Genomic DNA, 115,343 nt, shown 5'->3' with positions numbered 1-115,343 from the left:
TGACGCTCATTTTCATGCAGCAAGTATTGCAGAAATGTTAGCAGTAATATCTGGTAATACATGCGATGTAGAAACTAGTGCTAACAATGCTGCTCCAACAATTAATCCTATACCAAACTATACAGTTCCTAAATCGACTCCTTTAGTTTTACAAGGTAATGCTACTGATGCAGATTCTGGAGATGCTTTAACCTATTGTTGGGAACAAACAGATACTACACCAGCCACTCAACCTCCTGTAAGTACTAATACAGCTGGTCCTGCATTTAGATCATTAAGTCCAAGTACTTCTCCAGACAGATATTTACCAGTATTATCTAGAGTTTTAGCTGGACATACAACTTCTGCCGATGGTTGGGAAGTAATTCCTTCTGTTGCTAGAACTATGAATTTTGCTTTAACAGTTAGAGATAATCATGTTGGTGGAGGTATAACAACAAGAGAAAATACTACTATTACTGTAAATGGTTCTGCAGGTCCTTTTACGGTAAGCTCTCAAAATAGTAATGTTACTTGGAATGGTGGAGAAACCAAAACAATTACTTGGAACAAAGCAAATACAGATGTGGCTCCTGTAAACTGCTCTAACGTAAAAATATTATTATCTATAGATGGAGGAGCAACTTTCCCAACTGTTTTAGCAGCTAGTACACCTAACGATGGATCTCACTCAATAACTGTTCCTGGAGTAGGAAATTCAACTCAAGCAAGAATAATGGTTATGGGAGTTGATAACATTTTTTATAATGTTAATTCTACAAACTTTACTATTAATAGTGTTTTAGGTGTTAATGACTTTTCTTTCGGAAACTTTAATTTATATCCTAATCCATCTACAGGACAGATTAATTTATCATTTACTAAAATAGATAATTCTGCAACTACTATTAACTTATTTGATGTAAGAGGACGTTTAATTAATACTCAATCGTATTCAAATAACAATATCAATTTTAATGAAACTTTAAATTTTCAATCAGTAGAAACAGGTATATATTTCTTAACAATAAGAAATGGAGCTAAAGAACAAACTAAAAAAATTATTATTAAATAACTCTTACTAATAAAAAGCACTTGATTAGTTATAATCAAGTGCTTTTTATATTACATCATACTTTTACCTACTTATTTTAAGTGTAGATTATTGAAGCAATTACTTTATTATCAAATAATTATAGGGTAAAATGCTTTTAACTTGTTTTAATTATGTAAACGCATTTTATAAGTGTTTATATAGTTAATCATAAAACCCCGCTATTTATCAACCACTGTTTTATTCCCCAAAATAATCCAAGTTGTTAGTTGGGGTTTTTCTATAAAATAAATTATATACTTCCTTTAGGATAACCTGTTACATATTTAGTCATTATACGCTGTACAAAAGCCATTTTATCTAAACCATTAGGCCTGCTTTTATCTAAACGTTGATTTCTTGTATTTGGTAATGATTTTCCTTCATATTCTTGCCTACCCCATTCATTCGGAGAGGTCATTTTTTTAAAGACCGTTCTAATTTTGTTTTTCATAACTTCAATATTTTAATGATTAGTTAGTCGTAATATTTAAGGCTTCCTATCAAAGTTAATAATTATTTAACTGAAAATCAATACATTACTTAAATTTAAACTTAAAAAAAAAGTAATTATTTTCTAAGGCTTTTTTGGTAATTTTGTGACTCAAATTTTTCAACATGTCAGAAGAAAACAAATCACTTAATTTTATTGAACAAATTGTAGAAGACGATTTAGCCAATGGCTTATCGACAGATAAATTACGTTTTCGTTTTCCGCCAGAACCTAACGGATATTTACATATTGGTCATGCTGCAGCTATTTGCTTAAATTTTGGTTTGGGTAAAAGCTATAACGCACCGGTAAACCTTCGTTTTGATGATACCAATCCGGCCAAAGAAGAACAAGAATATGTAGATGCTATTAAACGTGATGTAGCTTGGTTAGGATTTGAATGGGCTAACGAATGTTATTCTTCAGACTATTTTCAACAATTGTATGATTGGGCTATTCTATTAATTAAAAAAGGAAAAGCATATGTAGACGGACAATCTGCTGAGGTAATGGCAGAGCAAAAAGGTAATCATGAAGTTCCTGGAGTAGCAAGTCCGCATAGAAACCAAACAGTAGAAGAGAATTTAGACCTCTTTGAAAAAATGAAAAACGGAGAGTTTGAAGAAGGTACTTATGTGCTGCGTGCTAAAATAGATATGGCTTCTCCCAACATGCTAATGCGCGATCCTATTATTTATAGAATCCTAAAAAAAGATCATCATAGAACTGGTTCAGACTGGTGTATTTACCCAATGTACGATTGGGCACATGGGGAATCTGATTATGTAGAGCAAATTTCTCACTCTATTTGTACATTAGAGTTTAAACCACATAGAGAATTATACGATTGGTTTTTAGATCAATTATATAATGATGCTAAAGATAAGTTACCTACTGTTCCTGGTAGATCTGAGTTTACTAGTAAGCTTGAGTTACGTCCTAAACAACGAGAGTTTGCCAGACGTAATTTAAGTTATACCATTATGAGTAAACGTAAATTATTACAATTGGTAGAAAGTAACACCGTTTCTGGATGGGATGACCCACGTATGCCTACCATTTCTGGTTTACGTCGTAGAGGATATACTGCCGAAGCTATTAGAAAATTTAGTGAAGTATCTGGTATCTCTAAGCGTGATAGTGTTACTGATGTTTCTTTATTAGAATATTGCATTCGAGAAGATTTAAACAAAACTGCCACCAGAGTGATGGGTGTTTTAAATCCGGTCAAACTAGTTATCACTAATTATCCTGATGGAAAAGAAGAAATTTTAGTTGCTGATAACAATCCAGAAGATCCAAATTCTGGAACGCACGAAATTCCTTTTTCAAAAGAGTTATATATAGAGCGTGAAGATTTTAAAGAAGATGCCGGAAGTAAATATTTTAGATTGACGTTAGGTAAAGAGGTACGTTTAAAAAATGCATATATCATAAAAGGAGAATCCGTTGTAAAAGATACTGAAGGAAATATTACAGAAATTCATTGTACAGCAGATTTAGATTCTCGTTCTGGTTCTGGTACAGAAGCTAGTACACGTAGAGTTAAAGGAACACTTCATTGGGTATCTGTTAAACATGCAGTAAAAGCAGAAGTAAGAGCTTACGACAGGTTGTTTTTAGATGAAGCTCCAGATAGTCATAAAGACAAAAGTTTTATGGATTTTATAAATCCAAATTCTTTAAATATCATTAAAGAAGCTTATGTAGAGCCATTTTTACAAGAAGCAAAACAAGGAGATAAGTTTCAATTTCAACGTTTAGGATATTTTACTTTAGATACTGATGCTACTGAAAGTAATTTGATCTTTAATAAAACGGTTGGGTTAAAAGATTCTTGGGCTAAACAAAAGCCTAAAAATAATAATACCCCTAAACAAAATACCGGAGGAGGAAGACCTCAACCTCAACAAGATCAAAAAAACCCCATTAATGAGATTAAAAAATTAGGAAAAAAATATGCGAATCTTTCAGGTTCAAAATTAGATGCTGCTAAGGCAAAAATTTTAAAATATGCAGAAGATGTATCTTATGAAGATTTAGAACCTTTATTTGATACGCCTGTTAAAAAAGTAGGTACTAGAATTGCTGCTATGATTACTTTAGGTATTTTAATAAAAAATGGACAAGAACGTAACGAAGCCATCAATAATTTTATTGATGCTGGTTTATCTGATACCAACGAGTTACTAAAAGATGAGGCAAAAACCATTTAATTTTTTTCTCTAAATTATATATAAAGCTCCTAAATTTAGGAGCTTTTTTATTTTACAATATTTCAGATAATACCTACTTTTATATTCTGAAACACATAGTAAATCATCATGACAAAAACATTTAAAGATGCTAAACTCATTACTTTAGGTTTAGTATTAATGCAAAGTTTTATAGGCTTTTCTCAAACCAACGATGAGTCTAAAAAATGGCAAAAACCAGATGAAGACATTTTAAAAATTATTCATGCTCCTAAGTTGCCACAATCATCTATTTCCCCTACCGGAACACATATGCTATTGTCAGATCCTATTATCTATCCAGATTTAGCAGAATTAGGATCTACAATGCATAAATTAGCTGGTTTAAGGGTTAATCCTCAAAATAATTATACTCATGGAAGACATGGAGGAGTTAACCCAAGAATCCTTAGCATAAAGCAAAAAACTACTGAAAAGATTAACTTACCAGAGGGAGCTGAATTATTAAGTACTTCTTGGACCACTAATGGTAAAAAAGCTGCTTTATCTGTCGGTTTTGAAGATAGAATAGAGCTTTGGTTATATAATATAGATGGGGCTCTTAAAAAAGTTGAAAATGTAACCATTAATCCTTTACTAGGATCTGGTGTTTCTTGGTTACCAGATCAAGAAAATCTTTTAATTAGAAAAATACCTAATAGAGGTGCAGCTCCTACAGAATCTAAAATGCCTACTGGGCCTATAATTTTACAAGATAAAGGGGCCAAAGCAAGATCTACTTACGAATCTAGAAATTTACTAAAGACGAATTATGACGATGAATTATTCTCTTATTACACTATTTCAGAGTTAGTAGTTTATAGTCCTAAAACCAATCAACTAACCACTATTGGTCAACCAGATTATTATAATACCGTTAGTTATTCTCCTGATGGAAATTATATTTTAGTTAGTAAACTTAAAGGACCTTGGCCACATGATGTGGCGTATTGGCGATTTGCTAAAGATATTGAGGTTTGGGATAAAAACGGAAAGTTTATAACCAATATAGCTTCTCTACCTGTTGCTAATCAAGTACCTGTGCATGGCGTAGCTAAAGGACCAAGAACTGTAATGTGGTGCCCAATAAAAGACAATACATTATACTGGGTTGAAGCGCTAGACGAAGGTAATCCAGTAAAGGAAGCCTCTTTTAGGGATAAAATAGTAAGATTACAGGCTCCATTTTCTGATAAACCAGAAGAAGTATATAAGGCTAAAAATAGAATTTTATACAACCAAGTATTATGGGGAGAAGAAAACGGTGTAGCTATGATTTTTGAAAGAAAACGTAAAGAAAGAAAACGTTACATTTCTTTATTAGATGTTAATACCAAAAAAGCCAAATTATGGTTTGAATTTAATGAAAGTGACACCTATAACAATCCTGGTTTCCCAATATTTAAAAACAACGATAAAGGTAAATATGTATTTAAAACTAGAAACAATGCTATTTATTTTAGAGGAGAAGGTGGTTCTAAAAAAGGAAATAGACCTTTCTTAGATTTAAGAAATATTAAGACTGGTAAATCAGAACGTATTTTTAGATGTGATCCTGAAAAATATGAATTCTTTACTGGGTTTACAGATAACAATAATGAGTTTATATTTAGATCTGAATCTTCTAGTAGTGTACCTAATTATTACTTAGCAAAAATTGGTAAAAAGAAAAAAGCAATCAAAGGAGAACCTGAAAGAGCTTTAACTATTAAACCTATTACTAATTTTAAAGATCCTAGTCCGGAATTAAGAAAAATAACTAAACGCATTGTTACTTATAAACGCAAAGATGGTGTACCTCTTAGTTTTCAGTTATTATTACCTCCAGGTTATAAAGAAGGAACTAAATTACCTACTGTAGTATATGCTTATCCTAGAGAATATTCTGGAGCTAAAACTGCTGGACAAGTTAGAGGTTCTTCTAAACGTTTTATGAGAGTTTATGGAGCTTCTCATCTTTACTTTTTATTAAAAGGTTATGCCATATTAGACCAAACGGCAATGCCTATGATTGGTGACCCAGAAACTGTTTACGATACTTTTGTTGAACAATTAGTAGATGATGCTGAAGCTGCTGTTAATAAAGCTATAGAAATAGGAATAGCAGATCCAGACAGAATAGGTATTATTGGTCATAGCCATGGAGGATTAATGGTAGCAAACTTATTAGCTCATACCGATTTATTTGCTGCTGGTATAGCTAGAAGTGGCTCGTACAATAAAACCAACCAACCATTTGGTTTCCAAAGTGAGAGAAGATCTCTTTTTGAAGCTAGAGAAGCATACATAAACCTATCTCCTACATTTTTTGCAGACAAAGTAAATGAGCCTATTTTAATTATTCATGGTGATGATGATGCTAATCCAGGAACTTTAACAGCGCAATCAGAAGTATTTTATGAAGCTGTACGAGGCTCTGGAGGTAATGCAAGACTAGTTTTATTACCATTTGAAGATCATGGCTATAGGGCCAAAGAATCTATAGAACATGTTGTTTGGGAACAAATAAAATGGTTTGATAAATACCTTAAAAATAAATAAAAATTAAAGCCCGAAATAGTAAATTTCGGGCTTTAATTTTTTACTAAAATAATATCTTTGCCAAAAAAAATCATTTCATGAAAAAAATCACTTTAATTATTGTTTTAGGAGTTTTCTTTTTAGCTCCACAAACTACCAAAGCTCAGTTAGATGACAACAAGCTAGGAGCTTGGTATATGTATTTTTTCGATACTACTTTTAAAGAAGGACCATGGGGAGTTCAAGGAGATGTTCAATATCGTAATTGGAATGTTGGAGGTGACTTAGAGCAATTATTATTACGTGGAGGACTTACTTATAAACCTAAAAATTTTAATGGTAAATTTACTCTTGGATATGGTCATATAACAACTGGAGAATTTGGAGATGGTAATGACACTACTACAGAGAGTAGAATCTACCAAGAAGCCTTATTACCTCATAAATTTGGAGGTCGTTTTTTTGCCAAACATCGTTTTAGATACGAACAACGTTTTGTAGAAGATCAAGATTTTAGAACTCGATACCGATATAATTTATTTTTAAACATTCCTTTAAACAATAAAGAAATCATTGAAAAAACTATTTACTTAGCTTTATATAATGAGTTATTTATAAATGGTCAACGAGATATAGGAGATGGTAAACGTGTAGAAGTTTTTGATAGAAATAGATTTTATGTTGCTTTTGGTTATGCACTTAAAAAGAAATTAAAAGTACAATTAGGTATAATGAGACAGTCTACCAATAGTTGGGATAAAAATCAATTACAAGTTAGTTTACATCATACTTTTTAATCGCAGAACGATAGCCAAGGTTTAGTTATTAATAGCTATCCTAGATATTACTCAAATTAATTTGCTTTGATGCAATTACATTTAACCCTGAAACAAAATAGTTTCAGGGTTTTTCTTTAAATTGAACTATGAATATAACTTACTCTTATATTAAACGAGTTAATGATGTTTTTACTTATATAGATAATCATCTCGAAAATGATTTATCATTAAATGATCTATCAAGAATTGCTCATTTTTCTCCCTATCATTTTCATAGAATATTTAAGGTTATTGCTCATGAACCTTTACAAGTATATATTAATAGGAAACGTATAGAAAAAGCTGCAGGTTTATTATTTAGAAATCAAAATTTATCTATTTCAGAAATTTATTTACAATGTGGTTTTGCTAGTGCAGCTGCTTTTAATAAAGTATTTAAAAAATTCTATGCAGTAAGTCCTTCAGAATTCAGAAAAAAAAATCCGAATAAGTATAGCAAGATTGGACAAGTAAATAATAATAAGGAACAATATCTTCGTAACCTAGAACAATTAATACGCTGGAGAGATATGAATTCTACTATAGAAATAAAACAAGTTTCTGAACTACATTTTGCAACCTTAACTGTTATTGGTTCGCAAAATTTACAAACAGCTTTTCCTAAACTTATGGGGTGGGCTGGACCTAAAGGTTTATTAGCTAATCCTAATTTTAAAATGGGAACTATTTTCTACGATAGTTTTAAAGTAACACCTGCTGATAAAGTACGAATGAAGGCTTGTTTATTAGTAGACAATCCTATTGAGTCTGAAAACGATATTGAAGTTATTAGTTTAGCTCCTCAAAAATGTATTGTAGGTAGTTTTGAAATTGGTATAGAAGAATTTGAAAAAACTTGGACCAGCTTATTTATGTGGATGAATGTAAACGAACATAAAATAGCTGATAAACAACCCTTTGAAATCTATCACAATAACTTTAACGATCACCCAGAAAAAAAATGCAGAGTAGATATGTATATTCCTATTCAATAAAAAAATCCCAATGCTATTCATACATTAGGATTTTATTTGATAGTTACTTTATTAAATAACTTACTCCTTTTTCATATCAAAACTATTACCCATCTGAGTAAAGCTTAACATCTTTTCATTAGGATTAAATATAAATTTAATTCCTGCTGCATCGAATTTGAATTTATGCAATTCTACTGGTGTTAAAGGAAAAGCCCCTTGACCTGTTGCTTGCGCCATTAAAACATCTCCTTTTACAAATATTTTTATCTTTAATGGAAACGATTCTGTACTATACAATCCTTCGTATTGAGTTATATTTTCTGGTAAATAATTTGTTTCTGGTTCTAAACTAGATATAATGTAATTATCATTAAAATAATTAGCTAAAATAGCTATTGCTAAATCTTTATTATCAACACCTACAGCATTGCTACATATAGTAAAACTTAAATTTTCTTCTGGTAAATATCCAGTCATAGAAGTAAAAGCTTCTATACCTCCTGTATGACCATATAACCATTTATTACCATAAGGATAGCTAAATAAACCTAGACCAAAATCATTGGTCATAGTTTTCATTTCTTCTAAACTAGCCTGATTAATTATATTGTTGGTAAATAATCCATCCATAAAAATATTAACATCAGTTGCCGTAGCAACTAACGATCCTGCACCTATAGCATTCTCCATTTTCCAACCCGGAGCTTTTATCCACTTTTTACCCTCTTTAGTAAATGAGAAAGCTTCATTATCTTCTGGTTTAGTTTCTACTTCATGATAGGTATTTTTTAACTTTAACTTAGCTAATACTTTACTATAAAGTACTTCTTTAAAAGGTTTATCATAAATCTTTTCTAGTATATAAGCTAATAAAACATAATTGGTATTAGAGTATTCGTTTTTTTCTCCTGGTTCAAAAACAGTTCCGTTTTCTTTAAACTTTGTAAGTAATTCCTTCTTAGTTACTCCATCTAAAATCCAACTCATAAAATCATCTTTACTAGTATAATTAAACAATCCGCTAGAGTGATTTAGCAGTTGTTTAATTGTAATTTTATCGGCATTAGGAAGTTCAGGATAATACTTTTCTAATTTTGTATTTAAAGATAATTTACCTTCTTCTACAGCCTTTAGTATTAAGACTGAAGTATAGGTTTTAGAAATAGAACCTATTTTGTATTTAGTAGTAGCATTAGATTTTATTTGATTATTTACATCTACAAATCCATATGATTTTTGGTAAACTTCTTTTCCGTCTTTAAAAACAGAAACACTAGCCATTCCTTTATCTAGTTCGGCTACTCTATCAAAAATTGAATCTAATTTCTTTGTATTAATTTCTTGAGCTGTTAATAAGCAGAAACTACTTATTAAAAATATAAATATGATTTTTTTCATGATGATTAGTTATTTAAAAAATCCCGATGCTATTCACATCGGGATCTAAATATTATTCAATAGTTTTTAAGCTAGATCTGCTCCTTTATTACCTTTGGTTTTGTTATTCTTTTTCATTGCCTCTCCAATTTGATTACTAGCTGTAAAACTAGCTACCATATCATTTAACATCTGGCTTCCTGCTTGAGGTGAATTTGGTAATAAAATTAAGTTACTATTAGTTTCTCCTCCTATAGATTGTAAAGTATCATAATGCTGTGTAACAACTATTAAAGCAGATGCTTCTTGAGAATTAATACCCACATTATTTAATACATCTACAGACTCCTCTAATCCGCGAGCAATTTCTCTACGCTGATCTGCAATACCCTGACCTTGTAAACGCTTGCTTTCTGCTTCTGCTTTTGCTTTCTCTACAATTAAAATACGTTGCGCATCTCCTTCGTATTGAGCGGCAACTTTTTCACGTTCAGCAGCATTAATGCGGTTCATTGCTTCTTTTACCTGAGCATCTGGATCAATATCGGTAACTAATGTTTTAATAATATCGTAACCATATTCCATCATGGCATCATTTAATTCTGACTTAACTGCAATGGCAATATCATCTTTACGTAAGAAAACATCATCTAATTTCATTTTAGGTACCTCTGCACGTACAACATCAAATACATAAGAAGTAATCTGATCGTGTGGATAATCTAACTTATAAAAAGCTTCATATACCTTATCTTTTATTACTTTATACTGTACAGATACTTTTAAACGTACAAATACATCATCTTTTGTCTTTGTTTCTACAATTACGTCTAATTGCTGAATTTTTAAACTTAAACGTCCTGCAATTCTATCTACTAAAGGAATCTTTAAATGTAAACCTGATTGACGAATACTATGAAACTTACCAAAACGTTCTATAACAGCTGCCGTTTGTTGTTTAACAATGAAAAAGGATGCAATCAGTAAGATTAATCCGAAAAAAAGAATTGGAATCAATAAAATACCCATAATTACGTTAGTATAAATGTTAATAATAGTTTAGTTATGCATAATATGTATACATTTGCGCCCTAAAGTTACAACTTATGAAGAATATTTTAATCTACACACTACTTTGTTTTCTATTATTAAGTTCATTTAATACTCATGCTCAGAGAAGAGGAGGACAAGGAAAACACAATATGTTTGGACTTAAATTAGGTGCTACTTTATTTGATATTAAAACAGATAATTTTATTACCACCCCAAGTTATGGATTTATTGGTGGATTAGCCACAAGAGGAGATTTTTATAACAATTGGGATATACAATTAGGTATGAATATTTCTAACAATAAAATAAAAATTCAAGGTAGAGAAAATGCTACAGCTAATGCAGAAGATATTGATTTTGGTTTGTTAAATGCTCAAATACAAGTGCTTTTTGGTTATAAGCTAATTGGTAATAACCGTAATTATAAATCTAACTTTAAGTTAACTGCAGAAATAGGTCCTGTTTTAATGGTTAACAGTAAAATGAAGTTAGAAAAAGATAGTTATGAAAGCTATTTAATAGATAAAGCTAATTTAACTGCAGAAGATATAGTAGATATTAACGGAATTAATGCCAATGGCTTAGTTGGACTTTCTATTGGAGCAGAAAAAGTAAGAGCCTTTGTTCATTATCAATATGGTTTTAATAATATTCTTAATAAACTAAACGATGTAGAAGGTAATACCGAAGATTTTAAAGGAAATGTGAGTATGTTCCAGTTTGGAGCTTTATTCTATTTCTAAAGAATATATACATAAATAAAAAGCCTCTTATAGATTATAAGAGGCTTTTTATTTATTATCAATTAATACTATTTATTTAAAATAGCTTGTAATCTATTTACACTTTCTTCTTTACCTAATAGACTCATTATTTCAAAAACATCAGGTCCTTTCATGGCTCCTACCAAACTTAAACGCAATGGTTGCATAACCTTACCAAAACCTATCTCTTTACTAGTAATCCATCCTTTAATAGTGTCTTGTAAATTGTCAGCTGAAAAATCCTCTATTCCATTTACAATTTCTATCAACTCATTTAATAAAACTGGTGTGTCCTCTTTAATAGCCTTTTTTAATGCTTTAGCATCATACTCTGTTGGAGCTTCAAAAAAGAACGAAGATAAATCCCATAAATCTGTAGTAAAAACAGCTCTTTCTTTTATTAAAGAAACTACTTTGGTAATGTATTCTTTATTAGCAGTAAGCTCTGGATGACGAGCTATAAAATCTTTAGCAATAGTTTCATCGTCTTGTTTTACAAAATATTGCTGATTGAACCATTTTGCTTTTTCTGGATCGAATTTTGCTCCGGCTTTATTAACTCTTTGCAAATCGAAAGCTTCTACTAATTCTTCTAAAGAAAATAACTCTTGCTCTGTACCAGGATTCCATCCTAAGAAAGCTAAAAAGTTAGTCACCGCTTCTGGTAAATACCCATCTTCTCTAAATCCACTAGCTATACCATCTTCTGTTTTCCATTCTAACGGGAAAACAGGAAAACCTCCTTTATCACCATCACGCTTACTTAATTTTCCTTTACCTGTTGGTTTTAATATCAATGGTAAATGAGCAAATTTTGGTGCTTTCCATTCAAAAGCTCTGTATAATAATTCGTGTAATGCTAAAGATGGTAACCATTCTTCTCCTCTAATTACATGTGTAATTTCCATTAAATGATCGTCTAGAATATTAGCTAAATGATAGGTTGGCATTCCATCACTTTTAAATAAAATTTTATCATCTAATACATTGGTATCAATCTTAATCTCACCACGTATTTCATCATTCAATACTAAGATTTCATCCTGTGGAGATTTAAAACGAACTACATACTTATCTCCTCTTGCTATTCTTTGCTCTACTTCTGTAGCATCTAATACTAAAGAATTATCAAGTTTTAATCGGTTGTGCCAATTGTAGATAAATGTTTTTCCTTTTGCTTCATGATCTTTACGGTGAGTATCTAAACTTTCAGCCGAATCAAAAGCATAGTAGGCTTTTCCTTCTTCAATTAGTCTATCAGCATATTCTTTATATAAATGTTTGCGTTCACTTTGGCGGTAAGGACCAAAATTTCCTTCTTTACCAGGACCTTCCTCATAAGGAAAACCACACCACTCTAAAGCATCTTTTATATATTGTTCTGCTCCTTTTACATATCTATTTTGGTCGGTATCTTCTATACGTAATACAAAAGTACCTCCATGTTTTTTAGCAAATAAATAATTAAATAATGCAGTACGAACACCACCTATATGTAATGGTCCGGTCGGACTCGGCGCAAAACGAACTCTAACTGTAGACATATTCTAAATTTTAAAGCTGCAAAGATAGTGTAAGATTTATGATTTTATATTTAGGTTTTTAGATTTTTGGTGTTCAACTAAAAAATACTATATTTAAGTAATGCTGAATTCTAACTATTTTTCTAAACGTGCATTTTCTTTAACCATAAAAGTTTTTCATTTATGGTTAGAACAACAATATAATATTAGTTGTAGTAACGATGTAGTTTTCACTCAACAAGTACATTTTTATAACTCCTATATAAAGTATATCAATTACAGAGAAAAATACATTCAGGATAGAAAGAAAAAAGCAAAAGAAAAACTTAACAATCAATCTATTATTCTTCATAAAATTGAAAATGAATTATTGAATGATATTAATGTTATTTCCTATACTTCATTTACTAGTAAATAAAATCCTAAGCTTATTTTTTAATTGAATTCTTAATCTTATTAATTATAAAGTAACCTGTTTTTATTTTTTTAATAAAAACTTACTTCTTCATTATTCTCTTATAAATTATTTTTAATCTTTAATTATTATATATAACTATTACCGGTTCTTAATTTTAGAAATTCACTATTAAATTCTTCTAAGTTTAATAAATTGTTAACTAAAAGCTAAGTAACTGATAACTAAGGGTTAATTTTATTTCCTTAATGTTAATAAGTTTACAATTATTTCTAAGAAGTATTTTTTGTTTATTCAATAAAAATTACAATCCAATTCGTAATCTAAATAAACATCATTTTTAACTAATAGTTTTTCACTTTTTTTAAGCGGGTTTTAAACAGTTATTAACAGCTATTTCTATAAAAAGTTTTCTACAATTTTATGTGTATTACAGTTATTAACAATATGTTTAATAAAATCTATTTTCTATTGTTTTTTAATGGTTTAACTTGTTTATAACCCTGTAAATAATGTTGAATATTTTTAATAAAACAGAATTACAAATCTTTTTAAGTAAAGTTATGTTAACTATTAACAAGCCATTATAATCATCATTATTTATTTAAATTTTTAAAAAGAAAAAAAGAATATATATATATGTTGAAAAGTGTTAAGAGTATTGAAAAGTAAATTAGTAATAGATAATTTATTGTAATTTAGTAGTAAATAGATAAGTTAGGTGAATTCTTATAGTTTAATAGAACAAAAAATACAAGATTTTATAAAAAAGTATTATACCAGTAGGTTGGTAAAAGGAGTAATTCTTTTTCTAGCAATAGGTTTGTTATATTTTATTGCCACTCTCTTATTCGAATATTTTTTATGGTTATCACCTATTTATCGCTCTATTTTATTAGGCTTATTTATAGCTGTTGAGTTAGGATTGGTTTATTATTTTATTGGTATTCCATTATTCAAACTTACGGGTTTACAAAAAAGAATTTCTAAAGATGAAGCTTCTAAAATTATAGGAAATCATTTTCCTGAAGTATCCGATAAATTAACCAACTTATTACAATTAAAAAAAGATAGCCAAGCTTCAGAATTATTAGAAGCTAGTATTAATCAGAAAGCTAAAATTTTACAAACTATACCTTTTAAATTAGCAGTTAATTTAAGTTCTAATAAAAAGTATATTAAGTACTTAGCATTACCATTACTTATCTTTTTGTTATTTCAAATAACAGGAAATCTGAATATTATAGGCGATAGTTATACAAGGGTAATGAATCCAACAGTTGCTTATACTCCTCCTGCTCCTTTTCATTTCATTATTAAGAATGATGATTTGAGAGCAATAGAAAATATACCTTTTATTTTACAAGTAAGTACAAAAGGAAAAGTTGCTCCATCAGATGTAAAAATTCATTTTAAAAATGAAAGTTATTATTTAAAACCTGTTGGAATTAACAATTTTGAGTACGAATTTTCTAATTTAAATGAACCTCTACAATTTACATTAGAAGCCAATGATTTATCTTCACCAGAATATACTATTCATACAATATCGGTACCTAGTATAACTAATTTTTCTATGGAATTAAATTACCCTGCTTATGTAGGTAAGAAAAACCAAGTGATTAGTAATACTGGAAATGCAATAGTACCAGAAGGAACAATTATAAATTGGATATTAAATACTAAAACAACAGATGCTATACAGTTTAAAACAAAAGACACTGTTTTTAATTTAATAAAAGTTAATTCTAAATTTAGTTTTAATCATAAAGTTTTTAGTGATTTAGATTATGAATTATCTACCCATAATAATGAAATCCCTAATTACGAACAGTTAGCATATTCAATAGATGTTGTTAAAGATGAATACCCTGAAATTCAAGTTCAATCTAAAGCAGATAGCTTAGACAACCAAACAATTTATTTTCTAGGTAAAATATCTGATGATTATGGATTAAAAAAACTACAACTTATTTATAATCAAGTAGATAGTAATTTAAAACAAAGCGTAAACTTACCTATTAACAAAGGTAATTTTGATCAGTTTTCATATGTTTTTCCTAATAATTTAAACTTAGAACAAGGAAAAGCTTATGAATATTATTTTGAAGTAACAGATAATGATGTTTTACATGGTTATAAGAAATCAAAAAGTCAGTTATTTACCTATCAAAAATTAACAGATTCTGAATTAGAAAGTCAACAACTAGAAAATCAACAAGAAACAATAGATAATTTAAATAAGTCTTTAGATAAGCTAGAGAAACAAGAAAAGTCCTTAGAAGAACTGAATCAATTAAATAAAGAAAAAAATAAGTTGAATTGGAATGATAAAAACAAAATGAAACAGTTTTTAAAGCGTCAAGAACAACAAGAACAATTGATGAAGAAATTTAACAAGGATTTACAAAATAACTTAGACAATTTTCAAAAAGAAAACCAACAATCAGATCCTTTTAAAGAAGAACTTCAAAAAAGGTTAGAGCAAAATGAAAAGGAACTAGAAAAGAAAGAAAAACTGTTAGACGAGTTAAAAAAGCTTCAGGATAAAATTCAGCAAGAAGAATTATCTAAAAAATTAGATAAGTTATCGAAACAAAATAAAAACGATCAAAAGTCTTTAGAACAAATAGTAGAGCTAACTAAGCGTTATTACATATCTAAGAAGTTTGAAAAAGTAGCTAAAGACTTAGAAAAATTAGCTAAAGAACAAAATAGTTTATCTGAAAAGAATGCTGAAGAAAATTCTAAAGAAAAGCAAGAAGAGCTAAATAAACAATTTTCAGAGCTTCAAAAAGATTTAGAAGATTTAAAAAAAGAAAATGAAGAGCTTAAACAGCCAATGAAATTAGAAGATAACAAAGAGCTTCAAAAAGAAATTAACAATGAGCAGCAAAGCGCTTCTGATAATTTAGAAAAGAAAAAAACAGAAAAAGCTAAAAAGAATCAAAAGAATTCAGCTCAAAAAATGCAAGAAATGAGCATGAACATGCAACAACAAATGCAATCTTCATCAGATCAACAGCAAGAAGAAGATATACATATGTTGCGTCAGATTTTAGACAATTTAATTCATTATTCTTTTGATCAAGAAAACCTTTTAGAAGTATTTAAAGACATTAATACAAGTAGTTTAGACTTTCCTAATAAATTAAAAAAGCAGTATATTTTAAAAGAAAATTTCCAACATATTGATGATAGTTTATTTGCTTTATCCTTAAGACAACCTAAAATAGCTGAGGTTATTACAAAAGAAATTACAGACGTACATTTTAATATTGATAAATCTTTAGAAAGATTTGCAGATTTAAAAATTTATTTAGGTAGATCGAATCAACAATATGCTTTAACTGCTGCTAATAATTTAGCCAATTTGCTAAGTGATATATTAAATCAGATGCAAGAGCAAATGAATATGCCCGGTTTGGGTCAGTGTGATAAACCAGGAGGCAAAGGCTTTCAATTATCAGATATCATTCAAGAACAAGAATCTCTTATGCAACAAATGAAGAAAGAAAAGAATGGTGAAAAAGAAGGTGATAATAAAGGAGAAGGAAAACCTGGAGAAAAAGGTAATCCTAAAAACGAACAAGGACAAAAACCTGGAGATAAGCCAGGAGGCCAACAAGGAACAGGAAATGACGGAGAAGAAAATTCCGAATTATTATTCGAAATTTACAAGAAACAACAAGATCTAAAAAATCAGTTATCAGATATTTTAAAGCAAAATGGTTTGGAAGGAAAAATGAATAATCTTCTAGACAAAATGGATAAAATTCAAGATGACTTATTAGAAAAAGGATTTAGTGATGATGTGGTAAAACAAATGCAGCAGTTAAAGCATGAACTTTTAAATTTAGACAAAGCTGCATTAGAACAGGGAGAAGAAAATAAAAGAGAAGCCAATACCAATAAGCAACAATTTTATAACAATACACAACTATCTATACCACAAATAGAACAATATTTTAAAGAAGTTGAAATATTAAACAGACAAGTCTTACCTTTGCAACCGGTTTATAAAAAGAAGGTTAAAGAATATTTCAATAATGCAACAGATTAATTTTCATTATGAGAATGATTTTTCTTTAGAAAATGAATCTCAATTTACAGAATGGATTAAAGAAGTTATAACTTCCGAAGATAAGAAATTATCTGAAATTAATTATATATTTTGTGATGATGAATACCTGCATAAAATAAACCTTGAATTTTTGAATCACGATACCTATACAGATATTATTACATTTGATAACTGCGTAGGAAATAATATACAATCTGATATTTTTATTTCTACAGAAAGAGTTGCTGATAATGCTTTAGAATTCAATGTTTCTTTTATGGAAGAATTAAAAAGAGTTATGGCTCACGGTATACTGCACTTATGTGGTTATAAAGATAAGACAGATCAAGAAGCACAACTAATGCGTGCTAAGGAAAATGAAAAAATTAATATGTTCCACGTGGAACAGTAATTCTTATACGTTCCACGTGGAACATTTTATGTTATAATAGATACTATGTTTGCAAGTGAATATGATGTTATAGTAGTAGGTGGTGGTCACGCCGGTTCTGAAGCTGCGGCTGCAGCGGCAAATATGGGTGCTTCTACCCTATTAGTAACTATGAACCTACAAAACATTGCACAAATGTCTTGTAATCCAGCTATGGGAGGTATAGCTAAAGGACAAATTATAAGAGAAATTGATGCACTAGGTGGTTATTCGGGTATCGTTACCGATAAAACTGCTATACAATTTAAAATGCTTAATAAGAGTAAAGGGCCTGCTATGTGGAGCCCAAGAGCTCAATCAGATAGAATGCGCTTTGCAGAGGAATGGAGATTAATGTTAGAAGCAACTCCTAATCTTGATTTTTACCAAGAGATGATTTCTGGTTTGTTAATTGAGAATAATTCTATTGCTGGAGTTAAAACTTCATTAGGAATTGAAATTAAAGGTAAAACAGTAGTCCTAACTAATGGTACTTTCCTTAATGGTTTGATACATATAGGTGACAAGCAATTTGGTGGTGGTAGAGCTGGGGAATCTGCTTCAAAAGGAATTACAGAAGAATTAGTAGAATTAGGTTTTGAATCTGGTAGAATGAAAACCGGTACTCCTCCACGTGTTGATGGTAGAAGTCTAGATTTTTCTAAAATGATTATTCAACCAGGTGATGAACATCCTGAAAAGTTTTCGTATTCTGATGAAACACAAGTTTTGAAAGAACAGAGACCTTGTCATATGTCTTATACAAGTCCTCTTGTTCATGATTTACTAAAAGAAGGTTTTGACAGATCTCCAATGTTTAATGGTAGAATTAAAAGTTTAGGACCGCGTTATTGTCCTTCTATAGAAGATAAAATAAATCGTTTTGCAGATAAAGATAGACATCAACTATTTGTAGAACCAGAAGGATGGAATACTTGTGAATATTATATCAATGGTTTTTCTACTTCTCTACCAGAAGATGTTCAGTTTAAAGCGTTGCGATCTGTAGTTGGTTTCGAAAATGTTAAGTTCTTTAGACCGGGTTATGCAATTGAGTATGATTACTTCCCTCCTACTCAGTTAACCCATACTTTAGAAACTAAGTTAGTATCAGGTTTATTTTTTGCTGGTCAAATTAATGGAACAACTGGTTATGAAGAAGCTGCTTCTCAAGGAATGATGGCTGGTATAAATGCAGCTTTAAAAGTTCAAGAAAAGGAGGCTTTTATATTAAATAGAGATGAAGCTTATATAGGTGTTTTAATAGACGATTTAATAACGAAAGGTACAGAAGAGCCCTATAGAATGTTTACTTCTCGTGCAGAATATAGAACCTTATTAAGACAAGATAATGCAGATTTTAGGTTAACACCTAAAGGTTATGATTTAGGAATTGCTTCTGAAAAGAGAATGAAACGAATGGAAGAAAAGCAAACTAAATCTCAAAATTTTGTAAACTTCTTTAAGGAAACTAGTGTTAAACCAGATGAAATTAATGATGTATTAGAAGCTAAAGGATCTACTAAAGTTAAACAACAAGATAAAATGTTTAAGTTATTTGCCAGACCTCAAATAGATTTGAATGATATGCGTAAAGTTGCTTCTGTAGAAAAGTATATTCAAGACCATAATTTAGATAATGAAATATTAGAGCAAACAGAAATTCAAGTAAAGTATGCAGGCTATATTGCTAAAGAAAAAGTAAATGCAGATAAATTACATCGATTAGAGCATGTAAAAATACCTGCTAATTTTGATTATACTAAATTAAAATCTCTATCAACCGAAGCAAAAATTAAATTAGCTGAAATACAACCAAGAACCATTAGTCAGGCTTCAAGAATATCTGGAGTTTCACCTAGTGATATTTCTGTTTTATTGGTATTTTTAGGACGTTAAAAATAAATTGTTCCACGTGGAACGTTTTATATGAATAGTATAAAATTTAAACAATTTAAAAATCCAAAATCTAATTATTTAGGTATTGGATTTATTTTATTTGGTATAGTAGCTTCTATAGAAAATTTAATAATTGGACTTACTGTTTTCTTATTGGGTATTATTTTTTTAGGACTAAATTTTGAAATAGAAATTTTTAAGAATTTCAAAAATAGATTAAATGTAAATCTATTTAATATTAAAATATTTTCTTTTAAAAAGGAAATACTATACCCCGATTATATATCTTTATTCGGTCAATCTTATAGTCATTCAAACGATTTTAGTACAGTTTCATCTTTAGGATCATCATCATCATTTGATTTTTATGTTATCCGTTTTTTTGATGAAAATAATAGAAATGAAATTGTTTTTAAATCTAAGAATAGTGATGAAGTTTTAATTAAAGGATCTGAATTATCTATTTTACTAGATGTAGAATTAGTTAATAAAATAGAAGAATAAAAATTGAAAAATTTAACTGTTAAAGATCATTCTGTTTCTAAAGAATTATTTGAATTAGTTTATAATTCAGAATTAGATATGTTGGTTACTACTCCACAACCAAAATCAGATCAATTAGCTTCTTATTATGAAACAGAAGATTATATTTCTCATACAGATACGAAACGTAATTTTTTTGAAAAAGTTTATCATTGGGTTCGCTCCTACTCTCTTAATAAAAAATTGAGTTTAGTAAATTCACAATTAGAAAAAGAAACAATTAATAGTACTAAAAAAGCTAGCTTGTTAGATGTTGGTTGTGGTACAGGAGATTTTCTTTCTACTTGTTTAAAAGATGGGTGGAATGTTACAGGTATAGAACCAAACCAATCTGCTAGAACTATTGCAAACTCAAAAACAAAAAATAAAGTTTTTGATATAGATAAATTAAAAGATTTTGAAAAGCATAGTTTTGATGTAATTACTCTTTGGCATGTTTTAGAACACTTACCAAATTTAGAAGAACATATTTCATTATTTAAATCTCTATTAAAAGAAAATGGTGTTTTAATAATTGCTGTTCCTAATTTTAAAAGTTTCGATGCTAATTACTATCAAGAGTTTTGGGCAGCATATGATGTACCTAGACACTTATGGCATTTTTCTAAAAAATCTATTCAGTTGCTTTTTTCTAAAATTGATATGAATTTAAAAAAATCGCTTCCAATGAAATTCGATTCGTATTATGTTTCCATGTTAAGTGAAAAATATAAAACAGGGAAAATGAATTATCTTAAAGCTTTTTATATTGGTTTGTCATCAAATTTTAAAGCACTAAGCTCAAAAGAGTACTCTTCTTTAATTTATGTAATTAAAAATAGTTAAAATCGATTTTAAAGCTGTTTTAAGAGAGTTTTATATAAAAGATATCTATTTGTATTACTATTTTATTTTAATCTTTTAAAAAATACTAATTTATTGTATATAATTATTTATTTTATTTATAATTACATTTTGTAATAATAAATTATATTTATAATGGTAAAATTATAATATTTTCACTCATAATAGAGTATTTATAAATTTTAGATTTTAGTACTTTCGCCAACAATACAAACAGATAAATTTTCAATTTTAAAATATACTACAATGAAAAAATTAGTTTTAGTTGCCTTAGGTTCTATTTTGTTTTTTTCTTGCCAACAAGAAAAAACTGCTTTCGTAGATAACGAAAAATTAATAGAAGAATCTCAGGAGAAAAAAGATTTAGAAGCTCAATACAATACTAAGATTGAATCTTTTGGTAAAAAGAAAGATAGTGTAGGTAAAGCATTTCAAATAGAGGTTCAAGAATTTCAAGCTAAAGCTGATAAATTAGCCAAGGCTAAAGCACAAGAAATGTATCAATCTTTAGGACAGAAACAACAATTTTTGCAACAACAGCTTCAAATGGAAGAACAAGGTATTTCTAAAAATTTTCAAACAAAAATAGATTCTTTGTTATCTAAAGTAGATTCTTCAATAGAAGATTATGGAAAGGCAAATGGCTATAGCTATATATTTGGAAAAAATAAAGCAGGAAGTGTTTTATATGGTTCTGATAAAAATGATATAACAGAAGCTGTAATAGAAAAATTAAATAAAGAATACTCTGATAATAAATAATAAGATTTTTTATATTATTATTTATAAAAAGCTCGCTAATTATTTTAGCGAGCTTTTTAGTTGTACAGTTTACTATATTATTATTTAATTGAGCTAACTATTTTTTCAGTTATTAATTTTAAGTTTTTTAATTCTTTATGATTTGCATGATAAGTTTTATTAGCAGACTCATATTTAATAGTTATAGAAGGAATATCTCTTCCTTTAATTAATGGTATATCTTTAGATAATTCATTCAATGTATTTTTAATTTCCGATAATTCTTTAAGACTTATTTTTCCTTTATAATTACCATTTAAATGGGTATTTAAAACCCCATTATATATAAAAGTTCCATCAGAATAAAAATGTAAATCTGAAACTTCACAGTTTTTAAGACAAGGATTTTTAGATATGCTTATTAAAGAATTTTTTGGAGATAATTGTTGGTTGCTTTTGCATGAGAAAATCAATAAGCTAAATGCTATAATTATATATATTTTCATAATAAGAATTTATATTATAATCATTCAGAACATATACTATTCTGAATGATTATTTTAGGTTAATTAATGGCCACACTTTTTATGAGGATTACCAATTCTGTTGGCTTGTTTCCAGCTTCCTGGAGCAGGTAATGTAAATCCTCCTCTACTCGATTTAGAATTTAAATTGCCTCTAATAAAATTGCGTATTGAAACCAATTCTGAATGGTTATAAAATAACTGAATTTTTTGTTCTGCTTTACTAGATCCGTTAGCACCACTATTTCTGGTAACAAATACTGCAAATATTTCGGCTATATCTTCACCAGGGTTTGTAGAAGCATATTGTGTTAAAAATCGATCTTGATAAGTGTTATAAAAATTCTGCATAGCATTCTGACCACCATTTTTTGCTTCTTGATATTGACTCCAAATATCTGCCCAAAAATTTTGATAAGTTTTATTGATGTATGCATCGCTATTTGCACAACCTTCACCTGGATAATAATTGCTACAATTTTCTCTAGAAATACTAGCGTTTAATTGGTCATTATTTAAGGTTAAAATATGTCCAAATTCATGAATGATAGTATAAGCCAATTCTCCATTAGTATTAAAACCTCCTTGGTAAGCATAATCTATAGCTATTCCCATTTTCCATTTAGAAAGATCAGAATTAGTTTCTATAACAAAACCAGCAGTACCATTAGCCTGACCAGAATAAATTAAAAATTCATTCATTTTAGATAAATAGTTGGTAGGAACAATTTTTTTTATCAATTCCCATATTTCATTGTGTTTAGAAGTATCTTGTTGGTAAGATAAATTTTGTCCGCTTACTTGATAGTCTTTAATTTTAGTTATAGAACTACCAGAAACTTTATATAAAGTTATTTCTCCATCATTTCCTATTTCTTGGCTTCCTCCAGTTTCATTTCCTCCGTTATTAGAAGAACTATCATTTCCGTTCTGACCTCCATTATTATTTTCTACTAATCCACTTTGGTTGTTAGTGTTAAAATCATCAGAGTCATCATTGCTACAAGCTGCTAGTATAATAAGTAATGCTAACAGCAATATTCTTTTAAGGGGCTTCATAAATATCTATTTTAATGTTAATATGTTATAAAACAGTTGTTTATTAAAATACCCTACTTGTTTTATAGATTTATAGAATAATAGCTTTTATGGTGTTTGTATAATTTATTATTGATTTAGCTAGAAATTCCTTAGATTTAACACATCTAAATTAGGTAGCCCAATTTTAATTTTAATGGAGAAGAATAATTCAGTTTGTGAACAACATATTTTTGAGCAAGTATTTAATACTTACTCTAAAGGTATTCGTAACTTCATTTATTACAAATGTGGTGATCCAGACCAAGCAGATGATTTAGCTCAAGATGCTTTTGTTAAGCTGTGGAATAATTGTACAAAAGTACCTTTTGAAAAAGCAAAATCTTTTTTATTTACAGTAGCCAACAATGCTTTTTTAAATGATGTGGCACATCAAAAGGTAAAATTAAAACATCAGAAAGCATTAGTAAATGATACAGATTATGAAAACCCTGAGTTTAAATATAGAGAAAAAGAGTTTCAGGAAGAATTAAATAATGCCATTGCTAATTTATCAGAAAAACAAAGAGAAGTTTTTCTATTAAATAGAATAGAAAAAAAGAAGTATAGAGAAATAGCAGAAATGTTAGATATATCTGTAAAGGCAGTTGAAAAAAGAATGCATGGTGCATTGAAAAGTTTACGAGAAGAGATTACTTTTTTTAAGTAAAAAGGTAGGGTATTTTAATAAACAACTGTTTTAGCTATACAATTTTAAGACAAAAAAACATGAAACAGCAATACGACGATACTTTTTTAGCTAGATGGGCTTCGGGTGAACTGACGACCAATGAATTGGCTGAATTTAAAGCATCTTCTGCTTATTCTGAATATAAAATGATTTTAGATGGAGTTGCCCATTTAGAAGCACCATCATATAATCAAGAAGCTAATTTTAAAGCTACTTTAGCTAAAATAGAAAGACAAAAAGAAAAGCAAGAAGTAAAGGTTAGACGTTTAATACCTAACTGGGCATATGCAGCAGCAGCTTGTTTAGTTTTGTTTTTAGGAGCTATGTTTATGTTTCAGGAAACAAGTTATAGTACTGATTTAGCACAACAAAATACAATAGAGTTACCAGATGGATCTATTGCACAATTAAATGCCGATTCAAAAATTACGCATAAAAAATACAATTGGGGAAGAAGTTTAGAGTTAGAAGGAGAAGCTTTTTTTAAAGTAAAAAAAGGATCTACCTTTTCTGTTACTACTAAAGAAGGTACAGTTACTGTTTTAGGAACAGAATTTACCGTAAACTCAAGAAATAAATTTTACCAAGTTATTTGTTATGAAGGAAAAGTACAAGTAATTGCAGGTAATGAGAAACAAGTTTTAACTCCTGGAAAGGCTTTTAATATCCAACAAAATAAAACAAATTTATTGAATATATCTGAGCAAAATCCTAGTTGGATTGCTCAGGAAAGTAGCTTTACTTCTATTGCTATTTTACAAGTAGTAGAAGAGCTAGAACGCCAATATGGTATTAGCATTAAAGGAAAAGAAAATCTTAAAAATGCTAAATTTACAGGTCGCTTTTCTCACTCTAATTTAAAACTTGCTTTAACAACAGTTTTTGATACTATGGAAATTCCTTATACCTTTGATGCTGACCAAAAGGTTAGTATTCAGAAGTATTAATGAAGAAAGTATTCATAATCTTTATATTATTTTTAAATTTTCCTCTTTTTGCACAAAATCAAAATTTAGTGTATCAAGAGGAATCTTTGGTTACAGTTATTAAAGATTTAGAAGAAAAATTTTCAGTTCGTTTTTCTTTTAATAGTGAAATATTAGAAGGAAAAACTTTTAATTTTTCTGGAGAAGCATCTTTAGATGATATATTAAACTTGCTTGAAAAACAGGTATTAATTAGTTCACAAAAAATAGATGAATCTAATATTATATTAAAGAAAGATGAATCTGCAATACTACTAACTCAAGCATTTAATCTGGATGAAGTTTTATTAAATGCAGAATATTTAACTGTTGGTTTTGATAAGAATGAAGACGACGGATCAATAAAAGTAAGCCCTAGTAAATTGGGGATTTTACCCGGATTAACAGAACCAGATGTACTACAGAGTTTGCAAATGCTACCTGGAATTTCGAGTCCTACAGAAACTGCTTCAGATATACATATACGAGGCGGGACACCAGATCAAAATTTAGTGCTGTGGGATGGTATAAAAATGTATCATCAAGGTCATTTCTTTGGTCAAATATCAGCTTTTAACCCATATATAACAGAAACAATCAATGTATTTAGATCTGGAACCAGTGCAAAATATGGAGATAGAATTTCTGGAGTTGTAGATATTCGTTCTTCTGAAGAACTACCTGATAGCCTCGAAGCTGGTATAGGAATTAATTTAGTTCATGCAGATGTATTCATAAAAGCTCCTTTAGTTAAAAATAAATTGAGTTTAACTACTTCTGCTAGACGTTCTTACTCAGATATACTTAATAGCATTACTTTTCAAAAAATGAGCAATAAAGTGTTTCAAAACACCAAAATAGATGGTGGCGGAACATTAACAGCAGATACAGAATTTGAAGAACTAAAAAATCGTTTTTATTTTACAGACTATAATTTAAAATTACTTTGGAAACCGAATGAGAAACACACACTTAGTTTTAGTAGTTTATGGGTAACTAATAAATTAGATTATAAATCTAAAACTACTTATACTTTTGAAGGGTCTGAACCTAGTGATTTAAACTCAGCAGATGATTTAGATCTTACTAATAATGGATTTAATTTTAAATGGGATGCAACATTATCAGATCATGTTAAGTTAAATACTACGGGTTATATTTCTAATTATACATCGGCTTATTTTTATGAAGATACTTTCGGACCAGATGATTTATATAAGTCTAATACCGCTAATGAAATTAAAGATAAAGGATTTACCATAGGTTTACAATATGCTCAAAATAAACATCATGTATTTCGTTTAGGATACGATATGAGTTCAAATGATATTATTTATCAGATAGATACAGACTATAATAATTCAAACCCATTTTTAGACAAAGATGACGATAAACTCAATTTACATTCTTTATTTACTGAGTATGTTTATTTACAAAATAAATGGACCTTTCAAGCTGGCTTAAGAGCAAGTAAAATCTCATCATTGAACAAAAGCTTAATAGAACCAAGACTTTATATTAATAGAAAATTAAATAATTTTTGGGATATAAAAGCATCTTATGAAACCAAAAATCAAACAATTAGCAAGGTTTTATCGACTAACCAAAACTATTTAGGACTTGGAAACAGTCTATGGGTATTAGCAGATAATGATAGACCAATAATGAATAGCAAACAATTTTCGATAGGGTTTTTATTTGAAGAGCAAGGTTGGAAATTAGATGTAGATGCATATTATAAAAAAACCAAAGGATTAACTGCTCTTAAAGAAATATTTAATACTGCAGGTGTTCAGCCAGATGATGATGCAGATAGTTTTAATAAAGGTAAAAGTGAATCTTTTGGAATAGATTTTTTAGTAAAAAAACAAGTGAAAGACTTTAGAACTTGGTTAAGTTATTCATTAAGTAAAACAAATTATTTTTTTGATGAAGTAAATAACGGAAAAGCTTATCTAGGTAATTTTGATCAGACACACGTATTATCATTATCTAATACTTATAAGTATAATAAGTTTCAGTTTTCATTAGGTTGGAGCATTTCAACAGGAAAGCCCTATACTAACCCAAAAGGAGTGAATCAAGACGCAAACCTAATAGACTACGATGAACAGAATGCGTTGAGATTAAAAACATATCATAAATTAGATGCAAGTGTTGTTTATGACTTTCTCTTCTCTAAAAAAAACAATGTTAAGGGTAGAATAGGTTTTTCTGTAATTAATATTTACGACAGAAAAAACGAGCTTGAAAAGACATTTAGATTAGATTCAAGTTCTAATAACAACTCAGTAAGAATTGTAGAACAAACTAATTTTGGTTTAGGCATTACCCCTAACCTAGTTTTTAGATTGAATTTTTAGGTAGTAGATGTATCTTTTTTATGAAGTAGCCTTGTTAATTGTATAGATAAATCGGTTAAAATAATTTTAGCATTACCATTTCGCTCAATATGATAAATAGCATTGTTTAAGGCTTCATTTATAGCTAGTATATTATTGCCATGAACAAAAGGAGCAAACTTTTGTAGAGAGAAGTTATTAGTCTGCGGTTCTAAATAAACTAAATTAGTAGCAGTATAGTTTTGTAGCAGTGCCTGTCTAAAAAAATTAATGCAGTAGTGTAGAAATTGCTTTTGTGTTTCTCTTCCTGTTTTAGCAATGGTTTCGCTCCATCCTATTAAATCGTTAATAACAGTTTTATTTCCTTTAGCTCTAAAAGCTGCCCTAACCCAAGTAATAAACCATTCTTCAAAAATTAAATCTTCAGAATCTTGGTTTATAAAATCAATTGCTTTGTTATAATTACCATTAGCTTGTTGAGCTATTTTAATAGCTTCTGTTTCGGTTAATTGATGTTGTTCTTGCAACGCTTTTTGAATAGCACTTTCTTGTAGAGCAGGAAAATGTAAAACTTGACAACGAGAACGAATGGTATTTATAATTAATTCTTCATTTTCTGTAATTAGTAAGAAAACAGTTTTTTCGGGCGGTTCTTCAATTAACTTAAGCAATTTATTAGCAGATGAATTGTTTAGCTTGTCTGCCATCCAAATTAGCATAATTTTATAACCACCTTCATACGATTTTAAAGAGAGTTTTTTAACAATATCTTGAGCTTCATCTACTCCTATTTGACCTTGCTTATTTTCTACACCTAATAATTTGTACCAGTCAAATAAATTACCGTAAGGTTGTTCTTTAATAAAAGTTCTCCAGTCATCTAAAAATAGATTACTTACAGGATGTTTTTTAACTTTATCATTAGTTGCAACTGGAAAGGCAAAATGTAAATCGGGATGAGATAAATGATCAAACTTTAAATGGCAAGCTTCATTATCTAGTCCGCAAAGTAAGTACCTTGCATAAGCAATTGCAGTAGCAAGAGTACCAGAACCTTCTGGACCAACAAATAATTGTGCATGAGGAATACGACCATTATCTGCACTTGTTTTTAAGTGCGATATTAGATGTTGTTGACCAATAATTTCTTCAAACCTCATAGAAGCAAATGTAGTGTTTTTTTAAGTTTTAAATAGTAGAATTATTAAGCCAAAACCTTTTATTTTAAAACCTTGATTTTTTCCTACCTTTGCCAAAAAATAAACAACATGACAACAATTCAAGATATCAACTTTTCGAATAAAAAGGCTTTAATAAGAGTAGATTTTAATGTGCCGTTAAATGACGAATTTAAGGTAACAGATGCTACTAGAATTGAAGCAGCGAAGCCTACAATTATTAAGATTTTAGAAGATGGAGGTAGTTGCGTATTGATGTCACACTTAGGAAGACCAAAAGGTGTTCAAGATGAGTTTTCTTTGCGTCACATTATCAGTAAAGTATCTGAAGTAATAGGTGTTGAATGTAAGTTTGTAAATAACTGCATAGGAGCAGATGCAGAAGAAGCTATAGCTAATTTACAAGATGGAGAAATTTTGTTATTAGAAAATTTACGTTTTCATGAAGAAGAGAAAAAGGGAGATAAAGCTTTTGCTGAGCAATTAGCTAAATTGGGAGATATTTATGTAAATGATGCTTTTGGTACTGCTCATAGAGCGCATGCTTCTACAGCAGTTATAGCTGAGTTTTTTGAAGGAAATAAATGTTTTGGTAATTTATTAGCCAAAGAAATTGAAAGTATAGATAAGGTAATGAAAACAGGTGAAAAGCCTGTTACAGCCATTTTAGGTGGCGCAAAAGTATCTTCTAAGATAACGATCATAGAAAATATTTTAGACAAAGTAGACCACATTATAGTTGGCGGTGGAATGACTTTTACTTTTATTAAAGCTTTAGGTGGAGAAATAGGAAACTCTTTAGTAGAAGATGATTATTTAGATTTAGCAAAAAGTATTTTAAAACAAGCTGAAGAAAAAGGAGTACAGATTCATTTACCAGAAGATGCATTAATTGCAGATGCTTTTTCTAACGATGCTAATACTCAGGTAGTTGATACAACTAAAATACCTGATGGTTGGATGGGCTTAGATGTAGGAGAAGCAACTAATAAAAAGTTTGCTGATGTATTAGCTAATTCTAAAACTATATTATGGAACGGGCCATTAGGAGTTTTTGAATTAGAAAACTTTTCTAAAGGCACGATAGCTTTAGGTAATGCTATTGCAAGTGCTACAAATAATGGTGCTTTCTCTTTAGTAGGAGGAGGTGATTCTGTTGCTGCTGCTAAGCAATTTGGATTTACAGATAAAGTAAGTTATGTAAGTACAGGTGGTGGTGCAATGTTAGAAAGTTTAGAAGGAAAAACATTACCAGGCATTGCAGCTATATTAGCTTAAAAATTATTGAATAAATTATATAAAAGCTCTCTTTTTGAGGGCTTTTTTTATGACGTTTATTCGTTTACTATTTTAATATAAGCAGACCAAGGACCTACTTCATTTTTATATTTTTTAGCCATTACCTTAGCTATTTGAGCAATATGCCCTAAGTCATGAGTTACCCATGTAGCTAGTAATTGTTGTAAAGTAACAGTGCCAAATTCGGGATGTATGCCTTCTTTAAGAAGGTCTTGTTCAGTTATTTTTAATGTTTTTAAAAAAATAAGATTTTCTTTCCTTAGTTTTTTGAACTCCATTAACAATTCATGAAGTGTTTTTCCCTTACTATTTTCAAACTGAGCAAAGCGATCAAAAGGGGCAAATTTTTTGTCGGAATGGTTTTCTAAAATAATCCGAGTTCTAGGTATCCAGTCAGTCTTTTCACCATGAATTAAATGTCCTATAATATCAAACGGACTCCAAGTATTTTCTCCTTCATTTTGATGAATCCAATTTTCAGGTAAATCTTTTAAGAACGAAATCAAAGTAGTTGGAGTTGAACTTAGTAAGCTAACAGCTTCATCAAGATTAAAACTTGAAATAGAGTTACAATTACTTTTTATTCTTTCTAGTGCTTTTGGAAAAGTCTCTTTCATAAAGTCTAAATGTTCGTCAAGAACATCTATTTCTACAGTAAGAATATTATAATCTTTTTCTTCCGTTAAGGTATAACTTTCTGAAGCTCCAGTCCATTTTTTAGTTTCATCATCAATAGCTATTTCCTTCCCCTCTTTTACCAATCCAATATGTTTAAAAAGGATGGTTTTATTGGGTATGTGTTTTTCTATATTACTGTAAATACCGTTTTTGTCTGGAGCAAGAAAATGTACAATACTCCCTTCTTCCCAATTATTAGTAACAGCATGAGAGCCTTCAAAAAAAACACCAGTCCAATTACGATAATAATGATCATTCCATAGTGCCTTCCAGATAAGCTTAGTATCTGCTTTAATGTCAATTGAAAAATGAAGTTTGTGTATCATAAATTCTAAGATACAAATAATCTTATTTGGTAAGAAAATATGAGTTTGCAAACAGTATAGATTAAGTAGAATCATCTGTTTTTACCCCATTGGTATTTGGATAATTCAGCCCAGGATTAATAAAATAGTAAAATGATAATCCTAATTAAGGAGTATTAAAAAAGAAACAGCTCGCTTTTTAATTAGCGAGCTGTTTTTAGTATTATATAGGTTTCAAATAACTAGAATTGATATCTAATACCTAAGGCAATATCTAAGTCTAAATCGTCACTGTATTTATCATCAAAACCTAATTCTGGTCGTATATCTAATGATAACAATAAAGGAATATCAAAATTATATTCTATACCTACATCCCCAGCAGCAAAAATGGCTGTACCACTTGAATCAGATTTATCATGACTCCAGCTTACAATACCTCCACCGGCACCAGCGTACCAGTTAAAATTTCCATCAATATTCCATACCCATTGGTAAAGTCCGGTTAATTTAAAAGCATCTACATCTTTAGAGTTTCTCCATCCTAAGTCAGCTTCTATTCTGTTATTACTGCCAATTGCTCTTTGATAAGATATTTCGGCACCTAACCCGTCGCTGTCACCTAAACGTAATCCGATAGCATTTTCTGAAATTTCTTGTGCGTTAACAAATAAACCAAAGCATAAAAATGTTAGTAATACTGTTATTTTTCTCATAATTATATATAGTTAAATGAATAATTCTAAATTAAAAAAGACAAATCTCAAAACAAAATTTATTTAAAGATTTGATATTAAAAAGTAAAGTTAAAAAAGGAGTGTTTACTAATATAAATTAATTTTTCACTAATTTATAAAGCATTAATAGTTCATTATCATCTGGTATTAAAATGTCTTTAATATAAACCAAACCTAATTTTTCTAATAATTTTTGTGAATTTAAGTTTTCTTTCATAGTAATAGCACTTAATTGTTTTATATTGAAATTAGTAATAGCAGCTTCTTTAATTATGTTAGCACTTTCATAAGCATAGCCTTGGTTATGATAATCTGGTAAGAAAGCAAAACCAATATCGATGCCTTCTACCCCATCTCTGTTAAATAAACCACATGTACCTATTTTTGCATTATCTTTTTTTCTAATTACAGTATAATTACCATAACCAAACTTATGCAATTGTGGTAACATTTTAGTTTTTATGTAGTTTTTAGCATCTTCAATAGTATGTGTTTTTCTATCGCCAATAAATTGCAACCATAAAGGTGTATTGTGTAATGCTAAAATAAATTCTGCATCATCTAAAGAAGTTGGCTTTAAAATTAATCTTTCAGTAGTAAAAGATAAGTATTTATTGTTCATTATCTAACTAGGTTGAATTTGGTTTCTAAATATTTTTGATTCCATTTACCATTAACATAATTACCAACAATAAAATTATAAGTATTATCATTTACATATTCCCACATATCTGTAACAATAGATTTTCCGTATAGATATTGGTATACAATATTCTTATTTTCTAAAAACACATTCCCTTTTGTAAGTCCGCCAAAAACATCGAACTCCCAAAACTCTATGGTATTGGTTTCTGAATTAAACTTTCTTATACCATGAGTTCTATTACCGTACTTAGTTTGTTCTTTATTAGTATACCCTTTAGCATTAGCAAGAATAATTGTTTTGTCTAGCGAGTAAGAAAATGTAACTTGTTGTTTAAATTTACTTCCGTCTCCCCAATTACCTTCTGCAAACCAAGTTTTATTAATCAAATTAGAAAAGGTTTTTTCTAATACATTTTCTTGAGCATTGGCAAAAAATGATAGGAAGCAGAGAATGTAAAATAGATTTTTCATTATTGAATATTTATGAACTAAGATACGAAGGTTTTATAAAATTAATAATAAAGGTAGGGTTTTTAAAAAGGTACTTGTTTCATTATTGTATTAAAGAATCTCGTGTAAGATTTTAATATTGGGTTCAAAGCTCTCTTCGGAGGGCTTTGTTTTTTATTTATCAAAATTTTTAAGAGTTAATATAACTGTTTAAGCAGCTTCTTCGCTGTTGTATAACAAATTACTAATATATTGGTAATTATTTTCTAAAGCAGTTCTACTTACAGTATTATCGTGAATAATAAACTCATCTATAGCCTCTCTTAAGGCTAACATGGCATTTAGTTTTACAGCAACTGGAATTTCAACAGAACTACTAGCCTCTTTAAAAAGTTCTAATATTTCTGCACCCAAACCTCTTTTTTCATCAATTGAATTTGATGAAGAAAGAATATGAATTTGTTTGTCTAATAAAGCTTGATGATTCATAGTAACTAACTATTGGTGTGCTTATAATTATTCAATTATTATGCCAACAGAATACTAAATGTATGAAAATAGTTTGTAAAAAACACGTTTTTCGTCGGATAATTTCAACACTTCATCTTTAAATAACTGTAAATTAACAATTTGTAAATATTGTGCAAGCATAAAAAATATTACTTTTGCGCCCGAATTTTTATAAATTGATTAGCCATTAATGATGTAAAAATTGAAAATAAAAAGCAAACTAAATGAACTTAAGGGAGTTGTATATTCAGCTAACTTTTTCATAACTCAAGCACAACTTTTAATTAATGATAACCGTGTTTTATTGAGTTAGATTTGTACTTGTTAAGTAGTAACGTTCTTTCATTGTGTTTATAATTTTGGGTTAATAAAATAAACTTATTTAGATTACTTAACAGAATTATTTTTGGTTGTACTTATAAAGCAGGACATTAGTCTTGCTTTATTTGTTTATGTTACGATTTAAAATTTTACACTATTTTAGCAAGAATTCCGTTGTAACCAATAAAAACTATGAAAATTCACTATATATTTTTCTTCTTATTAATTTCTATTTCTTACGGACAAGAAATTACATTAGACTCTGTTCCAGCACCTGAAAAAATAAAAGATACACTGATTGAGCAAGCTACTCAAATAGTACATAAGGATTCTGTAAAGAGAATAAATATATCAGAGAAAATAAAAGACAGCCTTTCTGTAGTAACAAAAGATACTCTTATAAAGAAGAATTTAGATTTAGTTAATAAAGAAATAATTGTTAAGCCAATTATAGATACCATACAAAAAGATGATGTTTCATTCATTAGAAGAAGAGAGAATGACTCTACTTATGTAGTTATAGATACTTTAGACGCTAAAGAGTTACTGAAAATAAAATTCGATAAGTTAAAAGCTAAAATTCAGAATGTACCAGATCACGATTATGCTAAAAATATAGATAGTCTTTGGCTTAAAGATTTGTATAGTAACGATTTATATGCAACAGTAAATAATATTCGATTAGCAGAGGTAACAGATACACTATATTACCCAGATTTACCTAAAGACACCTTAATAAATCGTTTGGCGAGGTTAAACGATAAAACACCTTTTCATATAGAATACAATCCTATTTTACATAGTGTTATTAAACGATTCTTAAAGAATAGAAAAAAATCTTTAGAACGCTTAATGGCTTTAAGTGAGTTTTACTTTCCTCATTTCGAAAAGATTTTAGACGCACATAACATGCCTCTAGAAATTAAGTATTTGGCAATTGTTGAATCTGCTTTAAACCCTAGAGCTAAATCTAGAGTAGGGGCAACAGGTTTATGGCAGTTTATGTATCCAACAGGTAAAGAACATGGCTTAGATGTAAATTCGTATGTAGATGAACGTAGCGATTTAGAAAAATCTACTATTGCAGCTTGTGAATATCTAACAAGAGTTTACAAACGATTTGGCGATTGGGATTTGGCATTAGCATCGTATAATTCTGGTCCTGGAAATGTATCTAAAGCCATTCGACGCTCTGGAGGACATGAAAATTATTGGAATATACGTCCGTTTTTACCAAGAGAAACTGCAGGATATGTACCAATATTTCAGGCCACTATGTATGTATTTGAATATGCAAAGGAACATAATTTTAAACCTGAAGTACCCGAAGTACGTTATTTTGAAACAGATACTATACGTGTAAGAAAGAAATTAGGTTTAGAGCATGTTTCTCAACTATTCGATATTAAGATGGAAGATCTTCAGTTTTTAAACCCATCTTATAAATTAGATATTATACCGGTAGTAAAAGGAGAGAATTATTTGTTGAGACTGCCAAAGCAATACATTGGTAAGTTTGTTTCTCATGAAAATGAAATTTACGATTATGCTCATCAAGCATTTAATACCAGAGAAAAACCATTAGATGATTTAGTAAATACTCCTAATAGAATTAGATATAGAGTTAGAAAAGGAGATTTTTTAGGAAAAATTGCAAGAAGATATGGAGTTGGAGTTAGTAAAATTAAACGTTGGAATGGTTTAAAATCTAATAACCTAAGAATAGGTCAGCGATTAATTATTTACCCAAATCATCCGATAAAAGTTCCTAAAAAGAAAAAATCTACTAATACAAGTTCGTCTAGTAGTAAAACTAGTTACAAAACAGCTGGAAGCTATAAAGTGCGCTCTGGCGATACACTTTATGGAATTGCTAAAAAATATCCAGGTGTATCTGCAGATAATATCAAACAACATAATAAACTCAGAAGCAATAGTTTAAAACCCGGAATGATTTTAAAAATACCAAAAGGGTAAAACGGTATTGTTTTTGATTAAATCTTTAACACTAAAGAACCATCTTATATACTTAAAAAATGAAGAAATTATTTTCTATTCTATTTGTAGTGATAGCCATTGCTGCTTGTAATGATAAAAAAAATGAAAAAAAAGGTAAGTCTCTTCCAGCCTCTGGCGGAACATTAAACAAATTAACTATTGTAACTACTAATAATTTATGGAATGGCTCTGTTGGTGATACAACGAGAGATATTTTTGCTGGAGTAGTTTATGGTTTACCACAGGAAGAACCTAGATTTGATTTAACGCAGATGTTACCTAAAGCTTTTCATGAGTTTGTTAAGAAAACAAGAACTTTTGTCGAAATTAAAGAAGGAGAAGAAAAAGGAGTTAAATATGTTACAGATGTATATGCCTCTCCACAGACAGGAATCATAATTACCGGAAAAAATAAAGAAGAAATTGTAGCAGTTTTAAAAGAGAATGCCACAGAAATGTTAGCTAAGTTAAAGCAGACAGAATTAGATTATAAGGTTGCTCAAATGAATAAGAATCCTTTTGATAAAGGAAATGTTATTAACGATGCTTTTGGTATAGATTTATCGGTGTTATTTAGTTATCGTGTAGCTAAAAATAAAGATAATTTTATGTGGTTGCGTAAAGACATTAAAAATGGTGATATGAATTTAATGATTTATGAGTTGCCTAAAAATTATATAAAAAATGACAGCTTAGCAATTACTAATATTGTAAAAATGAGAGATTCAATTGGTAAAGCTCATATTCCTGGTCCAATAGATGGTAGTTATATGATTACAGAAAAAGCTTTTACACCTATTATGCAACCTACAACCGTTGCAGGAATGAGTGCTTTAGAGACAAGAGGAACTTGGGATGTGAAAAATGATTTTATGGCAGGACCTTATGTGAATTATATCATTAACGACGATAAGAATAATAGGCAATTGGTAATAGAAGGGTTTACGTATGCTCCTCAGATTAATAAAAGAGATTTTATGTTTGAGCTAGAAGCTATGGTAAGGTCTTTGAAATTGAATTAAGAGATTTAAAATAATTAATAAAGGGCACCTTTTTTAAGGTGCTTTTTTATTTTTACAAAAATTGAATATAATATGACTAAACTTCAATATATATTAAAAGCTACACAGTTAAACGAAAATAGTATTAAAAACACACTTTCTTTATTAGATGAAGATGCAACAATACCCTTTATTTCTAGATATAGAAAAGAACAAACTGGAGGTTTAGATGAGGTAAAAATAGGTTTAATAGTAAAACATAAATTAGCTTTTGAAGAATTAGAAAAACGCAAACAAACCATTTTAAAAGCTATTGAAGAACAAGGTCAGTTAACAGATGTGTTAAGAGATAAAATAGAAAAGACTTCAGATCTAGCTATTTTAGAAGATATATACTTACCATACAAGAAAAAACGTAAAACAAAAGCCTCTGTAGCGAGAGAATTAGGTTTAGAACCCTTGGCCAAAATTATTATGGCTCAGCAAGATAATTCAGTTGAGTCTTCAGCAGATAGATTTGTAAAAGGAGATGTTAGTAGTATAGATAAAGCTTTAGAAGGTGCAAGATTTATTATTGCAGAATGGATAAATGAAAATGAGTATGTACGTAAAAAAATTCGTCGATTATATAGTCGAAAAGCAAGTATTAAGTCAACTATAATAAAATCAAAAAAAGAGGAAGAAAGTGCACAGAAATACCAACAATATTTTGACTGGGAAGAACCATTATACAAAACACCATCGCATAGATTATTAGCTATATTAAGAGCAGAGAAAGAAGGTTTTGTTCGTGTTAAAATAGAAGCAGATAAAGAGGAGGCTTTAGACATGATAGATGATACTATTATAAAAAATAATGCAAGCTCTTCTTGTTCAGATCAAATTTTTAAGGCGGGTGAAGATGCTTATAAGCGTTTACTCCAGCCAGCTATTGCTAATGAAATATTAAAAGAGGCAAAGTTAAAAGCAGATGAAAAAGCAATAGAAGTTTTTTCTAATAATTTGCGTCAGTTGTTGTTGGCCTCACCTTTGGGAGAGAAGAGAGTTTTAGCTATCGATCCTGGATTTAAAAGCGGATGTAAAGTAGTTTGCTTAGATGAGAAAGGAGATTTAAAACACAACGAAAATATTTATCCACATCCTCCACAACGAGAAGTAACACCAGCTATAAAAAAGATAAAATCGTTGGTGAATGCATATAAAATAGAAGCAATTGCAATTGGTAATGGTACGGCTTCTAGAGAAACAGAAGCTTTTATCAAAAAAATTGCTTTTACATCAGATATACAAGTGTTTGTTGTTAATGAAGCTGGGGCCTCGGTGTATTCAGCATCAAAAGTAGCAAGAGAAGAATTTCCTAATTATGATGTAACGGTTCGTGGTGCTGTTTCTATAGGGAGAAGGTTGTCAGATCCGTTAGCAGAGTTGGTTAAGATTGATCCTAAATCTATTGGAGTAGGTCAGTATCAACACGATGTAGATCAGACTTTACTTAAAAATGAGTTAGATACTGTTGTAATGAGTTGTGTAAACACTATAGGTGTTAACGTAAATACAGCTAGTGCTCCGCTATTGAGTTATGTGTCAGGAATAGGAAAAACGATTGCTGAGAATATTGTTGCCTACAGGACTAAAGAGGGAAGTATTCAGTCTAGAGCAGAGTTAAAAAAAGTGCCAAGATTAGGTAATAAAGCTTTTGAGCAATCTGCTGGTTTTTTTAGAATAAGAGATGGAAAGAATCCACTAGATAATTCGGCTGTTCATCCTGAACGTTATCAATTAGTAGAACAAATCACCAAGGATTTAGGTATTACCTTATCTAACTTAATAGCTAATAAAGATGCTATTTCTAAAATTAACAAGCAAAAGTATATTACTGATGAGGTTGGGTTGCCAACTTTAGAAGATATTATTAAAGAATTAGAGAAACCTGGAGTTGACCCAAGAGAAAAAGCACGTGTTTTTGAGTTTGCCAAAGACATTACAAAAATTGAAGATTTAAAAGCAGGAATGAAGTTACCAGGTTTGGTAAACAATATTACCAATTTTGGTTGTTTTGTTGATATAGGAATTAAACAAAGCGGATTGGTTCATATCTCTAAATTGGCTAATAAATTTGTTTCAGATCCTAATGAGGTAGTTAAACTCAATCAACAAGTTATGGTAACGGTTGTAGAAGTAGATTTGCAAAGAAAAAGGATACAATTAAGTATGATAGATTAATGATATAACAAAAAGAGAGCTAAAATAGCTCTCTTTTTTGTTTTGTAATTTTTTAGGGTATTATAGTTTTGGTGGGGTAATATATTTTTTTGGTTAGCCTAAATATAGGAATGTTTTTAGGTATCTTGCTTAAAAATGTTGTGAAACACCCATATTATGTTGTGAAACAAATAATAAAGATTTTTTAGCAATTCAGAACTTCATTTAAGCAATTCAAAAAGAGTTTTTAAAATTCATAATTGTAGTTTTGATATTTAAAACATTGATTTGTTAAAAAAGGGATTCTTTATAATACTATTTCTGTTTGTAGCAAAATTATTTGCTCAGCACCCTCTATACGTTCATCTTACAGAGAAAGATGGTTTGCCAGATATTGAGTTTTATGGTGTATTGGAAGATAAAGATGGGTTTATATGGCTAGCAGCAGATAAAGGTTTGTATAGGTATGACGGTAAAACGTTTAAGAATTATTCCCATCCACAAAAAAGAGGTCTATCTGTTTTCGGGTTAAAATTTGATAATAATGGGAGGTTATGGTGTAATAATATATCTGGACAATATTTTTATGTAGAGGATGACAAATTAAAGCTGTTTGCAGATTTAAAACATAATACTGGAGGGCAATTGGCTAGCTTTTTTTTCAGAGAAAAATCATTAGTAGTAAGTTGTTATCCTAAAATGTTCCAGGTTGATTTTCTTACAAAAGAAGAAACAGATCTATCAAAGTCTAATGAGTTAGTTGGTTATGGCTTTAAAGAACAAGATACTATTTTTAAGATTATAGGAGATACCTTAAAATCTAGTACCAATAAAACATTATTTAAAGTAAAACAAAACCTTACTAATGATAATGGTAAATATAGTTGGAATCATAAATACATACATAACAAATTGTTGTTATTTGGTTATGACTACTATGTAGAAGAACAAAAAATATTATTTAGTAAAGATGGAAAATTACGAGACTTAAAATTACATTCCTACGACAAAAAAATAAAAATAGTTGATGTCTTTGTTGATGATGATTTAGTTTGGTTTATTACCAATTCAGGTATTTATATTTATAAATATTTGGGTTCAGATTTTAAATTTGAAACTATTTTTTTTAAAGGAGAAGAAATAACAAGTGTAATAAAAGATAAAAAGGATAATTACTGGATTTCTACACTTAGAAGTGGTATTTATATAATACCTAACAAACATATTCAAAATCATAAATTACCCAAAGGTTTTGGTAACATTACAGCTTTAGAAAGGGTTGATCGTGATCAAATAATAATTGGTTCTACAAAAGGAAAACTAGCAATAGTAAATACAGACACTAACAAAGTTGTTACTTTAGATAGTTTATCTCATAAAAAGGTTTTCACCATAGCAAATAATGGTAAAAAAGAGGTATATGTATGCTTTGCTAATAAATCATTCATTTTAGATAAAACGAATCACTATAAAATAAAACCGACTAAAGTTGGTGAATTTCATAAGTTTAGCAATGCAAAAGACATTTCAGTTATAGATAGTACAAGATTTGTCATGTCTTCATATAGTTCTGCGTATATATGGAATAGATTTGACTTAAGTCATACCAATTTAAATGTTAAAAGGTCGTATACATCTCATTACAGTCCTTCTAAAAAAGAGATTTATGTAGGTTATGTAGATGGAGTAGAAATGTATAATGAAGACCTTATCTCAACTGAAATAAAATTAAATGGACAATCTATTTTTGCAATCGATATTGAAGAAACAGAAGATGGGGTTATTTGGATTTCTACTTTTAAAGACGGAATAATTGGAGTTAAGAATGGTAAAGTTGTAGCTAACTATACTATTAAAAATGGTCTTTTATCTAACCAAACCAATACAATAAAAGCTGATGGAATTTACCTTTGGGTTGTAACCGATAAGGCTATTCAAAAGTTTAATACAAGATCTAAAACTTTTGAAAACTTAACCAAAAAAGATGGTATTACTTCTTTTAATATATCAGATATTGTTGTTTTAGACGATAAGGTTTATTTTGGGTCTAATAAAGGTTTGTTTCAAATAGATAAAAAAGGAGCTTTTAAAAAGCATATATTATTAGATTTTTATTTTACAAATGTATTAGTTGAAGACGAATCGGTTGAAATTAAATCGAAGTATAATTTGCCGTCAGACGTTAATAAAATTCAGTTTCAATTTCATACAAATGGTTTTTTTTCTGAAGATGATGTTCATTACCAATATCGTTTAAAAGGAGCTTCAGATAATTGGACTTATGTTACAGATAATTCTCAGCAAATAACATTTAATAGCCTTTCTGCTGGCAAATACGATTTTCAGTTAAAAGGACTTGTAACTAGTAATGAATTAGAAACACCAGTTAAAACCATTCATATAAAAATAAATCAGCCGTTTTATAAAGACTGGTGGTTTATTGTTTTATGTATATTAACGGGGGGAGTAATAATAGTTACTTATTATAAAAATAAACTAAGGTTAAAGGAAAATGAAAAACAACTTCAATTAGAAAAAGCTGCTAAAGATAAAGAGTTGGTATTTTTAAAATTAGAGAATTTAAGTTCACAAATGAATCCTCATTTTATATTTAATGCACTAAACTCTATTCAAGATTATATATTATTGAATCAAAGAAATTTAGCAAGTGATTACTTAGGTAAATTTGCTGATTTAATAAGAATGTATTTACACCATAGTACCAAAGGAAACATCTCTTTATCTGAAGAGATAGAAGCTTTAAGTCAATATTTAGAGTTAGAGAAACTACGTTTTGAAGATAGTTTAGATTATCAAATAAATTTATCTAATGAAATAGACTCAGAAATAATAGAAATACCAACTATGCTAATACAACCATATGTAGAGAATGCTTTAAAACATGGCTTGTTGCACAAAAAAGATAATAGAAACTTAAGTATTTCATTTTCGTTAGAGGAAAAGCAGCAAAATTTATTATGTAATATTACAGATAATGGTGTAGGCAGAAAAAAAGCATCAGAATTAAAAGCTAAGCGCATACAATCACATCAATCTTTTGCAAGTAAAGCTACTAACGATAGGTTAGATTTGTTGAACTATGGAAAAGAGTACAAAACAAGTATTAAAATAATAGATTTATATACTAAAGAAGGAGAAGCCGCAGGAACTCAAGTATTAATTAGCATTCCTTATACCAAATTATGAAAGCAATATTAATTGACGACGAAAGAAGAGCTAGAAGTGTTTTAAAAATATTATTAGAAGAGAATTGTTCTAATATAAGTCAAATTTTAGAAGCCGAAGATTTGATTTCTGGTATAGAACTTATTAAAAAAGAACAACCTCAATTGGTATTTTTAGACATTGAAATGCCCCAACACTCTGGTTTAGAAATAATTGATTTTTTAGATAAGGAAATATATAATTTTGAAATCATTTTTGTTACAGCTTACAGCGAATATGCTGTTAGGGCTTTTCAGTTATCTGCTGTAGATTATTTGTTAAAACCTGCCAGACCTACACAAGTAAAAGAAGCTGTAGATAAAGCCATAAGTCAGATAGGAAAAACACAACTAAACAATAAACTAGAAGAGTTAAAAAAGAGTTTTATAGGTAAAGGTTTTAAAAAAATAGCTCTTCCGTTTTCTGATGGAATTAAGTTTGTAAATTTTGAAGATATAATTGTATTAGAAGCAGATGGAATGTATACCAAAATAACCATTTCCAAATCTCCTGAATTATTAGTTAGTAAACCTTTAAAGCATTTTGTTGAGTTATTAGAAAAGCAACCTATGTTTTATAAACCCCATCGTTCTTTTTTAATAAACCTTTCGTATATAAAAGAATATATAAAAAAAGAAGGTGGCTATATTGTTATGGATAACGATAAAACAGTTTCCATCTCTAAAGATAAAAAAGAGGAATTTATTAAAATAGTTAGTTGTTTGTAAATTTTCAGCAATTCAAAACAACATTTCAGCAATTCATAATAAAATTAACATAAGTTAAAAGCGATTTTTGTTTTCGTTAAAACTAATTGATTAATTATACTATGAAAACAAAATTATTTTTTTTATTTCTTTTCATAAATGGTATTCTATTTGCCCAAATACCTACAACAGGTCTAGAAGCTAATTATGAATTTACTAACGGAAGTCTAATAGATGGGGCTAACGGCAATCATTTTACTAAAACAGGAACTAGTTCAGTAAATGTTAATGACCGTTTTGAAACCGCTCATAATGCTATTGAGTTAAATGGTGACCATTTAACTAGACCAGATATCAACTTCCCGCATGATACTTTTGGTTATGGAAATCAAGCAAGTATTAGTTTTTGGATTAAAACATCAACTAATGATAGCGAAGTAAGAGCTATTTTTGATGATACCAACGGAAGAAGTAACCAAACAGATACCACATGGGCTGGTTATTATATTTATTTAAAAGATGGACAAATAGGTTTTTCGCTAAGAGTTCAATTTTCAGGCTTTTATAGTTATAGAGGAGGAGGACTTTTAGCCAATAAAGTTGTTAGTGATGGAAATTGGCACCATGTTGTATTTACAATAGCTAATAGTAAAAATTGGTCATCTTCAGGAATGACAAATTGGATTACAACTTCAGGTAGATTATATATCGATGGGGTAGATATGGGGTCTGCAGGAAATACACAAAGTAGTACAAGTTCATTAAGCTTAACACAATCGCATGATACAGCAGGAAATATAACTGTGGCGAATAACAGAACAAACAACTTACCAGACTTAAACAGGTATCATGATGTAATAGATGATATTAATATTTATACCAGAATAATTACAGCTGCAGAAGTAGCTCAATTAAATGTGAATAATTTTTGTTTTGCTCCAGATTCATCAATTGTATCTACCAGCTCTATTACGCATACAACAGCAACGGTAAATATAGCTAATTCAGGAAATTATGATATTGCTTATCATAAAAGTACAGATTCATTTTCATCTGCTGTCCAGCTAAATAATATAACTACTGGGTCATCCAATTTAACAGGTTTAGAGACTTTTACAGAATACAATGTCTATATAAGAGAACATTGTGCAAATAACACTACAGGTTGGTCTAGTCCTATAACATTCAAAACTACAAGAGATATTGGTAGAATTTATGTAAACCATTCTGCTACAGGAAATAACAATGGTATTTCTTGGACAAATGCTTATACTAATTTAGAAGATGCTTTAGCCAATACAGTTAATAATGAAGAGATATGGGTGGCTCAAGGAACTTATATACCAGATTCTGTAGATAGAGATATGTCGTTTGATATTGTAAATAGCGATATCAAGTTATACGGGGGATTTAACGGAACAGAAACTATGTTAGATCAACGTAACGCATTAACCAATATTACAATCTTATCTGGAGACTTACAGGCTAATGATGATTCTACAATCGAGTTTTCAAATTCAACTAGAAACGATAATTCATATAATGTTATCACTGTAAATAGTAATAACAGTTTAATTGATGGTTTTACTATAACAGGGGGGCATGCAAATGGTTCAAATTCAGAACACCAATCAGGAGCAGCTATTAATAAAACAACTTCAATTGCTAACTTAACAATTAAAGATTGTGTGCTAAAAAATAATGTTGCTGTAGGGTCTGCTGCTGCAATTCAGTCAATATTTGGAGCTAATGGAACGCTAACGATAACAAATTCAACTTTTCAAGACAACTTAGCTAGACACGGAACAGCGATATATAGTTATACGGGTAATAATAGAGTAGTTACATCTAATATTACAAATAGCTTATTTTATAACAATGTGGCTAAAGATAATGGCAGTACAAAAGGGTATGCTGGTAGTGCAGGTTGGTTTAGAGCCTATGGATCTAATTCAACTTACAATTGTAATTTAGTTAACAATACATATTATAATAATACGCAATTAGGTACAAGTTCAGGTTTAAATAATTTTAATAGATCAGTTGTAGGAATGGGATATACTTCTGGTACATTAAATGCAGATGTTTCTAACTGTATCTTTTGGGGAAATACAACAAGCGGAGGAGTTACTGCAAAATCAATTGCTCAAATTCATACTAATTTAGGCCAAAATATAACAGTAAGCAATAGTATAGGTCAAGATGCATTCTCTACAATTTCATCAAGTAATTTAACGAATGTTAGTAGTGCAGATCCATTATTTACAAATACCTCTAATGCAGATTTTACACTTCAAACTAGCTCACCAGCAATCGATTCAGGTAATGGTGCTAAAGTGCCAGCAGGAATTACAACCGATTTAGCTGGAAATCCAAGATTTTACAATGGAGCTGTAGATATGGGGGTTTATGAAAAAACATGTACATCTACATGTTATACTTTAACTATAAATGTTATAGGAAACGGACATGTAGAAAATGGTGGAAGTATAATGAGTGCTCAATCATTATTTGATCAAAATACGGTATTATCTTTAGTACCTGTAGGAAGTGCTGGTTATGGATTTTATGAATGGAGTGGTGATGCCACAGGCAATAACAATCCGTTAGCATTGACAATTGATTCAGATAAAACGATAACAGTTACATTTACAAGTATTCCAGTATTTGTAGATATAAATGCTACAGGAGCTAACGATGGAAGCTCTTGGGCAAATGCTTTTACAGATTTACAGTCTGGTATACAAGCAGCAGCATCTACTACTCTAAAACAGGTTTGGGTAGCTAAAGGAACATATAAACCTCATGCTTCAGATAGAAATGTTTCATTTAATTTTAATGTTGGCAATTTAACAGTTTACGGAGGTTTTGCAGGAACAGAAGTTGTATTATCGGAAAGAGATTTATCTCTAGTTCATACTACTAACGAAACCATTTTAAGTGGTGATTTATTAGGAGATGATGATACCAATATTACATATAATAATACAACACGCGATGATAATAGTTTAAGGGTTTGTTATGTGTCCGGTGATAACACAATAATAGATGGTATTTCTATATCTAGTGGTTATGCAGATTCTGCAAGCGGTGAAGGACGTTATGGTTCGGGATTATCTATTTCACCTACAGTATCTTCTTTTCATATTAAATATTCTTTTATTAAAAACAATATAGCTTGGTGGGGAGCAGGTTTGAATTTAAATTCTGACGCTGGAATTTCAAACATGACTATTGAGTCGTGTATTTTTGAAAATAACCTTAGTTCTTCTTCAACTTGTTTTTATGCAATACCTAGAACAAACAGAACTATGTATTTTTATTTGTATAACAGTTTATTCAAAAACAATAAAACTCAAGATAACGGATCAACAAGAAAAGCAGGAGGTTCTAGTGCTGGTTGGATAAGAGCTTATTACAGTGGGTCTAGTGTTATTGCATCTGTTTCTAATAATACGTTTGTAAATAATGTTAACGAAGGAACTAATACTTCAGATTTCGGAACTTTAGGTTTAAGCAGGCAAAGTGGTACATTCTCTACATTCCATATGTATAATAATATTTTCTGGGGAAATACAACTAATGGAGGTGCTTCAGCTTTAGCTTTAGGGAAGATTACTGATACTAACCTACCGTCTAATGCAACAGTAAATAATAGTATAGACAATACTAATTTTAGTAACATTACTAATAAAAATAATACATCAAATGCAGACCCATTATTTACAAATACTGTTAATAATGATTTTACACTACAATCAGGATCTCCAGCAATAGATTCAGGGAATAATAATTCTATCCCTAATTCGATTACAACAGACTTAGCGGGAAATACTAGAATTATTAACGGTACAATAGACATGGGTTGTTATGAAAGATTAAACTTATCTATAAAAATATCACCCACGGCCTTATTACAAGGAGCAATGTTGAATAATGGCGGAGGAAATTTAATGCGAGATGATTTACGAGTTGGAGGGTTTATACCAACTACCAGTCCTTATGCAGATGCTTTAGCATGTAATGCCTCTGTATTTACTGCAACAGGTAATGATGCTATTGTTGATTGGGTATTTGTAGAATTAAGAGATAAGAATGATAATACATCAGTATTGCATAGCCAATCTGCTTTATTACAAAGAGATGGAGATGTAGTAGATGTAGATGGAACCTCTTCATTGAGTTTTAATACTTCTGCAGATGATTATTATGTAGCCATTAAACACAGAAACCATTTAGGAATAATGAGTTCAACGGCAATTACTTTATCAAGTACACCAACTACAGTAGATTTTACAGATGCCAATAACCAGATTACTCATGGTAGTGATGCACAGACTTCTTTTGGTATGCCAGCTGGATTATTAGGTATGTGGGCAGGTAATGTAAGTGGAGGAACAACAGTACGATATCAGGGTTCTGGTAACGATACCAATACTATTAAAGATAATGTATTAGCAGAAGCAGGAAATACAACAAATAGTAATTTATATTCATATACTGGATATGATGCGGCCGATGTTAATTTAGATGGAACAATTAAGTATCAGGGTTCAGGAAATGATGCCAACACTTTAAAAGATGTTGTTTTAGCACACCCAAATAACCAGAGTTCGCCATCTAATCTGTTCATAATCACAGAGCAATTACCTTAATTTAAAATCTAAAGAAATAAAAGAGATGAAAAAGATATATATAGCTTGTACTTTATTAGCAATGACTTTTGGAGTTAAAGCCCAAAACATGAATTACAGTTTAAGTCACATTGGTACAAATGCCAATGGTAACTTAGAAATGGCATTAGTAGCGACGCCCGATTTTACAGAAACCAACGGAAACTCATCAGATATGGGGGCAGTTGTATCGATAGCAGGAGGAGCATATTTATTACCAGGAAACACTGGTTTTGTTAATAATTGTGTATTTACTCCACCTGCAAGTAATGTGTGCGATTATGCCATACCTGCAACCGAGTGGGATGCTACTTATTTGGCAGGTCCATCTGCATCTAGCGGAAATTTTGTATACCAGTTATTAAGAACACCTGGGGCAACCAATGTATTTTTTGACGCAGAAAGTGGTACACCAATTATCATGGCTGTATTTCAGGTAACAACCGGATCTGGAGCACCAACAACCGGAAGTATATCTATAATCGATAATAGTGATGCTTTAATTAGCTCAGAACCAAATGAGAACTTTTTAAATATCAATTATCCAACGGCTACTTCAGGAAGTACACAAGATATATTAGGAACTGTAAATACTACTCCTTTTTCTTTTGCAGCATTAAGTACAAGCGATGTTTCATTAAACTTAAATGAGGCAGTATTATCTCCTAATCCAACAAAAGGATCTTTTGTGGTAGAGGGATTAAAGACTGTAGCATCAGTGTCAATGTACAGTGTAAACGGAAAGAAGATTTTATCTGTAGATAATTACCAAGGAGAATCTATAAATACATCAAATGTATCTTCAGGGTTGTATTTGGTATCAATAGAATCAGAAGGTTCTAAAGAAGTAAGAAGATTAATGATTCAGTAATTTTAAATAATTAGTAAGTTGTATAATAAAAAAAAGGCGCTCTCCAGCGCCTTTTTTTATCCCAAATTTACTATGAAGACATTATAGTAATGTTTACTCACTTATATATACCCTAAAATAGGGTTTTGTTACCCACATTTTTAATTTTTTTTAAAAAAAATACACAAAGAGGTGATTTTCAGTAATTTATAAAAACAAAAAGCCTTTTTAACGTATGATTAAAAAGGCTTAACTTTTATTGAAAAGTATTTTTACTCTTTTGAGTCTTCTATTTTTTTGTCTTCTTCATCTTTGGTTGCTTTTTTAAATTCTTTAATTCCGCCACCTAGTCCTTTCATTAATTCAGGAATTTTTTTACCACCAAAAAGTAATAAAATACCCAAACCTATTATTACCCATTGCCATGGTCCTACAAATCCTAAAAATATTCCTAATGAAATCATAATCTTTTATTTTGAGTTACAAAATTAATAATAAAAGTTTAAATCCGTTGTTTTAAGTAGAAATTTAGTGTATCAAAAGCTATATTTGTATTGTTATGACAAACAAAAAGCGAAAATTAAAACAAAAATTACTTGATAAGTACCGTTTAGTTATTTTAAATGATAATACTTTTGAAGAAAAGATATCTTTTAACTTAACTCGTTTAAATGTTTTTGTTTTTTTTGGTTTTTCTGCTATAGTATTAATAGGTTTGACAGCATTATTAATTGCATTTACTCCTTTGAGAGAGTATATACCAGGTTATTCTTCAACACAATTAAAAAAAGATGCTAAGAGTTTAGCAGAAAAGGCAGACTCTTTAGAAATGGCTTTAAAAATTCAAAAAAGGCAATTAAATTCAATAAGAAAAGTATTAGTAGGAGATGTTTTTCCAACTAAAGAAGAAGAGCAAGTAGATTCTACTTCAGGAAAAAAGTTTGAATCTTTACCAACTTCTGTATCCGATTCATTATTAAGAGAAGAGGTAGCAAGAGAAGATAAATATAACTTGTTTGAAAAAGATGAAGCAAATAACTTTGTTCTATTCCCTCCAGTAAAAGGGAGTATTACAGAACCGTATAACGCAAAAGAAAAGCATTATGCAGTAGATATTGTTGTTGCAGAAGGAACTCCAATTAAATCTGTAGCTGATGGAACAATTATTTTTTCTGAGTGGACAGCAGAAACAGGTTATGTAATAATAGTAGAGCATGCCAATAACTTGCTATCGGTATACAAACACAATCAATCATTAAATAAATCTCAAGGAGATTTAGTAAAATCTGGAGAAGTTATTGCTTTTTCAGGCTCAGGAGGGAGTTTAAGCACAGGGCCGCACTTGCATTTTGAATTATGGAGCAATGGGTATGCATTAAATCCCACTCAATTTATAGCCTTTTAATATGAAATGAGCTCGATAATTTTTTAGAAGTTAAGTAAGATGATTAATGGCGAATTGCATCTGACTATTAAAAAAATAAGATTTCACACATGAGTTTAAAATCAATATTAGCAATTCCTTTTGCTTTAAGTGTAAAAAGGAAAATGAACAAGTGGATTCATAACCCACATAAAGCACAGGAACGAGTATTTAAAGAACTAGTTAGTAAAGCTAGTGGAACAGTATTTGGGAAAGATCATGACTTTACTAGTATTAATAATTACCAAGATTTTGTAAAAAGAGTTCCAGTAAGAGATTATGAAGCTTTAAGGGCTTATGTTGATAGAGTAGTTGCCGGTGAAGAAAATATACTATGGCCTAATAAGCCATTGTATTTTGCTAAAACATCGGGAACTACTTCTGGGGCAAAATATATCCCTATTACAAAAGAATCTATGCCAACGCATATTACCAATGCTAGAAACGCTATTATGTGTTATATAGCAGAAACAAAAAATAGTAAGTTTGTAAATGGTAAAATGATATTCTTACAAGGTAGCCCAGTTTTAAACGAAAAAAATGGTGTTCAGTTAGGAAGATTATCAGGTATAGTTGCTCATTATGTTCCTGCATATTTACAGAAAAACAGATTGCCTAGTTGGGAAACCAATTGTATAGAAGACTGGGAAACCAAAGTAAATAAAATTGTAGAGGAAACGATTAATGAGGATATGAGTATTATTTCTGGTATTCCGTCTTGGGTACAAATGTATTTTGAAAAATTGATTGAAAAATCTGGAAAACCAGTAGGAGAATTGTTTAAAAATTTCAATTTATTTATATACGGAGGAGTTAATTACGAACCGTATAAAAAGAAGTTTGAAAATTTAATAGGAAGAAAAGTAGACGCTATAGAGTTGTATCCAGCATCTGAAGGTTTTTTTGCATTTCAAGACTCTCAATCTGCTAATGGAATGTTATTACAGTTAGATTCAGGTATTTTTTATGAATTTATTAAAACTGATGATTTTTTCTCTGAAAATCCAAAACGTATTACCTTGAAGGATGTAGAAATAGGTGTAAATTATGTAATGATTATTTCTACTACTGCCGGACTTTGGGGATATAACATAGGAGATACTGTAAAATTCACATCTACTAAACCTTATCGAGTAATAGTTTCAGGAAGGGTAAAACATTTTATTTCTGCTTTTGGAGAACATGTTATTGGTAAAGAGGTAGAAGAAGCTTTAAAAGAAGCTGTGGTAAATACAGATATTAGTATTAATGAATTCACAGTAGCTCCTCAAATTAATCCGCAGTCTGGATTGCCATTTCATGAGTGGTTTATAGAATTTGAAAATGAACCTAATGATATTTCTACTTTAGCTTTAAGTATAGACGCGGCATTACAAAAGCAGAATTCATATTATTTTGATTTAATAGATGGTAAAGTGTTAAAACCATTGGTAATTACTAAAGTTAAGAAAAACGGATTTCAGAATTATATGAAGTCAATAGGAAAATTAGGAGGACAAAATAAACTGCCAAGATTAGCAAATGATAGAAAAATAGCAGATAAATTAATAGATTTCTGTTTGTAATTAAACAATTTAAGTATAATCAATTAAGGGGTAAATCTAATAAATTACCAAGGCAGAATAAAGGTTGTATATGAAATGTTATATTTGTTATGAGTTTAGAAAAGATATATGAGTAAGATAAAACCATTAATTAGAACCAGAGCACAAGAAAGTTCTAATGCTATAGAACGTTTATACGTTACCATGAGACACTTGTTTAATAGGGGTTTTTACAAACCAATGGGTGTTTCTGGAGATACGTTAAGAGAAGCTTTGTTACAATTAAGACCAGAGATTTACGGGTCTATTGCAGAAGAAAAAGTTGAGTTAAACGGATTAAAATACGTTATAGATAGACTTCCAATAGGAATTGAAGAGTGTAGATATATTAATTTAACTTCAGATGAAGGGTATTCTAAATCACATTTTGAAGTAATTATTCCATCAAAAAGAAGAAGAAACTGTTATCGTATAGATGATGAGCAGATGAATATTGAGATCACTCGTGGTCGATCAGAAATTTACGATATATTAACTCATTTAACTTTTTTATTTATAGAGTCTCATAAAATAATGGACCAAGTACTTATAGATGAAAAAGGGCAAGTTACTAGAGATTGGATTAAGCTAGAAAAGGCGGTTAATACAACAAAGAAATTAACCCTAAAAGAGCGAGAAATAGCGTTAACACATACAGCTAATATATTAGGTAGAACTTTTGCTGAGGTATCGGATATTTATGATGATTATGCCGATTCTAAAAATCCAGATAGATTCTTAAGTATTATTTATTGGTTAGGAAAATTGGCTTTAGAAGAAGAAACTGGAAAAGAAAAAAGAATTGTTACTTTTAGTCCAGTTTTAAGAGAGCGTTTAGGACACCATATTCATGGAGAAATATGGGCAAATAATATAAAAGAAACGTTGTTTAATAACGGATTATTAGATAAAAAAATACATATTATTAGTGCAAATATGCATAGTGTAATGAACACGTTGTATGTACCTAACGCTTTGAAAACTGAGTTAAAGAAAAAATCGCTTTTTGAAGTTTATGAAGCTTTGAGCGAATCAAAAAACAATACCTTACGCAATAAAGTTACAAAAGAAGCGTTGGGTAACGGAATGATTTATTTGCAAGATGAATCTGGAGCAAATATTAATGTACAGATTTTTGATTTGTCTAAATTAGAAAAGAAAAATGAAGACATTATTATTGTAATGGATTATGCTTTTGGAGAGCAAGCCTATGAGACTATAGATGAATTATTAAAACCGTTTAAGAAAGACGAAAATAATATTCATTTAAATGTAGATTCTGTTTCAATTATGGGGAAAGCAGGTATATTAGAAGGGGGAAAAGGAGATGTTATGATACCTTCTGCACATATATTTGAGGGAACTGCAGATAATTATCCTTTTGAAAATGAATTAAAAGTATCTGATTTTGAAAAGGATGATATAAAAGTTGTTTCTGGGTCGATGATATCGGTATTAGGAACCTCATTACAGAATAAGGATATTTTAAAATTCTTTTACAATTCTACTTGGAATGTAATTGGATTAGAAATGGAAGGAGCGCATTATCAAAAAGCAATTCAATCTGCTTCTAGAGTAAGGGGTAGTATTGGCAAAGATGTAAAAGTACGTTATGCTTATTACGCATCAGATAATCCGTTAGAAACAGGAAGTACTTTAGCTTCTGGAGGTTTGGGGACCACTGGAGTAAAGCCAACATATATCATTACAGAAAAAATATTAAACCAAATTTTAAACTAATAATAATCCATGGGGGATAATAGCAACTTACCGCGAAAGAATTCAGAAGAAATAGATTTAATACAGTTATTTGGTTTTTTTGAACAGAAAATTAAAGGTTTTTTTAAGGGGATATTTTCAATTTTTAATTGGGTGTTCTCTTCAATTATATATGGACTAAAATCTCTTCAAAAAAATATCAATATATTGGGTCCATCACTAATTCTACTATTAGTATTAGGTGTTTTTTTAGATAAAAAAGAAGATCCGAAATATTCTTCAGAAATGTTAGTTCAACCCTATTTTGAAGCTAAATATCAATTATATGCTAACATAGAATATTATAATTCTTTATTAGCAGAGAAAGATTATGAGACTTTATCAAGCATATTTGGAATAAATATAGACCAAGCTAAAAAAATTAAAGAGTTTGAAATGTTTCCAGGGCCTGAAACAGAAAATCAATTAAGAAAAGAATACTATGATTTTGTAGAAGATATAACTTTAAAAAATACTCATTCAATTGATGGAAATGGTATTGAAGAAAATTCAAAAGTAGTTTTAGATATTTCTTTTGAAGAATTTGTTGAAGGTAGAAGCATCTATTCTAGCAATAAATATATGATTAAAGCGGTTTCTAGTAAAAAAGATATTTTTAAGTATTTAGAAAAGGGTTTAAATAATTCCTTTGATAATCAATATTCTACAAAGAATATGAAGAAAAGAGATTCTATAATATCTTTAAGAAAAACAACCATTGAGAAAACAATAGCAGAAATAGATTCTCTACAAAAAGTATATGTTGAGGCTTTTAAAGAAAATGTAAAAGCAACATCTTCTCAAATAAAAGTAGGGGAAGAAGGCTTTGCTTTAGCAGACTCTAAAGTAGAAACTAGAGAGTTTGAATTGTTAGAAAAGAAAAACAAACTGTATGAAGAATTAAGAACCTTACAAGAAAGTAAGGTTGTAGAAGATACATTTTTTGATGTTATATCTAGTTTTCCTGAAATAGGAAAGCTTGAAGCTGTTCCTTTCTATAAAAGAAAAATGATAATTTTACCCATTTTAGGTTTTATATTATTTGTTTTAGGGCTTTTTTCTATCAAAGCTTATAGATTTATAGAAAAATATGAGTAAAAAGAGTATATTAATTACTGGTGGAGCAGGTTTTATAGGTTCGCATGTAGTGCGATTATTTGTTGAAAAATATAGTAATTACCATATATATAATTTAGACTCGTTAACCTATGCAGGTAACCTTGAGAATTTATCTGATATAGAATCAGCAGCTAATTATACCTTTTTAAAAGGTGACATAATAGATGAGGAATATATTAACAACATATTTAATCAATATAAATTTGAAGGAGTTATTCATTTAGCAGCTGAATCACATGTAGATCGTTCGATAAAAGATCCTTTGGCGTTTGTAAGAACCAATGTGCTAGGAACTATAAACCTTTTAAATGCGTTTAAGAATACGTGGAAAGGTAATTTTAACGAAAAATTATTTTATCATATTAGTACAGATGAGGTTTATGGAACATTAGGAGAAACAGGCTTGTTTACTGAAACCACTTCTTACAACCCTAACTCGCCTTATTCTGCTTCTAAAGCTAGCTCAGATCATTTTGTGAGAGCGTACGGAGAAACTTACGGAATACCCTTTATAATTAGTAATTGTTCAAATAACTATGGAGCGAATCAGTTTCCTGAAAAACTAATTCCTTTATTTATCAATAATATTATTAATAATAAACCATTGCCTGTTTATGGTGATGGAAATTATACAAGAGATTGGTTATACGTAGTAGACCATGCGGTAGCTATAGATTTAATTTTTCATAGAGGGAAAAACCATGAGACGTATAATATAGGAGGTTTTAATGAATGGAAAAACATAGACTTGGTAAGAGTTTTATGTACTCAGATGGATGATAAACTAGGAAGAGAAAAAGGAAATTCAGAAAAACTAATTACGTTTGTTAAAGATAGACCTGGACACGATTTAAGATATGCTATAGACGCTTCTAAAATTAATAAAGAATTAGGATGGAAACCATCTGTTACTTTTGAAGAAGGATTGAAAAAAACTATTGATTGGTATTTGAATAATGAGAATTGGTTAAAAAATGTAACATCTGGTAAATACCAAGAATATTATAGTAAGCAATATAGTTAAAAGTTTTCTATTCTTGAAGAAATAAAAAAGTAGTTAATTATGAAAGGAATTATATTAGCGGGAGGTTCTGGTACAAGACTACACCCTTTAACATTATCAGTAAGTAAGCAGTTAATGCCTATTTATGATAAACCAATGATTTATTATCCTTTGTCTACTTTAATAAGTTCTGGTATAAATGAAATTTTAATTATTTCTACACCAAAAGATTTGCCATTATTTGAAAACCTTTTGGGAGATGGAACTAAGTTAGGTTGTAAATTTGAATATGAGGTACAAGAACAACCTAATGGGTTAGCAGAAGCTTTTATTATTGGAGAAGAGTTCATAGGAAAAGATAAAGTAGCCTTAATTTTAGGCGATAATATATTTTATGGAACAGGATTAGGTAATTTATTAAAATCTAATAATAATCCAAACGGAGGAATAGTATATGCTTATCATGTTCACGATCCTGAACGTTATGGTGTGGTTGAATTTAACGATATTGGTAAAGTTGTTTCAATTGAAGAAAAACCGTTAGAACCTAAATCTAATTATGCAGTACCGGGAATTTATTTTTATGACAATGATGTGGTGGAGATTGCTAAAAATATTAAACCGAGTAAACGAGGAGAATTAGAAATAACAGATGTAAATAAGGAGTATTTAAAAAGAGGAAAGCTTCAAGTAAGTATTCTAGATAAAGGAACAGCTTGGCTAGATACTGGGACATTTTCTTCTTTAATGCAGGCATCACAGTTTGTGCAGGTTATAGAAGAGCGACAAGGATTAAAAATAGGAGCTATAGAAGAGGCTGCTTATAAAAGCGGATTTATAACTAAAGAACAATTAAAAGTATTAGCAAGTCCTTTATTAAAAAGTGGTTACGGAAAACACTTAATGAGTTTAGTAGTGTAATGAGTATAAAAGAAACGATATTAAAAGATTGTTTTATAATAGATCCCAAAGTTTTTAAAGACAAAAGGGGGTATTTTTTAGAAAGTTTTAATCAGGAAAGCTTTCAGAAAGCTACAGGTCTGCAGATTGATTTTGTTCAAGATAATGAGTCTTTTTCTACAAAAGGAGTTTTAAGAGGTCTGCATTTTCAAAAAGGAAAATATTCTCAAGCTAAACTAATTCGTGTTATTTCAGGGGAAATATTAGATGTAGTTGTAGACATTAGGCCTGACTCTCCCACGTTTTTACAACATTTTAGTATTAAATTATCCTCAAACAATAAGAAGCAATTATTTGTTCCAAAGCATTTTGCTCATGGTTTCTTGGTGTTAAGTGAAACAGCGATTATTAATTATAAATGCGATGAATATTATCATAAAGAATCTGAAAGTGGCATTATTTACAATGATCGTCATTTAAATATTGATTGGTTGTTAGAGTCGAAAGATTTTATCTTATCTGAGAAAGACCAAAAATTGCCCAGCTGTAGAGAACTATTTTCAATTAAAGGTTAATATGAAAAAAGTGTTAGTAACTGGTGCCAATGGTCAATTAGGTAAGTCGATTCAAGCTATAGCTAACACTTTAGCTGGATTAAGCTTTCTTTATAAAAGTTCTTCTGAATTGGATATTTCAAAAGAGGAAGATGTAAAGGAAGACTTTTTAAAAGAAAACTATGATTGGTGTATTAACTGTGCTGCATATACTTCAGTAGATAAAGCAGAGATAGAAAAAGATAAAGCATATAGTGTTAATGTATTAGGTGTTAAAAATATAGCTAATAGTTGTAAAAACTATTCAGTTAAATTAATTCATATTTCTACAGATTTTGTTTTTGATGGAGAGAAACAATTTCCATATTTAGAGGTAGATACGCCAAATCCTAAAACAGTATATGGGTTAACTAAACTGCAAGGGGAATTAGAGATAAAACAAATATTAAAGGAGTATTTTATTATAAGAACTTCATGGTTATATTCTGAGTTTGGAAATAATTTTATGAAAACAATGTTAGTGTTGGCAGAAGATAGAGATGAAATTTCAGTTGTTTCTGATCAGATAGGAACTCCAACTCATGCAATTGATTTGTCAAAATTAATATTAAAAATTATATCTGATAATAATAATAAATATGGGCTTTATCACTTTAGTAATGAAGGAGAAGCTTCTTGGGCTACTTTTGCAGAAGAAATATTTAAACTTAAAGGAATAAAGTGTAGAGTTAAACCAATATTAACTAAAGAGTATATTTCACTAGCATTAAGACCAAAATATAGTGTTTTTAAGAAAGAAAAAGTTAAAGAAGCTTTTGATGTTATAATACCTAATTGGAAATATAGCCTAAAGAAATATTAACTTCTTTTAAAGAAAAGTAGGCCTAGAAAACCTTTAAATCCTAATAGTAAGTATTAATGAGAAAAAAAAATCTACTAATATTTGGTACGAGACCAGAAGCGATTAAAATGGCACCTTTAGTAAAGGAATTTCAAAATGATATTTCTTTTGAAACAAAAGTTTGTATAACTGCTCAACATAGAGAGATGTTAGATCAAGTATTAGATTTTTTTGAAATAGTGCCAGACTATGATTTAGATTTAATGAAGCCAAATCAAAATTTATATTCATTAACTTCAGATATTATTACAAATTTGAAGCCGATTTTAGAAGATTTTCAACCAGATTACGTATATGTTCATGGTGATACAACTACAACCATGGCATCAAGTATTGCTGCTTTTTATTCAGGAGCTGAGGTTTGTCATGTAGAAGCTGGATTAAGAACGTTTAATAAGCGTTCTCCTTTTCCAGAAGAAATGAATAGAAGTATTGCAGGTAGAATTTCAAACTACCATTTCGCTCCAACCAAAACATCACAACAAAATTTATTAAATGAGAATATTCCTTTAAATAGTATCCAGATAACAGGTAACACGGTTATAGATGCTTTACATTTTAGTGAAAAAAAAGTAACATCAAGTAGTTATTCAGATGAAGAGGTAATAAAATTAAAAACACTTGTAGATTCTAATAAAAAATTAATTTTAGTAACAGGACATAGAAGGGAAAACCACGGGCAAGGTTTTATAAATATTTGTAATGCATTAAAAACGATAGCACTAAACAATCCTAATAGCCAGATAGTGTATCCTGTGCACTTAAATCCTAATGTACAAAAACCTGTTTATGAATTATTAGAAGGAATAGATAATGTAACATTAATTGCTCCGTTGTCATATCCAGCATTTGTTTGGCTGATGAGTCAGTCATACTTAATTATAACCGATAGTGGTGGAGTTCAAGAGGAAGCCCCAAGCTTAGGAAAGCCTGTGTTAGTGATGCGTGATACAACAGAAAGACCTGAAGCAGTAAAAGCAGGAACAGTTTTATTAGTGGGAACTAATACTAGTAAAATTATTAGCGAGGCTCAGAGTTTACTAGATGATAGTGAGCGCTATCAAAGAATGAGTGCATTACACAATCCGTATGGTGATGGTACAGCATGTAAACAAATAGTTGAATTTATTTCAAAATTAAATTAAAAGATGAACAATAAACCAAGTGTTGTAATGGTAGGTTTAGGTTATATAGGGTTGCCTACAGCAGCTTTAATAGCTCAAAATAAAACATATGTGCATGGTGTAGACATTAATCCAAAAGTAGTTGAAACTATAAATAAGGGGCAAATACATATAATTGAACCAGAATTAGATAATGCTGTTGCAGAAGCTGTAAAAGAAGGGTATTTAAAGGCTGATATAAAACCTGTTGAAGCCGATACGTATTTAATAGTTGTTCCAACACCTTTTAAAGGGAAAAATGAACCAGATATTTCTTTTGTTGAAGCAGCAACAAAATCTGTTTTACCTTTATTGAAAGAGGGCGATTTATATATTATAGAGTCAACATCTCCTATCGGGACTACCGAAAAGATGATGAATTTCATTTATACTGAAAGACCAGAGCTAAAAGATAAGCTGTTTATGGCTTATTGCCCAGAAAGAGTATTACCAGGTAATGTAATGTATGAATTAGTATATAACGATAGGGTAATTGGAGGTATAGATGAAAAATCAACCGAAAAAGCAATGGCATTTTATAAAGAGTTTATACAAGGAGATTTACACAAAACTAATGCTCGTACCGCAGAAATGTGTAAATTGGTAGAAAACTCTTCTAGAGACGTGCAGATAGCCTTCGCAAATGAATTATCTCTAATATGCGATAAAGCAGATGTTAATGTTTGGGAACTTATTAATTTGGCAAATAAACATCCTAGAGTAAATATTTTACAGCCGGGATGTGGAGTGGGCGGACATTGCATAGCAGTAGATCCTTATTTTATTGTGTCAGATTATCCAATGGAATCTCAAATCATAGGTAAAGCAAGAGAAATTAATAATTATAAATCATTTTGGTGTGCGGAAAAAATACAAACTGCTAAATTAGAATTTGAACTGAAACATGGTAGAAAGCCTAGTATAGCATTAATGGGGCTAGCTTTTAAGCCAGATATTGATGATTTACGTGAATCACCTGCAAAATACATAGTTCAAAAAGTATTACAAAACGTTAACAATGAAGAATATTATATAGTAGAGCCCAACATAGAATATCACAATGTCTTTAAGCTTACTAATTATCAAACTGCAGTAGAAAAAGCAGATATAATAGTTATTCTGGTTGGACATAAAGAATTTAAAAAATTAAATTTACCTGTAAACAAAGTTGTATTAGACTTTTGTGGTATAAACAAATATTAGATAAGTAGTATTAAAATTGTAGAGAACATATTATTCTCTATTTTTGTACTTGTTTGTTAATAACAAAATATAAAATGGATTTACAAAATAAAAAAATAGCTATAATAGGGTTAGGATATGTAGGTTTACCTCTTGCGGTAGAATTTGCTAAGAAATATCCTGTTATTGGTTTTGATATAAATAATGAAAGAGTAAATGAGTTAAATAAGGGCCATGACAGTACTCTTGAAGTGTCAGATAATAACTTGCAATCCGTTTTAAATACTTCTACAAGTACTGGATTGCATTTAAGTTGTTCTACAGATGATTTAAAAGAATGTAATGTTTTTATAGTTACTGTTCCGACTCCAGTAGATAAAAATAACCGACCAATCTTAACCCCTTTAATAAAAGCTTCTGAAACAATAGGAAAAGTATTAAAAAAAGGTGATGTTGTTATTTATGAATCTACAGTTTATCCGGGTGTTACTGAAGACGATTGTGTGCCTGTTTTAGAATATATTAGCGGCTTAGGTTTTAATAAAGATTTTTATTGTGGTTATTCTCCTGAGAGAATTAATCCTGGTGATAAAAAACATACCGTTACTAAAATTAAAAAGGTTACCTCAGGCTCAAATCCTGAAATAGGAAAATTGGTAGATGATTTATACGCATCTATTATAACTGCTGGTACTCACTTAGCTCCAACAATAAAAGTAGCAGAAGCGGCTAAAGTTATAGAAAACGCTCAAAGAGATATTAATATAGCTTTTGTTAATGAATTGGCTAAGATTTTTAATAAGCTAGATATAGATACTCATGCAGTTTTAGAAGCAGCTTCAACTAAGTGGAACTTTTTACCTTTTAAACCAGGTTTAGTTGGTGGACATTGTATTGGGGTAGATCCGTATTATTTAGCACAAAAAGCACAAGAAGTTGGTTATCATCCAGAAATAATCTTGGCAGGTAGGAGATTAAATGATAGTATGGGAGAGTATGTAGCAACTGAGGTGTTAAAATTAATGGTACAAAATGAGATTCCTGTAAAAGGAGCTAAAGTTTTAATGTTAGGAATAACTTTTAAAGAAAATTGCCCAGACATTAGAAATACTAAGGCGATAGATGTATATAGAGTTTTAGATTCTTTCCATATGGATGTAGATATTTATGATCCTTGGGCATCTTCTGAAGAGGTAATGCATGAATATGGAATAAGCACATTATCAACCTTAGAAAATAAAAAGTATGATACTATTGTTCACACTGTTTCTCATAAGGAATTTTCAGAATTAAATTTAGAAACTTTAAAGAATAACAAAACAGTTATATACGATGTTAAAGGGAGTTTGAATAGTAAGGATGTTAACAAGAGGTTATAATGTTTCAAAAAGCCTATCATAGTAGGGATTTATCTAATTTAACTTTTTTAATAACTGGAGGAGCCGGATTTATTGGATCTAATTTGGTTGAATATCTTTTAAATTTTCAAGCGAAAAAAGTAATTATTCTAGACAATTTTTCAACTGGGAAAAGAAAAAATATTGAACCTTTTTTAAGGAATAAGAGTTGTAATCTTATTGAGGGAGATATTAGAAATATAGATACTTGTAGAAGAGCCTTAGTTGGAGTTGACTATGTGTTTCATCAAGCAGCTTTAGGGTCGGTACCCAGATCGATAAATGATCCCATAACTTCTAATGAAGTTAACGTTTCTGGTTTTTTAAATGTGTTAGTGGCATTAAAAGAATCTAAATCGATTAAAAGAATGGTTTATGCAGCTAGTTCATCAACTTATGGCGATCATCCTGGTTTACCTAAAGTAGAAAATGAAATTGGTAAACCACTATCTCCATATGCGGTTACCAAATATGTAAATGAATTGTATGCAGATGTTTTTTATAAAACGTATGGAGTAGAAACTATTGGGCTACGATATTTTAATGTTTTTGGGCCAAAGCAAGATCCTAAAGGTTCTTATGCTGCTGTTATTCCTAAATTTATTGGTCAATTATTAAATAATGAGGATTTAATAATTAATGGAAATGGTGAGCATTCTAGAGATTTTACATTTGTTGAGAATGTTGTACAAGCAAATATAAAAGCTGCCTTTTCAGATAATAAAAATTCTATTAATCAAGTGTACAATATAGCTTACGGAGAAAACACAAATTTAAATAAGTTAATAGAATCTTTACAAAAAGGTTTAAATTCATTAGGTGTTAAGACTAATAACTCAAAAATTATTAACGGCCCTGAGAGAGAAGGAGATGTAAAACATTCTTTGGCAGATATTTCTAAGGCAAAAGAACTGATTGATTATAATCCGTTATTTTCTTTCAATGATGGTATTAAAAAATCTTTAAAATGGTATTATGAAAATTAAAAATGATTTTTTTGCTCATGAAACAGCAGTGATTGATGATGATTGTATTATAGGAGATGGTACAAAAATTTGGCATTTTTCTCATATAATGTCTAATTGTATTATAGGTAATAAATGTAATATAGGTCAGAATGTTGTGGTTTCTCCTCAGGTTAAATTAGGTAATAATGTTAAAGTTCAAAATAACGTTTCAATCTATACAGGAGTAGAGTGTCAAGATGATGTTTTTTTAGGTCCATCCATGGTCTTTACTAATGTAATTAATCCAAGAAGTGCTGTTATAAGAAGGGATCAATATTTAAAAACTATTGTTAAAAAAGGAGCTTCTATAGGCGCTAATGCAACTATAGTCTGTGGCAATAATATAGGTGAATATGCTCTTGTAGGAGCTGGAGCTGTTGTAACTAAAGAAGTTAAACCTTATGCGCTAGTTGTTGGTAACCCTTCAAAACAAATAGGTTGGATAAGCGAGTTTGGACATAGGTTAGATTTTAAAGAGAATAATATTGCTATTTGTCCAGAAAGTGGAGAAGAATATAAGTTAAAGGATAATCAAGTAAAAAAGATAAAGTAATGAATATTGATTTTGCGAATTTAAAAATAGCTTATCAAGAACACAAAGAAGAGTTTGATGAAGCTATTTCGAATGTTGTATCTTCGGCTGGGTATATAATGGGGCCAAATGTATTAGATTTAGAGAGTAAACTCCAAGAATATATAGGTTCCAAATATGCAATTTCATGTTCTTCAGGAACAGACGCATTATTACTAGCTATGATGGCATTAAATATTCAGCCTGGAGATGAAATTATAACAACACCTTTTACATTTATAGCTACTGCAGAAACAATAGCTTTTTTGGGTGCTAAACCAGTTTTTGTAGATATAGATGAAGCATCATTCAATATTGATGTTACTAAAATTGAAGAAAAAATAACTAATAAAACAAAAGCAATTGTACCTGTATCATTGTATGGGCAAGTTGCTGATATGGATGAAATAAATGGTATAGCTAGTAAGTATAAACTACCAGTTATAGAAGATGCTGCGCAAAGTTTTGGTGCTAAGTATAAAAAGAAAAAAAGTTGTAACCTAACAACAATTGGATGTACAAGCTTTTTTCCTGCTAAACCATTAGGTTGTTTTGGAGATGGAGGAGCTGTATTTACTAATAATAAAGTATTGGCAGATAAAATGGCAAGTTTAAGGCTGCATGGTCAAACCAAACGTTATCATCATCAATACATTGGTATGGGGGGGAGATTAGATGCTTTACAAGCAGCTGTTTTAAATGTTAAAATGAAATACTATGATAACGATGTTTTGCGTAGGCAAAATGTAGCAGAAATGTATACAGATTTATTAAAAGGGTCAGACATAAAAACTCCTGAAATATCTGACTACAAAACGTCTGTTTGGGCTCAGTATTCAATTAGAGTAAAAAATAGAGATGAGGTACAAACTAAACTAAAGGAGAATGGTATACCTACTGCAGTACATTATCCTGTACCGTTGCATTTACAAGAATGTTTTAAATATTTAGGGTATAAAAAAGGTGATTTTCCTATAGCTGAAACAATATCTACTGAAATTATGAGTTTACCTATGAATCCTTATTTAACTAAAAAAGAGGTTACATATGTATGCAATCAATTAAAAAATTAGTAGAAATCTATACAACTTAATTAATCCCCCAACAATCTAAAATAGAATCATGAAAAATTTCGCTCTTATTGGCGCATCAGGATATATTGCACCGAGACATTTAAAAGCTATAAAAGATACTAATAATAATTTAGTAGCAGCACTAGATAAGTTTGATAGTGTAGGGATAATGGATAGTTATTTTCCTCATGCTGATTTTTTTGTAGAACCAGAACGTTTTGACAGACACTTAGAAAAATTAAAGTATGATAAAGACGTAAATTTAGATTACGTTAGTATATGTACACCCAATTATTTACATGATTCACACATAAGAATGGCTTTAAGAAGAGGAGCTGATGCTATTTGTGAAAAACCTTTAGTATTAAATCCTTGGAATATAGAAGCATTACAAAAAATAGAGAAGGAATCAGGCCAACGAGTTTGGAATATTTTACAATTGCGTTTGCATCAAAGTATTGTAGATTTAAAAGCAAAAGTTGAGGCTGCACCTAAAAATAAAATATTTGATGTAGATTTAACCTATTTAACATCAAGAGGAAACTGGTACTATACATCTTGGAAAGGAGATAAATCTAAATCTGGAGGAATTGCTACAAATATAGGTGTACACTTTTATGATATGTTATCATGGATTTTTGGTGATGTTAAACAAAATATTGTACATGTTCATACGCATGATAGAGCTGCTGGTTATTTAGAGTTTGATAGAGCTAGGGTAAGATGGTTTTTATCTATAAATGAAGATGTTTTACCAGATGAAGTAAAAGCAAAAGGACAACGTACTTATAGGTCAATAACAATAGAAGGAGAAGAATTAGAATTTAGTGGAGGATTCACAGATTTGCATACTCGAGTTTACGAAGATATTTTAGAAGGGAAAGGTTATGGGTTAGAAGATGCAAGACAAGCAATAGAGATAGTACATAACATTCGTCATGCTAAACCGATAGGTTTAAAAGGAGAGTATCACCCTTTTGCTAAAAAGAAATTAGTTAAACATCCATTTTTATTAAAATAATATATTATGAAAAAAGTTATTGCAATATGTTTATTAGCAACTTTTATTTCATGTAAAAATGAAACAAAAGAAAAGCAGACACAGGAAGTAATTAAAGAAGTAACAGAATCTGTATCTGTAGAGAAGAAACCAGTAAAAAAAGCTAGTACTTTATTTGAGTATATTGAATTTGGTGATAAGAGTAGTGCAGCGGAAGTAAATGATACTATTGGAGATTTAATTCATGTTAAAGAGGTTTCCTTGTTTAAGGAAAAAGTTTCTGAAAAAGTTTTTGTAGCAATTAACTTGAGTAAAGAATTAGAAAAAGGTCTTTATGGGAAATATAGAATAATAGCGTTAGTTTTTCCACATTCAAAGGAAGATTTAAGACCTGAAAGTATTGAAAGAGGGTTAGATTTTGATTCTTGGTATTTTGATCTAAAAACTCACTCAGACGGAAAGAATACTTATGTTTGGGGACAAGTAGCAGAAGGAGTAAGCAGTTTTAAAAAGGTTATACTTAGAATTATAAATTTAGAAACGGGTAAAAAATCAGAAAAAGAAATTGTTATAGAGGATTTAGGTGTAGAATAAAGAAATCACATAATTAATTAATTTTTAATGTTTTCACTTAAATCTAGTTTTACTAAAAATGTATTTACGTTAGTTACAGGAACAACAATAGCTCAGGTTATACCACTTGCCTTATCACCTATTTTAACTAGATTGTATACGCCAAATGATTTTGGTTTATTGGCTACTTACATGTCTATAGCGGCTATTTTTTCAGTTGTTATTACACTTAAGTATGATATCTCAATAATAATAGCAGAAAGGAAAGAAGAAGCAATTTCTCTTTTAATCGGTTCTTTAATAATAGCTTGTATAATTAGCCTTTTAACTCTAATAATTGTACATTTTTTTAATGGAGAAATAATTAATTTACTAACCGAAGAGGATGCCAATGGAAAAGAAACACTAGGGAATTGGTTGTACTTTATACCTTTTTCTATTTTTTTTATTGGGGCTTTTAATACCGTTAGTTTTTGGTTCAATAGAAAGTTAATGTACAAAAGAATGGCTACGAGTAAAGTAGTTAATACAACATCAATGTCTGGAATCCAATTAGGAGGAGGGCTTTTAGGCTTTACTCCAATAGGTCTTTTAATTGGTTTTGTAGCAGGTAGATTCTTTGCTGCACTTTATCTCTTTAATAGGTTATTAGGAGATAAGGAGATATTTTTTAAAAATATTAGAAAGGATCAGATTCTTTTTCTTCTTAAACGATATAAAAGATTCCCATTATTTACTTTGCCGGCAGAGTTCATTAACATAGTTGCTAATAGATTACCGATTTTTGTAATCGGAAAGTTTTTTGGATCTAGTGTATTAGGAAATTATGCTCTTATGGAAAGAGTACTAAGCGCACCTATAAGTCTAATAGGAGCATCTGTATTAGATGTATTTAAACAAAAAGCTAGTGAAGACTATAATAAATTTGGAAATTGTAAAAATATTTTCATTAAAACATTTAAGTCATTAGTACTATTATCAATTGTTCCTACATTGCTTTTGTTTTTTTTATCTCCAATTGTATTTGGTTTTATTTTTGGAAAAGAATGGACAATGGCAGGTGAGTTCGCTCAAATAATTTCTATACTCTTTTTTATAAGATTTACAGCTAGTCCTCTTAGTTATATGTTTAATATAGCAGAAAAGCAACATTATGATATGTTTTGGCAAATTGCATTACTTGTATTTACTATAATATCATTTGTTATAGGGGTTAAATTAAATGATGTAAAGATTGCATTGATCTGTTTTACAGTGTCTTATTCATTGTTGTATATAATAAATATATATTTGTCATACCAATTTTCCAAGGGTGTAGAATAGAAAAAGACATGAAAAAGTTTTTAATAAGTGTGATAATTCTTATTGTTATTAGTTCTTGTTCGGGAGAAGAGAATGTTCTTTTAACAGATAATGATGGCGATGGTGTTTTAACTCAAGATGAGGATATTAATGGTGATGGAGATTTTACAAATGATGATACTGATGGCGATGGTGTAGCCAATTATTTAGATGATGATGATGATGGTGATGGTATTTTAACTCAAGATGAGGATATTAATGATGATGGAGACTTTACAAATGATGATACTGATGGCGATGGTATAGTCAATTATTTAGATGATGATGATGATAATGATTATATTTTAACAATAGATGAGGGGCCAGATAGTGATGTAGACTGTAATAATGTTCCAGATTATATAGATATGAATTTTAACCAACAAATCAATGGAAGTTGGAGGTTGGTAAAGGCTGGTTCTGGATTTTCAGGTGGAGGTAGCTATCCAAGTTCAAAGGGAATTAGGTTAAATAATGATACCCTTACATATCTAAGCCGTACAGGTTTTCCAGGAAGTTATGATACTATTAGATATAATAGGTACATTTATAAGGCCAATATGGATATAGATGGTGTAAATTATGTATATAATAATACAGAATTTATAGGTATAGACAATAACCTTAATAAAGATACTATTTATTCAAAACAGTTTGGAGGACTATGTCAAAGTCCAATTGGTGGATATCTTACAAGTAATACTTTTGGCTTTTTTTATATTGATGATGACTTTGTTGATAATGAGATATATTATTGTTCTTCAGGAGATTTTTGTATAAATCAGTCACAAGATACACTTAAGTTTTATTCGTATACACATTCAACTAATTTTTCAGGTTATAGAAGAAGTTTTGAGTTTGTACGGGATTAATTTGATAAAAAGAATAGTAATAGAAAGACAAAAATGTTAATACAATTGTGAAAGAGAGATATATTTGTTCACGATTAAGCATAGAGAATGATAACAATAATAGATTATAAAGTAGGTAACCTAGGTTCTATAGTTAATATGTTAAAGAAGTTAGGAGTAAAGTCCAAACTGGCTACTACTATGGAAGACATAAATAATGCAGAAAAGTTAATATTACCAGGAGTAGGTGCTTTTGACTCTGGTATTGTTAATTTAAGAAACACAGGGTTACTAGATACTTTAAATAAAAGAGTTTTGGAGGATAAAGTACCAGTATTGGGTATTTGTTTAGGGGCACAATTAATGTGTAAAAAAAGTGAAGAAGGGAAAGAAATAGGTTTAGGCTGGTTTGATGCTGAGGTAAGAAAGTTTAATTTCCCTAAAGAAAGTACGTTTAAAGTACCTCATATAGGATGGAATTATACAGATATTGCTAAAGACAGTAAGTTATTTACAGATATGTACGAAGATCCAAGATTTTATTTTGTTCATTCATATTATATGAAAGCTAGTGAAAAGAAGGATATTTTAACAGAAACTGCATACGATTTTACGTTCACTTCGTCTTTAGAAAGAGAAAATATAGTGGGAGTCCAATTTCATCCAGAAAAAAGTCATAAGTTTGGAATGAAGTTATTAGAAAACTTTGTAAAACACTATTAATTATGCCTAGGCCCATTTTACGTAGAACAATCCCTTGTTTATTACTTAGGGATAATGGATTGGTAAAAACGGAAAAGTTCAAAAAGGATACCTACATAGGAGACCCTTTAAACGCTGTTAAGATTTTTAATGAAAAAGAAGTAGATGAGTTAGTATTCTTAGACATAGATGCTACTAAAAAAGGAAAAGAGCCTCATTATAGTTTTATTCAAGATATTGCTAATGAGTGTTTTATGCCTTTTTGTTATGGGGGTGGTATAAAAAGTATAGAACAGATAAAGAAAATAATAGCGTCTGGAGCGGAAAAAGTTTCTATTAATACAGCCGCATTTACTAATCCAGAGCTTATAACAGAGGCTGCAAATATTTTTGGAAGTTCTACTATTGTAGTTTCTATAGATGTTAAAAAAGATTTATTCGGAAAGAAAAGAGTTTATGTTTCTTCTGGAAAAAAGAACACCAAGATGGATCCAGTTGTTTATTCTAAAAAAATGGAAGCATTAGGAGCGGGTGAAATTTTACTTAACTCAGTTGATAAAGATGGCACAATGACAGGCTACGATTTAGATTTAATAAAATCAGTTAGTGAAGCAGTTTCTATTCCTGTTATAGCGTGCGGAGGAGTTGGTACTATAAATCACTTTAGTTTAGCTATAAAGCAAGCAAAAGCATCAGCTGTAGCTGCAGGAAGCTTTTTTGTATATCAAGGTCCTAGAAAAGCGGTATTAATTTCTTACCCATCACAACAAGAATTAAAAGAAATATATCAATAATTATTGTAGTAATATATATAAATGAAAAGAGAGTATCAGATTTGTAATCGTTGTATTATGGATACAACAGATCCAGAAATAGTTTTTGATGATAATGGAAATTGTAATCATTGTAATGATGCTATTGAAAGGGCTAAACAAGTTTGGTTTCCAAATGAAGAAGGAGAGCAACGTTTGTTAGATATAGCTAATAGAATAAAAAAGGAAGAAAAAAATAAAAAGTATGATTGCATTATTGGTTTAAGTGGAGGTGTAGATAGTTCTTTTTTAGCATATAAAACAGTTAAATTAGGATTAAGACCTTTAGTAGTTCATGTAGATTGTGGATGGAACTCGGAATTGGCTGTTAAGAATGTTGAAAATATAGTAAAGAAATTAAACTTAGAGTTACATACACATGTAGTAAATTGGCAAGAAATGAAGGATTTACAGTTAGCATATTTTAAAGCTAATGTAGCAAATCAGGATATTCCTCAAGATCATGCAATTTTTGCAGCTCTTTATAGTTTTGCTGTAAAGAACAATATTAAATACGTGTTTAATGGTAGCAATTTTGCAACAGAATGTATTTTACCAAAAGCATGGGGATATAATAATATGGATACCATTAACTTGAGAGCTATTCATAAAAAATTTGGAAAGCGAAAACTTAAGAAGTACCCAATAATGTCTTTCTTTAAACAGTATTTTTATTTTAGATATATTAGAAAGATGACGATAGTCAAGCCTTTAAATTTGATGAACTATGTTAAAGATAATGCAATAGAAATTATGAAGGCTGAACTAGATTGGAAGTATTATGGAGGAAAGCATCATGAGTCTAGATTTACTAAATTCTTTCAAGCATATTATTTACCAACTAAATTTAAATATGATAAAAGAAGGGCACATTTGTCTAGCCTAATTGTATCAAGTCAACTTACAAGGGAAGAAGCTCTAAAAGAGATGAAAAAAGAGATTTATCCAAATAATTCACATTTAGAAGATTTAGAGTATGTGGCTAAGAAACTAGAAGTTTCTGTAAATGAGTTTGAAAGAATAATAAATATGCCAAATAAATCTTTTGAAAGTTATAAAAATGGAGCAAAATTATTTAAAATGGGTTATAGGTTACGTGAACGTTTTAAATTTTTGAATAAACTTTAATGAGATTATTAGGAGAAATAAAGGAAAATCATCAGACTTATATATTAGCCTTATTAATTATTTCTGGCCCAATAAAACCTATGTTTAATGCTTTTATTGGAACATTAGATGTTACTCTATTTGCATTTTCTTTAGCCGCTATTGATATTATTTTTCAATTAGGACAAAAGGAAAACCGAATAAGAATTAATAAACAAGTAGTACTGTATTTATCAGTTCTTTTTTTTATTTTTCTCTTAATGTTTTTATCTTTTTTTTATTCTAGTTCAGAGATCTATGCTAGGGAAAAGTTTTTAAAGTTTAGTTTGACAATATTTTGTTTTGTTTACCCTATTTTTGTTAAAGAGATAAATTGGAAATCTTTTGTAAGAGGTGTTTTGTGGATTGTTATTCCCCTATCATTTTTATTTATATACTACAGACAGTTTTTTTGGTCAGATGCTAATGCAGCAAATAGATCTTTTTCAGATAAATTTTATGATATAGCAGGCTCTTATATGGGATTAGGGTATGTTATTTCTTTAGTAGGATTTGTTTTTGTGGAAAAGAAAAAATGGTTTTCTTTAGGAGGTTTATATCTTGTTTTATTAGCAATGGGCTCTAGAGGACCTTTACTTTTTAGTTTGTTAACTATTTTTATTGTAAAATATAAGATATTTTTAAATGTTAAATTTAAAACAAAAAGGGTATTAATTTTTTTGAGTTTTTTAATTGCTGGCTGTGGTATTATTATAGCAAAATTTGATTTTTTTAAGGAAAAAATTTATAAGTATGGTTTGGATAGATTTATAAGTTTGTTTTCTTCAGACAGGAAGGATGCTTCTGCAAATGATAGAATTGAGCTAATGTCTTATGCTATCGATCAAATATTTTCTAACCCTAAGACTTTTATTTTTGGCAATGGTATAGGAAGTTTTGGTTATGATTATTTAGGAAAAGATGTAAAGGAGAATCCTCATAATATATTTTTAGAAGCCTGGTATGAATTAGGAGTTTTAGGTTTGTTTTTAATAGCATTCTTTTTAATAACTCCCTTTTTTATTAATAAAAAGTTGGCATTATATAAAGCATTTATATTTTTTGCTTTTTTTAATTGTTTGAAATCTAATAATTTATCTGGGTTGTGGATATTAGTAGTGTTATATTCTATTTATTTAAATAATATAAAAATGAATCCTAAATTAAATGAAGTTAGAGTTTCATAAAAGATACATTGGGCTATATATTTTTGCCTTAGTTTTACCTTTACCTATTCCATTAATATATTCGGCAATTGCTTTAGGGTTAATGTTATTAAATCTTATCTTTTTAGGAGATTTTAAGAAGATTAATATAAAGAATTGGACTGTTTTATGCATTTTATTTGTACTTATAGATGGAATAAGAAGTCTTTTTTTTGAACAAAGTTTTAAAGGTATAGATAGTGTAAAATTAGCCTTTTTGATTGTTCCTTTAGCTTTTCAAATTACTAAAATAGAATCACCTAAAGTATATAGAAAGTTGCTACAGCTTTTTACCATAGGAGTTGGAGTTTACATTTTTTATGCTATTGGATATCTGTTTTATTTTTATATTAAATATGCCAAATGGTATACATTTAGTTTTACAGACCATTATGTTATTTATGTACTATATAATTATCTACCGGGTGCTTATCACCATACTTATATAGGTTTGTATATTGCTTTTGCTTTAGTCATTTTAATGGATGAAGTTAAAAGAAGTTTCAAGAGGTCGGTTAAAGTAATATTAACTATATTACTTTTTTTGTTTTTCTTAATGCAATTCTATGTTGGTTCAAAAATGACTATGATTTTATCTTTTTTTGGCTTACTTTTTTATCTTCTAATTTCTGGGTTGAATAGGAAAAGCTTTTATCAATTATTAGGTGGTTCAATAGTTTTGTTTTTAGGTTTTGTTTTTTTAATAAAAGATTGGTTAATATTAAGTATAACAAATAGTGTAGCGCACCGTTTAATATATACAAAAAAATCTCTAGAACTTATAAAAGAGAATTTTTGGTTTGGTATTGGAGGAAATCATATTAAGGATTATCAGTTACTTATAGATGATAATATAAAACCTTTAATTCCACATAATTTATATATACATGAATTGTTGGCAAACGGAATATTAGGATTAATACTTATATTAATAATGTTGGGTTTTTTGTTACGAAAATCATTTACGACGAATAATTTCATTTTAGCAACATTAACAGTAATATGTATATTACTTAGTCTAACTGAAGATTTTTTGTATTTGCAGAGAGGGGTTTTCTTTTTTGTTTTTTTTACATCTTTGCTACTATCTAATAAACTTAACTATAAAGAAAAATAAGTCATTATTACATGAAAAAGAAAATATGTCATTTAACATCTGTGCATCCAAGATATGATATTAGAGTATTCATTAAGGAATGTCAGAGTCTTGCTCAAAATGGATTCGATGTTTCATTAGTGGTTGCTGATGGCTTAGGTGATGAAGTAAAAGAAGGAGTTAAAATTTATGATGTAGGTGCTGTAAATTCTAGAAAAGAAAGGATACTAAAGGCAAGAAAAAAAGTATTTTTAAAAGCAAAGGAGTTGAAATGTGATATATACCAGTTTCATGATCCAGAGCTAATGTTTTTGGGGCTTAAATTACGAAAGAATGGAGTAAAAGTCATTTACGATATTCATGAAGATTTAACCAAGCAAATTAAGATTAAGCCTTGGATTCATAAATCCTTACGTGGAATAATATCTTTTTTCTTTGAGAAAGTAGAAAACTTTGTTGTTAAAAAAGTTGATGCAGTAGTTGTACCTCAACCTTATATGTATTCAGTTTATTCTAAAAAAAATAAGAATACTACTTTGGTAGAAAATTTTGTTATCCTTCAATCTAAAAATGCTACTTTAGAAAATATAAATTACGCAAATAAAACATGTTTTCATGCAGGAGCTCTAAGTTTAGAAAGAGGAGTTTTGAATATGGTAAGAGCTTTTTCAAAAATTAATGATGGCAGTGATTTAGTTTTGGCAGGAAATATAAATGATGTTACCCTAAATCAATGCAAGGAAGAGTTAGGTTGGAATCAAACTAAGTATTTAGGGATAATACCATATGAGTCTGTATTAGAACAATATAATAATTCATCTATTGGGTTGATTCTTTATAATAATGTAGGGCAGTATTATTTGTCTTATGCTATTAAGTTATTTGAGTATATGTTAAAAGGTATGCCGGTAATTATGCCTAATTTTGGTGAATGGGTTAGCTTTAATGAAGAGAATAATTGTGGTATTAATGTTGATCCAACAAATACAGATCAAGTTGCTAATGCAATTATGTATTTAAACAAAAACCCTGAATTAAAAAAGAAATTAGGGGAAAATGGAAAGAAAGCTGTTATTGAAAAGTATAATTGGAGTATAGCAGAAAAAAGATTAATGGAACTTTACAAAAGTATATAACATGATATTTAATTCTATAAAAAGAGCACTAGTTTTAGCGCCACATACAGATGATGGAGAATTTGGTTGTGGTGCTACAATAGATAAGTTGATAAAAAGCGGAGTAGAAGTATATTATATAGCTTTTAGTTATTGCGAAGAGTCCGTTCCGGAAGGTTTTGCACCAGACGTATTAAAACATGAAGCAAAACGTGCGACTAAAAAATTAGGAATAAATTCTGAGAATGTTTTTGTATTAGACTATAAAGTCCGTTATTTTTCATATAAGAGGCAAGAAATTCTTGAAGACTTAATCGTATACAGAAGAAAAATAAATCCAGATCTTATTTTTATTCCATCTGTTAATGATGTTCACCAAGATCATGCAACTATAGCTAATGAAGCTATAAGAGCCTTTAAGAATAGAAATATTCTTAGCTATGAATTACCCTGGAATAATTTTAAATTTTCTATGGATTTATTTGTAGAGGCCGAGGAATCTTCGTTAGATATAAAAATAGATGCCCTAAAAGAATACGAATCACAGGTAGCTATTAGAGGTTATGCTTCAGAAGAGTTTATTAAAAGTTTAGCTAGAGTTAGAGGTACTCAGGTAGGTAAAGATTTTGCAGAAGTTTTTGAAGTAGTAAGATTAATTAATTAGATAGAAGAGATGATACTTAAAGAAATTCTTACGCAGATAGAATATATAAAGTTTATAGGGGAACCATCACTTAATGTAAAAGGCGTGGTATCGTTAGAAGAAATTAGCGGTACAGAAAATATGTTGAGTTGGTGTAATGATAAAAATATAGATAAATTAAGTTTAGTAAAAACTAAATCTACAATAATAGTAAGTGAAAAAGTTGTTATAAACAAGTCGGACTACATTAATTATATTATTGTAGAAAACCCAAGAAGAGTCTTTCAAGAAGTATTGACAAAGTTTTTTAGTAAGAAAAGAAGTCCAGTTATTCATAAGTCTGCATGTATATCTGAAGATTGTATAATTGGAGATGGTGCTTTTATTGGGCATAATGTGATTATTGAAGAAAACTGTAGGATAGGAGTTAATGTTGAAATTTTGCATAATACTACAATATTAAAAGGAACAGTTATAGAGAATAATGTTACAATTGGAGCTAATAATACAATCGGAGGAGTTGGTTTTGGTTATGAGAAAAATAAGAAAGGTGATTTTGAGTTAATCCCCCATATTGGAAATGTTGTTATAAAAAATAATGTAGATATAGGGAATAATACATGTATTGATAGAGCGGTTATGGGGAGTACTATTATAGGAGAGAATGTCAAAATAGATAATCTTGTTCATATAGCTCATGGTGTAAAAGTTAAGAGAAATTCAGTTGTAATAGCCAATGCAATGATTGCAGGAAGTGTTACTATTGGAGAGAATTCATGGATAGCACCTTCAGCATCTATTATAAATAAGAAAAATATAGGGTCTAATGCATTAATTGGCTTGGGTGCAGTTATTACAAAAGATGTCAATGATTATGAAATTGTAGCAGGAAATCCGGGTAAACTTATTAGAAAAATAAATAAAGATGAGTAAAAATATTTGGCTTATAAACCAATATTTATGTACTCCAGAATTAAACGGAGACGGTCATAGACATTCATTTTTAGCAGAAGAATTTATTAAAAATGGGTATGATGTTACATTAATTACTTCATCATTCTCTCATGTTCCAAAACGAGAAAATAAGTTTAAAGGGTTATTTAAGATTACAGGAAGTAATATAAGAACCTTATTAATTAAAGGTAACATATATAAAGAAACACAAGGGGTAGCTAGAATTTTAAGTTGGTTACTATTTTGTTTCTTATTATTTTTTATTCCAACTAAAAAGTTGCCTAAGCCAGATGTAATAATAGTTTCGTCAAATTCACTGTTGCCAATATTGAATGTTGTTTTCTTTTTTAAGAGAAAATTTAAAGGTGTTAAATTTATATTAGAAATTAGAGATGTATGGCCATTATCTCTTATAGAATTAGGGAGTTTTTCAACTAAAAATATATTTATTCGTTTCTTAGCCTGGGTTGAGAAGTTGGGGTATAAACATGCAGATCATATAGTTTCCTTATTAATAGATGTAGATAAACATGTAGAGAAAATACTAAAAAGTAAGGATTTTAACTATACTTGGATATCAAATGGATATCAAATAGAGGATGAGTCTTATTATCAACCTTTACCGGAAAGGATAAAGAATAAAATCCCAAAAGATAAATTTGTTGTAGGGTATGCAGGTTCTTTGGGTATTGCTAATGCCATGGAATTTGTAATTGATGCTGTAAAGGATAATCCAGATGTGTGTTTATGTATACTTGGAAATGGTAATGAAGCTTTAAACCTTAGACAGTTAGCTAAAGATCATAATAATATTATATTTTTTGACAGGATTCCTAAAAATCAAGTGAACTCTTTTTTAAAGGAGTGTGATTTGTTATATTTTGCATCAAGAAATTTAAAGTTATATGAACTAGGAATTTCTGCTAATAAAACATTTGATTATATGTACGCAGAGAGACCTATATTGTTGTCTGCCCCAACTAAAAATAATATAGTTGATATTGCTAATTGTGGAAAGGTAATACCTGCAGAATCTATAGATGATATAAGAAAATCTTTAGTAGAATTTAAAAAGCATTCAGTTAGAAAACGTAAAGAGTTAGGTAATAATGGTAAAGAGTATTTATTGAAGTATTTTACGTATGATAAATTGGCAAAAATATTTATAAAAACATTCTAAAGAAATGCTACAATTGTTAAAGAAATTAAATAAATCGAATTTTGCAGTTTGCTTTTTGATAATAGTATTTTTATCAGAGTTTTTCACCACGATTTATTTGTATGTATCTGATGCAAATAGTTCCAGATTTACTGGAGTTATTAAATTAGTGTTTTTCATACTGTTTTTTATTTTAACCAAACACTCTAAGAATAAAATCACATATTATTTACTAGCTTTAGTTTTATTCTTTTTATTTAATCAATTTTTGTTTAATCCAATATTTTTATTAGATCCATATTGGGATATTACAAAAGGCAGTATTTATTACTTAATTAGGTATTTATATATTCTTGTTTTTGTAGCTTTCTTTTTGAACTTAAAGGATAAAAAAATAGCAGATAACTTACTCAATATTTTTAAATATGTTTTAGTTGTTAACTCTATATTTATATTATTTGGAGTTTTAACAGAATTTAAAATCTTAACATCTTACCCAAGGTCTCTTGAAAGATTTGGATCTGATGGATTATTTAATAAAGTAAATGAAGTTAGTCATTTATATAACATACTAATTGCAAATTTATATTATAATTATATTAAAAGTAAAAAGGACTTATGGCTTTTATTATATATCGTTGTAATAAGCACTTTTTTAGGAACAAAAACAGTTTTATTATTCTTATCCCTGCTATTAATTTTTCATTTAACTGTTATTGCAAAGAGAAAGAAAATATTTAGAATAATTTTATGTTTTATAGGTGTTGTTTTTATTTTATTTTTTGATAAAATAATGAGTTTTGTATTTAACCTTTCTCCTTTTTGGAAAGAATTAACTGTGAAATATGATATTTTCACGCTGTTATTTTCGAAAAGAGATTTACTTTTTATTAAAGTTTTAGAGTACTTTGATACTTATTGGAATAAGGTTAATTTTCTAATAGGAGGATCATTTTATTCAAGAAACTTCATATTTACTCAAATGGATATTGTTGATGTATTTATTTTTTTCGGAGGAATAGGCACTATAGTTTATATTTTGTTTATTATTAGATATTTCTCTTCAAATGTTAATAGATTTGCGATAATTATTTTTTCGTTTGTTTTCTTTTGTGGTTTGTTAAGTGGAGCTTTGTTTTTAAGTGTGTTATCAATGATTTATTTATATTTAAGTCTTCAGAATAAAAAAATAATATGTTAGTTTATTTAGTAGTTTTTTTTACGTTATTGATAGTTGAAATTATTTATTTAAAACTTGCTAAGTTTTTTAATATTTCTGACACCCCTAACCATAGAAGTGCTCATGTGACTCCAACATTGAGAGGTGGAGGAATAATTCTAGTGCCTGCTATTTTACTTTTTTTATTACTCTTTCCTAATGAGTTAAATGATTACATAGGTTTTTGTCTAGCAGTATTGATTTTAGCAATTATAAGTTTTATAGATGATATAATAACATTGTCATCAAAAATTAGAATAATTATTCACGTTATATCATTAACAATAGTTTTTTATAGCTTAAATCTTTTTCAGGCATCAAGTTTGTTTGAAATGACGTTGATATTTTTGGCATATATATTTTCATTAGGATATTTAAACATCTATAATTTTATGGATGGCATTAATGGAATTACATTTCTTAATGCCTTAATAACCTTCGTAACCTATTATTTAATAAATGAGTATATCATTGAGTTTTCTAGTTCAGATTTATTAATGGTATTAATATTTGCTATTGTTGTATTTGGTATTTTTAACTTTAGAAAAAAACCTAAATGTTTTGCTGGAGATGTTGGAAGTATTACAATAGGTTTTACAATTATTTATTTTATTATTAAATTATTTTCGATTACTGGAAGTTATGCTGTATTTTTAATGTTGGGGGTTTATTTATTAGATGGAGGTTGGACTATAATCGAGCGATTAGTTAGAAAAGAAAATATTCTTGAAGCCCACCGAAGACATTTATATCAGCTTTTTGCAAATGAAATCAAAGTCCCTCATTTAAAAATCTCATTAATGTACTTTTTGGTGCAGATGTTTCTAAATTTAATAGTATTATATTTAATAAAAATTGGTGAAAAAAATTATTTAATTGTTGTTTTAATTTTTATGGTACTATCTATTGGGTATTTTTTTATGAAAAGAAATACTTATAGGAAAGTAAATCAAATAAATGAAAAGTAGAGTGCTATTGTCTAATTCCCATTTGAGTGGAAAAGAAAAAATCTATATACAAGAAGCTATAGAGAGTAATGAATTGACTTATGGAAATAATTTAAATGTATTTCAAGATTCCTTGGAAAGTTATTTAGGCAATGATAAAAAAATTGTTGCCCTTTCAAGTGGTACATCGGCCATTCATTTAGCATTAATTATGGCAGGAGTAAAGCATGGCGATGAGGTTATTTGTCAGAGTTTTACTTTTTCTGCATCTGCAAACCCTATTACTTATCAAGGAGCTATTCCAGTTTTTGTTGATAGTGAAAAGGATACATGGAATATGTGTCCAATACATTTAGAAAAAGCTATTAAACACAGAATTTCTTTAGGAAAGAAACCTAAAGCGATAATATTAGTTCATTTATATGGTATGCCAGCTAAGATTGATGAAGTATTAGCTTTAGCAAAAAAGTATGAAATAGCCTTAATAGAAGATGCTGCTGAGGCTTTAGGGTCAAGTTATAAAGGGCAAAAATGTGGCACTTTTGGCGATTTTGGAATTTTATCATTCAACGGAAATAAGATTATAACAACTTCTGGGGGAGGAGCATTGGTGTGTAAAAATGATGAGGATAAGAAAAAAGCTATTTTTCTAGCTACCCAAGCAAGAGACGAAGCAGTTCATTATGAGCATTCTCACATAGGATATAATTATCGTATGAGTAATATTGTGGCAGGAATTGGAAGAGGGCAAATGGAAGTTTTAGATAAACATGTGGCTTTGCGTCAAGAAATGAATAATTTTTACCGAAACTTGTTTAAAGAGGTTAAAGGAGTTCAGGTATTACAAGAATTAAAGAAAGGTATTATTTCAAATCATTGGTTAAGTTGTGTAGTAATTAATGAGCAGGAAACTGGGTTTTCTAGAGAAGACTTAAGATTAGCTTTACTAAAAGATAACATAGAATCTAGACCTTTATGGAAACCAATGCATTTACAACCAATATTTGTAGATAGTGCTTTTTATGGAGATGGATTTTCAGAAGAATTATTTAAAAAAGGCCTATGTTTACCTTCTGGTTCAAACCTAACAGAAGTAGAAAAAGATAGGGTAAAAGTCGTAATTAAGAAAATGATTGGTTAAAATATATTAACTTAGCTAAGAAGGGTTCACTCAATGAGTTTTATAAAGTCAATAAATATAGCATTAAATCAGGTTTTTCAATCAAGTAGAAAAAGATTGGATTTTCAGAATTTGGGTTATTTACCTAGATGGTTAATTTTATTATTTGATATAATTATTTGTTTAGGTTCAATAGTTATAACATCATTTATTGTAAGTAATGTATCGGGAGTAGACTTAAAGTATTATTTAATAGATAGAAATGATATACTGATAGTTACTGTAAATGTTGTGTTTTTTATTTTATTCAGAACTTATGCAGGACTAATCAGACACTCGTCATTTATAGATGCTGTAAAATTTTTTTTAGCTTCTTCAGGAACTTTTTTTACACTCTTAATTGCTAATTACATTTCATTGTTTTTAAATGATGAGCAGCTTCTAACAATACCTAAATTGGTTATTTACTTTAGTGTTTCGTTTACTTTTTTATTTTTATTTAGGGTATTAGTTAAACAGGTGTATGAAGTGTTTATGAAGCATACTAATACTAATGATGTTAAAAAAGTTCTTATTTATGGTTCAGATTCTAATGCTATAGCTATAGCAAATGCCTTGAAATCTGAACTACCTGCTAGATTTAGACCTGTTGGTTTTGTGCAAAAAAATTCTAAAAATCAAAGCAAACAAATATTAGGTTTACCTATTATCTCACTAAAAAAAAATATTTCTGTTTTACTGAGAGCTAATAATGCTCAAGCTTTGATATTAGCCGACAAAAATATAACAGTAGATGAACGAATTAAATTAGTTGACGATTGTTTAGAATTTAATTATAATGTCTACAGAGCTCCTTTAGTATCTGACTTAGAAGATGATAAAAATCTTACTAATCAAATTCAAAATATTCAAATTGAAGATTTATTAGAAAGAGACCCAATAGTTTTAGATAACAAATTAATAATTAAAGAATTATTTCAGAAAACAGTATTTGTAACTGGTGGAGCAGGATCTATTGGTAGCGAAATACTAAGGCAGGTAGCTAATTATAATACTAAGAAAATAGTTATAATAGATCAGGCAGAAACTCCTCTGTATCAAATACAGTCAGAAATAAAGGCAACCTTCCCTAATGTTGAGTTTGATGCAGTAATAGCAGATGTCTCAAATTATGAAAAAATAGAAAGTATTTTTAAACAATATAAACCAGATATTGTATATCACGCTGCTGCTTATAAACATGTCCCATTAATGGAAAATAACCCCTCTGAGGCTATTTTTGTTAATGTTCAGGGGAGTAAAAATTTAGCTGATTTATCATTGAAATATGATGTAGAGAAGTTTGTCATGGTATCAACAGATAAAGCAGTTAACCCTAGCAATGTAATGGGAGCCTCAAAGCGAATAGCAGAAATGTATGTTCAATCGTTACATTATTTTGCAAAAAAATCTCAAAACTTTAAAACCAACTTTATTACAACTCGTTTTGGAAATGTTTTAGGGTCTAATGGTTCTGTAGTACCGTTATTTAAAAAACAGATAGCAGAAGGTGGCCCTTTAACAATTACTCACCCAGATATTATTAGATATTTTATGACCATTCCGGAAGCTTGTCAGTTAGTTCTTGAAGCTGCAGCAATGGGGAACGGAGGGGAAATATTTATTTTTGATATGGGTAAGGCTGTAAAAATTATAGACTTAGCTACAAAAATAATAAAGTTGTCAGGTTATGAACCATATAAAGACATTGATATTAAAGTAATTGGGTTAAGACCAGGAGAAAAGCTTTATGAAGAGTTATTAAATGATAAAACGACAACTCTTCCTACCTATCATAATAAAATTATGATTGCTAAAGTAGAAGCTGAAAATTATAATAGAATAAGTGAAGAAATATCTGTTTTGATTGATTATGCTAAACTTTTTGACAACCATAAAATCGTTAGCCAGATGAAAGTAATAGTACCTGAATTTAAAAGTATGAATTCAGCTTTCGAAACATTAGACATTAAATAAAGTTTTAGTGTTAAAACGGCTTTATTTACTATCTTTATTCCCTTTTTAAGAAGAAAAACACATGAAAATTACCGTAATAGGTACTGGCTATGTAGGTCTAGTTACTGGAACTTGCTTAGCAGAAACAGGAAATGAAGTTATTTGTGTAGATATTGATGCACAAAAAGTTGAAAAAATGAAAGAGGGAATTGTTCCAATTTATGAACCTCATTTAGATGTACTTTTTCATAGAAATATTAAAGCTAATAGATTACAATTCACCACATCTTTTAGCGAAGGATTAGATCATGGAGAAATTATTTTCTTAGCCTTGCCTACACCAGAAGGCGAAGATGGGTCAGCCGATTTATCTTATGTATTAGGAGTAGCCCAAAGCATTGGTAAAGAAATAAGCGAATATAAAGTTATAGTAGACAAAAGTACCGTTCCTGTGGGTACAGCAGATAAGGTTAGGGAAACCATAAAAAAATATACTACTGTAGATTTTGATGTGGTTTCTAATCCAGAGTTTTTAAGAGAAGGCTTTGCTGTTGATGATTTTTTAAAGCCAGAAAGAATTGTTATTGGATCAAGTTCGGAAAAAGCTATAGAGTTAATGCAAAAGCTTTATAAACCATTTGTAAGATCAGGAAATCCAATAATAGTTATGGATGAGAAGTCAGCTGAATTGACAAAATATGCAGCTAATTCATTTCTAGCTACCAAGATTACCTTTATGAATGAAATAGCTAATTTTTGTGAAAAGGTAGGAGCAGATGTAGACAAAGTAAGAATAGGAATGGGTACAGACTCTAGAATTGGTAAACGATTCTTGTTTCCAGGTATAGGTTATGGAGGTTCTTGTTTTCCTAAAGATGTTAAAGCTCTTTATAAAGCAGGAAAAGAAGCAAATTACAATTTTTCCATATTAGACTCTGTTATTAGAGTTAACGATGTTCAGAAAACTATTTTAATACCTAAGATTGAAGATCATTTTAAAGGAAAAATAGCTGGCAAAACAATCGCTGTTTGGGGTTTGGCCTTTAAGCCAGAGACAGATGATATAAGAGAAGCTCCAGCACTTTATGTAATAGATGAGTTGTTGAAAAAAGGTGCATCTATACAAGCTTTTGACCCAGAAGCGATGCCAAATGTACAGCGTAGATATGGAGATACAATTCAGTTTGCATCTAATATGTACGAAGCTTTGAATAAAGCAGATGCTTTAGTTATTAGTACTGAATGGAGCATTTTTAGAAACCCTGATTTCATAAAAATAAAAGAGAAGCTTAATAATGCAGTTATTTTTGATGGAAGGAACCTATATGATATTAACGATATAGAAAAAGAAAAGATTAAGTATGTCTCTATAGGAAGAAAACAAATTATATAATGCAAAAAAGGATTTTAATAACAGGTGCGGCAGGTTTTTTAGGGTCACATTTATGCGATAAATTTATATCTGAAGGTTATTATGTTATTGCAATGGATAATCTTATAACTGGAGATTTAAAGAATATAGAACATCTTTTTAAGTTAGAAAACTTTGAGTTTTACAACCACGATGTAACTAAGTTTGTACATATTCCTGGTAAACTGGATTATATTTTACATTTTGCATCACCAGCAAGTCCGATAGATTATTTAAAAATACCGATTCAAACTTTAAAAGTAGGATCATTAGGAACTCATAATTTGCTAGGTTTAGCAAAAGAGAAAAAAGCTACAATATTAATTGCATCTACATCTGAAGTATATGGAGATCCTTTAGTTCACCCACAATCAGAGGAGTATTACGGAAATGTTAATACGATTGGACCTAGAGGAGTTTATGATGAAGCAAAACGTTTTCAAGAATCAATTACAATGGCCTATCATAGGTTTCATGGTTTAGATACAAGAATCGTTCGTATATTCAATACATATGGTCCTAGAATGAGACTAAACGATGGTAGAGTTATTCCAGCTTTCATTGGTCAAGCTCTTAGAGGTGAAGATTTAACTATTTTTGGTAAAGGATTACAAACAAGATCATTCTGTTATATAACAGATCAGGTAGAAGGAATTTATAAGTTATTATTGAGCAATTACTCTTTGCCGGTTAATATTGGTAATCCTGACGAAATTACGATTAGAGATTTTGCAGAAGAAATAATTAAATTAACCGGTACACAACAAAAAATAGTGTATCAAGACTTACCAGAAAACGACCCTCTACAAAGACAGCCAGATATTTCATTAGCAAAAAAGCTTTTAAATTGGTCACCCAAAGTGCCTAGAGAAGAAGGTATGAAAAAAACATTTGAATATTTTAAAAGCCTATCAAAAGAAGAACTTTTTAAAAAAGAGCATAAAGATTTTTCTAAACATATAATAAAGTAACGTTTTTATCGTTTAGGCTTAAACTAATAATTAATGACATTAAAAAGGGGCAGATATTCTGGCTTTATAAGACCTTTGTTGTATTTAATAGACATTGCTATTTTAATAGCATTCGTTTATTACGTACATCCACTTAGGTTAACATCTCCTTATTTTACCCCCTTTTTATTAGTAGGCTGGTTGTCGAGTTCATTTTTCACTAGTTATTATCAAGTATATCGTTTTACAAGTTTTGTTAAAATAGCCATCACAGCATCTAAACAATACTTGTTATATTCATTAATATACTTTTCTTATTTTTCATTTGGTACAACAACATTACAGTTACCTAAAGTAATTTATTTCTTACTGATACTTTTTACAGTTTTTTTCTTGGTAAAAATTCTAGTTTATTGGGGCTTAAAAACCTATAGATTAAAAGGAGGAAGTAATAGAAATACAATTATTTTAGGATATAATCAAGCAACTAAAACACTTGAAGAATTCTTTTCTAAAAGGCCCATTTACGGCTATAAGTATTTAGGCTTTTTTACCAATGAAGATATTAAAGAACGAATAGGAAACTTTAAAGATGTTTTTACTTTTTTGAGTAGAAATAATGTAGATGATATTTACTGTTCTATTAGTGAGTTTAGCCAAGAAGAGATAGATAAATTAGTTAAGTACGCCAATACTCATTTTAAAACATTAAAATTTATACCTGATTCTAATCAAATTATGTCTGCTGGATTTGATGTAGATTATTATGATTATTTTCCAGTACTTAAAATGCAAGAGTTGGCATTGAATAAAAAGAGTAATAGATTGTTAAAAAGAGCTTTTGATATATTATTTTCTTTGATAGTGATATTAGGTGTTTTATCATGGCTAACTCCTCTTTTATTTATATTGATAAAACTAGAATCTAAAGGTTCTTTATTTTATATAAAAGATAGAAACGGATTAGATTACAAAACCTTTAAGTGCTATAAATTTAGGTCTTTAAGGGTAAATGTAGATGATGATAAATTACATGTAGATAAGAAAGATAATAGAATAACAACAATAGGAAGGTTTTTAAGAGCAACTAGTTTAGACGAACTCCCTCAGTTTTTTAATGTTCTAAAGGGTGATATGTCTGTTGTAGGGCCAAGACCACATATGTTAGCCTATAACAAAGCCTATGCAGATCAAGTAGATAATGTTCAATTAATGGCTCGGCATTTAATTTTACCAGGAGTTACTGGTTTAGCGCAAGTAAGAGGATATAGAGGCGCTGTAAATGAAGATTCCGATATAATAGGAAGGGTTAAATTAGATCTTTTTTATATTAAAAACTGGACAATTCTTTTAGACTTAAAGATTATATTATTAACAGTATTGAAGCTTTTTAAAGGCGATGACAAAGCTTTTTAAAAAATAGAAATACTCTGCAAGAATTTTTTAAATTGTATATCTAGATCAAAGTTTCTTTCAACCGTATCAATTATATCTGTTTTTAAAGGCAGGGAAATAGATTTATTATTCAGGCTTTCTAAAAACTCATTCAAAGCTTTAAAATCGTTACTAGCTATGCTATAGCCTAGTTTATTTTTAACAACTAAATCACTCCCCTCTCCTTCAGATAAATATAAAATGGGTAGCCCTAATCGGCTATATTCAAATATTTTAGATGGTACTGAACCGTAAATCCTATTTTTAAGAGGAATTAAAGTTAATTGATATTCTTGTAATTCTTCGTGTAGTTTTTCTCTAGAAATAGAGTTGTGATAAAAGATATTATCTTTTTCTTGAGCTATTTTAGTAATTAGTTCTGCTTCAGGCCCATTACCATAGATGTGAAATTCAATGTTTTTCGGCAGCTCAATTTCTTGACATATTTTGTAAATCCCTTGTGCAATTCCTAACAAACCAGCATAGACAATTTTTATTTTTTCTGATGATTTTGTTCCCTGAATAATTGGTGTTTTAAAATCAGGATAATTTCTGTATAGAAAAGTATTTTTATCAGGCATTTTTTTAGAAATATGAGTTAAAATTTCTTCAGATTGCCCCATGATTAAATGACTATTCTTATAATTAAAAACTTCTATTTTTTCTAGTATAGAATAATAAAAACCTTTATTAAGTATTCCCATCTCTAATCCGGCCAAAGGCCAAAGATCAGATACATTTAAAATAACTTTTTTTCCTTTTAACTTAGAAACTAATACAGCAAAAAAGCCTACAAATAAAGGTGAACACTGTATAATTACTTTTTTGGGTGTTTTTTTGAATAATAAAAAAAAGAATAAAGTCAGCGAAAAAGATAGCATAGAAAATAAGCGAATAAACTTATTTTTAGAGTTATTTGCCCAAAGCCAAAGCCTATAAACCGTTAAATCATCTTCATTCGTTTTTTTAATAAAAGAACCTTTGTACTCTTTAAAAATAGACCCAAAAGGGTAGTTGGGTAATGGGCAAAGAACAGTAGTATTATATCCATTTTTAGTTAAGTTCTCAGCTAAAGAATATATCCTATTAGGAGCTGCACCTGTCTCAGGTGGAAAATAATTAGATATAATAAGAATGTCTTTACGGCTCATTTAGCAATGTAACTATAAAGACAAACTTACTATAAATAAAATTATGTTTAGCAATGCTTAAAAGTTAATGCCAATTCTAGTACTTATATCTACATAAAGATTACTTTCTGTTTTAGAATTTACTTTAGTCTGTATCCAACCTAAACCAAAACCAAATTCATAGAAGAAATTTTTTCCAAAAGCTCTTTTAATTCCGTATTTAGGGGCAATTACAAAAGTATTAGAAAGCTCAATATTGTTATTAGAGTTGTATAATTCACTTTCAGTAAAACCATAAAGTGTCCTTAAAGAAAAGTAATTTCCTGAATTTCTATTTGTATTTTTTTCTAGGTTTTTTCTTCTGTCTATGTTGTAATAAAACATAGGTTCTGCCGTTATGGTAGGGGCGAAAAGAAAACCTGTTTTTTCTTTTAGTCTAGAGCTTTCAAAACTTAAATACTCATAACTAAATAAATCTACACCGGCTTCTAGGCGTAGAGTGGCTTTGCGGGCTAATTTTATTTCGTTTTGTAGTTTGGCTTCTACTAAACCAATAGTTACTCCCCATTGATTTTTTTCAACACTTGCTTGAGTGTTCTCTTCTTGAGCGGTTAAAAAAACGCTGCTTGATAGGCAAATAAGCAATAATAATTTCTTAATCATTTTTTTGATAAATTAGATTTGGAATAACAAAAATAAATCTAATTCTTACAAGTTTAATAATGAAAATGAATTAATATTTTAAAAGTTTATTGTTCTATAAAAGAAGTAAACTGCTTCAATTTCCCGCTTTTCGAGCGCTCTAATTGTGTAAAATAAATAAACTGAACATTTAGATTAGGTTCTAAATAATTATGCAAAGCATTAGTAATATCTAGTTTTTGATTGTTGTTTAATTCTGTTATTGAAGAATAATGAATTTCAAATGTATCTAAAGCTGTTTGGGTAACCTTAATTTCTTTAACCAATCCATTATCTTTCATGATGGATTTAGTTACATAATAAAAAGTTAATCCAGGTGCTACCTTTCCACTAGGTAATCTAACTAAATCTTCTTTTCTACCCTCTAATTTTTCTAATACAACTGTTTTATCATCTAATTTTTTTATGCTTCCCATATCGCCTAATTCATAGCGAATAAAAGGATGAGCTTTGTTGTATAAAGAGCTAATAACGAGTTTTCCAACCTCACCATTTGGTAAAGGTTGATTGTTTTGATCTAATACCTCAACAAATAGTGTTTCATTGTTTATAACCCATTGGTCTTGAGTGTTCTGAAATGCAATTAAATCTAGTTCAGAGGCGCCATATTCGTTTATCACGGGTATGCCAAAAGCTTTTTGCATTAAAATTTTATCCTCTTCTGAGCACATTTCTGAAGTTACAACAGCAGCACTTATTGTTGGACAAATATTTTTTAGAACTATGTTTTTTTGAATCAAAAACTCTGCAAAGGCAACAATTACGGTAGTATAGCCATTTAAGAAAACATATTTGTTTTTCTTGAATTTTCGAATCCAACTTTCAAAAGCTCTATCCGATAAATCAAAAACATTAAAGCGATATCTATTAGCAAAAAGATCTTTTATTCGCTCTTTGTAATACCCTTTTTTGTCTTTAGGAATTCCGTAAAAACGCGCTTGTTTTTTTCCGTATAAATTGTGCCAATTGAATCTGTTTTGTATTACAGTCCAAGTTAATGCATGTGTAAATTTATCTTTGGCAAAATAAAAAGGATCTCCAGTAGATCCAGATGTTTTGTTTATATAACAATTTTTAGGTGTATAACCTCTACTCAATCTTTTTATTAGCGGGATTTGTAAATCTTTTTTGGCCAGAACTGGCAAGTCATTCCAGTTAGGATCATCTGTTTTAACTAAAGATTGATAAAAAGTATTGTGTTGCAAATGATATTGAACAATAGCCTTTTTTTGATTTTCTACATACTTTTTAAAGTCACTATCGCTAAGGGCTTGAATTTCTTTTAATTCTTTTTTAGCCTCATCAATAGGAAATTGATTTAGTTTTAATGAAAAATCAATGCTATTCATTTAATATATCTTAATTTTGCACTTTATTTTTTAGCAGGAGGCCATAATAAAGCTTTCATTTTGGGTAAAGATAAAAGTAATTTAACAGCACAACAAACAACACACAAAAATGAATATTTTAATATTAGGATCTGGAGGTAGAGAACACGCTTTTACATGGAAGATTGCGCAAAGTGATAAATGTTCTAACTTATTTGTAGCACCAGGAAATGCAGGTACTGCGAGTATAGCAACTAATGTAGCTATTAATGTTACAGAGTTTGATAAAATAAAAGATTTTGTCATTGCTAATCAAATAGAAATGGTGGTAGTTGGACCAGAAGATCCGTTGGTTAGAGGTATTCATGATTTCTTTTTAGCAGATGAACAACTAAAAGAGGTAATTGTAATAGGTCCTGAAAAGTTAGGAGCTACTTTAGAAGGAAGTAAAGAGTTTTCTAAAGAGTTTATGTTTCGTCATAACATACCAACTGCCGCATATAAAAGTTTTACAGCAGATAATTTAGAACAAGGATATGCTTTTTTAGAGAGTTTAAAAGCTCCTTATGTATTAAAAGCAGATGGTTTAGCTGCAGGAAAAGGAGTGTTGATAATACAAGACTTGCATGAGGCTAAAGATTCTTTAAAAGAGATGTTAGTAGAGGCTAAATTTGGTAATGCAAGTGCTAAAGTAGTTATAGAAGAGTTTTTAGATGGTATTGAGTTAAGTTGTTTTGTATTAACCGATGGTAAAAGCTACAAAATTTTACCAATGGCTAAAGATTATAAAAGAATTGGCGAAGGTGATACAGGATTAAACACAGGAGGTATGGGAGCAGTTTCTCCAGTTCCTTTTGCAGATGAGGTATTAAAGCAAAAAATAGAAGACCGTATAGTAAAACCTACTATTAACGGATTGGTAAAAGATAATATTCCATATAAAGGCTTTGTGTTTATAGGTTTAATTAGAGTTAATAACGAACCATATGTTATAGAATATAATGTTCGTATGGGAGATCCTGAAACAGAAGTAGTAATACCAAGAGTTAAATCAGATCTAGTAGAATTATTTCAAGCAGTAGGTAACCAAACATTAGATAAAGTTTCTATAGAGTTAGATGAGCGTTCTGCTTGTACAGTAATGACTGTTTCTGGAGGATATCCTGAAGCTTACGAAAAAGGAAAAGAATTAATAGGGTTAGATACTATTAATGGCTCTATTCCTTTTCATGCAGGAACAAAATTAGAAGGAGATAAGGTAGTTACTAATGGTGGTAGAGTATTAGCAATGACTTCTTATGGTAAAGACTTTAAAGAGGCTTTAGCTACTTCTTATAGCAATGTAGCTAAATTTAGCTTTGATAAAATGTATTACAGAACCGATTTAGGTTTCGATTTGTAAAAAATACTAGTATATAAAAAAGCCCTTTGAAATTTTCAAAGGGCTTTTTTTATTATGATAAAATGAACGAAGGTTTATTCAAAAAAAGAGTGAGAAACAATATCTCTTCTTTCTTTTCCTTCTTCGTTAAATATTTTTAATTGCTTTAACCAGTATAAAATTGCTACAAACCCTATTAAGGTTAAAATCCAGTTTATAGTGTTAGCTGCCCACCAGTTTTCAAGCTCTAATTTTGCCATATCTCCCATAGGAGCTAATAAAGCCATAAATAAATCTTGTATTGCGTAAACTAAATCAGTCATCTTTCTTATTTTTATGCCAACAAATATACAGTATACCAAATAAACCACAAAATAAAACAAAAACACTTGTTCATTTTTCCTCTTTTTTCATTGTAATAAACTTGCGTAGCAAAGGCGATGCAATTATATTACAGCTTCAAAAGAGAAAAAAGCAACCTCGAGTTTTAAGTCTCATTTTATAATTTATTTGATATTATTTTTCTTTTTAGAAAACCATTATAACCAATGATTGCATCAATTTTTAATAAATCTAAGCCTATCAATCTTGTTTTAGCAGGCTTATTGGTTTTAATTAGTTTCTTAACTAATCAAATTCTAGATCTAGAAGTAGTAGATGCAACTACTGTAGGGAAATTACTTTTTGCTACAGCAATAGTCATTTTTTCCATTTTTGCAGTTGATTTCATTGCTAAAAAGAATGCGCTATCAGATCAGAACAGTTTTATAATTTTATTGTTTGCTCTCTTTTTTGGTTTTTTTGAAGATGCTTTAAATAATTTTAACCTAGTAATAGCCAATGCATTTGTATTATTAGCTTTAAGGAAAATCATTAGCTTAAAATCAGAGTTAAATACTACCAAAAAAATATTTGATGCAGCTTTATGGATTGCAGTTGCAAGCCTGTTTCATTCTGTTGCTATAATTTATTTATTAGCCTTATATATAGGCATTTTGTTGTATGCATCTAATTATTATAAAAACTGGTTAGTTCCTATAGTCAGTTTATTTATAGTATTTGTTATTGCAAGTACGGGTCAATTATTCTTTTGGGGAGAAATATCATATTTTAAAGAAGTATCATTTCAGTTTTTACTAAACTTCAATTCTTTTAAAAACATATTATTATTGGCTTTGTTTGTAACACTAATAATAATTGGTTTGTTTTTATTACCAGTTAATGTTAGAGAGAAAACCAAAAAAAATAAATCAACATATCTTTTAGTATCAGTTATTCTATTAGTGAGTGTATTGTTGAGTTTTTTATCAAATACAGAATCGTTATCTATTTTAATTTTTACATATTTTCCGTTGTCTTGTATTTTGAGTGTGTTTTTAGAAAGACTCAATAACACTATTCAATCAATAAGTATATATGTATTGATGTTAATAGTTCTTGGAATAAATTTTCTTTAAAAAAAGTTAAAACAGTTTAAGGTTATAAAATTTCGTTTTGAAATAGTACCTTTGAAATTATAAAATTTTACCTATGATGTTTACAGAAAAAGCTAATAAAATATTTCAAGAGGCTATAGACACCTATCATATTAAAGATGATGTATATCAACCTTTTGAAAATAAGTACGATAAAAATGAGGATTTATTAGCACATTTATTATACAGAAAGTGTTGGATAGATACTGTTCAATGGCATTACGAAGATATTATTCGTGATCCGAATATTGATCCTGTAGCGGCATTAGATTTAAAGCGTAAAATAGATGCTTCTAATCAGGATAGAACAGATATGGTAGAATATGTAGATAGTTACTTTTTAGATCAATATAAAGATGTTAAAACTAAAGAAGGAGCAACTATTAATACAGAAAGTCCAGCTTGGGGAGTAGATAGGTTATCTATTCTAGCATTGAAGGTATATCATATGCATGAAGAAGCTAATCGTTCTGATGCTTCAGAAGAACATAAAGCAGCTTGTCAGAAAAAATTAGATGTATTACTTGAGCAAAGAGTAGATTTATCTACTGCAATAGATACTTTATTGTCTGATATAGAAAAAGGAGATAAATACATGAAAGTATACAAGCAAATGAAAATGTATAATGATGATGAGTTAAATCCAGTATTACGTTCTCAAAAATAATATGAATCCTGAATGAAAATTCAGGATTTCTTTTCTACTAATAAATTTGAAAGCTCAATTCAAACATATCTTAGTAATTAGGTTATCAGCTATGGGTGATGTAGCTATGACAGTGCCGGTTTTAAAAGCCTTTACACAGCAGCATCCAGAAGTTAAAGTAACCGTATTAACCAGAGCTTTCTATGGAGTGTTTTTTAATGATATTCCTAATGTAAAAGTATTTTCTCCAGAATTAAAAGGAAAACATAAAGGGTTTTTAGGCCTTAGAAGGTTATCTAAAGAATTATCTAAATTAGATATCGATGCTGTAGCAGATTTACATGATGTTCTACGTTCTAATATATTGATTAGGTTTTTAAAACTGAAAGGTATTCCATATCAGCAGATACATAAGGGAAGGGCAGATAAAAAAGCTTTAACAAGGCCCGATAATAAAGTTCTCAAGCCCTTACAAACAACTCATGAAAGATACGCCGATGTGTTTAGATTATTAGGTTTTTCATTAGACTTAAGTGAACTGATTTTAAAACAAAAGGGTGCTATAAACATACCTTTTTTAGAATCTTTTAAGGGTAATAAATTAATAGGTATTGCACCTTTTGCGGCTCATAAAGGAAAAATGTTTCCTTTAGATAGAATGGAAAAAGTAGTGGCTAAGTTGGCTCAAGAATCTAATACTAGTATTTTATTGTTTGGTGGAGGAAAAGAAGAACGGTTGTTGTTAGACAACATAACTGAAAAGTTTAACAATGTAATTAATGTCGTTTCAAAGTTTTCTTTTGAAGAGGAGTTAGGTCTTATTTCTAATTTAGATGTTATGATTTCTATGGATTCTGGCAATGGTCATTTGGCAGCAATGTATGGTGTACCTGTTATTACTGTGTGGGGAGTAACTCATCCATATGCAGGTTTTGTGCCTTTTAATCAGCCAGAAAAGAATCAAGTTTTACCAGATTTAGAGTTGTATCCTAAAATACCTACATCTATTTACGGTAATAAATATCCTGAAATATATATTACTTGTTTTGATACCATCAAAGTTGCTACTATAGTAGAAAGATGTTTAACGCTGTTAAACTAAAAAGCGCCTTACAAACCAATAGTAAGACGCTGTGTTTAGCAATTTTCATTGCACCCGAATTAATTTTGTAATTAAGTTTGTTGAGTGTGAGGTAAACTAAAATTATTTCTTTTTTAATTGTTTATTTTCTTTCTTTAGTTCAAGAATCATTCTTCTTAGTTCTTCAATTTGTGCCTGTTGTTCCTGAATAGCTTTTACTGTTACTGGAATTATTTGATTATACATGATTCCAGTAGGGTTATCAATAGTCATCTTTATAGGATCCTCTCCTTCTTTTAAAGTAACCCAATCAGAAGTCTTAACTGCTTCTGGAATAGCATTTAGTAGATTGTTAGTGGTAAAGCCTAATCTAATATCCCTTTCTTCAACCCTAGAAGTTCTATTTCCAATATTTCTAATTTCTTCTCTATAAGTTATTGGTTCTAATTTCATGATTTCTGCTAAACCTCTAGATTGATTTTTTTCCCTACCTGATATTCTATTATAAGTAGTACCACCTGTTGCAATAAAGTCTTGCGCATATACATCGTCCCAATTTCTTACTGGGCCTGATTGAAAAGCACTACCAGCCCCTAAATCTGCTCCTAAATTATCCATTGGGCTTAACGCACTGGTTTCTAAAAATAATTCGCTTGTACCGTCTACAATATATTCTATTGATCCTAATGCAATAGCAGATCCACCTGAAGAGCCATTATAAAAGCCTGCAACAAAATCTTTAGTATAACTCGAGTTACCAGAGTCATTAAAACTAGAACCGTCGTCAGTGTCAACTGAAGGGAATCCACCACCAAAGTTTATGTAATTATCTTCTAGATTTGTCTCCATAACAGTCCTGCTACTTCCTTCAAAAATAATATCACCCGGAAAAGCTCCAGTACCAGTCGAGAAAGTTAAATCGTTATCATCTAAGTTAATGGTCGTGTTGTTAATTAATGTTCCGCCTAAAACCACATCTCCACCACTTATTGACAAACCATTATCTGCTGTTGTAGATCCACCACCAGATGGTAAGGTTACTGTGTTTCCTCCAGATATAGTTAAATCGTTACCTGAAATACTTAAAGTTTGTGCAGATCCGGCTCCTGAAACAGCTTGCCAAGTAGCATTTCCGTTAGCATCAGATGTTAGAACATATCCTGTTTGTTCGTTACCATCTTCCAGTCTGAAAACAGATGTTGCAGGACCTGCTGCTTCTGTTACTAAAACATTGTCTATTGATGCTCCGTAGTCAAATATACCAGTATATTCAAATCGTATAGAATAACTGTTGCCAGCTGTAACTGTTGCAGAACCTGAGTATGATGTATCTACATCTGTAGTAGTATTAATTAAGTCTGCACCAACTTGAGAAGTTGTAGTGTTATTATATAAATAGACTCTAAATATGTCATCAGCACCAGTATAATCATTATAACGATAATCAAAACTAATATTAATTGATGTTGTAGTTGGGTTAGATGATAAGTTTACAATAGCCGTTGCATTTTGGCTACAACCAGATTCATCAGAGTCTATATAAATCCAAGTTCCTGTACACGATGAACAGTTTGCGTTTGTGTCACCAGTAGTTGTAGATTCCCATCCATCTACTGTACAACCACTACTAGAGTTGTTTTCTATTACTGTATAAGAATTGAAGTCTTGGTTTAATAAAGTTCCACCACCGCCAGTAGTTCCGGTAATGTGAAATTTAGCTGTTGGAGAAGTATTTCCTACACCAATATTTCCAGAGTTTGAATTATACATATCGTTTCCTGATACTGTCCAATCATCATCTGAACCACCAAAAGGAGTCCAAGTAGTTCCGTTGTAATAATAAAATCCTGGAGTGTTATTTGTTTGATAAATTAATAAACCTGTTGCTGGTGATACTATTGCATTTCTCTGAGCTTGATTCATTCTAGGAGTTAACATTCCCTGAGTTGTAGATTCAATATCTAATATTGAGCTTGCATCTGGAGTTGTGGTTCCTATTCCTACTTGTGCTTGGGTTGTTATAGCTAAAAAGATAGCTAAAATTGTGTAAATCGCTTTCATAAATTCGGGTATTATTTCGGATTAATGATGCAAACTTATGTCTCAAGTGTATAAAATGAAGTAGCGATTTAAGATTAGGTGTACTGATTTACGGAAAAGCTAGTAAATAAAAGGGGAATAAAGCATCTTTGTTCTGTAGGTAAATTTAAAAATTGTAATATATTTACTATAGAAATGAAGAACTATATACTATTACTACCTACTTTTTGTGCTTTATTTTTTTCTTTATACCTGTTTTATAAAGCAAAGAATAAGCAAAATCGTTTTAGTATTTTAGGAAGCTTTTTTTTGTTGTTCATAGTGGTTCTTTTAGCTATGTTCTTGGTCGGTAATTTTACAAGTGAGTCCAACCTAATTGTAAATTTATTTTCATTACTTTTTTATGTAGCAATTGTAACTATACCACCTACATTTTACTTTTATGTTTTATCGTTATCTGATTTAACTTTAAAAAAGAGTAACAGTATTATTGCTAAACATTACCTGATACCATTATTTTTATTAATAATTAATCTGATTTCTTTTTTTTACTTAAAGGATGTTATTGATGAAACTGAAAACGAATTTACTTTAACTGTTTCTTATGTAATGAGTTATACTAATGCTGTGGCCTTATTGTTTGTGTTTCCATTACAGAACATATATTACATCTATAAAACCTTTACACATTACAAACAACATAAGCAAAAACTAAATAGTGTCTTTTCGTATAATGAAGGAGTAGATTTATTATGGATGCAACATTATATTTTTGGATATGTAGTTTTTATAATAGGGTTATATGTAATCCAGAGTTATGAGGCAAATTATACTCTAATGATAGTTATGAGTTTGTTTATGTGTTGTTATTTTTTATTTGTAGGTTATAAAGGAGTAAATCAAGAAAAAGTTTTTTTTCAAGAAGCTCAATTTGGTTTAATTGAAGAAATAGGGAAAGAAGAAAATAATGATAAAAACAAACTGTTAAAAGAGAGAATATTAAATGTAATATCTTCAGAAGAACCTTTTTTAAAAAGTAATTTAACAATTCATGAGTTTTCTAAACAAGTTGGATCTAATAGTAAATACGTATCCAATGTTTTAAATACTGAGTTTGAGCAAAACTTTGCAACTTTTATCAATAGTTATAGAGTTGAAAAAGCAAAAGAATACTTAATAGCAAAAGAAACTTCTAATTTTACCATAGAGGTAATTAGTGAAATGTCAGGGTTTCATTCAAAGTCGGCTTTTAATAAAGCATTTAAGAATATAGTTGGAATGACACCATCTGTATATAAAAAAGAAAATAGCCCTCTATAAGTGAAGATCTTAAATATGTAGAAAGATGTTTAGCGCTGTTAAACTAAAAAGCGCCTTACAACCCAGATAGTAAGACGCTGTGTTTAGCAATTTTCATTGCACCCGAATTAATTTTTGTAATTAATTTTGTTGAGTGGGTAAGGGGTTAATATTATTTATATCAATCTCCAACATAAAAAATAGATAAAGTGCACTCATCAGAATCATTATATCCTGGAAATTTCCCTACAACAGATTGTTGCCCTAATGTGCAATAATGATCAGTTAAATATTGATAAAAATGAATATCGACACTATGTGTTCCTTTTGTTAAATAGATTTGACCAGAAGCAACCGCAGTACTAGATAAATGGTGAATACTATTCTCTCCTAACCCGTCATTTTTAACAAAAGAAGTAGAATGTGTATAACTAAGCTTTGTGTTACTTCCTATATTAATTCTAAAATATCCTTCACCAGTACAATAAAACATACCTTGATTACCTGAAGAAGTGGCTTGGGGAGTAGCATAATATCCAGTAAAGTTAAATTGATAATAACCATCTTTGGGAACATTGATACTTAGACCGGACAAACCTGGAATAGCATAATAGGTGGTATTAGATGGAATAGTTAAACTGGTTGTTTGAGTAAAGTGATTTCTATAATAAATGGGGCTGCTTCTAACCCATTTAGTTCCATCATTATAATATACTCCAGGGGTTAGATCTTGTGAATTATTAGTGTTGTACACAACCATTCCCATAACATGATTATTCATTGGAGTGGAGTTAGTTGTTGAAGTTAAAGGTACTCTAGGTAATAATAAGCCTCGGTTTAAGCTTGATATATCTAATGCAGCATCATTATTTGGTGTGGTTGTTCCAATTCCTACCTGACTGTAAATTATAGTAGAAAAGCTGAATAATATTAAAAATAAAATAATTCTTTTATTCATATGAATATGTTGTTTTGTTAATGAACGATTTTGTAAGAAAGACAGGCAAATGTATTGATTTAATACAGGCAATTTTTAGCTTGAATTGTTTTCAGTAATAAAAACTTTAAATGCTTTGTTTACAGGTGCTTTATGCTGTTTGTAAGAGTTAAAATAGCAGTTAGCAGAATATATTCCTGTAATTGTTTTTTTAGGTCTTTTAATCGGTAAATAGTTGTTACATAAACACCTTTATATCGTCATAGTGTTATAAATAATAATGTAATGAGTGAAAAAAATATAAATGATATTTTAAATAAGTATTTTCTAGGAGAAACTAGTTTGGAAACTGAAATTATGCTAAAAAGAATTTCAAAAAAAGTTCTATTGGTATCTAAGAATCCTGAACATAGAGCAATAGCTAGATGGTTTCTAAGTTTAGAAAAACTTAAAACAGAAACTTATTAATATCAGACTTTATATTTAATAACTCTATCTCTAAATTAATATGAATAAATTAGATATTGTAGATTTTAAAATAATCAATGAATTACAACTAGATTGTAAACAGTCAATTAAACAATTAGCTCAAAAAGTTAATTTATCTGTCAGTCCGGTTCACGAGAGGATTAAACGAATTGAAAATAACGGAGTAATAGATAAATATGTGGCTATAATTAAACCAGAGTTACTTGGTTTAAAAATGGTTGTCTATTGCCAAGTTAAATTAATTAAGCACCAGGAAGAACTATTTGATGAATTTGAAAAATATATAGTTTCTTTAGACGAAGTACTTGAAGCTTCTTATATAGCTGGAAGTTTTGATTTTTTGATTAAAGTTGTTTTAAAAGATATGGATGAATACCAGTACTTTGTTAAACACAAAATTTCTAAATTAAAAATAATATCCAACATTCAAAGTTCATTTGTGATGAGTTATATTAAATGTCAAACAAATATAAATTTGTAGTCCTTGTTTTATCTGCAAATTATGTAAAGAAAGTTATCCAGAAATTTCTAATTTTACCATAGAGGTAATTAGTAAAATGTCTGGTTTTCATTCAAAGTCGGCTTTTAATAAAGCATTTAAGAATATAGTTGGAATGACACCATCTGTATATAAAAAAGAAAAGACCCTCTATAAGTGAAGGTCTTAAATATCTTTTCAAGAGATTAAAATTTTAAATATCGTCAAAATCTACTTTAATAACAGGCGATTTAGAAACAGCTTGACAAGCTAAGGTTAAACCCTCTTCAATTTCACCATCTGTTAAAACAGAATTTTTTAGCAGGGTTACTTCTCCTTCGGTAACCATACAAATACAACTACTACATACACCTCCTTGGCATGAGTAAGGTGCATCTATGCCTTGTTTTAAAGCAGCGTCAAGTATTGTTTCGTTTTCTTTTACAATTACATTAAACTCTTCATCGTCTAATGTTATAGTAACTTTAGCATCTCCATCTAAGGTGTCAGTGTCTATTTTATTAGGGGTACTTGTAGCAGCAGTAAATAACTCATAATGAATGGCGCTTTTGGGTACTTTGTTTTCTTCTAATGTGTTAGAAACAGTATTGATCATGTCTTCTGGGCCACATAAGTAAAAAGCGTTTAATTCTATGTTCTTATGTTTGTTTTTAAGAATATAATTAACTTTTTCTGTATCAATACGTCCAAATAAGGCATCTTGTTCGTTAACTTGGGTAAAGGTGTAGTACACATAAAACCTTCCGAAGAATTCCTTTTTTAAATTTTCAATTTCGCTATAAAAAATAGTGTTTTCAGGGGTTTTATTGCCATATAGTAAAACAAAAGAGCTATTAGGTTCATGATGTAATACATCTTTAATCATAGACATTACAGGAGTTATACCACTACCTGCAACAAAAGCAGCATAATTTTTTTTGCTGTTATGATTCGTTTCCAAAGTAAATTTTCCTTCAGGTGAACCAACATCTAATATGTCGTTTTCTTTTAACTGAGTATTGGCAAAAGTAGAGAATAATCCGTTTTCTATTTGTTTTACAGCAACTCGTAAGTCGTTTGCAGCTGGTTCTGTACAAATAGAATAAGAACGTCTAATTTCTTTGTTGTTAATATTGGTTCTTAAAGTTAAATATTGACCAGGAATAAATTTGTAATCGGCTTTTAAATTTTCTGGAACATCAAAGCTAATAGAAACAGTATCAGAAGTTTCTTTTTTGATGTCTTTTATATGTAATGAATGAAATCTGCTCATTTTATGACAAAATTTTGGCTAAAATAACAATACCATATTAGATACTAGCACGAAAATAATATAAAATATACCTAAGAAATTTATATACATAAATAATTTATGTATGTTTGTATTTATAAAAATTTCTTAATTATGGGAAACTCAAAATTATATAAAGGAAGTTTGAGTACGATTATTTTAAAGTTATTGTCTGAAGCAGATAAAATGTATGGTTATGAAATAACTCAAAAGGTTAAAGAGCTTACAAAAGGAGAGTTGCAAATTACAGAAGGAGCATTATATCCTGCACTGCATAAGCTTGAAGCTGAAGGTGTATTAGAGGTTGAGGTAGCCAGGGTAGATAATAGGCTACGTAAGTATTACAAGCTTACTGAAAAGGGAAAAGAAGAAACCGTTAGTAAGTTGAAAGAATTACAGGACTATATTGCAAATATGCAAGTATTGTTTAACCCAAAATTTGGATTAGAGTCATGAGTTTAAGTAAAGATCAATTACAGCAAATAGACCAATATTTAAAAAAGAAAAGTGTACAATTTTGGGATGTACGTTATGAGTTAGTAGATCATATAGCATGCGAAATAGAAAAGATTATTAATGTAAGTAATTTAACGTTTGAGCAAGCTTTTTTAGAAATAAGGAAAAAGTATGATTATAAAACATTAAAAGAACATGTAAAAGCTAAAGGAAAATTTGTTGGTAAAATATATTTTAAGACTTATGGCTTAGAGTTGAAAAATAGTATTATGAATCCATTTTTTTTAGGGGTTAACATTGTTATCATGATGCTTGCTTTTTATTTGCTTAATGAGATGTCAGCTAAAGCTAGTATAGTTCCATACTTTATAATTTTGCTTGTGGTATTAGTTGGGTTTATTGTTAACTTCATAAGATATTTTAAAGTTAATAATAAATCTATGTTATTAAACTTAGTAGTTTCTCAAGTTATGGTATTTTGTATGTTGCCAAACTTACTACCTTTTGTAGCTACTAAGGAACAATTAAGAACAGAGTATGCTGAAGAAAACATAGTTTTTATGGCTATTATTTCTTTCTTTTTCGTTGTTGGCTTTAAAATGTTTTTAAGATTATTTAAAAAACAAAAGAAATATTACGATTTAATTTATAGTTAGAAATGAAATTACCAAAACACAAGATATACAGTTTATAGATAACTATCTAAAAAACTCTGGAGTGGTTTTAGTAGATGTCCGTTTGGAAATGGTAGATCATATTGCTTCAGAAATAGAAGCGAAAATAGAAAAGCAAGAAGAATTAGATAGTAAGTATAAATTGTTGTTAGGGTAATTTTTCACTATCTTTAATAGCTAAACAGTAATTAATATTAAATACAAATACAATGAAAAAAGTACTATTTATAAGCATGTTTTTATGTGCTTTTATAATGCAAGCTCAAGACGATGCTAACTTTAAAGCAGAAACGATTAAATTTTTAAAGAAAACAGTAACTGAAGACACTTTTATAAATGCAGTTGCGCAAATCGGAGCAACTGTTCCAGAAGCTAAAAAAGCAGCTTTTGTAAAAGAAGCAAAAGGAACTTTAGGTGGTTTATACGATAAAATGGCAGATATGTATATGAAAGAATTTACACCTGCAGAAATTGCTCAGTTAAATAAGTTTTACGATTCAGAATTGGGTAAAAAACTGTCGACAAAACAAGTTCAATTAACCCAAAAAGGAATGCAATTAGGTCAGAATTGGGGGATGGAAGTTCAGCAAATAGCTCAAAAATACGCTACGAATTAAGTTAAATTATATTTTTAATATCAAGCCCTTAGTTTATAAGGGCTTTTCTTTTTTTAGATTCTATAATAAATTAAGTCAAAAAGTATCTTTTTTCAAAAAGAAACGTATTTTTACAGATTAAGATACTAAATAGGTGTTTTTTTAGTTATCTAGTAAAAAAGAATGTGGTCTTGAAGAAACATTTTAAATATATACTGAGTCTAGTAGTTGTAGCTTTTGTTATTACGAGTTGTTCTAGGAGGAAAGATCGTTTTTTAAACAGAAATTTTCATGCCGTTACAACCAAATATAACATATTGTATAATGGTGATATTGCATTTCAATCAGGGAAAGATGCCCTAATAGAATCATTTTATGATGATTATTGGAACATACTTCCGGTTGAACGTATGGAGGTGTCAGACGATTTGTTGTTACCAGGAACTGCTAAAAATCCCAATTTCGAACGTGCAGAAGAAAAAGCTGTAAAGGCCATTCAGAAGCATAGTATGAATATTAGTGGAAAAGAAAAGAATCCTCAAGCAGACGAGGCATACTTGTTATTAGGTAAAGCTCGTTATTTCGATCAGCGTTTTATTCCGGCTTTAGAAGCATTTAATTACATTCTTTATAAATATCCGGCAAGTGATAAAATAAACCATGCAAAAGTTTGGCGAGAAAAAGTTAATATTCGTTTAGAGAATACAGAATTAGCTATTAAAAATCTTAAACGTTTAATAGAGAAAGAAGATATTGAGAAACAAGATGTATCTGATGCTCACGCTATGTTAGCTCAAGCGTACATTAATAATAAGCATTTAGATAGTGCTTTGCCTCATATTAAAATAGCCGTAGATAATTCTAAAGATAAAGAAGTTAAGGGTAGGTTAGGTTATATAAAAGGGCAATTGTATAACAGGTTAGGTTATAAAGACAGTGCTAACAGTGCCTTTGATGAAATTATAAAGCTAAAACGTAAAACGCTTAGGGTATATTATATAAATGCTCACGTGGCTAAAGCAAGAAACTTTGATTTTGAAAAAGGAAATAAACTAGAGTATTCTGAGCATTTAGATAAGTTAATAGCTAATAGAGAAAACAGACCTTATTTAGACAAGCTGTATAATTTAAAAGCTGTGTATTATCAAGAAGGAGGTATAGATTCGTTAGCTCAAGATTATTACAATAAATCTGTAAGATTAGCCAATAAAGATAAATACCTAAAGTCTTTAGATTACAGAGCCTTGGGCGATTATAAGTTTGATGCTACAGAATATAAGTTAGCAGGAGCTTACTATGATAGCACAATGTTGAATTTGAAAAAAAACACCAAAGAATTTCGTTTCTTTAAAAAGAAGAGAGATAATCTTAAAGATGTTATAGCTTATGAAGATGAAGCAAAAAGAAACGATAGTATAATTAAAGTGCTTAATTATACTGATGATGAGCGAATTGCTTATTATGAAAAGCATATTAAATTCTTAAAACAACAGGATTCATTAAAGAAGGTGGTAGAGGCTAATAAATTATTGGCTGCTAACTTGGGAGGGCAAACTACGCAACTTAACGGTAAACCTTCAGGGCCTCAAGCTTCGTTTTATTTCTATAATCCTAATACGATTGCTTATGGTAAAAATGAGTTTAGAAAACAATGGGGAGATAGGAAGTTAGAAGATAATTGGCGTAGATCTGATAAAGGTGTAAATATAGACTTTGGTAAAGAAAAAGAAGAAGCTAAAGTGGTAGAGAAATTAGAAGAAAAAGATATTTATAAACCAGAATTTTACTTAGCTCAACTTCCAACAGAAAAGAAGCAAATAGATAGTATTGTAAAGAAAAGAAATTTTGCATACTATCAATTAGGGTTAATTTATAAGCAAAAGTTTAAAGAGTATCCTTTGTCGGCAAATAGATTGGAAAAATTAATAAAGTTTAAGCCAGCAGAAAGGCTAGAGTTACCTGCCAAATATCAATTGTATAAAGTGTATTCAGAAATGAATAACTCTGCAAGACAAGAGTCTATTAAAAACGATATTATTACTAATTATCCAAGCTCGAGGTATGCAGAAATTTTACGTAATCCAGCAGCAACTCTTAGTGTAGATGAAGGTAGTCCTGAAGTGATTTATAATAAATTATACAAACAATTTGAAAAACAAGAATATGAGGAGGTTTTAGAATTGTTAGAAAAATATATACTTCAGTTTGAAGGAGAGCCAATAGTTGCTAAGTATGAGTTTTTAAAAGCCACAGTAATAGGTAAAATACAAGGTTTTAATGCTTACAAGAAAGCAGTAAATTATGTAGCCTTAAACTATCCTAATACAGATGAGGGTAAAGGTGCACAGCAATTAATGCAAAAATCGATACCGGTCTTAGAAAAATTGGTAATTAACAAAGAAGAAACTGGAAGAAGCTACAAATTAGTGTATGTTTTTGATAAGGATGATACTGAAAAAGCCGATAAACTTCAAGAAGCAATTAACAAGGGGTTAAAAGAAACTTATAGAAATCATTTAAAGGTTTCTAAAGACTATTATAGCTCTAATAAGCAATTGGTGGTTGTTCATGGTTTTATAACTCCAGAACTGGGTAAGAACTTCCATTATTATTTAGAAGAGAATAAAAAGAAATATCCAATTATAGATAATTATAAGATTTTATCATCTCATAATTATAAGACAGTTCAAATTCATAAGAATTTGGATTTAATACCCTAACTCCAACTAAATTTACAATTAAAATGTTTTCAGAAAATAAAAAAACTAAGTCAACAGCTTCTAATACCAATCAACAAAATAGAATTGCTCAAGGAACTAAAATAGTGGGTGATTTGGTTTCTGAAGGTGGTTTTAGAATTGAAGGTGAAATAGAAGGAAACATAAATACCAATGGTAAAGTTGTTATTGGTACTTCAGGAAAAGTAAATGGAACTTTAATTTGTTCGAATGCAGATATAGAAGGTAAATTTTCTGGAACTTTAAAGGTGTCAGGTATTCTTTCTTTAAAATCTTCAGCCAATGTTCAGGGTGATGTTGAGGTAGGTAAATTAGCAGTTGAGCCAAATGCTACATTTAACGCTACTTGTGTTATGCGTGGGACTGTAAAAGAATTAAACGGAGATAGTGGACAAAAACAATCGGAAAAAACAGCTTAAAAATTACGCTAGATTTTCGGGTATCGCTTTACAAATGGGGGCTACAATATATTTAGGTAGCTTATTAGGTAAGTGGTTAGACGGGAAATTTCCTAACGAAAATGAATTATACACTAAGATTGTTACACTAACTGCAGTTTTTTTAGCAATGTATTCGGTGATAAAACAAGTCACTAATATTTCAAATAAAAAATAGAAAATGATAAAAAGAGTATTATTTTATACACTTATAGTGGTTGCAAGTTTTGTTGCATCGTATTTTTTACACGATGCATTACTTTCTAAGAGTTTGCCATTTTCTTTATTTAATAATTATTTATTTCATGCAATTGCTGCAGTTGTTGTTTATGCGATTATAGAATTAATGGCTGATAAATTACCATCGCAAGCGGGTTATGCGTATTTAGCTGCTATCTTTATTAAGATGGGAGTGTTTATGTTGTTTTTTCAAGAATCCATTTTTGGAAATGTAAATCTTGTGAAATCAGATAAATTGTCATTAATTATTCCATTGTTTTTATTTTTAATTATTGAAGCTATAGGAGTTTCGAAGTTATTAAACAGCAAATAGTTAGCTGTTTTTTTTGTCAGATTCCTCATGCTTATTAGAGTCTTAGAAAAACTAAGTAAAAAAAGCGCTTGCAGTTTTAATTTATTGTGTACCTTTGCACCGAAATTTACAGAGCATAAATTTTATTATTGAATAAAGGTATGATGATCGCACAAAAATCTATCAAGATTGTAATTACATTAGTAGTAACTTTTTTATCTATGACTGCTTATGCAGGTGGAGGTTCTGGAGAAGGAAACCCAGTTGATACAAAGGAGGAAGTGAAAGCATATATAAAGCATCACTTAAAAGATTCTCACGATTTTCATTTTTATACAGACAATAAGTCTGGTACACATTATAGTATTCCATTGCCTGTAATAGTTTGGACTAGTAATGGTTTAAAGACATTTATGTCTTCAGCTTTTCATCATAACGACGATGGTCATGTAATTGTTGATGCAGGGGATACTAAGTTAGTAAAGATTCACAGTAAGATATATGAGTTGAACGAAGGTGCTACAACTGTAGCTTTTGATGAAGCTCACCATGCAACTAATGCTAAGAAAGTGTTAGACTTTTCTATTACCAAGTCAGTTGTAGGGATGCTATTAACAGGTTTGTTAATGATATTAGGTTTTAGTGCTTTAGCTAAAGGTTATAAAAAAGGAAAAACTATTCCTACTGGTTTCTCAAGAGTATTAGAACCTTTAGTAATCTATGTTAGAGATGAAATAGCTAGACCTAATATAGGTGAGAAGAAGTATAGAAAGTTTATGCCTTATTTATTGACTGTGTTCTTCTTTATCTGGGTATTAAATTTATTAGGTTTAACACCGTTAGGTTTTAACGTTACAGGTCAGATAGCAGTAACAGCATGTTTAGCAATTTTTACTCTTATCATTTATATGACTAACGGTAGTAAAGATTTTTGGGCGCATACATTATGGATGCCAGGTGTACCTAAAATATTAAGACCAGTTTTAGCATTAATAGAATTAGTAGGGTTTGTGTTAATTAAGCCATTCTCTCTGTTAGTGCGTTTATTTGCAAACATTACGGCAGGTCACTTTGTTGTAATGAGTTTAATTGCTTTAATGATAATAATGAAAAAAGACTTCGGTCCTTATGCTTCAACAGGAATGTCTGTTTTGTTAACATTATTCATCATGGTTATTGAGTTGTTAGTAGCTTTTTTACAAGCATTTATTTTTACAATGTTGTCTGCCTTATTTATAGGGATGGCAGTTGAAGAGCATGAACACCATTAAAAAACCTTTAGTTAGGTGTCTCTTAAAGAGATTTTAGAAGTAGAATAAAATTTTGTTTAATTAATATATAAATCAATTATTATGGCAATTCCAAATTTAGTAGGTGCAGGATTAATCGTTATCGGTGGTGGTATCGGTTTAGGTCAAATCGGTGGTAAAGCGATGGAAGGTATCGCTCGTCAACCTGAAGCGGCTGGAAAAATCCAAACTGCGATGATTATTATTGGTGCATTATTAGAAGGTTTAGCATTCGGTGCTTTAATCTTAGGTGCATAATTAAAATTAAAAGCACTTTCCTGTAACGGTTGGTTGCAGGAAGTGTTTATTAGAATTAAACAAACAAGAGTTAGAACGAATTAATTTAAGTTATAATGGATCAGTTATTAAATGATTTTTCACCAGGGTTGTTTTTCATGCAAGCCATCATCTTATTAATATTAATAGTATTAATGCGTAAGTTTGCTTGGAAGCCTATTTTAGATTCTTTACAGAGTAGAGAGGAAGGAATTCAAGGAGCATTAGATGCTGCAGAGAATGCGAAGAAAGAAATGGCTAACTTACAAGCTGATAATGAAAAGTTATTAAAAGAAGCTAGAGCAGAGCGTGAAGCAATGTTAAAAGATGCTCGTGAGATGAAAGATAAGATTGTTGCAGATGCTAAAGCAGAAGCACAAGCACAAGCTGATAAAACAATTGCACAAGCACAAGCAACTATTGCAGCTGAAAAAGCAAGTGCAATGGCTGAGTTAAAAAATACTGTAGCTAGTTTATCTGTAGAGATTGCAGAGAAAGTAGTTAGAGAAGAGTTATCTAATAAAGACAAGCAATTAGGTTTAGTTGAGAAGTCTTTAGCAGAAGTAACTTTAAACTAAGACTAAAATGAAAGGAACTAGAGCAGCAATACGTTACGCCAAAGCAATTTTAGATTTAGCTAAAGATCAGAAAACTGCACCAGTAGTAAATGATGATATGAAGCAAATTGTTGCTACGGTTGCAGCTAGTAAAGAACTACAAATGTTATTGGATAGTCCAATAGTAAAAGTAGCTCAGAAAACTGCCGCTTTAAAAGAGATATTCGCTAATACAAATCCAATAACTGAGGGATTAGTAAATGTGTTAGCAGAGAATAAGCGTTTAAACTTATTAGCAATAACAGCGAATGAGTATACGAACTTATTTGATGCTGATAGTGGAAAACAAAAAGCTGTAGTTACTACTGCAATTCCTTTAACGGAAGCATTAAATACTCAAGTATTAGCTAAGGTTAAAGAATTAACAGGTAAAGATGCTGTAATTGAAAATAAAGTAAATGAGTCTATCTTAGGAGGATTTATTTTACGTGTAGGAGATTTACAGTATAACGCAAGTATTGCGAATAAATTAAACAATTTAAAGAGAACTTTTTCTCAAAACTAATTTTAGAATACATTTAATTATCAATAAAAATGGCTGAAGTTAAACCTGCTGAAGTATCAGCAATCATCAAAAAGCAACTATCAGGATTTGAAGCAACAGCTTCTTTAGACGAGGTAGGAACTGTACTTCAAGTTGGAGACGGTATTGCACGTGTTTACGGATTGTCTAATGCTCAATATGGAGAATTAGTAGAATTCGAAAGCGGATTAGAGGGTATCGTATTAAACTTAGAAGAAGATAATGTAGGGGTGGTACTTTTAGGACCATCAACAGGAGTTTCTGAAGGATCTACAGTAAAAAGAACACAACGTATTGCATCTATTAATGTAGGTGAAGGAGTTGTAGGACGTGTAGTAGATACTTTAGGTAACCCAATAGATGGTAAAGGACCTATAGAAGGTAAGACTTACGAAATGCCATTAGAACGTAAAGCTCCTGGTGTAATTTACAGACAACCTGTAAACGAGCCAATGCAAACAGGTATCAAATCTATTGATGCTATGATTCCTGTGGGTAGAGGACAACGTGAGTTAGTAATTGGTGACCGTCAGACTGGTAAGACTACGGTTTGTATCGATACTATCTTAAATCAAAAAGAATTTTATGATGCTGGAGAGCCTGTATTTTGTATCTACGTTGCAGTAGGACAAAAAGCTTCTACTGTTGCTGCAATTGCAAAGACTTTAGAAGAAAAAGGAGCTTTAGCTTATACTACAATTGTTGCGGCTAACGCATCAGATCCTGCACCAATGCAGGTTTATGCACCTTTCGCAGGAGCAGCAATTGGAGAATATTTTAGAGATACTGGTAGACCAGCTTTAATTGTTTATGATGATTTATCTAAACAAGCAGTTGCTTACCGTGAGGTATCTTTATTATTAAGAAGACCACCGGGACGTGAGGCGTATCCTGGAGATGTTTTCTTCTTACACTCAAGATTATTAGAGCGTGCTGCTAAGGTTATTGCAGATGATGATATTGCTAAGAACATGAATGATTTACCAGAGTCTTTAAAAGACGTTGTAAAAGGAGGTGGTTCATTAACAGCTTTACCAATTATCGAAACTCAGGCGGGAGACGTTTCTGCATATATTCCTACTAACGTAATTTCGATTACTGATGGACAGATTTTCTTAGAATCAGATTTATTTAACTCGGGTGTACGTCCAGCAATTAACGTAGGTATCTCTGTATCTCGTGTAGGAGGTTCTGCTCAGATTAAATCAATGAAGAAAGTATCTGGTACATTAAAATTAGATCAAGCTCAGTTCCGTGAATTAGAAGCATTTGCTAAGTTCGGTTCAGACCTAGATGCTGCTACTTTAAATGTAATTGAAAAAGGTAAGCGTAATGTAGAGATTTTAAAGCAAGCACAGAATGATCCTTACACAGTAGAAGATCAGGTTGCTATTATATATGCAGGTTCTAAAAACTTATTAAGAGAAGTTCCTGTAGATAAAGTAAAAGATTTCGAAAGAAACTTTATCGAAACTTTAAACGCTAAGCATAGAAATATATTAGATACTTTAAAGAAAGGTAAATTAACTGACGAAGTTACTGATACTTTAACTTCTGTAGCTAAAGATTTATCAGCTACTTATAAAGCTTAAATTAGATTTTAGTATTGAGTAGTGAGATTCTTTCTCACTACTGAATACTCAATACTCAATTCTATAAAGAATGGCAAATTTAAAAGAAATACGTAATAGAATATCATCAGTATCTTCAACTATGCAGATTACTAGTGCCATGAAAATGGTTTCTGCTGCAAAGTTAAAGAAAGCTCAAGATGCTATTACAGCTATGCGTCCGTACGCAGATAAATTAACAGAATTACTACAAAGCTTAAGTGCAACTTTAGAAGGTGATAGCGGAAGTGTTTTTGCTACACAGAGAGAAGTAAATAAGGTTTTAGTAGTAGCTATTACTTCTAATAGAGGACTTTGTGGTGCTTTTAATTCAAACATCATTAAACAGTCTAATAACTTAATTGAAAACGTATACGCAGGTAAACAAGTAGATTTTGTTACTATTGGAAAAAAAGCTAATGATATTTTATCAAAAAACAGTGCGGTTATTGCTAATAAAAGTGAAGTTTTTGATGATTTAACTTTTGATAACGTAGCAGAAATAGCTGAGTTATTAATGGATAAGTTTGTAGATGGTTCTTATGATAAAATAGAGTTGGTTTATAACAAATTTAAAAATGCAGCTACTCAGATTATCATGACAGAGCAATTTTTACCAATTGTTGCTGTTGAATCTGATGAGAATGTTTCTTTAGACTATATTTTTGAGCCAACAAAGATTGAGATTGTAGAAACTTTAATTCCAAAGTCATTAAAGACTCAATTATACAAAGCAATACGTGATTCTTTCGCTTCAGAACACGGGGCACGTATGACGGCTATGCACAAAGCAACTGATAATGCTACTGAGTTAAGAGATCAATTAAAATTAACTTATAACAAAGCTCGTCAGGCGGCTATTACTAACGAAATCTTAGAGATTGTTGGTGGAGCAGAAGCTTTAAACAATTAATGTTATTTCCTTGTAAATCAAGGATCATTAAATATATGAACCTCTCCGATTAAGGAGAGGTTTTTTTATGGTATTAATTTTGTGCTTATCTTTATAAAAATAGATAAAATGAAATTTTATAGTATTAGCTTATTTATGTGTTTTATATTTTTTGGTTGTGCAAGTCACAAAGAAGAATTTCAGCTATCTAAAACTATTAACCTAGATCAAAAAGAAGAGTTGCAAGCATATTTTCAAATCTGGGTTGCCGGGGTGCAAGGAGGTGGATCGGGTATTAATTTCTTTATAACTAAGGATTTAATAAAGAATCCTACGGAAGTTTATTTTAGAGGAAAGAAAGAATCTTTAGTACTAAATAATAATGTTTATGTTGCTCATTTTAAAACTGAATTAAATCAAGAAAAAGATTATGTTATGGATGCAAATGCTGTGAAAGAACATAAAAATACATTACCTCTTGTAGACAATTTTCCTTTTAATATAAAAGATAATGAAGCAATTATTTTAAGCGAGACAAACGGAAAGAAAGAATATATTTTATTAAAAAGCATAGTTAAAAAACCTTTGTTAGCTTATCCTTCAATAAAAAAATAAAAATTTTATGAAATTATTAACCTATAAAACCACTAGATTTTATATATTTGTAAGTGGTTTATAATTAAGGGGTTAATAAATGAACCAAATGAGCATCTCTTTATGAGGTGCTTTTTTCTTTTTGTAAAGGTTTTTAATTTAAAAAATAATGTCAACACTAGCTCTAAAATTTCTACCAGGAGCACTGATGCCTGAAGCAAATTCTTTATAATGTGTGTCAAGTATATTGTCAATAGCTAACTGTAAACGAAACGAATTGTTAAATTGATAACTAGCTGAAGCATTAAAAGTTTGCCAAGATGGTAAACCTATATAAAATTCATCGCCTTCAACAGAGTCATCTGGATCTATTAGTGGTGTTTGTGTTAAGTTATCTTCACCTCCAGGGCTAAAATCACTAGCATCTTTTTTACTACTATAAGTCCAATTAAACCCTGAAATAAATTTTTTATTTCTATACTCTAAATCAACGCTCCCAAAGAAAGGAAGTATTGAAGGTAAGTTCACGTTAGTGTCATTAGTTTCTCCTTTGGTAAAGGTGATGTTGCTTAAAGTGTAGAAATTTTTTAATGGATTAAATCGTAAGTCTAGACTACCGCCAATAATATAGGCTGTCTTACCATTGGTGTTGGCTATTGTAGGTGTTTCTTCACCATCATAAATAACTGTGTTTTCATTAAATGTAGTGGTGTCATTTTCTACAATATAATTGGTTCTAGAAATATAGTTATTAAGCAAAGTGTAAAAGCCGTTCAATTCAATAATATTTTGCTTATTTTTTAGCTGTTGTGTGAATCCAATTTCACCATTATAAGCAAATTCAGGTTTTAAGTTAATATTGGGTACTGTTAGTAGGCCATTTTTTTCTCTAACTTTTCCTATGTCGTCTATATTAGGGGATCTAAATCCAGAAGAAATTACAGCGTTAAATCGAGTTAGATCTGAGGGTTTATAAGTTAAACCTAAATTAGCAGTAAACGAAGAGTTATCTAATTCTATTTTACTTACGGGCAGACTAATGTATGTTTGATCTATAAAGTTTGCTTTTAGTTTAGTATAAGTAAAACGACCACCAGTATTTAGAGTCATTTTTGTATTAATATCCTGTCTGTAGTTTGCATATGCAGCAGATGTGGTATAAGTGCTTCCTCCGTCTGGATACCTAGATTGTACAACAGTAGAACCGCTAAAGCCTATAATGTTATTAGACTGAACATTTAAAATCTTTCCGTAAGCTATAGAATTTACATCGTTATGTGTGAATTCTAATCCGTAATACAAGTCTCTGTTTTTGGTTAATCGTACTTTAAAATCAGTATTAATACTAAAAACATCAACATTTTCTTTTTGATAAGTTCTTTCGAAACTGTTGTACTTTCTTTTAACTCTAGATTCTTTAACATTTTGATAAGCTAGTGTTATTTGTCCGGAATTTAGCCATTTAAAATTAGGTTCAAACTGATATTGTGGAGAAAACAAAAGTCTTTTTTGAGGACCATAAAACCATTCGGCAAATTTAAGAGTTTCGCCTTTTAATTCAGTAAGCTTATCAAACCTGGGAATATTTGAAGACTCAGAAAACTGAAAATTGAAAATTAGATTACTGCTTTCGCTAGTTTTTACATTCAGTTTTTGTAATAAGTCTAATTGTTGATATCCGGTATTTTTTTGAACATGTGGTTTTTGATTAATTATGGGGTTATTATTATAGCTGTTTTCATCGTTATCGGAATATGTAGTGACTAATCCCCAATTATCATAACCATGTTGCCTGTTTTTTCCCATTCGTAAATCTCCAAAGTCAGAGATAGAAAAGCTGGTAAATGATGCCCATTTTTTTAAACTAATTTCTGCTCCAAAATTTTGAGTTATTTCGTTATTAGCCGAAGAAAATCTTGAAGAACTATTACCATTGATGATTTTTTCATTATTGAATTTAGGTGTTTTAGAGTAAAAATGAACAACTCCACCTAAAGCATCACTACCGTAAATAACAGACGATGGGCCAAAAACAACTTCAGTTCTTTCTAAAGCAAATGGATTTACGGTTATAGCATTTTGTAGATGACCAGATCGATAAATAGCATTATTCATTCTAACATTATCCATTACCAATAAAACTCTGTTAGCCTCGAATCCCCTTATTACAGGACTCCCTCCTCCTCCTTGAGATTTTTGTACTCTAATACCTGGTGTTGCTGCTAGTAAATCTGCACTAGTTTGTGGTGCTAGTAATTCAATGTCTTTTTTGGTAATTACAGCAATTTTTTCTGCCACTCGATTTCTTTTCACGCTTGTTTTAGAAACTGAAAGAGTAATTTCTGATAACTCATCTGACTTGTTGGTTAAATAGATTACATTATCTATTTTATTTTTCTTTATCTTAAAGTTTTCATAGCTAATATGAGAAAAGATAAGAATATCTTCTGCTGTAAATTCAGAAAGGTCAACAACTCCATTTTTATTAGAGATTTGATTTTTAGTTTTAGAAGAAGTATAAACAGCTACATTAGCAATAGCTTCATTTGTTAAATTGTCTTTTATGCTAATTTTTTGACCAAATGTAGATAAAGAAATTACAAAGCAAACAGCTAAGCTAATTATGGATTTTTTAGTTGAATACATTATGCAATATAGCTAACGATTTAGGTTGTTTAAAACTGCCCAAATTTACACTAAAATAGTGTAATATTTCTTGTAATATATCTTGTCTTAACTGGGCAGTCATTTTAATACTAGAAAGAGTATCAAAATTTATGCCTAATAGTTCTTTTAGAGTGTTAATTTTAGCATAATTAGCATCATGAAGAAAGAAATGCTGATCTATGTTTTTTATGTTAGGATAAAGTCCTAGATGTTGAGATAGTTTTAAAAGAAATAAAATATGAAAGTTAGCATTGAATTCATTTAGGTCGTACCACAATAAAGAAGTTTCTAAAAAATTGTATAGGTTGGAATTTTCTTCTTCTTCTTTTAAAACAGATTGTAGCACTTCTGCAAGGAATAAAGCTACACTACTTTTATAAACATTAGTATGTAAACTAGTATAGGTATGTAGTAGTCTAACATCGTTTATTTTATGTATACTTTGATTTTTTTTATGTGTAGCTTTTAATTCTAATTGAGAAAGAGCAAGGAAATAGGCTGGGTTAATCTTTCCTTTTTTCTTTCTTAGAATATGATGTAAAATATATGATTGAAGGCCGTATTCTTTCGTATAGCAGTTTACAATTAAAGAATGTTCTTGGTATTTTATTTTACCTAAAACAATACCAGTTGTATTGACAAGCATTATTTTATAATCATTACTTTTTCTAAAGTAGTATTAGAGGTGTCTAAATCAGTAATCATAATAACATATACTCCTGAAGCTACTATAGAATTGTTAAAGTTTTTTCCGTTCCAAATTGCAAAGCCACCTTCACTAATAGAAACATTGCCAGATTTGGTAGAAGTGTTAGCTTCTGCTACTAGATTTCCAGAAATATCAGTGATTTTTAAGTTTATGTTTTCTGTTAAGCCTTCTATCTTTATTCCTTTACTTATATCTGTTGCATTATAACCCAAAAGACTCCTAACATGGTTTGGTCTAACAGGGTTAGGATAAATAACTACATTATCTAAATCACTAGCGGGTTCTTTGCTTAATCCTTTAAAAGCTACCAATCCTTTAGGTGTAGATAAATACACTTTTCCAGAAGTTTTATCTATAGACATGTCTGTAATATTATTAGTTGGTAAGGGAGAATTGTCTTTGGTAAAATGATAAATAGTTTCCTGACCATCTGACGATACATAAAAAACCCCAGCATCGAATGTAGCTATCCATTTATTATTAGATCCGTCAGTTTCAATATCTGTAATGTATTGCCCAAACATTAATTCTTTTGGAATACCATCATCTAAAATAATAATTTGTTGAGCTTGAGGATTGGCTGTATTAAAAAAGTTAGCAGTATTGTAAAGAACTCTTAAACCTTGAAGAGTACCTATCCATAAATTATTGTCTTTATCTATAGATAAAGCAGTTACTTTGTCTGAAGGTAAGTTTCCTGTAGATAAATTAACGTTTTTAGCAGTTCCACTTCCAAAATCATCATTAAAACCAATAACTCCTTTTTCGTGAGTTGCAATCCATTTAGTGTTATTTTGGTCAATAACTAAATCTGCGAAACCGTCATTGTCGTTTTGGGGTGTTGAAGAACTTACAACAGGTGATAAATTGTATGCAGTCCAAGAATTATTAGGTACATCATACACTTTTAAGGGTTGGAAAGTAAGGTTGTTTGTCATCCAAAGTTTTCCATCTGTATCAAAAGCAGATCTACCTACTCTTATGTCTGCATAATTACAGCCAAAAA

103 protein-coding genes (2 of these 103 only partly in view) are annotated in these 115,343 nt (G+C 29.7%); 80 read left to right on the top strand and 23 right to left on the bottom strand.

Annotation, left to right across the window (positions count from 1 at the left end):
* Positions 1–1,054: the 3' end of a zinc-dependent metalloprotease gene (locus ACFQ1O_RS11675; RefSeq protein WP_377716201.1), read on the top strand. The gene continues 1,178 nt to the left of window position 1, outside the view; only the last 1,054 of its 2,232 coding nucleotides appear in the window; its start codon lies off the left edge, out of view; it ends in the stop codon at positions 1,052–1,054.
* A gap of 271 nt (positions 1,055–1,325) precedes the next feature.
* On the opposite strand, the gene ACFQ1O_RS11670 is transcribed toward ACFQ1O_RS11675, so the two are convergent.
* Positions 1,326–1,526, bottom strand: a complete 201-nt coding sequence (locus tag ACFQ1O_RS11670; protein ID WP_377716200.1) for a hypothetical protein — start codon at positions 1,524–1,526, stop codon at positions 1,326–1,328.
* A 164-nt stretch (positions 1,527–1,690) separates the two neighbouring features.
* Here ACFQ1O_RS11670 and ACFQ1O_RS11665 point away from each other — a divergent pair, with 164 nt between their 5' ends.
* The 4 genes from ACFQ1O_RS11665 to ACFQ1O_RS11650 all read left to right on the top strand — a co-directional run bounded on the left by ACFQ1O_RS11665 (position 1,691) and on the right by ACFQ1O_RS11650 (position 8,132).
* Positions 1,691–3,781, top strand: coding sequence for a glutamine--tRNA ligase/YqeY domain fusion protein (locus tag ACFQ1O_RS11665; protein ID WP_377716199.1), 2,091 nt, complete (start codon positions 1,691–1,693; stop codon positions 3,779–3,781).
* 108 nt (positions 3,782–3,889) lie between these two features.
* Positions 3,890–6,340 carry an alpha/beta hydrolase family protein gene (locus ACFQ1O_RS11660; protein ID WP_377716198.1) on the top strand — a complete coding sequence of 817 codons (2,451 nt, stop codon included), beginning with the start codon at positions 3,890–3,892 and terminating at the stop codon, positions 6,338–6,340.
* A 77-nt stretch (positions 6,341–6,417) separates the two neighbouring features.
* Positions 6,418–7,116 carry a DUF2490 domain-containing protein gene (locus ACFQ1O_RS11655; protein ID WP_377716197.1) on the top strand — a complete coding sequence of 233 codons (699 nt, stop codon included), beginning with the start codon at positions 6,418–6,420 and terminating at the stop codon, positions 7,114–7,116.
* Between the two features lie 128 nt (positions 7,117–7,244).
* A complete protein-coding gene (locus tag ACFQ1O_RS11650; protein ID WP_377716196.1) occupies positions 7,245–8,132 on the top strand; it encodes an AraC family transcriptional regulator in 888 nt (295 codons plus the stop codon).
* Positions 8,133–8,192: 60 nt separating this feature from the next.
* Here ACFQ1O_RS11650 and ACFQ1O_RS11645 read toward each other — a convergent pair whose 3' ends face one another.
* Positions 8,193–9,512, bottom strand: a complete 1,320-nt coding sequence (locus tag ACFQ1O_RS11645) for a serine hydrolase domain-containing protein (RefSeq protein ID WP_377716195.1) — start codon at positions 9,510–9,512, stop codon at positions 8,193–8,195.
* A 66-nt stretch (positions 9,513–9,578) separates the two neighbouring features.
* Entirely contained in the window at positions 9,579–10,520 is a 942-nt protein-coding gene (locus ACFQ1O_RS11640) for an SPFH domain-containing protein (protein ID WP_377716194.1), read from the bottom strand.
* Between the two features lie 77 nt (positions 10,521–10,597).
* Between ACFQ1O_RS11640 and ACFQ1O_RS11635 the strand changes: the two genes are divergently transcribed.
* A complete protein-coding gene (locus tag ACFQ1O_RS11635) occupies positions 10,598–11,287 on the top strand; it encodes an outer membrane beta-barrel protein (RefSeq protein WP_377716193.1) in 690 nt (229 codons plus the stop codon).
* Positions 11,288–11,355: 68 nt separating this feature from the next.
* Here ACFQ1O_RS11635 and gltX read toward each other — a convergent pair whose 3' ends face one another.
* Entirely contained in the window at positions 11,356–12,852 is a 1,497-nt protein-coding gene (gene gltX, locus ACFQ1O_RS11630; protein ID WP_377716192.1) for a glutamate--tRNA ligase, read from the bottom strand.
* A 100-nt stretch (positions 12,853–12,952) separates the two neighbouring features.
* On the opposite strand from gltX, the gene ACFQ1O_RS11625 reads away from it, so the two are divergent.
* From ACFQ1O_RS11625 to ACFQ1O_RS11595, 7 genes are all read left to right on the top strand, one after another.
* Positions 12,953–13,249, top strand: coding sequence for a hypothetical protein (locus tag ACFQ1O_RS11625; RefSeq protein WP_377716191.1), 297 nt, complete (start codon positions 12,953–12,955; stop codon positions 13,247–13,249).
* Between the two features lie 718 nt (positions 13,250–13,967).
* Positions 13,968–17,309 (top strand): DUF4175 family protein, encoded by a 3,342-nt coding sequence (locus ACFQ1O_RS11620; RefSeq protein ID WP_377716190.1) that lies wholly within the window; start codon positions 13,968–13,970, stop codon positions 17,307–17,309.
* On the top strand, positions 17,296–17,721 hold the full coding sequence (gene ybeY / locus ACFQ1O_RS11615) for an rRNA maturation RNase YbeY (RefSeq protein ID WP_377716189.1): 426 nt from the start codon (positions 17,296–17,298) through the stop codon (positions 17,719–17,721). The genes ACFQ1O_RS11620 and ybeY overlap by 14 nt, the downstream gene beginning before the upstream one ends.
* A gap of 45 nt (positions 17,722–17,766) precedes the next feature.
* Positions 17,767–19,638 (top strand): tRNA uridine-5-carboxymethylaminomethyl(34) synthesis enzyme MnmG, encoded by a 1,872-nt coding sequence (gene mnmG, locus ACFQ1O_RS11610; RefSeq protein ID WP_377716188.1) that lies wholly within the window; start codon positions 17,767–17,769, stop codon positions 19,636–19,638.
* A 30-nt stretch (positions 19,639–19,668) separates the two neighbouring features.
* Positions 19,669–20,142 (top strand): hypothetical protein, encoded by a 474-nt coding sequence (locus tag ACFQ1O_RS11605; protein WP_377716187.1) that lies wholly within the window; start codon positions 19,669–19,671, stop codon positions 20,140–20,142.
* Positions 20,143–20,145: 3 nt separating this feature from the next.
* Positions 20,146–21,006: a class I SAM-dependent methyltransferase gene (locus tag ACFQ1O_RS11600; protein ID WP_377716186.1), complete on the top strand. Its 861-nt coding sequence runs from the start codon at positions 20,146–20,148 to the stop codon at positions 21,004–21,006.
* Between the two features lie 264 nt (positions 21,007–21,270).
* Entirely contained in the window at positions 21,271–21,786 is a 516-nt protein-coding gene (locus ACFQ1O_RS11595) for an OmpH family outer membrane protein (RefSeq protein ID WP_377716185.1), read from the top strand.
* 80 nt (positions 21,787–21,866) lie between these two features.
* Here ACFQ1O_RS11595 and ACFQ1O_RS11590 read toward each other — a convergent pair whose 3' ends face one another.
* Together ACFQ1O_RS11590 and ACFQ1O_RS11585 are read right to left on the bottom strand one after the other, a co-directional pair.
* Positions 21,867–22,271, bottom strand: coding sequence for a DUF6438 domain-containing protein (locus tag ACFQ1O_RS11590; RefSeq protein ID WP_377716184.1), 405 nt, complete (start codon positions 22,269–22,271; stop codon positions 21,867–21,869).
* Positions 22,272–22,334: 63 nt separating this feature from the next.
* Positions 22,335–23,348, bottom strand: a complete 1,014-nt coding sequence (locus ACFQ1O_RS11585) for a hypothetical protein (protein WP_377716183.1) — start codon at positions 23,346–23,348, stop codon at positions 22,335–22,337.
* Between the two features lie 175 nt (positions 23,349–23,523).
* Between ACFQ1O_RS11585 and ACFQ1O_RS11580 the strand changes: the two genes are divergently transcribed.
* The 3 genes from ACFQ1O_RS11580 to ACFQ1O_RS11570 are packed head-to-tail and all read left to right on the top strand — an operon-like array spanning position 23,524 to position 27,385.
* Complete coding sequence (locus ACFQ1O_RS11580; RefSeq protein WP_377716182.1) at positions 23,524–24,036, top strand: RNA polymerase sigma factor; 513 nt, start codon at positions 23,524–23,526, stop codon at positions 24,034–24,036.
* 59 nt (positions 24,037–24,095) lie between these two features.
* Positions 24,096–25,004: a FecR family protein gene (locus ACFQ1O_RS11575; protein ID WP_377716181.1), complete on the top strand. Its 909-nt coding sequence runs from the start codon at positions 24,096–24,098 to the stop codon at positions 25,002–25,004.
* Positions 25,004–27,385: a TonB-dependent receptor plug domain-containing protein gene (locus ACFQ1O_RS11570; protein WP_377716180.1), complete on the top strand. Its 2,382-nt coding sequence runs from the start codon at positions 25,004–25,006 to the stop codon at positions 27,383–27,385. Before ACFQ1O_RS11575 ends, ACFQ1O_RS11570 begins: the two co-directional genes overlap by 1 nt.
* Here the strand turns inward: ACFQ1O_RS11570 and ACFQ1O_RS11565 are convergent.
* On the bottom strand, positions 27,382–28,524 hold the full coding sequence (locus ACFQ1O_RS11565; RefSeq protein ID WP_377716179.1) for a DNA polymerase III subunit: 1,143 nt from the start codon (positions 28,522–28,524) through the stop codon (positions 27,382–27,384). The genes ACFQ1O_RS11570 and ACFQ1O_RS11565 overlap by 4 nt on opposite strands.
* 108 nt (positions 28,525–28,632) lie before the next feature.
* On the opposite strand from ACFQ1O_RS11565, the gene ACFQ1O_RS11560 reads away from it, so the two are divergent.
* Positions 28,633–29,820 carry a phosphoglycerate kinase gene (locus ACFQ1O_RS11560; RefSeq protein ID WP_377716178.1) on the top strand — a complete coding sequence of 396 codons (1,188 nt, stop codon included), beginning with the start codon at positions 28,633–28,635 and terminating at the stop codon, positions 29,818–29,820.
* A 56-nt stretch (positions 29,821–29,876) separates the two neighbouring features.
* Here the strand turns inward: ACFQ1O_RS11560 and ACFQ1O_RS11555 are convergent, their stop codons facing one another.
* The 5 genes from ACFQ1O_RS11555 to ACFQ1O_RS11535 form a co-directional block, all read right to left on the bottom strand.
* A complete protein-coding gene (locus ACFQ1O_RS11555) occupies positions 29,877–30,845 on the bottom strand; it encodes a DinB family protein (protein ID WP_377716177.1) in 969 nt (322 codons plus the stop codon).
* Positions 30,846–31,066: 221 nt separating this feature from the next.
* Positions 31,067–31,540 (bottom strand): hypothetical protein, encoded by a 474-nt coding sequence (locus ACFQ1O_RS11550; protein ID WP_377716176.1) that lies wholly within the window; start codon positions 31,538–31,540, stop codon positions 31,067–31,069.
* Between the two features lie 118 nt (positions 31,541–31,658).
* A complete protein-coding gene (locus ACFQ1O_RS11545; RefSeq protein ID WP_377716175.1) occupies positions 31,659–32,183 on the bottom strand; it encodes a GNAT family N-acetyltransferase in 525 nt (174 codons plus the stop codon).
* Positions 32,183–32,677: a hypothetical protein gene (locus tag ACFQ1O_RS11540; protein WP_377716174.1), complete on the bottom strand. Its 495-nt coding sequence runs from the start codon at positions 32,675–32,677 to the stop codon at positions 32,183–32,185. Before ACFQ1O_RS11540 ends, ACFQ1O_RS11545 begins: the two co-directional genes overlap by 1 nt.
* A gap of 189 nt (positions 32,678–32,866) precedes the next feature.
* Positions 32,867–33,145, bottom strand: a complete 279-nt coding sequence (locus ACFQ1O_RS11535) for a hypothetical protein (protein WP_377716173.1) — start codon at positions 33,143–33,145, stop codon at positions 32,867–32,869.
* Between the two features lie 534 nt (positions 33,146–33,679).
* On the opposite strand from ACFQ1O_RS11535, the gene ACFQ1O_RS11530 reads away from it, so the two are divergent.
* From ACFQ1O_RS11530 to ACFQ1O_RS11500, 7 genes are all read left to right on the top strand, one after another.
* Complete coding sequence (locus ACFQ1O_RS11530; protein WP_377716172.1) at positions 33,680–35,464, top strand: lytic transglycosylase domain-containing protein; 1,785 nt, start codon at positions 33,680–33,682, stop codon at positions 35,462–35,464.
* Between the two features lie 59 nt (positions 35,465–35,523).
* Positions 35,524–36,507: a DUF4837 family protein gene (locus tag ACFQ1O_RS11525; RefSeq protein ID WP_377716171.1), complete on the top strand. Its 984-nt coding sequence runs from the start codon at positions 35,524–35,526 to the stop codon at positions 36,505–36,507.
* 72 nt (positions 36,508–36,579) lie between these two features.
* The gene (locus ACFQ1O_RS11520) at positions 36,580–38,709 is read left to right on the top strand and encodes a Tex family protein (RefSeq protein ID WP_377716170.1); all 2,130 of its coding nucleotides are present in this window, start codon (positions 36,580–36,582) and stop codon (positions 38,707–38,709) included.
* A 267-nt stretch (positions 38,710–38,976) separates the two neighbouring features.
* Complete coding sequence (locus ACFQ1O_RS11515) at positions 38,977–41,895, top strand: sensor histidine kinase (RefSeq protein ID WP_377716169.1); 2,919 nt, start codon at positions 38,977–38,979, stop codon at positions 41,893–41,895.
* A complete protein-coding gene (locus ACFQ1O_RS11510) occupies positions 41,892–42,641 on the top strand; it encodes a LytR/AlgR family response regulator transcription factor (protein ID WP_377716168.1) in 750 nt (249 codons plus the stop codon). Before ACFQ1O_RS11515 ends, ACFQ1O_RS11510 begins: the two co-directional genes overlap by 4 nt.
* Before the next feature lie 101 nt (positions 42,642–42,742).
* A complete protein-coding gene (locus tag ACFQ1O_RS11505) occupies positions 42,743–47,275 on the top strand; it encodes a beta strand repeat-containing protein (RefSeq protein ID WP_377716167.1) in 4,533 nt (1,510 codons plus the stop codon).
* Positions 47,276–47,300: 25 nt separating this feature from the next.
* Positions 47,301–48,164 (top strand): T9SS type A sorting domain-containing protein, encoded by an 864-nt coding sequence (locus tag ACFQ1O_RS11500; protein WP_377716166.1) that lies wholly within the window; start codon positions 47,301–47,303, stop codon positions 48,162–48,164.
* A gap of 251 nt (positions 48,165–48,415) precedes the next feature.
* On the opposite strand, the gene tatA is transcribed toward ACFQ1O_RS11500, so the two are convergent.
* Positions 48,416–48,607 (bottom strand): twin-arginine translocase TatA/TatE family subunit, encoded by a 192-nt coding sequence (gene tatA, locus ACFQ1O_RS11495; protein WP_377716165.1) that lies wholly within the window; start codon positions 48,605–48,607, stop codon positions 48,416–48,418.
* Positions 48,608–48,702: 95 nt separating this feature from the next.
* On the opposite strand from tatA, the gene ACFQ1O_RS11490 reads away from it, so the two are divergent.
* The 34 genes from ACFQ1O_RS11490 to ACFQ1O_RS11325 all read left to right on the top strand — a co-directional run bounded on the left by ACFQ1O_RS11490 (position 48,703) and on the right by ACFQ1O_RS11325 (position 85,432).
* Positions 48,703–49,548, top strand: a complete 846-nt coding sequence (locus ACFQ1O_RS11490) for a murein hydrolase activator EnvC family protein (RefSeq protein WP_377716164.1) — start codon at positions 48,703–48,705, stop codon at positions 49,546–49,548.
* A gap of 89 nt (positions 49,549–49,637) precedes the next feature.
* Complete coding sequence (locus ACFQ1O_RS11485) at positions 49,638–51,131, top strand: GH3 auxin-responsive promoter family protein (protein WP_377716163.1); 1,494 nt, start codon at positions 49,638–49,640, stop codon at positions 51,129–51,131.
* 108 nt (positions 51,132–51,239) lie between these two features.
* Positions 51,240–52,889, top strand: a complete 1,650-nt coding sequence (locus ACFQ1O_RS11480; protein WP_377716162.1) for a DUF6909 family protein — start codon at positions 51,240–51,242, stop codon at positions 52,887–52,889.
* Positions 52,890–52,898: 9 nt separating this feature from the next.
* Complete coding sequence (locus ACFQ1O_RS11475; protein ID WP_377716161.1) at positions 52,899–54,005, top strand: hypothetical protein; 1,107 nt, start codon at positions 52,899–52,901, stop codon at positions 54,003–54,005.
* The gene (gene rfbB / locus ACFQ1O_RS11470; protein ID WP_377716160.1) at positions 53,998–55,050 is read left to right on the top strand and encodes a dTDP-glucose 4,6-dehydratase; all 1,053 of its coding nucleotides are present in this window, start codon (positions 53,998–54,000) and stop codon (positions 55,048–55,050) included. The genes ACFQ1O_RS11475 and rfbB overlap by 8 nt, the downstream gene beginning before the upstream one ends.
* A gap of 39 nt (positions 55,051–55,089) precedes the next feature.
* The gene (rfbA, locus tag ACFQ1O_RS11465; protein WP_377716159.1) at positions 55,090–55,950 is read left to right on the top strand and encodes a glucose-1-phosphate thymidylyltransferase RfbA; all 861 of its coding nucleotides are present in this window, start codon (positions 55,090–55,092) and stop codon (positions 55,948–55,950) included.
* Positions 55,950–56,504 (top strand): dTDP-4-dehydrorhamnose 3,5-epimerase, encoded by a 555-nt coding sequence (gene rfbC / locus ACFQ1O_RS11460; protein ID WP_377716158.1) that lies wholly within the window; start codon positions 55,950–55,952, stop codon positions 56,502–56,504. Before rfbA ends, rfbC begins: the two co-directional genes overlap by 1 nt.
* Before the next feature lies 1 nt (position 56,505).
* Positions 56,506–57,345 carry a dTDP-4-dehydrorhamnose reductase gene (rfbD, locus tag ACFQ1O_RS11455; RefSeq protein ID WP_377716157.1) on the top strand — a complete coding sequence of 280 codons (840 nt, stop codon included), beginning with the start codon at positions 56,506–56,508 and terminating at the stop codon, positions 57,343–57,345.
* A gap of 56 nt (positions 57,346–57,401) precedes the next feature.
* Positions 57,402–58,529 (top strand): non-hydrolyzing UDP-N-acetylglucosamine 2-epimerase, encoded by a 1,128-nt coding sequence (gene wecB / locus ACFQ1O_RS11450; protein WP_377716156.1) that lies wholly within the window; start codon positions 57,402–57,404, stop codon positions 58,527–58,529.
* Positions 58,530–58,532: 3 nt separating this feature from the next.
* Complete coding sequence (gene wecC, locus ACFQ1O_RS11445) at positions 58,533–59,750, top strand: UDP-N-acetyl-D-mannosamine dehydrogenase (RefSeq protein WP_377716155.1); 1,218 nt, start codon at positions 58,533–58,535, stop codon at positions 59,748–59,750.
* A 74-nt stretch (positions 59,751–59,824) separates the two neighbouring features.
* On the top strand, positions 59,825–61,108 hold the full coding sequence (locus ACFQ1O_RS11440) for a nucleotide sugar dehydrogenase (protein WP_377716154.1): 1,284 nt from the start codon (positions 59,825–59,827) through the stop codon (positions 61,106–61,108).
* Entirely contained in the window at positions 61,108–62,112 is a 1,005-nt protein-coding gene (locus ACFQ1O_RS11435) for an SDR family oxidoreductase (RefSeq protein ID WP_377716153.1), read from the top strand. Before ACFQ1O_RS11440 ends, ACFQ1O_RS11435 begins: the two co-directional genes overlap by 1 nt.
* Positions 62,102–62,686 carry an acyltransferase gene (locus ACFQ1O_RS11430; protein ID WP_377716152.1) on the top strand — a complete coding sequence of 195 codons (585 nt, stop codon included), beginning with the start codon at positions 62,102–62,104 and terminating at the stop codon, positions 62,684–62,686. Before ACFQ1O_RS11435 ends, ACFQ1O_RS11430 begins: the two co-directional genes overlap by 11 nt.
* Positions 62,686–63,777, top strand: coding sequence for a DegT/DnrJ/EryC1/StrS family aminotransferase (locus ACFQ1O_RS11425; protein ID WP_377716151.1), 1,092 nt, complete (start codon positions 62,686–62,688; stop codon positions 63,775–63,777). Before ACFQ1O_RS11430 ends, ACFQ1O_RS11425 begins: the two co-directional genes overlap by 1 nt.
* Positions 63,778–63,826: 49 nt before the next feature.
* The gene (locus ACFQ1O_RS11420) at positions 63,827–64,798 is read left to right on the top strand and encodes a Gfo/Idh/MocA family protein (protein ID WP_377716150.1); all 972 of its coding nucleotides are present in this window, start codon (positions 63,827–63,829) and stop codon (positions 64,796–64,798) included.
* 6 nt (positions 64,799–64,804) lie between these two features.
* Positions 64,805–65,371 carry a hypothetical protein gene (locus ACFQ1O_RS11415; RefSeq protein WP_377716149.1) on the top strand — a complete coding sequence of 189 codons (567 nt, stop codon included), beginning with the start codon at positions 64,805–64,807 and terminating at the stop codon, positions 65,369–65,371.
* 27 nt (positions 65,372–65,398) lie between these two features.
* A complete protein-coding gene (locus tag ACFQ1O_RS11410) occupies positions 65,399–66,673 on the top strand; it encodes a lipopolysaccharide biosynthesis protein (RefSeq protein WP_377716148.1) in 1,275 nt (424 codons plus the stop codon).
* Positions 66,674–66,681: 8 nt separating this feature from the next.
* Entirely contained in the window at positions 66,682–67,563 is an 882-nt protein-coding gene (locus tag ACFQ1O_RS11405; protein WP_377716147.1) for a hypothetical protein, read from the top strand.
* An 87-nt stretch (positions 67,564–67,650) separates the two neighbouring features.
* The gene (gene hisH, locus ACFQ1O_RS11400) at positions 67,651–68,265 is read left to right on the top strand and encodes an imidazole glycerol phosphate synthase subunit HisH (RefSeq protein ID WP_377716146.1); all 615 of its coding nucleotides are present in this window, start codon (positions 67,651–67,653) and stop codon (positions 68,263–68,265) included.
* Between the two features lie 2 nt (positions 68,266–68,267).
* Positions 68,268–69,038: an AglZ/HisF2 family acetamidino modification protein gene (locus ACFQ1O_RS11395; RefSeq protein WP_377716145.1), complete on the top strand. Its 771-nt coding sequence runs from the start codon at positions 68,268–68,270 to the stop codon at positions 69,036–69,038.
* Between the two features lie 21 nt (positions 69,039–69,059).
* Positions 69,060–70,184, top strand: a complete 1,125-nt coding sequence (locus ACFQ1O_RS11390) for an N-acetyl sugar amidotransferase (RefSeq protein WP_377716144.1) — start codon at positions 69,060–69,062, stop codon at positions 70,182–70,184.
* The gene (locus ACFQ1O_RS11385) at positions 70,184–71,389 is read left to right on the top strand and encodes an O-antigen ligase family protein (RefSeq protein ID WP_377716143.1); all 1,206 of its coding nucleotides are present in this window, start codon (positions 70,184–70,186) and stop codon (positions 71,387–71,389) included. The genes ACFQ1O_RS11390 and ACFQ1O_RS11385 overlap by 1 nt, the downstream gene beginning before the upstream one ends.
* The gene (locus tag ACFQ1O_RS11380; protein ID WP_377716142.1) at positions 71,370–72,524 is read left to right on the top strand and encodes an O-antigen ligase family protein; all 1,155 of its coding nucleotides are present in this window, start codon (positions 71,370–71,372) and stop codon (positions 72,522–72,524) included. The genes ACFQ1O_RS11385 and ACFQ1O_RS11380 overlap by 20 nt, the downstream gene beginning before the upstream one ends.
* Positions 72,525–72,535: 11 nt before the next feature.
* Positions 72,536–73,639: a glycosyltransferase gene (locus ACFQ1O_RS11375; protein ID WP_377716141.1), complete on the top strand. Its 1,104-nt coding sequence runs from the start codon at positions 72,536–72,538 to the stop codon at positions 73,637–73,639.
* 1 nt (position 73,640) lies between these two features.
* Positions 73,641–74,282, top strand: a complete 642-nt coding sequence (locus ACFQ1O_RS11370; protein WP_377716140.1) for a PIG-L deacetylase family protein — start codon at positions 73,641–73,643, stop codon at positions 74,280–74,282.
* A 9-nt stretch (positions 74,283–74,291) separates the two neighbouring features.
* Positions 74,292–75,194: a hypothetical protein gene (locus ACFQ1O_RS11365; RefSeq protein WP_377716139.1), complete on the top strand. Its 903-nt coding sequence runs from the start codon at positions 74,292–74,294 to the stop codon at positions 75,192–75,194.
* Positions 75,187–76,395, top strand: coding sequence for a glycosyltransferase family 4 protein (locus ACFQ1O_RS11360; protein WP_377716138.1), 1,209 nt, complete (start codon positions 75,187–75,189; stop codon positions 76,393–76,395). Before ACFQ1O_RS11365 ends, ACFQ1O_RS11360 begins: the two co-directional genes overlap by 8 nt.
* A gap of 247 nt (positions 76,396–76,642) precedes the next feature.
* Positions 76,643–77,575, top strand: a complete 933-nt coding sequence (locus ACFQ1O_RS11355) for a hypothetical protein (protein WP_377716137.1) — start codon at positions 76,643–76,645, stop codon at positions 77,573–77,575.
* Positions 77,569–78,561 carry an MraY family glycosyltransferase gene (locus ACFQ1O_RS11350; protein WP_377716136.1) on the top strand — a complete coding sequence of 331 codons (993 nt, stop codon included), beginning with the start codon at positions 77,569–77,571 and terminating at the stop codon, positions 78,559–78,561. The genes ACFQ1O_RS11355 and ACFQ1O_RS11350 overlap by 7 nt, the downstream gene beginning before the upstream one ends.
* Positions 78,551–79,681: a DegT/DnrJ/EryC1/StrS family aminotransferase gene (locus tag ACFQ1O_RS11345; protein WP_377716135.1), complete on the top strand. Its 1,131-nt coding sequence runs from the start codon at positions 78,551–78,553 to the stop codon at positions 79,679–79,681. Before ACFQ1O_RS11350 ends, ACFQ1O_RS11345 begins: the two co-directional genes overlap by 11 nt.
* Before the next feature lie 33 nt (positions 79,682–79,714).
* Positions 79,715–81,676, top strand: a complete 1,962-nt coding sequence (locus tag ACFQ1O_RS11340; protein ID WP_377716134.1) for a polysaccharide biosynthesis protein — start codon at positions 79,715–79,717, stop codon at positions 81,674–81,676.
* A 61-nt stretch (positions 81,677–81,737) separates the two neighbouring features.
* Positions 81,738–83,048 carry a UDP-glucose dehydrogenase family protein gene (locus ACFQ1O_RS11335; RefSeq protein ID WP_377716133.1) on the top strand — a complete coding sequence of 437 codons (1,311 nt, stop codon included), beginning with the start codon at positions 81,738–81,740 and terminating at the stop codon, positions 83,046–83,048.
* Positions 83,048–84,037, top strand: a complete 990-nt coding sequence (locus ACFQ1O_RS11330) for a UDP-glucuronic acid decarboxylase family protein (protein ID WP_377716132.1) — start codon at positions 83,048–83,050, stop codon at positions 84,035–84,037. The genes ACFQ1O_RS11335 and ACFQ1O_RS11330 overlap by 1 nt, the downstream gene beginning before the upstream one ends.
* A 33-nt stretch (positions 84,038–84,070) precedes the next feature.
* The gene (locus ACFQ1O_RS11325; protein WP_377716131.1) at positions 84,071–85,432 is read left to right on the top strand and encodes an exopolysaccharide biosynthesis polyprenyl glycosylphosphotransferase; all 1,362 of its coding nucleotides are present in this window, start codon (positions 84,071–84,073) and stop codon (positions 85,430–85,432) included.
* On the opposite strand, the gene ACFQ1O_RS11320 is transcribed toward ACFQ1O_RS11325, so the two are convergent.
* The 3 genes from ACFQ1O_RS11320 to ACFQ1O_RS11310 all read right to left on the bottom strand — a co-directional run bounded on the left by ACFQ1O_RS11320 (position 85,429) and on the right by ACFQ1O_RS11310 (position 88,631).
* Positions 85,429–86,601: a glycosyltransferase family 4 protein gene (locus tag ACFQ1O_RS11320; protein WP_377716130.1), complete on the bottom strand. Its 1,173-nt coding sequence runs from the start codon at positions 86,599–86,601 to the stop codon at positions 85,429–85,431. The two genes, ACFQ1O_RS11325 and ACFQ1O_RS11320, sit on opposite strands and share 4 nt — an antisense overlap.
* A gap of 57 nt (positions 86,602–86,658) precedes the next feature.
* Positions 86,659–87,243, bottom strand: coding sequence for a hypothetical protein (locus ACFQ1O_RS11315; protein WP_377716129.1), 585 nt, complete (start codon positions 87,241–87,243; stop codon positions 86,659–86,661).
* 86 nt (positions 87,244–87,329) lie between these two features.
* Positions 87,330–88,631: a phenylacetate--CoA ligase family protein gene (locus ACFQ1O_RS11310; protein ID WP_377716128.1), complete on the bottom strand. Its 1,302-nt coding sequence runs from the start codon at positions 88,629–88,631 to the stop codon at positions 87,330–87,332.
* Between the two features lie 109 nt (positions 88,632–88,740).
* On the opposite strand from ACFQ1O_RS11310, the gene purD reads away from it, so the two are divergent.
* Positions 88,741–90,012: a phosphoribosylamine--glycine ligase gene (gene purD / locus ACFQ1O_RS11305; RefSeq protein ID WP_377716127.1), complete on the top strand. Its 1,272-nt coding sequence runs from the start codon at positions 88,741–88,743 to the stop codon at positions 90,010–90,012.
* 74 nt (positions 90,013–90,086) lie between these two features.
* Here the strand turns inward: purD and ACFQ1O_RS11300 are convergent, their stop codons facing one another.
* Positions 90,087–90,314 (bottom strand): DUF6341 family protein, encoded by a 228-nt coding sequence (locus tag ACFQ1O_RS11300; RefSeq protein WP_377716126.1) that lies wholly within the window; start codon positions 90,312–90,314, stop codon positions 90,087–90,089.
* 225 nt (positions 90,315–90,539) lie between these two features.
* Between ACFQ1O_RS11300 and ACFQ1O_RS11295 the strand changes: the two genes are divergently transcribed.
* The 3 genes from ACFQ1O_RS11295 to ACFQ1O_RS11285 all read left to right on the top strand — a co-directional run bounded on the left by ACFQ1O_RS11295 (position 90,540) and on the right by ACFQ1O_RS11285 (position 93,214).
* The gene (locus tag ACFQ1O_RS11295; protein ID WP_377716125.1) at positions 90,540–91,448 is read left to right on the top strand and encodes a hypothetical protein; all 909 of its coding nucleotides are present in this window, start codon (positions 90,540–90,542) and stop codon (positions 91,446–91,448) included.
* A 76-nt stretch (positions 91,449–91,524) separates the two neighbouring features.
* Positions 91,525–92,133, top strand: coding sequence for a DUF4254 domain-containing protein (locus ACFQ1O_RS11290; RefSeq protein WP_377716252.1), 609 nt, complete (start codon positions 91,525–91,527; stop codon positions 92,131–92,133).
* 46 nt (positions 92,134–92,179) lie between these two features.
* Entirely contained in the window at positions 92,180–93,214 is a 1,035-nt protein-coding gene (locus ACFQ1O_RS11285) for a glycosyltransferase family 9 protein (protein WP_377716124.1), read from the top strand.
* Positions 93,215–93,316: 102 nt separating this feature from the next.
* Here the strand turns inward: ACFQ1O_RS11285 and ACFQ1O_RS11280 are convergent, their stop codons facing one another.
* Positions 93,317–95,254, bottom strand: coding sequence for a hypothetical protein (locus ACFQ1O_RS11280; RefSeq protein WP_377716123.1), 1,938 nt, complete (start codon positions 95,252–95,254; stop codon positions 93,317–93,319).
* Between the two features lie 174 nt (positions 95,255–95,428).
* Between ACFQ1O_RS11280 and ACFQ1O_RS11275 the strand changes: the two genes are divergently transcribed.
* Positions 95,429–96,553, top strand: a complete 1,125-nt coding sequence (locus ACFQ1O_RS11275) for a helix-turn-helix domain-containing protein (protein ID WP_377716122.1) — start codon at positions 95,429–95,431, stop codon at positions 96,551–96,553.
* Between the two features lie 160 nt (positions 96,554–96,713).
* On the opposite strand, the gene ACFQ1O_RS11270 is transcribed toward ACFQ1O_RS11275, so the two are convergent.
* Complete coding sequence (locus ACFQ1O_RS11270) at positions 96,714–97,490, bottom strand: hypothetical protein (RefSeq protein WP_377716121.1); 777 nt, start codon at positions 97,488–97,490, stop codon at positions 96,714–96,716.
* A 264-nt stretch (positions 97,491–97,754) separates the two neighbouring features.
* On the opposite strand from ACFQ1O_RS11270, the gene ACFQ1O_RS11265 reads away from it, so the two are divergent.
* Genes ACFQ1O_RS11265 through ACFQ1O_RS11255 form a run of 3 tightly spaced genes read left to right on the top strand, consistent with a single transcriptional unit; the run spans position 97,755 to position 98,617 of the window.
* Positions 97,755–97,937: a hypothetical protein gene (locus tag ACFQ1O_RS11265; RefSeq protein WP_377716120.1), complete on the top strand. Its 183-nt coding sequence runs from the start codon at positions 97,755–97,757 to the stop codon at positions 97,935–97,937.
* 40 nt (positions 97,938–97,977) lie between these two features.
* The gene (locus ACFQ1O_RS11260) at positions 97,978–98,439 is read left to right on the top strand and encodes an Lrp/AsnC family transcriptional regulator (RefSeq protein ID WP_377716119.1); all 462 of its coding nucleotides are present in this window, start codon (positions 97,978–97,980) and stop codon (positions 98,437–98,439) included.
* Positions 98,432–98,617: a helix-turn-helix domain-containing protein gene (locus tag ACFQ1O_RS11255; protein ID WP_377716251.1), complete on the top strand. Its 186-nt coding sequence runs from the start codon at positions 98,432–98,434 to the stop codon at positions 98,615–98,617. The genes ACFQ1O_RS11260 and ACFQ1O_RS11255 overlap by 8 nt, the downstream gene beginning before the upstream one ends.
* 33 nt (positions 98,618–98,650) lie before the next feature.
* Here the strand turns inward: ACFQ1O_RS11255 and ACFQ1O_RS11250 are convergent, their stop codons facing one another.
* Positions 98,651–99,709: a 2Fe-2S iron-sulfur cluster-binding protein gene (locus ACFQ1O_RS11250; RefSeq protein ID WP_377716118.1), complete on the bottom strand. Its 1,059-nt coding sequence runs from the start codon at positions 99,707–99,709 to the stop codon at positions 98,651–98,653.
* Between the two features lie 132 nt (positions 99,710–99,841).
* On the opposite strand from ACFQ1O_RS11250, the gene ACFQ1O_RS11245 reads away from it, so the two are divergent.
* The 14 genes from ACFQ1O_RS11245 to ACFQ1O_RS11180 all read left to right on the top strand — a co-directional run bounded on the left by ACFQ1O_RS11245 (position 99,842) and on the right by ACFQ1O_RS11180 (position 110,982).
* Positions 99,842–100,183, top strand: a complete 342-nt coding sequence (locus ACFQ1O_RS11245; protein WP_377716117.1) for a PadR family transcriptional regulator — start codon at positions 99,842–99,844, stop codon at positions 100,181–100,183.
* Positions 100,180–100,839, top strand: coding sequence for a hypothetical protein (locus ACFQ1O_RS11240; RefSeq protein WP_377716116.1), 660 nt, complete (start codon positions 100,180–100,182; stop codon positions 100,837–100,839). The genes ACFQ1O_RS11245 and ACFQ1O_RS11240 overlap by 4 nt, the downstream gene beginning before the upstream one ends.
* Before the next feature lie 227 nt (positions 100,840–101,066).
* Positions 101,067–101,474 carry a DUF2059 domain-containing protein gene (locus ACFQ1O_RS11235; protein ID WP_377716115.1) on the top strand — a complete coding sequence of 136 codons (408 nt, stop codon included), beginning with the start codon at positions 101,067–101,069 and terminating at the stop codon, positions 101,472–101,474.
* 170 nt (positions 101,475–101,644) lie between these two features.
* Positions 101,645–104,173 (top strand): type IX secretion system periplasmic lipoprotein PorW/SprE, encoded by a 2,529-nt coding sequence (gene porW / locus ACFQ1O_RS11230; protein ID WP_449301291.1) that lies wholly within the window; start codon positions 101,645–101,647, stop codon positions 104,171–104,173.
* Between the two features lie 23 nt (positions 104,174–104,196).
* Positions 104,197–104,610 (top strand): bactofilin family protein, encoded by a 414-nt coding sequence (locus ACFQ1O_RS11225; protein WP_377716113.1) that lies wholly within the window; start codon positions 104,197–104,199, stop codon positions 104,608–104,610.
* Positions 104,579–104,806: an AtpZ/AtpI family protein gene (locus ACFQ1O_RS11220; protein WP_377716112.1), complete on the top strand. Its 228-nt coding sequence runs from the start codon at positions 104,579–104,581 to the stop codon at positions 104,804–104,806. Before ACFQ1O_RS11225 ends, ACFQ1O_RS11220 begins: the two co-directional genes overlap by 32 nt.
* 3 nt (positions 104,807–104,809) lie before the next feature.
* Positions 104,810–105,181, top strand: coding sequence for a DUF6168 family protein (locus ACFQ1O_RS11215; RefSeq protein ID WP_377716111.1), 372 nt, complete (start codon positions 104,810–104,812; stop codon positions 105,179–105,181).
* 140 nt (positions 105,182–105,321) lie between these two features.
* On the top strand, positions 105,322–106,431 hold the full coding sequence (atpB, locus tag ACFQ1O_RS11210; protein ID WP_377716250.1) for a F0F1 ATP synthase subunit A: 1,110 nt from the start codon (positions 105,322–105,324) through the stop codon (positions 106,429–106,431).
* 81 nt (positions 106,432–106,512) lie between these two features.
* On the top strand, positions 106,513–106,707 hold the full coding sequence (gene atpE / locus ACFQ1O_RS11205) for an ATP synthase F0 subunit C (RefSeq protein ID WP_377716110.1): 195 nt from the start codon (positions 106,513–106,515) through the stop codon (positions 106,705–106,707).
* Positions 106,708–106,802: 95 nt separating this feature from the next.
* Positions 106,803–107,303 (top strand): F0F1 ATP synthase subunit B, encoded by a 501-nt coding sequence (locus tag ACFQ1O_RS11200; protein WP_377716109.1) that lies wholly within the window; start codon positions 106,803–106,805, stop codon positions 107,301–107,303.
* Positions 107,304–107,310: 7 nt separating this feature from the next.
* Entirely contained in the window at positions 107,311–107,847 is a 537-nt protein-coding gene (gene atpH / locus ACFQ1O_RS11195; RefSeq protein ID WP_377716108.1) for an ATP synthase F1 subunit delta, read from the top strand.
* 29 nt (positions 107,848–107,876) lie between these two features.
* On the top strand, positions 107,877–109,457 hold the full coding sequence (atpA, locus tag ACFQ1O_RS11190; protein ID WP_377716107.1) for a F0F1 ATP synthase subunit alpha: 1,581 nt from the start codon (positions 107,877–107,879) through the stop codon (positions 109,455–109,457).
* 70 nt (positions 109,458–109,527) lie between these two features.
* Positions 109,528–110,388, top strand: coding sequence for an ATP synthase F1 subunit gamma (atpG, locus tag ACFQ1O_RS11185; RefSeq protein WP_377716106.1), 861 nt, complete (start codon positions 109,528–109,530; stop codon positions 110,386–110,388).
* 108 nt (positions 110,389–110,496) lie between these two features.
* Entirely contained in the window at positions 110,497–110,982 is a 486-nt protein-coding gene (locus ACFQ1O_RS11180) for a hypothetical protein (RefSeq protein ID WP_377716105.1), read from the top strand.
* A 138-nt stretch (positions 110,983–111,120) separates the two neighbouring features.
* Here the strand turns inward: ACFQ1O_RS11180 and ACFQ1O_RS11175 are convergent, their stop codons facing one another.
* The 3 genes in view from ACFQ1O_RS11175 to porZ are tightly spaced (each overlapping or abutting the next) and all read right to left on the bottom strand, a layout consistent with a single transcriptional unit that may run on beyond the window.
* Positions 111,121–113,607 (bottom strand): TonB-dependent receptor plug domain-containing protein, encoded by a 2,487-nt coding sequence (locus ACFQ1O_RS11175; RefSeq protein ID WP_377716104.1) that lies wholly within the window; start codon positions 113,605–113,607, stop codon positions 111,121–111,123.
* Positions 113,594–114,274 (bottom strand): DNA repair protein RecO, encoded by a 681-nt coding sequence (gene recO, locus ACFQ1O_RS11170; RefSeq protein WP_377716103.1) that lies wholly within the window; start codon positions 114,272–114,274, stop codon positions 113,594–113,596. Before recO ends, ACFQ1O_RS11175 begins: the two co-directional genes overlap by 14 nt.
* Positions 114,274–115,343 carry the 3' portion of a type IX secretion system anionic LPS delivery protein PorZ gene (porZ, locus tag ACFQ1O_RS11165; protein WP_377716102.1) on the bottom strand. The gene runs 1,300 nt beyond the window's last position, so the window shows 1,070 of its 2,370 coding nt (coding positions 1,301–2,370); its start codon lies off the right edge, out of view — the gene reads right to left on this strand; its stop codon occupies positions 114,274–114,276. The genes recO and porZ overlap by 1 nt, the downstream gene beginning before the upstream one ends.

The sequence above is a fragment of the Pseudofulvibacter geojedonensis genome, assembly GCF_042675745.1.
Taxonomy (GTDB): Bacteria; Bacteroidota; Bacteroidia; order Flavobacteriales; family Flavobacteriaceae; genus Pseudofulvibacter; species Pseudofulvibacter geojedonensis.
This window is presented reverse-complemented; position numbering and strand designations above follow the sequence as displayed.

What these genes read in the sequence shown, in the direction of transcription:
- atpH (WP_377716108.1), top strand. Translation starts at nt 107,311, where the DNA reads ATGAAAGGAACTAGAGCAGCAATACGTTACGCCAAAGCAATTTTAGAT.
- ACFQ1O_RS11410 (WP_377716148.1), top strand. Translation starts at nt 65,399, where the DNA reads ATGTTTTCACTTAAATCTAGTTTTACTAAAAATGTATTTACGTTAGTT.
- ACFQ1O_RS11535 (WP_377716173.1), bottom strand. Translation starts at nt 33,145, where the DNA reads ATGAATCATCAAGCTTTATTAGACAAACAAATTCATATTCTTTCTTCA.
- ACFQ1O_RS11590 (WP_377716184.1), bottom strand. Translation starts at nt 22,271, where the DNA reads ATGAAAATATATATAATTATAGCATTTAGCTTATTGATTTTCTCATGC.
- ACFQ1O_RS11545 (WP_377716175.1), bottom strand. Translation starts at nt 32,183, where the DNA reads ATGAACAATAAATACTTATCTTTTACTACTGAAAGATTAATTTTAAAG.
- ACFQ1O_RS11670 (WP_377716200.1), bottom strand. Translation starts at nt 1,526, where the DNA reads ATGAAAAACAAAATTAGAACGGTCTTTAAAAAAATGACCTCTCCGAAT.
- ACFQ1O_RS11440 (WP_377716154.1), top strand. Translation starts at nt 59,825, where the DNA reads ATGGATTTACAAAATAAAAAAATAGCTATAATAGGGTTAGGATATGTA.
- atpB (WP_377716250.1), top strand. Translation starts at nt 105,322, where the DNA reads ATGATGATCGCACAAAAATCTATCAAGATTGTAATTACATTAGTAGTA.
- ACFQ1O_RS11295 (WP_377716125.1), top strand. Translation starts at nt 90,540, where the DNA reads ATGATTGCATCAATTTTTAATAAATCTAAGCCTATCAATCTTGTTTTA.
- ACFQ1O_RS11405 (WP_377716147.1), top strand. Translation starts at nt 66,682, where the DNA reads ATGAAAAAGTTTTTAATAAGTGTGATAATTCTTATTGTTATTAGTTCT.
- ACFQ1O_RS11625 (WP_377716191.1), top strand. Translation starts at nt 12,953, where the DNA reads ATGCTGAATTCTAACTATTTTTCTAAACGTGCATTTTCTTTAACCATA.
- ACFQ1O_RS11560 (WP_377716178.1), top strand. Translation starts at nt 28,633, where the DNA reads ATGACAACAATTCAAGATATCAACTTTTCGAATAAAAAGGCTTTAATA.
- ACFQ1O_RS11370 (WP_377716140.1), top strand. Translation starts at nt 73,641, where the DNA reads ATGATATTTAATTCTATAAAAAGAGCACTAGTTTTAGCGCCACATACA.
- wecC (WP_377716155.1), top strand. Translation starts at nt 58,533, where the DNA reads ATGAACAATAAACCAAGTGTTGTAATGGTAGGTTTAGGTTATATAGGG.
- ACFQ1O_RS11265 (WP_377716120.1), top strand. Translation starts at nt 97,755, where the DNA reads ATGAGTGAAAAAAATATAAATGATATTTTAAATAAGTATTTTCTAGGA.
- ACFQ1O_RS11605 (WP_377716187.1), top strand. Translation starts at nt 19,669, where the DNA reads ATGAATAGTATAAAATTTAAACAATTTAAAAATCCAAAATCTAATTAT.
- ACFQ1O_RS11530 (WP_377716172.1), top strand. Translation starts at nt 33,680, where the DNA reads ATGAAAATTCACTATATATTTTTCTTCTTATTAATTTCTATTTCTTAC.
- ACFQ1O_RS11235 (WP_377716115.1), top strand. Translation starts at nt 101,067, where the DNA reads ATGAAAAAAGTACTATTTATAAGCATGTTTTTATGTGCTTTTATAATG.
- ACFQ1O_RS11380 (WP_377716142.1), top strand. Translation starts at nt 71,370, where the DNA reads ATGAAGTTAGAGTTTCATAAAAGATACATTGGGCTATATATTTTTGCC.
- ACFQ1O_RS11365 (WP_377716139.1), top strand. Translation starts at nt 74,292, where the DNA reads ATGATACTTAAAGAAATTCTTACGCAGATAGAATATATAAAGTTTATA.
- ACFQ1O_RS11290 (WP_377716252.1), top strand. Translation starts at nt 91,525, where the DNA reads ATGTTTACAGAAAAAGCTAATAAAATATTTCAAGAGGCTATAGACACC.
- ACFQ1O_RS11245 (WP_377716117.1), top strand. Translation starts at nt 99,842, where the DNA reads ATGGGAAACTCAAAATTATATAAAGGAAGTTTGAGTACGATTATTTTA.
- atpE (WP_377716110.1), top strand. Translation starts at nt 106,513, where the DNA reads ATGGCAATTCCAAATTTAGTAGGTGCAGGATTAATCGTTATCGGTGGT.
- ACFQ1O_RS11585 (WP_377716183.1), bottom strand. Translation starts at nt 23,348, where the DNA reads ATGAAGCCCCTTAAAAGAATATTGCTGTTAGCATTACTTATTATACTA.
- rfbA (WP_377716159.1), top strand. Translation starts at nt 55,090, where the DNA reads ATGAAAGGAATTATATTAGCGGGAGGTTCTGGTACAAGACTACACCCT.
- gltX (WP_377716192.1), bottom strand. Translation starts at nt 12,852, where the DNA reads ATGTCTACAGTTAGAGTTCGTTTTGCGCCGAGTCCGACCGGACCATTA.
- ACFQ1O_RS11650 (WP_377716196.1), top strand. Translation starts at nt 7,245, where the DNA reads ATGAATATAACTTACTCTTATATTAAACGAGTTAATGATGTTTTTACT.
- ACFQ1O_RS11575 (WP_377716181.1), top strand. Translation starts at nt 24,096, where the DNA reads ATGAAACAGCAATACGACGATACTTTTTTAGCTAGATGGGCTTCGGGT.
- rfbC (WP_377716158.1), top strand. Translation starts at nt 55,950, where the DNA reads ATGAGTATAAAAGAAACGATATTAAAAGATTGTTTTATAATAGATCCC.
- rfbD (WP_377716157.1), top strand. Translation starts at nt 56,506, where the DNA reads ATGAAAAAAGTGTTAGTAACTGGTGCCAATGGTCAATTAGGTAAGTCG.
- ACFQ1O_RS11200 (WP_377716109.1), top strand. Translation starts at nt 106,803, where the DNA reads ATGGATCAGTTATTAAATGATTTTTCACCAGGGTTGTTTTTCATGCAA.
- ACFQ1O_RS11540 (WP_377716174.1), bottom strand. Translation starts at nt 32,677, where the DNA reads ATGAAAAATCTATTTTACATTCTCTGCTTCCTATCATTTTTTGCCAAT.
- ACFQ1O_RS11390 (WP_377716144.1), top strand. Translation starts at nt 69,060, where the DNA reads ATGAAAAGAGAGTATCAGATTTGTAATCGTTGTATTATGGATACAACA.
- ACFQ1O_RS11425 (WP_377716151.1), top strand. Translation starts at nt 62,686, where the DNA reads ATGAATATTGATTTTGCGAATTTAAAAATAGCTTATCAAGAACACAAA.
- ACFQ1O_RS11360 (WP_377716138.1), top strand. Translation starts at nt 75,187, where the DNA reads ATGAGTAAAAATATTTGGCTTATAAACCAATATTTATGTACTCCAGAA.
- recO (WP_377716103.1), bottom strand. Translation starts at nt 114,274, where the DNA reads ATGCTTGTCAATACAACTGGTATTGTTTTAGGTAAAATAAAATACCAA.
- wecB (WP_377716156.1), top strand. Translation starts at nt 57,402, where the DNA reads ATGAGAAAAAAAAATCTACTAATATTTGGTACGAGACCAGAAGCGATT.
- ACFQ1O_RS11320 (WP_377716130.1), bottom strand. Translation starts at nt 86,601, where the DNA reads ATGAGCCGTAAAGACATTCTTATTATATCTAATTATTTTCCACCTGAG.
- ACFQ1O_RS11240 (WP_377716116.1), top strand. Translation starts at nt 100,180, where the DNA reads ATGAGTTTAAGTAAAGATCAATTACAGCAAATAGACCAATATTTAAAA.
- ACFQ1O_RS11215 (WP_377716111.1), top strand. Translation starts at nt 104,810, where the DNA reads ATGATAAAAAGAGTATTATTTTATACACTTATAGTGGTTGCAAGTTTT.
- atpG (WP_377716106.1), top strand. Translation starts at nt 109,528, where the DNA reads ATGGCAAATTTAAAAGAAATACGTAATAGAATATCATCAGTATCTTCA.
- atpA (WP_377716107.1), top strand. Translation starts at nt 107,877, where the DNA reads ATGGCTGAAGTTAAACCTGCTGAAGTATCAGCAATCATCAAAAAGCAA.
- ACFQ1O_RS11555 (WP_377716177.1), bottom strand. Translation starts at nt 30,845, where the DNA reads ATGATACACAAACTTCATTTTTCAATTGACATTAAAGCAGATACTAAG.
- ACFQ1O_RS11280 (WP_377716123.1), bottom strand. Translation starts at nt 95,254, where the DNA reads ATGAAAGCGATTTACACAATTTTAGCTATCTTTTTAGCTATAACAACC.
- ACFQ1O_RS11595 (WP_377716185.1), top strand. Translation starts at nt 21,271, where the DNA reads ATGAAAAAATTAGTTTTAGTTGCCTTAGGTTCTATTTTGTTTTTTTCT.
- ACFQ1O_RS11435 (WP_377716153.1), top strand. Translation starts at nt 61,108, where the DNA reads ATGTTTCAAAAAGCCTATCATAGTAGGGATTTATCTAATTTAACTTTT.
- ACFQ1O_RS11565 (WP_377716179.1), bottom strand. Translation starts at nt 28,524, where the DNA reads ATGAGGTTTGAAGAAATTATTGGTCAACAACATCTAATATCGCACTTA.
- ACFQ1O_RS11310 (WP_377716128.1), bottom strand. Translation starts at nt 88,631, where the DNA reads ATGAATAGCATTGATTTTTCATTAAAACTAAATCAATTTCCTATTGAT.
- ACFQ1O_RS11635 (WP_377716193.1), top strand. Translation starts at nt 10,598, where the DNA reads ATGAAGAATATTTTAATCTACACACTACTTTGTTTTCTATTATTAAGT.
- mnmG (WP_377716188.1), top strand. Translation starts at nt 17,767, where the DNA reads ATGTTTGCAAGTGAATATGATGTTATAGTAGTAGGTGGTGGTCACGCC.
- hisH (WP_377716146.1), top strand. Translation starts at nt 67,651, where the DNA reads ATGATAACAATAATAGATTATAAAGTAGGTAACCTAGGTTCTATAGTT.
- ACFQ1O_RS11430 (WP_377716152.1), top strand. Translation starts at nt 62,102, where the DNA reads ATGAAAATTAAAAATGATTTTTTTGCTCATGAAACAGCAGTGATTGAT.
- ACFQ1O_RS11475 (WP_377716161.1), top strand. Translation starts at nt 52,899, where the DNA reads ATGGGGGATAATAGCAACTTACCGCGAAAGAATTCAGAAGAAATAGAT.
- ACFQ1O_RS11385 (WP_377716143.1), top strand. Translation starts at nt 70,184, where the DNA reads ATGAGATTATTAGGAGAAATAAAGGAAAATCATCAGACTTATATATTA.
- ACFQ1O_RS11505 (WP_377716167.1), top strand. Translation starts at nt 42,743, where the DNA reads ATGAAAACAAAATTATTTTTTTTATTTCTTTTCATAAATGGTATTCTA.
- ACFQ1O_RS11345 (WP_377716135.1), top strand. Translation starts at nt 78,551, where the DNA reads ATGAAAAGTAGAGTGCTATTGTCTAATTCCCATTTGAGTGGAAAAGAA.
- ACFQ1O_RS11335 (WP_377716133.1), top strand. Translation starts at nt 81,738, where the DNA reads ATGAAAATTACCGTAATAGGTACTGGCTATGTAGGTCTAGTTACTGGA.
- ACFQ1O_RS11520 (WP_377716170.1), top strand. Translation starts at nt 36,580, where the DNA reads ATGACTAAACTTCAATATATATTAAAAGCTACACAGTTAAACGAAAAT.
- ACFQ1O_RS11640 (WP_377716194.1), bottom strand. Translation starts at nt 10,520, where the DNA reads ATGGGTATTTTATTGATTCCAATTCTTTTTTTCGGATTAATCTTACTG.
- purD (WP_377716127.1), top strand. Translation starts at nt 88,741, where the DNA reads ATGAATATTTTAATATTAGGATCTGGAGGTAGAGAACACGCTTTTACA.
- ACFQ1O_RS11665 (WP_377716199.1), top strand. Translation starts at nt 1,691, where the DNA reads ATGTCAGAAGAAAACAAATCACTTAATTTTATTGAACAAATTGTAGAA.
- ACFQ1O_RS11315 (WP_377716129.1), bottom strand. Translation starts at nt 87,243, where the DNA reads ATGATTAAGAAATTATTATTGCTTATTTGCCTATCAAGCAGCGTTTTT.
- ACFQ1O_RS11480 (WP_377716162.1), top strand. Translation starts at nt 51,240, where the DNA reads ATGAGTAAGATAAAACCATTAATTAGAACCAGAGCACAAGAAAGTTCT.
- ACFQ1O_RS11175 (WP_377716104.1), bottom strand. Translation starts at nt 113,607, where the DNA reads ATGTATTCAACTAAAAAATCCATAATTAGCTTAGCTGTTTGCTTTGTA.
- ACFQ1O_RS11260 (WP_377716119.1), top strand. Translation starts at nt 97,978, where the DNA reads ATGAATAAATTAGATATTGTAGATTTTAAAATAATCAATGAATTACAA.
- ACFQ1O_RS11550 (WP_377716176.1), bottom strand. Translation starts at nt 31,540, where the DNA reads ATGAGAAAAATAACAGTATTACTAACATTTTTATGCTTTGGTTTATTT.
- ACFQ1O_RS11415 (WP_377716149.1), top strand. Translation starts at nt 64,805, where the DNA reads ATGAAAAAAGTTATTGCAATATGTTTATTAGCAACTTTTATTTCATGT.
- ACFQ1O_RS11660 (WP_377716198.1), top strand. Translation starts at nt 3,890, where the DNA reads ATGACAAAAACATTTAAAGATGCTAAACTCATTACTTTAGGTTTAGTA.
- ACFQ1O_RS11570 (WP_377716180.1), top strand. Translation starts at nt 25,004, where the DNA reads ATGAAGAAAGTATTCATAATCTTTATATTATTTTTAAATTTTCCTCTT.
- ACFQ1O_RS11270 (WP_377716121.1), bottom strand. Translation starts at nt 97,490, where the DNA reads ATGAATAAAAGAATTATTTTATTTTTAATATTATTCAGCTTTTCTACT.
- ACFQ1O_RS11275 (WP_377716122.1), top strand. Translation starts at nt 95,429, where the DNA reads ATGAAGAACTATATACTATTACTACCTACTTTTTGTGCTTTATTTTTT.
- ACFQ1O_RS11645 (WP_377716195.1), bottom strand. Translation starts at nt 9,512, where the DNA reads ATGAAAAAAATCATATTTATATTTTTAATAAGTAGTTTCTGCTTATTA.
- ACFQ1O_RS11330 (WP_377716132.1), top strand. Translation starts at nt 83,048, where the DNA reads ATGCAAAAAAGGATTTTAATAACAGGTGCGGCAGGTTTTTTAGGGTCA.
- ACFQ1O_RS11500 (WP_377716166.1), top strand. Translation starts at nt 47,301, where the DNA reads ATGAAAAAGATATATATAGCTTGTACTTTATTAGCAATGACTTTTGGA.
- ACFQ1O_RS11580 (WP_377716182.1), top strand. Translation starts at nt 23,524, where the DNA reads ATGGAGAAGAATAATTCAGTTTGTGAACAACATATTTTTGAGCAAGTA.
- ACFQ1O_RS11655 (WP_377716197.1), top strand. Translation starts at nt 6,418, where the DNA reads ATGAAAAAAATCACTTTAATTATTGTTTTAGGAGTTTTCTTTTTAGCT.
- rfbB (WP_377716160.1), top strand. Translation starts at nt 53,998, where the DNA reads ATGAGTAAAAAGAGTATATTAATTACTGGTGGAGCAGGTTTTATAGGT.
- ACFQ1O_RS11395 (WP_377716145.1), top strand. Translation starts at nt 68,268, where the DNA reads ATGCCTAGGCCCATTTTACGTAGAACAATCCCTTGTTTATTACTTAGG.
- ACFQ1O_RS11340 (WP_377716134.1), top strand. Translation starts at nt 79,715, where the DNA reads ATGAGTTTTATAAAGTCAATAAATATAGCATTAAATCAGGTTTTTCAA.
- ACFQ1O_RS11375 (WP_377716141.1), top strand. Translation starts at nt 72,536, where the DNA reads ATGAAAAAGAAAATATGTCATTTAACATCTGTGCATCCAAGATATGAT.
- ybeY (WP_377716189.1), top strand. Translation starts at nt 17,296, where the DNA reads ATGCAACAGATTAATTTTCATTATGAGAATGATTTTTCTTTAGAAAAT.
- tatA (WP_377716165.1), bottom strand. Translation starts at nt 48,607, where the DNA reads ATGATTTCATTAGGAATATTTTTAGGATTTGTAGGACCATGGCAATGG.
- ACFQ1O_RS11350 (WP_377716136.1), top strand. Translation starts at nt 77,569, where the DNA reads ATGTTAGTTTATTTAGTAGTTTTTTTTACGTTATTGATAGTTGAAATT.
- ACFQ1O_RS11490 (WP_377716164.1), top strand. Translation starts at nt 48,703, where the DNA reads ATGACAAACAAAAAGCGAAAATTAAAACAAAAATTACTTGATAAGTAC.
- ACFQ1O_RS11250 (WP_377716118.1), bottom strand. Translation starts at nt 99,709, where the DNA reads ATGAGCAGATTTCATTCATTACATATAAAAGACATCAAAAAAGAAACT.
- ACFQ1O_RS11420 (WP_377716150.1), top strand. Translation starts at nt 63,827, where the DNA reads ATGAAAAATTTCGCTCTTATTGGCGCATCAGGATATATTGCACCGAGA.
- ACFQ1O_RS11300 (WP_377716126.1), bottom strand. Translation starts at nt 90,314, where the DNA reads ATGACTGATTTAGTTTACGCAATACAAGATTTATTTATGGCTTTATTA.
- ACFQ1O_RS11525 (WP_377716171.1), top strand. Translation starts at nt 35,524, where the DNA reads ATGAAGAAATTATTTTCTATTCTATTTGTAGTGATAGCCATTGCTGCT.
- ACFQ1O_RS11510 (WP_377716168.1), top strand. Translation starts at nt 41,892, where the DNA reads ATGAAAGCAATATTAATTGACGACGAAAGAAGAGCTAGAAGTGTTTTA.
- ACFQ1O_RS11325 (WP_377716131.1), top strand. Translation starts at nt 84,071, where the DNA reads ATGACATTAAAAAGGGGCAGATATTCTGGCTTTATAAGACCTTTGTTG.
- ACFQ1O_RS11225 (WP_377716113.1), top strand. Translation starts at nt 104,197, where the DNA reads ATGTTTTCAGAAAATAAAAAAACTAAGTCAACAGCTTCTAATACCAAT.
- ACFQ1O_RS11485 (WP_377716163.1), top strand. Translation starts at nt 49,638, where the DNA reads ATGAGTTTAAAATCAATATTAGCAATTCCTTTTGCTTTAAGTGTAAAA.
- ACFQ1O_RS11180 (WP_377716105.1), top strand. Translation starts at nt 110,497, where the DNA reads ATGAAATTTTATAGTATTAGCTTATTTATGTGTTTTATATTTTTTGGT.